Origin of the sequence: Streptomyces sp. 8N114, assembly GCF_052245835.1 — a bacterium.
Taxonomy (GTDB): Bacteria; Actinomycetota; Actinomycetes; order Streptomycetales; family Streptomycetaceae; genus Streptomyces.
Genome location: NZ_JBQQBT010000002.1, coordinates 341,828 through 456,599, shown reverse-complemented (window position 1 = coordinate 456,599; position 114,772 = coordinate 341,828). Strand labels below are relative to the sequence as shown.

100 protein-coding genes and 2 pseudogenes (2 of these 102 cut by a window edge) are annotated in these 114,772 nt (G+C 71.6%); 59 read left to right on the top strand and 43 right to left on the bottom strand.

Translation table 11 applies throughout. The features are described from left to right. The 10 genes from ACTWQF_RS07500 to ACTWQF_RS07455 form a co-directional block, all read left to right on the top strand. Positions 1–381, top strand: the end of a protein-coding gene (locus ACTWQF_RS07500) for an S-(hydroxymethyl)mycothiol dehydrogenase (RefSeq protein WP_443278290.1). The gene continues 705 nt to the left of window position 1, outside the view; the window shows 381 of its 1,086 coding nt (coding positions 706–1,086); its start codon lies beyond the left edge, outside the window; it ends in the stop codon at positions 379–381. After that, on the top strand, positions 378–2,876 hold the full coding sequence (locus ACTWQF_RS07495) for a GcvT family protein (protein WP_443278288.1): 2,499 nt from the start codon (positions 378–380) through the stop codon (positions 2,874–2,876). The genes ACTWQF_RS07500 and ACTWQF_RS07495 overlap by 4 nt, the downstream gene beginning before the upstream one ends. 18 nt (positions 2,877–2,894) lie before the next feature. After that, a complete protein-coding gene (solA, locus tag ACTWQF_RS07490; RefSeq protein WP_443278287.1) occupies positions 2,895–4,094 on the top strand; it encodes an N-methyl-L-tryptophan oxidase in 1,200 nt (399 codons plus the stop codon). Beyond that, positions 4,091–5,212: an aromatic ring-hydroxylating oxygenase subunit alpha gene (locus ACTWQF_RS07485; protein WP_443278285.1), complete on the top strand. Its 1,122-nt coding sequence runs from the start codon at positions 4,091–4,093 to the stop codon at positions 5,210–5,212. The genes solA and ACTWQF_RS07485 overlap by 4 nt, the downstream gene beginning before the upstream one ends. 177 nt (positions 5,213–5,389) lie before the next feature. After that, positions 5,390–6,544, top strand: a complete 1,155-nt coding sequence (locus ACTWQF_RS07480; RefSeq protein ID WP_443278283.1) for a hypothetical protein — start codon at positions 5,390–5,392, stop codon at positions 6,542–6,544. After that, positions 6,541–8,472: a VMAP-C domain-containing protein gene (locus ACTWQF_RS07475; protein ID WP_443278280.1), complete on the top strand. Its 1,932-nt coding sequence runs from the start codon at positions 6,541–6,543 to the stop codon at positions 8,470–8,472. Before ACTWQF_RS07480 ends, ACTWQF_RS07475 begins: the two co-directional genes overlap by 4 nt. Next, a complete protein-coding gene (locus tag ACTWQF_RS07470; protein WP_443278278.1) occupies positions 8,469–9,551 on the top strand; it encodes an AAA family ATPase in 1,083 nt (360 codons plus the stop codon). The genes ACTWQF_RS07475 and ACTWQF_RS07470 overlap by 4 nt, the downstream gene beginning before the upstream one ends. A gap of 9 nt (positions 9,552–9,560) precedes the next feature. Continuing rightward, a complete protein-coding gene (locus ACTWQF_RS07465; RefSeq protein WP_443278276.1) occupies positions 9,561–13,145 on the top strand; it encodes a caspase, EACC1-associated type in 3,585 nt (1,194 codons plus the stop codon). 31 nt (positions 13,146–13,176) lie between these two features. Continuing rightward, on the top strand, positions 13,177–13,875 hold the full coding sequence (locus ACTWQF_RS07460; protein ID WP_443278274.1) for an HAD family hydrolase: 699 nt from the start codon (positions 13,177–13,179) through the stop codon (positions 13,873–13,875). A gap of 120 nt (positions 13,876–13,995) precedes the next feature. Continuing rightward, complete coding sequence (locus ACTWQF_RS07455) at positions 13,996–16,311, top strand: penicillin acylase family protein (RefSeq protein ID WP_443278272.1); 2,316 nt, start codon at positions 13,996–13,998, stop codon at positions 16,309–16,311. Between the two features lie 134 nt (positions 16,312–16,445). On the opposite strand, the gene ACTWQF_RS07450 is transcribed toward ACTWQF_RS07455, so the two are convergent. The 4 genes from ACTWQF_RS07450 to ACTWQF_RS07435 all read right to left on the bottom strand — a co-directional run bounded on the left by ACTWQF_RS07450 (position 16,446) and on the right by ACTWQF_RS07435 (position 20,890). Continuing rightward, complete coding sequence (locus ACTWQF_RS07450) at positions 16,446–17,270, bottom strand: carbohydrate ABC transporter permease (protein ID WP_443278270.1); 825 nt, start codon at positions 17,268–17,270, stop codon at positions 16,446–16,448. Beyond that, positions 17,267–18,250 (bottom strand): carbohydrate ABC transporter permease, encoded by a 984-nt coding sequence (locus ACTWQF_RS07445; RefSeq protein ID WP_443278268.1) that lies wholly within the window; start codon positions 18,248–18,250, stop codon positions 17,267–17,269. The genes ACTWQF_RS07450 and ACTWQF_RS07445 overlap by 4 nt, the downstream gene beginning before the upstream one ends. Beyond that, positions 18,247–19,644 carry an ABC transporter substrate-binding protein gene (locus tag ACTWQF_RS07440; protein WP_443278267.1) on the bottom strand — a complete coding sequence of 466 codons (1,398 nt, stop codon included), beginning with the start codon at positions 19,642–19,644 and terminating at the stop codon, positions 18,247–18,249. Before ACTWQF_RS07440 ends, ACTWQF_RS07445 begins: the two co-directional genes overlap by 4 nt. Positions 19,645–19,783: 139 nt before the next feature. After that, positions 19,784–20,890, bottom strand: a complete 1,107-nt coding sequence (locus ACTWQF_RS07435) for a PfkB family carbohydrate kinase (protein WP_443278265.1) — start codon at positions 20,888–20,890, stop codon at positions 19,784–19,786. A 142-nt stretch (positions 20,891–21,032) separates the two neighbouring features. Between ACTWQF_RS07435 and ACTWQF_RS07430 the strand changes: the two genes are divergently transcribed. The 3 genes from ACTWQF_RS07430 (at position 21,033) to ACTWQF_RS07420 (ending at position 23,859) form a co-directional block, all read left to right on the top strand. Continuing rightward, a complete protein-coding gene (locus ACTWQF_RS07430) occupies positions 21,033–21,785 on the top strand; it encodes a DeoR/GlpR family DNA-binding transcription regulator (protein WP_443278263.1) in 753 nt (250 codons plus the stop codon). A gap of 71 nt (positions 21,786–21,856) precedes the next feature. Next, positions 21,857–23,230, top strand: a complete 1,374-nt coding sequence (locus tag ACTWQF_RS07425) for a 6-phospho-beta-glucosidase (RefSeq protein WP_443278490.1) — start codon at positions 21,857–21,859, stop codon at positions 23,228–23,230. A gap of 224 nt (positions 23,231–23,454) precedes the next feature. Beyond that, the gene (locus ACTWQF_RS07420) at positions 23,455–23,859 is read left to right on the top strand and encodes a hypothetical protein (protein ID WP_443278261.1); all 405 of its coding nucleotides are present in this window, start codon (positions 23,455–23,457) and stop codon (positions 23,857–23,859) included. A gap of 21 nt (positions 23,860–23,880) precedes the next feature. Here the strand turns inward: ACTWQF_RS07420 and ACTWQF_RS07415 are convergent, their stop codons facing one another. Then, positions 23,881–24,429, bottom strand: a complete 549-nt coding sequence (locus ACTWQF_RS07415) for a DoxX family protein (RefSeq protein ID WP_443278259.1) — start codon at positions 24,427–24,429, stop codon at positions 23,881–23,883. Positions 24,430–24,686: 257 nt separating this feature from the next. Between ACTWQF_RS07415 and ACTWQF_RS07410 the strand changes: the two genes are divergently transcribed. Next, positions 24,687–25,439, top strand: a complete 753-nt coding sequence (locus ACTWQF_RS07410; protein ID WP_443278257.1) for an SDR family NAD(P)-dependent oxidoreductase — start codon at positions 24,687–24,689, stop codon at positions 25,437–25,439. A gap of 112 nt (positions 25,440–25,551) precedes the next feature. On the opposite strand, the gene ACTWQF_RS07405 is transcribed toward ACTWQF_RS07410, so the two are convergent. From ACTWQF_RS07405 to ACTWQF_RS07390, 4 genes are all read right to left on the bottom strand, one after another. Then, positions 25,552–26,526 carry a dihydrodipicolinate synthase family protein gene (locus tag ACTWQF_RS07405; protein ID WP_443278255.1) on the bottom strand — a complete coding sequence of 325 codons (975 nt, stop codon included), beginning with the start codon at positions 26,524–26,526 and terminating at the stop codon, positions 25,552–25,554. 15 nt (positions 26,527–26,541) lie between these two features. Further along, a complete protein-coding gene (locus ACTWQF_RS07400) occupies positions 26,542–28,065 on the bottom strand; it encodes a sialate:H+ symport family MFS transporter (protein WP_443278253.1) in 1,524 nt (507 codons plus the stop codon). A 160-nt stretch (positions 28,066–28,225) separates the two neighbouring features. Further along, the gene (locus tag ACTWQF_RS07395; protein WP_443278251.1) at positions 28,226–29,449 is read right to left on the bottom strand and encodes an MFS transporter; all 1,224 of its coding nucleotides are present in this window, start codon (positions 29,447–29,449) and stop codon (positions 28,226–28,228) included. Positions 29,450–29,492: 43 nt separating this feature from the next. Then, on the bottom strand, positions 29,493–30,671 hold the full coding sequence (locus ACTWQF_RS07390; RefSeq protein ID WP_443278249.1) for a baeRF3 domain-containing protein: 1,179 nt from the start codon (positions 30,669–30,671) through the stop codon (positions 29,493–29,495). Positions 30,672–30,797: 126 nt separating this feature from the next. Here ACTWQF_RS07390 and ACTWQF_RS07385 point away from each other — a divergent pair. Then, positions 30,798–31,043, top strand: a pseudogene (locus ACTWQF_RS07385) (type B 50S ribosomal protein L31); the annotation flags it as partial. A 180-nt stretch (positions 31,044–31,223) separates the two neighbouring features. On the opposite strand, the gene ACTWQF_RS07380 reads toward ACTWQF_RS07385, so the two are convergent. After that, positions 31,224–31,874 (bottom strand): NAD(P)-dependent oxidoreductase, encoded by a 651-nt coding sequence (locus ACTWQF_RS07380; RefSeq protein ID WP_443278247.1) that lies wholly within the window; start codon positions 31,872–31,874, stop codon positions 31,224–31,226. A gap of 158 nt (positions 31,875–32,032) precedes the next feature. Between ACTWQF_RS07380 and ACTWQF_RS07375 the strand changes: the two genes are divergently transcribed. Continuing rightward, entirely contained in the window at positions 32,033–32,944 is a 912-nt protein-coding gene (locus ACTWQF_RS07375; protein WP_443278245.1) for a helix-turn-helix domain-containing protein, read from the top strand. A 329-nt stretch (positions 32,945–33,273) separates the two neighbouring features. On the opposite strand, the gene ACTWQF_RS07370 is transcribed toward ACTWQF_RS07375, so the two are convergent. Beyond that, a complete protein-coding gene (locus tag ACTWQF_RS07370) occupies positions 33,274–35,841 on the bottom strand; it encodes a glycoside hydrolase family 3 C-terminal domain-containing protein (RefSeq protein WP_443278489.1) in 2,568 nt (855 codons plus the stop codon). 363 nt (positions 35,842–36,204) lie between these two features. Between ACTWQF_RS07370 and ACTWQF_RS07365 the strand changes: the two genes are divergently transcribed. Continuing rightward, positions 36,205–37,290: a cation diffusion facilitator family transporter gene (locus ACTWQF_RS07365; protein WP_443278244.1), complete on the top strand. Its 1,086-nt coding sequence runs from the start codon at positions 36,205–36,207 to the stop codon at positions 37,288–37,290. Between the two features lie 605 nt (positions 37,291–37,895). Beyond that, positions 37,896–39,848, top strand: a complete 1,953-nt coding sequence (locus ACTWQF_RS07360) for an AMP-dependent synthetase/ligase (RefSeq protein ID WP_443278242.1) — start codon at positions 37,896–37,898, stop codon at positions 39,846–39,848. A gap of 19 nt (positions 39,849–39,867) precedes the next feature. Here ACTWQF_RS07360 and ACTWQF_RS07355 read toward each other — a convergent pair whose 3' ends face one another. Then, positions 39,868–41,367: a 3-hydroxyacyl-CoA dehydrogenase gene (locus ACTWQF_RS07355; RefSeq protein WP_443278240.1), complete on the bottom strand. Its 1,500-nt coding sequence runs from the start codon at positions 41,365–41,367 to the stop codon at positions 39,868–39,870. A gap of 224 nt (positions 41,368–41,591) precedes the next feature. Here ACTWQF_RS07355 and ACTWQF_RS07350 point away from each other — a divergent pair, with 224 nt between their 5' ends. Continuing rightward, entirely contained in the window at positions 41,592–42,518 is a 927-nt protein-coding gene (locus ACTWQF_RS07350) for a LysR family transcriptional regulator (RefSeq protein ID WP_443278238.1), read from the top strand. A gap of 43 nt (positions 42,519–42,561) precedes the next feature. After that, complete coding sequence (locus ACTWQF_RS07345) at positions 42,562–43,803, top strand: acetyl-CoA C-acetyltransferase (RefSeq protein WP_443278236.1); 1,242 nt, start codon at positions 42,562–42,564, stop codon at positions 43,801–43,803. Between the two features lie 190 nt (positions 43,804–43,993). On the opposite strand, the gene ACTWQF_RS07340 is transcribed toward ACTWQF_RS07345, so the two are convergent. Next, complete coding sequence (locus ACTWQF_RS07340; protein WP_443278234.1) at positions 43,994–44,950, bottom strand: helix-turn-helix domain-containing protein; 957 nt, start codon at positions 44,948–44,950, stop codon at positions 43,994–43,996. Positions 44,951–45,165: 215 nt separating this feature from the next. On the opposite strand from ACTWQF_RS07340, the gene ACTWQF_RS07335 reads away from it, so the two are divergent. Continuing rightward, the gene (locus ACTWQF_RS07335) at positions 45,166–46,641 is read left to right on the top strand and encodes a glutamine synthetase (RefSeq protein ID WP_443278232.1); all 1,476 of its coding nucleotides are present in this window, start codon (positions 45,166–45,168) and stop codon (positions 46,639–46,641) included. Next, complete coding sequence (locus tag ACTWQF_RS07330; protein WP_443278230.1) at positions 46,642–47,796, top strand: amidohydrolase family protein; 1,155 nt, start codon at positions 46,642–46,644, stop codon at positions 47,794–47,796. 78 nt (positions 47,797–47,874) lie between these two features. Here the strand turns inward: ACTWQF_RS07330 and ACTWQF_RS07325 are convergent, their stop codons facing one another. The 3 genes from ACTWQF_RS07325 to ACTWQF_RS07315 form a co-directional block, all read right to left on the bottom strand. Further along, a complete protein-coding gene (locus ACTWQF_RS07325) occupies positions 47,875–48,390 on the bottom strand; it encodes a lytic polysaccharide monooxygenase auxiliary activity family 9 protein (RefSeq protein WP_443244768.1) in 516 nt (171 codons plus the stop codon). Positions 48,391–48,538: 148 nt separating this feature from the next. After that, positions 48,539–49,618 carry a PP2C family protein-serine/threonine phosphatase gene (locus tag ACTWQF_RS07320; protein WP_443278228.1) on the bottom strand — a complete coding sequence of 360 codons (1,080 nt, stop codon included), beginning with the start codon at positions 49,616–49,618 and terminating at the stop codon, positions 48,539–48,541. Between the two features lie 201 nt (positions 49,619–49,819). Beyond that, positions 49,820–50,692 (bottom strand): NmrA family NAD(P)-binding protein, encoded by an 873-nt coding sequence (locus ACTWQF_RS07315; protein WP_443278226.1) that lies wholly within the window; start codon positions 50,690–50,692, stop codon positions 49,820–49,822. Positions 50,693–50,915: 223 nt separating this feature from the next. Here ACTWQF_RS07315 and ACTWQF_RS07310 point away from each other — a divergent pair, with 223 nt between their 5' ends. From ACTWQF_RS07310 to ACTWQF_RS07300, 3 genes are all read left to right on the top strand, one after another. Next, positions 50,916–52,643: an AMP-binding protein gene (locus ACTWQF_RS07310; protein ID WP_443278224.1), complete on the top strand. Its 1,728-nt coding sequence runs from the start codon at positions 50,916–50,918 to the stop codon at positions 52,641–52,643. A 38-nt stretch (positions 52,644–52,681) separates the two neighbouring features. Beyond that, complete coding sequence (locus ACTWQF_RS07305) at positions 52,682–53,632, top strand: LuxR C-terminal-related transcriptional regulator (RefSeq protein ID WP_443278222.1); 951 nt, start codon at positions 52,682–52,684, stop codon at positions 53,630–53,632. A gap of 193 nt (positions 53,633–53,825) precedes the next feature. Next, positions 53,826–54,827 (top strand): LacI family DNA-binding transcriptional regulator, encoded by a 1,002-nt coding sequence (locus ACTWQF_RS07300; protein ID WP_443278220.1) that lies wholly within the window; start codon positions 53,826–53,828, stop codon positions 54,825–54,827. Positions 54,828–55,013: 186 nt separating this feature from the next. Here the strand turns inward: ACTWQF_RS07300 and ACTWQF_RS07295 are convergent, their stop codons facing one another. Beyond that, on the bottom strand, positions 55,014–55,190 hold the full coding sequence (locus ACTWQF_RS07295; protein ID WP_443278218.1) for a hypothetical protein: 177 nt from the start codon (positions 55,188–55,190) through the stop codon (positions 55,014–55,016). Between the two features lie 136 nt (positions 55,191–55,326). Here ACTWQF_RS07295 and ACTWQF_RS07290 point away from each other — a divergent pair, with 136 nt between their 5' ends. The 9 genes from ACTWQF_RS07290 to ACTWQF_RS07250 all read left to right on the top strand — a co-directional run bounded on the left by ACTWQF_RS07290 (position 55,327) and on the right by ACTWQF_RS07250 (position 65,100). Beyond that, a complete protein-coding gene (locus ACTWQF_RS07290) occupies positions 55,327–55,896 on the top strand; it encodes a hydrogenase maturation protease (protein ID WP_443278217.1) in 570 nt (189 codons plus the stop codon). Positions 55,897–55,942: 46 nt separating this feature from the next. Continuing rightward, a complete protein-coding gene (hypA, locus tag ACTWQF_RS07285; RefSeq protein WP_443278215.1) occupies positions 55,943–56,323 on the top strand; it encodes a hydrogenase maturation nickel metallochaperone HypA in 381 nt (126 codons plus the stop codon). A 4-nt stretch (positions 56,324–56,327) separates the two neighbouring features. Beyond that, positions 56,328–57,074 carry a hydrogenase nickel incorporation protein HypB gene (gene hypB, locus ACTWQF_RS07280; protein ID WP_443278213.1) on the top strand — a complete coding sequence of 249 codons (747 nt, stop codon included), beginning with the start codon at positions 56,328–56,330 and terminating at the stop codon, positions 57,072–57,074. Further along, a complete protein-coding gene (gene hypF, locus ACTWQF_RS07275) occupies positions 57,061–59,484 on the top strand; it encodes a carbamoyltransferase HypF (protein ID WP_443278211.1) in 2,424 nt (807 codons plus the stop codon). The genes hypB and hypF overlap by 14 nt, the downstream gene beginning before the upstream one ends. Before the next feature lie 23 nt (positions 59,485–59,507). Further along, the gene (locus tag ACTWQF_RS07270) at positions 59,508–59,852 is read left to right on the top strand and encodes a HypC/HybG/HupF family hydrogenase formation chaperone (protein WP_443278209.1); all 345 of its coding nucleotides are present in this window, start codon (positions 59,508–59,510) and stop codon (positions 59,850–59,852) included. Beyond that, positions 59,849–60,976, top strand: a complete 1,128-nt coding sequence (gene hypD / locus ACTWQF_RS07265; protein WP_443278207.1) for a hydrogenase formation protein HypD — start codon at positions 59,849–59,851, stop codon at positions 60,974–60,976. The genes ACTWQF_RS07270 and hypD overlap by 4 nt, the downstream gene beginning before the upstream one ends. 127 nt (positions 60,977–61,103) lie before the next feature. Continuing rightward, positions 61,104–62,093, top strand: a complete 990-nt coding sequence (hypE, locus tag ACTWQF_RS07260) for a hydrogenase expression/formation protein HypE (RefSeq protein WP_443278488.1) — start codon at positions 61,104–61,106, stop codon at positions 62,091–62,093. Positions 62,094–62,182: 89 nt separating this feature from the next. After that, a complete protein-coding gene (locus ACTWQF_RS07255) occupies positions 62,183–63,865 on the top strand; it encodes an enoyl-CoA hydratase-related protein (protein WP_443278205.1) in 1,683 nt (560 codons plus the stop codon). A gap of 176 nt (positions 63,866–64,041) precedes the next feature. Next, positions 64,042–65,100 carry an Lrp/AsnC family transcriptional regulator gene (locus ACTWQF_RS07250; protein WP_443278203.1) on the top strand — a complete coding sequence of 353 codons (1,059 nt, stop codon included), beginning with the start codon at positions 64,042–64,044 and terminating at the stop codon, positions 65,098–65,100. 11 nt (positions 65,101–65,111) lie between these two features. Here the strand turns inward: ACTWQF_RS07250 and ACTWQF_RS07245 are convergent, their stop codons facing one another. The 3 genes from ACTWQF_RS07245 to ACTWQF_RS07235 form a co-directional block, all read right to left on the bottom strand. After that, the gene (locus ACTWQF_RS07245) at positions 65,112–66,596 is read right to left on the bottom strand and encodes an MFS transporter (protein WP_443278201.1); all 1,485 of its coding nucleotides are present in this window, start codon (positions 66,594–66,596) and stop codon (positions 65,112–65,114) included. A gap of 276 nt (positions 66,597–66,872) precedes the next feature. Then, entirely contained in the window at positions 66,873–67,109 is a 237-nt protein-coding gene (locus ACTWQF_RS07240; protein WP_443278199.1) for a chaplin, read from the bottom strand. Positions 67,110–67,276: 167 nt separating this feature from the next. Further along, positions 67,277–69,775: a beta-glucosidase family protein gene (locus ACTWQF_RS07235; RefSeq protein WP_443278197.1), complete on the bottom strand. Its 2,499-nt coding sequence runs from the start codon at positions 69,773–69,775 to the stop codon at positions 67,277–67,279. A gap of 148 nt (positions 69,776–69,923) precedes the next feature. Here ACTWQF_RS07235 and ACTWQF_RS07230 point away from each other — a divergent pair, with 148 nt between their 5' ends. Both ACTWQF_RS07230 and ACTWQF_RS07225 read left to right on the top strand, forming a co-directional pair. Further along, positions 69,924–70,583 (top strand): TetR/AcrR family transcriptional regulator, encoded by a 660-nt coding sequence (locus ACTWQF_RS07230; RefSeq protein WP_443278195.1) that lies wholly within the window; start codon positions 69,924–69,926, stop codon positions 70,581–70,583. 130 nt (positions 70,584–70,713) lie between these two features. Further along, positions 70,714–70,929 (top strand): hypothetical protein, encoded by a 216-nt coding sequence (locus ACTWQF_RS07225; protein ID WP_443278193.1) that lies wholly within the window; start codon positions 70,714–70,716, stop codon positions 70,927–70,929. 127 nt (positions 70,930–71,056) lie between these two features. On the opposite strand, the gene rpsN is transcribed toward ACTWQF_RS07225, so the two are convergent. After that, complete coding sequence (gene rpsN / locus ACTWQF_RS07220; protein ID WP_443278191.1) at positions 71,057–71,362, bottom strand: 30S ribosomal protein S14; 306 nt, start codon at positions 71,360–71,362, stop codon at positions 71,057–71,059. Continuing rightward, positions 71,362–71,598, bottom strand: a complete 237-nt coding sequence (gene rpmB / locus ACTWQF_RS07215; protein WP_443278189.1) for a 50S ribosomal protein L28 — start codon at positions 71,596–71,598, stop codon at positions 71,362–71,364. Before rpmB ends, rpsN begins: the two co-directional genes overlap by 1 nt. Before the next feature lie 65 nt (positions 71,599–71,663). Between rpmB and rpmG the strand changes: the two genes are divergently transcribed. The 6 genes from rpmG to ACTWQF_RS07185 all read left to right on the top strand — a co-directional run bounded on the left by rpmG (position 71,664) and on the right by ACTWQF_RS07185 (position 74,346). Further along, positions 71,664–71,828, top strand: a complete 165-nt coding sequence (gene rpmG / locus ACTWQF_RS07210) for a 50S ribosomal protein L33 (RefSeq protein ID WP_099885384.1) — start codon at positions 71,664–71,666, stop codon at positions 71,826–71,828. A 32-nt stretch (positions 71,829–71,860) separates the two neighbouring features. Further along, positions 71,861–72,136: a type B 50S ribosomal protein L31 gene (locus tag ACTWQF_RS07205; RefSeq protein WP_443278187.1), complete on the top strand. Its 276-nt coding sequence runs from the start codon at positions 71,861–71,863 to the stop codon at positions 72,134–72,136. A 44-nt stretch (positions 72,137–72,180) separates the two neighbouring features. Continuing rightward, positions 72,181–73,287, top strand: coding sequence for a CobW family GTP-binding protein (locus ACTWQF_RS07200; protein ID WP_443278487.1), 1,107 nt, complete (start codon positions 72,181–72,183; stop codon positions 73,285–73,287). Between the two features lie 37 nt (positions 73,288–73,324). Then, positions 73,325–73,561 (top strand): 30S ribosomal protein S18, encoded by a 237-nt coding sequence (gene rpsR / locus ACTWQF_RS07195; RefSeq protein WP_443278185.1) that lies wholly within the window; start codon positions 73,325–73,327, stop codon positions 73,559–73,561. A 155-nt stretch (positions 73,562–73,716) separates the two neighbouring features. Further along, entirely contained in the window at positions 73,717–73,887 is a 171-nt protein-coding gene (locus ACTWQF_RS07190) for a hypothetical protein (protein ID WP_443278183.1), read from the top strand. Positions 73,888–73,953: 66 nt separating this feature from the next. After that, positions 73,954–74,346, top strand: a complete 393-nt coding sequence (locus ACTWQF_RS07185) for a DUF2267 domain-containing protein (RefSeq protein WP_443278181.1) — start codon at positions 73,954–73,956, stop codon at positions 74,344–74,346. A gap of 137 nt (positions 74,347–74,483) precedes the next feature. Here the strand turns inward: ACTWQF_RS07185 and ACTWQF_RS07180 are convergent, their stop codons facing one another. From ACTWQF_RS07180 to egtA, 5 genes are read right to left on the bottom strand one after another with little or no spacing between them, the layout of a single operon-like run. Next, complete coding sequence (locus ACTWQF_RS07180; protein WP_443278180.1) at positions 74,484–74,768, bottom strand: hypothetical protein; 285 nt, start codon at positions 74,766–74,768, stop codon at positions 74,484–74,486. Between the two features lie 25 nt (positions 74,769–74,793). Then, entirely contained in the window at positions 74,794–75,777 is a 984-nt protein-coding gene (gene egtD / locus ACTWQF_RS07175; RefSeq protein WP_443278178.1) for an L-histidine N(alpha)-methyltransferase, read from the bottom strand. Beyond that, a complete protein-coding gene (egtC, locus tag ACTWQF_RS07170; RefSeq protein WP_443278176.1) occupies positions 75,774–76,529 on the bottom strand; it encodes an ergothioneine biosynthesis protein EgtC in 756 nt (251 codons plus the stop codon). Before egtC ends, egtD begins: the two co-directional genes overlap by 4 nt. A 40-nt stretch (positions 76,530–76,569) precedes the next feature. Further along, on the bottom strand, positions 76,570–77,904 hold the full coding sequence (egtB, locus tag ACTWQF_RS07165; RefSeq protein WP_443278174.1) for an ergothioneine biosynthesis protein EgtB: 1,335 nt from the start codon (positions 77,902–77,904) through the stop codon (positions 76,570–76,572). After that, complete coding sequence (gene egtA / locus ACTWQF_RS07160) at positions 77,888–79,342, bottom strand: ergothioneine biosynthesis glutamate--cysteine ligase EgtA (RefSeq protein WP_443278172.1); 1,455 nt, start codon at positions 79,340–79,342, stop codon at positions 77,888–77,890. The genes egtB and egtA overlap by 17 nt, the downstream gene beginning before the upstream one ends. Positions 79,343–79,540: 198 nt before the next feature. Between egtA and ACTWQF_RS07155 the strand changes: the two are divergent. Both ACTWQF_RS07155 and ACTWQF_RS07150 read left to right on the top strand, forming a co-directional pair. After that, positions 79,541–79,731 (top strand): annotated as a pseudogene (locus tag ACTWQF_RS07155) (SDR family oxidoreductase); the annotation flags it as partial. 69 nt (positions 79,732–79,800) lie between these two features. Beyond that, complete coding sequence (locus ACTWQF_RS07150) at positions 79,801–80,418, top strand: AAA family ATPase (RefSeq protein ID WP_443278170.1); 618 nt, start codon at positions 79,801–79,803, stop codon at positions 80,416–80,418. A gap of 20 nt (positions 80,419–80,438) precedes the next feature. Here ACTWQF_RS07150 and ACTWQF_RS07145 read toward each other — a convergent pair whose 3' ends face one another. After that, a complete protein-coding gene (locus ACTWQF_RS07145; protein WP_443278168.1) occupies positions 80,439–81,284 on the bottom strand; it encodes an endonuclease/exonuclease/phosphatase family protein in 846 nt (281 codons plus the stop codon). 179 nt (positions 81,285–81,463) lie between these two features. Here ACTWQF_RS07145 and trxA point away from each other — a divergent pair, with 179 nt between their 5' ends. Further along, a complete protein-coding gene (trxA, locus tag ACTWQF_RS07140) occupies positions 81,464–81,859 on the top strand; it encodes a thioredoxin (RefSeq protein WP_443278166.1) in 396 nt (131 codons plus the stop codon). 289 nt (positions 81,860–82,148) lie between these two features. On the opposite strand, the gene ACTWQF_RS07135 is transcribed toward trxA, so the two are convergent. Continuing rightward, a complete protein-coding gene (locus tag ACTWQF_RS07135; RefSeq protein WP_443278486.1) occupies positions 82,149–83,216 on the bottom strand; it encodes an ATP-dependent DNA ligase in 1,068 nt (355 codons plus the stop codon). Between the two features lie 86 nt (positions 83,217–83,302). Here ACTWQF_RS07135 and ACTWQF_RS07130 point away from each other — a divergent pair, with 86 nt between their 5' ends. After that, positions 83,303–84,838: an ATP-dependent DNA ligase gene (locus ACTWQF_RS07130; protein WP_443278164.1), complete on the top strand. Its 1,536-nt coding sequence runs from the start codon at positions 83,303–83,305 to the stop codon at positions 84,836–84,838. Positions 84,839–84,859: 21 nt separating this feature from the next. On the opposite strand, the gene ACTWQF_RS07125 is transcribed toward ACTWQF_RS07130, so the two are convergent. The 5 genes from ACTWQF_RS07125 to ACTWQF_RS07105 all read right to left on the bottom strand — a co-directional run bounded on the left by ACTWQF_RS07125 (position 84,860) and on the right by ACTWQF_RS07105 (position 91,706). After that, positions 84,860–85,294 carry an HIT family protein gene (locus ACTWQF_RS07125; protein ID WP_443278162.1) on the bottom strand — a complete coding sequence of 145 codons (435 nt, stop codon included), beginning with the start codon at positions 85,292–85,294 and terminating at the stop codon, positions 84,860–84,862. 65 nt (positions 85,295–85,359) lie between these two features. Continuing rightward, positions 85,360–86,145 carry an aldo/keto reductase gene (locus ACTWQF_RS07120; protein ID WP_443278485.1) on the bottom strand — a complete coding sequence of 262 codons (786 nt, stop codon included), beginning with the start codon at positions 86,143–86,145 and terminating at the stop codon, positions 85,360–85,362. Between the two features lie 227 nt (positions 86,146–86,372). After that, a complete protein-coding gene (locus ACTWQF_RS07115) occupies positions 86,373–87,923 on the bottom strand; it encodes a purine-cytosine permease family protein (RefSeq protein ID WP_443278160.1) in 1,551 nt (516 codons plus the stop codon). A gap of 225 nt (positions 87,924–88,148) precedes the next feature. Continuing rightward, a complete protein-coding gene (locus ACTWQF_RS07110) occupies positions 88,149–89,048 on the bottom strand; it encodes a universal stress protein (protein ID WP_443278158.1) in 900 nt (299 codons plus the stop codon). 204 nt (positions 89,049–89,252) lie between these two features. Next, on the bottom strand, positions 89,253–91,706 hold the full coding sequence (locus ACTWQF_RS07105; RefSeq protein ID WP_443278156.1) for an ATP-dependent Clp protease ATP-binding subunit: 2,454 nt from the start codon (positions 91,704–91,706) through the stop codon (positions 89,253–89,255). Positions 91,707–91,860: 154 nt separating this feature from the next. On the opposite strand from ACTWQF_RS07105, the gene ACTWQF_RS07100 reads away from it, so the two are divergent. Continuing rightward, positions 91,861–92,508 (top strand): TetR/AcrR family transcriptional regulator, encoded by a 648-nt coding sequence (locus ACTWQF_RS07100; protein ID WP_443278154.1) that lies wholly within the window; start codon positions 91,861–91,863, stop codon positions 92,506–92,508. 75 nt (positions 92,509–92,583) lie between these two features. After that, on the top strand, positions 92,584–94,758 hold the full coding sequence (locus ACTWQF_RS07095) for a HelD family protein (protein WP_443278153.1): 2,175 nt from the start codon (positions 92,584–92,586) through the stop codon (positions 94,756–94,758). Here ACTWQF_RS07095 and ACTWQF_RS07090 read toward each other — a convergent pair. Continuing rightward, positions 94,735–94,935, bottom strand: coding sequence for a hypothetical protein (locus tag ACTWQF_RS07090; protein WP_443278151.1), 201 nt, complete (start codon positions 94,933–94,935; stop codon positions 94,735–94,737). The genes ACTWQF_RS07095 and ACTWQF_RS07090 overlap by 24 nt on opposite strands. Before the next feature lie 226 nt (positions 94,936–95,161). On the opposite strand from ACTWQF_RS07090, the gene ACTWQF_RS07085 reads away from it, so the two are divergent. Together ACTWQF_RS07085 and ACTWQF_RS07080 are read left to right on the top strand one after the other, a co-directional pair. Further along, entirely contained in the window at positions 95,162–95,404 is a 243-nt protein-coding gene (locus tag ACTWQF_RS07085; RefSeq protein ID WP_433097567.1) for a DUF397 domain-containing protein, read from the top strand. Positions 95,405–95,676: 272 nt separating this feature from the next. Continuing rightward, entirely contained in the window at positions 95,677–96,579 is a 903-nt protein-coding gene (locus ACTWQF_RS07080; RefSeq protein WP_443278149.1) for a helix-turn-helix domain-containing protein, read from the top strand. 53 nt (positions 96,580–96,632) lie between these two features. Here the strand turns inward: ACTWQF_RS07080 and ACTWQF_RS07075 are convergent, their stop codons facing one another. Then, positions 96,633–97,454, bottom strand: coding sequence for an SAM-dependent methyltransferase (locus ACTWQF_RS07075; RefSeq protein WP_443278147.1), 822 nt, complete (start codon positions 97,452–97,454; stop codon positions 96,633–96,635). Between the two features lie 242 nt (positions 97,455–97,696). Continuing rightward, entirely contained in the window at positions 97,697–98,161 is a 465-nt protein-coding gene (locus tag ACTWQF_RS07070; protein WP_443278145.1) for an ATP-binding protein, read from the bottom strand. 323 nt (positions 98,162–98,484) lie between these two features. On the opposite strand from ACTWQF_RS07070, the gene ACTWQF_RS07065 reads away from it, so the two are divergent. The 5 genes from ACTWQF_RS07065 (at position 98,485) to ACTWQF_RS07045 (ending at position 103,306) form a co-directional block, all read left to right on the top strand. Beyond that, on the top strand, positions 98,485–99,342 hold the full coding sequence (locus tag ACTWQF_RS07065) for a helix-turn-helix domain-containing protein (protein WP_443278143.1): 858 nt from the start codon (positions 98,485–98,487) through the stop codon (positions 99,340–99,342). 3 nt (positions 99,343–99,345) lie between these two features. Next, entirely contained in the window at positions 99,346–99,606 is a 261-nt protein-coding gene (locus ACTWQF_RS07060; RefSeq protein WP_443278141.1) for a DUF397 domain-containing protein, read from the top strand. Between the two features lie 40 nt (positions 99,607–99,646). Next, on the top strand, positions 99,647–100,471 hold the full coding sequence (locus ACTWQF_RS07055) for an SAM-dependent methyltransferase (RefSeq protein WP_443278139.1): 825 nt from the start codon (positions 99,647–99,649) through the stop codon (positions 100,469–100,471). A 38-nt stretch (positions 100,472–100,509) separates the two neighbouring features. Continuing rightward, positions 100,510–101,334 carry an SAM-dependent methyltransferase gene (locus ACTWQF_RS07050; RefSeq protein ID WP_443278137.1) on the top strand — a complete coding sequence of 275 codons (825 nt, stop codon included), beginning with the start codon at positions 100,510–100,512 and terminating at the stop codon, positions 101,332–101,334. 145 nt (positions 101,335–101,479) lie between these two features. Beyond that, positions 101,480–103,306: an acyl-CoA dehydrogenase gene (locus ACTWQF_RS07045; protein ID WP_443278135.1), complete on the top strand. Its 1,827-nt coding sequence runs from the start codon at positions 101,480–101,482 to the stop codon at positions 103,304–103,306. Positions 103,307–103,491: 185 nt separating this feature from the next. On the opposite strand, the gene ACTWQF_RS07040 is transcribed toward ACTWQF_RS07045, so the two are convergent. After that, positions 103,492–105,042 carry an FAD-dependent oxidoreductase gene (locus ACTWQF_RS07040; RefSeq protein WP_443278133.1) on the bottom strand — a complete coding sequence of 517 codons (1,551 nt, stop codon included), beginning with the start codon at positions 105,040–105,042 and terminating at the stop codon, positions 103,492–103,494. A gap of 240 nt (positions 105,043–105,282) precedes the next feature. On the opposite strand from ACTWQF_RS07040, the gene ACTWQF_RS07035 reads away from it, so the two are divergent. Both ACTWQF_RS07035 and ACTWQF_RS07030 read left to right on the top strand, forming a co-directional pair. Next, a complete protein-coding gene (locus ACTWQF_RS07035; protein WP_443278131.1) occupies positions 105,283–106,047 on the top strand; it encodes a DUF6227 family protein in 765 nt (254 codons plus the stop codon). A 58-nt stretch (positions 106,048–106,105) separates the two neighbouring features. Continuing rightward, the gene (locus ACTWQF_RS07030) at positions 106,106–107,383 is read left to right on the top strand and encodes a transglycosylase family protein (RefSeq protein WP_443278129.1); all 1,278 of its coding nucleotides are present in this window, start codon (positions 106,106–106,108) and stop codon (positions 107,381–107,383) included. Here the strand turns inward: ACTWQF_RS07030 and ACTWQF_RS07025 are convergent. The 5 genes from ACTWQF_RS07025 to ACTWQF_RS07005 form a co-directional block, all read right to left on the bottom strand. Next, positions 107,380–108,078, bottom strand: coding sequence for an ABC transporter ATP-binding protein (locus tag ACTWQF_RS07025; protein WP_443278127.1), 699 nt, complete (start codon positions 108,076–108,078; stop codon positions 107,380–107,382). The genes ACTWQF_RS07030 and ACTWQF_RS07025 overlap by 4 nt on opposite strands. Beyond that, positions 108,075–109,046, bottom strand: coding sequence for an ABC transporter ATP-binding protein (locus ACTWQF_RS07020; RefSeq protein ID WP_443278484.1), 972 nt, complete (start codon positions 109,044–109,046; stop codon positions 108,075–108,077). Before ACTWQF_RS07020 ends, ACTWQF_RS07025 begins: the two co-directional genes overlap by 4 nt. A gap of 62 nt (positions 109,047–109,108) precedes the next feature. Then, positions 109,109–109,933: an ABC transporter permease gene (locus ACTWQF_RS07015; RefSeq protein ID WP_443278483.1), complete on the bottom strand. Its 825-nt coding sequence runs from the start codon at positions 109,931–109,933 to the stop codon at positions 109,109–109,111. 38 nt (positions 109,934–109,971) lie between these two features. After that, positions 109,972–110,931 (bottom strand): ABC transporter permease, encoded by a 960-nt coding sequence (locus ACTWQF_RS07010; RefSeq protein WP_443278125.1) that lies wholly within the window; start codon positions 110,929–110,931, stop codon positions 109,972–109,974. A gap of 254 nt (positions 110,932–111,185) precedes the next feature. Further along, positions 111,186–112,787 carry an ABC transporter substrate-binding protein gene (locus tag ACTWQF_RS07005; RefSeq protein ID WP_443278123.1) on the bottom strand — a complete coding sequence of 534 codons (1,602 nt, stop codon included), beginning with the start codon at positions 112,785–112,787 and terminating at the stop codon, positions 111,186–111,188. A gap of 239 nt (positions 112,788–113,026) precedes the next feature. On the opposite strand from ACTWQF_RS07005, the gene ACTWQF_RS07000 reads away from it, so the two are divergent. Next, complete coding sequence (locus ACTWQF_RS07000) at positions 113,027–113,848, top strand: SAM-dependent methyltransferase (protein WP_443278121.1); 822 nt, start codon at positions 113,027–113,029, stop codon at positions 113,846–113,848. Further along, positions 113,845–114,772, top strand: the beginning of a protein-coding gene (locus tag ACTWQF_RS06995) for a putative bifunctional diguanylate cyclase/phosphodiesterase (protein ID WP_443278119.1). 1,262 nt of this gene lie beyond the right edge of the window; 928 of the gene's 2,190 nt are visible here — the first part of the coding sequence; its start codon is at positions 113,845–113,847; its stop codon lies off the right edge, out of view. Before ACTWQF_RS07000 ends, ACTWQF_RS06995 begins: the two co-directional genes overlap by 4 nt.

Below are 114,772 nucleotides of genomic sequence, written 5' to 3'. Positions count from 1 at the left end.
CCCGTCGAGGCCGTCCGCGAGCTGACCGGCGGCCACGGTGCGGACGTCGTCATCGAGGCGGTCGGCCGCCCGGAAACATATCTGCAGGGCTTCGCGATGCGGGACCTGGCAGGCGTGCTCGTCCAGGCCGGCGTCCCGGCTCCGGACGTGACGATCGAGCTTCCGTTCCAGGAGCTCTTCTCGCGGGGCGGTGCCCTCAAATCGTCCTGGTACGGGGACTGCCTGCCCAGCAGGGACTTCCCGGTCCTGATCGACCTCTATCTCAGCGGCAAGCTCGACCTGGGCGCCTTCGTCACCGAGACGATCGCGCTGGACGAGGTCGAGGTCGCCTTCGAGCGGATGCAGCGCGGCAAGGTGCTGCGATCGGTGGTGGTCTTGTGAACGACACTGTGAGCGCTCCCCCTGCACCCGCAGGCTCGCGAACCGAGCGCGTCGTCATCGTCGGCGCCGGAATCGTCGGCTGCTCGCTGGCCGACGAGCTGACGGCTCGCGGCTGGCGCGACGTCACCGTCCTCGAGCAGGGTCCGCTGGCGGCTCCCGGCGGTTCCACCTCCCACGCCCCCGGCCTCGTCTTCCGTACCAGCCCCTCCAGGGCACTCACCCAGTACGCGCGCTACACCGTGGAGAAGTTCAGCTCGCTGCGCAACGAGGGGCGGCCGTGCTTCCTGCCGGTGGGCGGTCTCGAGGTGGCCACGACCGAGACCCGCTGGCTGGATCTGCACCGCAAGGCCGGACTCGCCGCCTCCTGGGGCGTGGAGGGTGAACTCGTCTCTCCCGCGCGGTGCGCCGAGCTCTTCCCGATGCTCGACCCGGACACCGTGCTCGGCGGCTTCCACACCCCCGGCGACGGACTGGCCCGCGCCATCGACGCCTGTCTGGCCCAGATCGAGCGTGCCTCGCAGCGCGGGGCCCGCTTCCTGGACCGGCACACCGTCACCGGCATCGAACGCGAGGGCGGCAGGGTCACCGGTGTCGTCACCGACCGGGGCACCTTCCCGGCCGACCACGTGGTCTCCGCCGCCGGATTCTGGGGGCCGGTCATCGGCGCCATGGCCGGGGTGGACGTACCGCTGCTGCCACTCGCCCACCAGTACGCCAGGACGGCGCCGCTGCCTCAGCTGGCGGGCGCCGGGGCCGGTGGTGACGAGGCCGTCCGGCCCATCCTGCGCCACCAGGACCACGACCTCTACTACCGCGAACACCTCGACCCGACGGGCGGCCCCGGCCGGATCGGCATCGGTACCTACGCACACCGTCCGCTGCCCGTCGACCCGTACACGATCCTGCCCTACGACGAAGCCCCCAAGATGCCGTCGTCGCTGCCCTTCACGGCGGAGGACTTCGCGCCCAGCTGGGACGAGACCGGACGGCTGCTGCCCGCGCTGGGCGACTCCGAGGTGGACGAGGGCTTCAACGGCGTCTTCTCCTTCACCCCCGACGGGATGCCGCTGCTGGGCGAGTCCAGCACAGTGCGCGGCTTCTGGCTGGCCGAAGCCGTCTGGGTCACGCACTCGGCCGGCGCCGCACGGGCCGTCGCCGAGCTGATGACGGACGGGCGCACCACGGTCGACGTCCACGAGTGCGATCCGCACCGCTTCGAGAAGGCCCAGCGCTCCCCCGCGTACGTGCGCGAGCGGGGCGAACGCAGCTTCGTCGAGGTGTACGACGTGATCCACCCGCTCCAGCCGCCCGGCCCGGCCCGTCCCCTGCGCACCAGCCCCTTCTACCACCGGCAGCAGGAACTGGGCGCCTATTTCCTGGAGTCGGGCGGCTGGGAGCGGCCCCACTGGTACGAGGCGAACGCGCCGCTCGTTGCGGAGCTCGGCCTCGAGCTGCCGGAGCGCGACAGCTGGTCGGCCCAGCACTGGTCGCCGATCGCCGCCGCCGAGGCCAAGCTGACCCGCGAGAAGGTCGCGCTGTACGACATGACGCCGCTGCGGCGGCTGGAGGTCACCGGGCCCGGCTCACTCGCCTTCCTCCAGCGGATGACCAGCAACAACCTCAAGAAGCGCACCGGCTCGGTCACGTACACGCTGCTGCTCGACGAGAACGGCGGCATACGCAGCGACCTGACCGCCGCCCGGCTGGGCCCGAACCGCTGGCAGCTCGGCGCCAACAGCCCGGCCGACCTGGAGTGGCTGCTCAGCCACGCTCCCGAGGACGTACAGGTCCGGGACATCACCTCCGGCACCTGCTGCATCGGGGTATGGGGACCGCTGGCCCGGGAGCTGGTGCAGCCGCTCACCCCCGCCGACTTCTCGCACGAGGCGTTCGGCTACTTCAAGGCACGGCAGACCTACGTGGGCCACGTCCCGGTGACCGCGCTGCGGGTCAGTTACGTCGGCGAGCTGGGCTGGGAGCTGTACGCGGATGCCGATGTGGGACTGCGGCTGTGGGACACCCTGTGGGAGGCCGGCCGGCGGCTCGGCGTCATTGCCGCGGGCCGCAGCGCCTTCAACAGCCTCCGGCTGGAGAAGGGGTACCGCGCCTGGGGCGCCGACATGACCACCGAGCACACCCCCGAGGAGGCCGGCGTGGGCTTCGCCGTCCGTCCCGCGAAGGGCGACTTCGTCGGGCGGGACGCGCTGGCCGAACGCGGCGAACCCACCCGGAAGCTGGTGTGCCTCACCCTCGACGACCCCGCCGCGGTCGTCATGGGCAGCGAGCCCGTGCAGGTCGACGGGGTCGTCGCCGGATATGTGACCAGCGCTTCGTACGGCTACAGCGTGGGGCGGTGCGTCGCCTACGCATGGGTGCCGGCCGGCGCTGCCGTGCCGGGTACCTCGGTCGCCATCGAGTACTTCGGCGAAAAGGTGGCGGCAACGGTCGCCGCGGAGCCGCTGTTCGACCCCGAGATGGCCCGCATCCGCCGCTGACCCCCGAGGAGGTCCGCAGTGTCGCAATCCCGCGATGTCATCGTCATCGGTCTCGGCGGCATGGGCAGTGCCGCTGCCTGTCACCTGGCGGCCCGCGGCCACCGGGTCCTCGGGCTGGAACGCTTCGGCCCGGCCCACAACCGCGGCTCCAGTCACGGTGGTTCCCGCATCATCCGCCAGTCCTACTTCGAGGACCCCGCCTACGTCCCCCTCCTTCTCCGCTCCTACGAACTGTTCGCCAAGCTGGAACGCGACACCGGCCGTACCCTCGCCACCCTGTGCGGCGGCGTGATGATGGGCCGCCCGGACAGCCGTACCGTCTCCGGCAGCCTGAGCTCGGCCCGGCAGTGGGGCCTCCCCCACGAGTTGCTGGACGCGGCGGAGGTACGGCGCCGCTTCCCGACCCTCACACCGGCGGACGACGAGGTGGCGCTCTACGAGCAGCACGCCGGTTTCGTCCGCCCCGAGGCGACCGTCACAGCCCATGTGCAGCTTGCCCAGCGGGCCGGTGCCGAGCTGCGGTTCGAGGAGCCGGTGACCCGCTGGGAGGTGCTGCCGGGCGGCAGAGGCGTACGGGTGCACACGGCGGACGACGTCTACACCGCCGGGCATCTGGTGGTCTGCCCCGGCGCATGGGCACCGCGCCTGCTCGCCGATCTCGGCGTCGGCTTCGCCATCGAGCGGCAGGTCATGTACTGGTTCCACCCGCACGGCGGCACCGCCCCGTTCGCGCCGGAGCAGCACCCCGTCTACGTATGGGAGGACTCCGACGGCGTCCAGATCTACGGATTCCCGGCGATCGAGGGGCCGGACGGCGGGGCGAAGGTCGCCTTCTTCCGCAAGGGCTCGCTGTGCGACCCGGAGACCGTCGACCGCACCGTGACCGAGGCGGAGGCCGAGGCGATGGCGGCGCAGTTGCGGCCCCGTATCCCCGACCTGCCGGGGCGGCTGCGCAAGGCCGTCACCTGTATGTACACCACCACCCCCGACGAGCACTTCGTGCTGGCCCGGCACCCGGAGCATCCGGACGCGGTGACCGTGGCCTGCGGATTCTCCGGGCACGGCTTCAAGTTCGTACCCGTCGTCGGGGAGATCGTCGCCGACCTGGCGCTCACCGGCACCACCGAGCACCCGATCGCTCTGTTCGACCCGCTCAGGGAGCCCCTGAGGGCTCCGCACCGCCAGTTCGCCACTCCCGAGGGAGAAACCACGACATGACGACCGTTGTCGGCAGCCTGCTGGCGACCCTGCCAGGAGACCGCTACACCGATCCGGAGAACTTCCGGCGCGAGCAGGAGCGCATCTTCGAGACCGAGTGGTTCTGCGCGGTCCGCTCGGCCGATCTCGACAAGCCCGGTGCCTACCGCACTGTTCAAGTGGGCCGGGAAAGCGTACTGATCACCCGCAACCGGCGCGGCGAGCTGCGGGCCTTCCTCAACGTGTGCCGGCACCGCGGCGCCCGGCTGTGCACCCAGCAGGCGGGCGAGGTACGGCGCAGCCTGCAGTGCCCGTACCACGCGTGGACCTACGACCTGGACGGCAAGCTGACCGCGGCCCCCAATCTGACCCGGATGCCGGATGTGGACCGTACCGAGTACGGGCTGCACACGGTGCGGCTGCGCGAGTGGCTGGGCTATGCGTGGGTGTGCCTGGCCGCCGAGCCGCCCTCGTTCGAGGACTCGGTGATGGGGGATGTCGCCGAACGGCTGGGCGGCACCGATGTGATCGGGCACTACGCGATCGAGTCGCTGGCGCTCGGCCGACGGCACACCTACGACGTGGCGGCCAACTGGAAACTCATCATCGAGAACTTCATGGAGTGCTACCACTGCGCCACCATTCACCCCGAACTCACCGAGGTACTCCCGGAGTTCGCCGACGGGTTCGCCGCGCAGTACTACGTGGGGCACGGTCCCGAGTTCGCCGCCGAGGCCGAAGGCTTCACGGTGGACGGCAGTGCCGGCTTCGAGCGGCTGCCCGGTGTCCCGGACACGCACGACCGCCGCTACTACGCCATCACCATCCGGCCGCAGGTGTTCGTGAACCTGGTGCCCGACCATGTGATCGTCCACCGGATGTTCCCGATGGCCGAGGACCGCACGGTGATCGAGTGTGACTGGCTGTACGCACCGGAGGTGATCGCCTCCGGTGCGGACGTCTCGCACTCGGTGGAACTGTTCCACCGGGTCAACGTGCAGGACTTCGACGCCTGCGAACGCACCCAGCCCGCGATGTCCTCCCGCGCCTACCGGGACGGCGGGGTCCTGGTCCCCAGCGAACACCACATCGGTGACTTCCACACCTGGGTCACCGACCGGCTGACCGACCCTCTCTGAGAGATCGGCTGGGCCCCCAACTCTCTGCTGATTCCCCGGATGTCGGGCTATCCTCCAGGCCCGGAAAAGGGGGAAGAGGGGAAGAGGGGTGGGGGCCCGGTGCGGTTCGTCTTCGTTCATGGGACAGGGGTGCGGCGCGAGCGCCATGACCAGCTACGCGGCCTCGTCACAGAAGCTGTGAGCAGGCACTTCCCCGCAGCGGAACTCCTGTCCCCCTACTGGGGCGACGACCATGGTGCGGGGCTGGACTGCGGAGGTGTGTCGATACCCGGATACGACGGCACCCGTGCCGGGACCGGCGACGCACTGGCTGTCGCCCCTACCGACCAGGAGACCGCCGAGTGGCAGCTGCTCCTCGTCGATCCCCTCTGCGAACTACGGGTGCTGGCCGCCCTGGGAGCGGAGTCGGGCGAGCTTGCCATGCCGGGCGTACAGGCCGCCGGGGAGGAGATCGCCGACCGGCTGCGCGCACTGACTCCCCAGCCTTCTGCCGAAGAGGAGCTGGGAAAGCTGCTGCGTGAGACCGCGCTGGCCGACGCGTACCCGGACGCGCTGCGTACCGTGGCGCAGTCCGAGGAACTCGCGGACGCCTGTGCGGGGGCCACCGATATGGCCGCCGCGCGCGAAGTGGCCGTTGCCGCAGCGCGTGCCGTGATGGCTCAGCTCCTCGCCGAGTGCGCCGAGTCGGCCTGGTGCACCGGTGCCGAGCGTGACCGACTGGTCGGTATGCTCCTCGGCTGCTTGGGCGGCACCGGCCGGGTCCCCGGCGGCAGAGCAGCCCGCGCTCTGCTGGGACTCGCGCTGCGCGTCACCGCCCAGCCCGCGCTCGACCACTGGCGCGGCCGCCTCACCACCGGTTCGGTGCCCGCGCTCGGCGACATCCTGCGATATCAGGCCCGCGGTGGTCCTCTTCGCGCAGACCTCCTGAGCCATATCACTGCGGATCCGCGGCCGACAGTCGTGATCGGGCACAGTCTGGGCGGCATCGCCCTGGTCGATCTGCTGGCGATGTCCGCGGAAAATCCCGAACTACTCGGCGGCATCAAGCTTTTGGTGACCGTCGGCTCGCAGGCGCCATTCCTGCATGAGCTCGGCGCCCTCACCGGCCTGCCGCCGAACGCCGCCCTCCCCGCGGGGTTCCCGCCGTGGCTGAACATCTACGACAGCAAGGACCTTCTCGCCTACCGGGCGCAGCCCGTCTTTCCCGATGCGGTCCACGTCAGCGACCATGAAGTGAACACCCGTCAGCCGTTCCCGGTATGCCACAGCGCGTACTGGAAGCTCGACGCGGTGTACGAACGGATCGCGGACGAGATCGAGGCCCTTGGGTGACAGACATCAGCTCCCTCCCCGCGCTCGACCCCAAGCGCGTGCACGCCTTGGTGGTGGGGATCGAGTCGTACGACATCAGTCCGCACTGGGACCTGCCGGGAGCGGGCCGCGACGCATTACGGGTCGCCGCGTGGCTCACCGACACGGCGGGGGTACCGGCCTCGCAGGTGCGGCTGCTGCTCTCGCCGCGGCAGGACTGTACGACCACCAGCGCGCACCCGTACCAGGCGGCAACACAGGAGAACGTCGAGAGGACCCTGTTCACGGAGCTGTCCGCGTGCGAGGGAGACCTGCTGTGGATCTATTGGGCCGGGCACGGCTTTCTCGACGCGAGTGACCGGCTGCTGCTGCCGTACCAGAACGCCACCGCCTCCCTGACCCGCCACCTCAATCTGACCTCCGCACTGCACTGGCTGCGCTCGGACCGGCTGGCTGCCGGACACTTCCACCGCCAAGTCGCTCTCGGCGACACCTGCCGGGTGGACAGCGCGCTGGCCCGCGGGCTGAATTTCGGGTCCGTGAGCTACGGAGGCGGCCGAACCCTCCCCGATCGGCGGCAGTTCACGCTGTACGCGAGCCGGCCCGGCGAGGTCGCGCAGAACATGACGGACCGGGCGGCGGGCCGTTTCACCGACACCCTGCTGGCACGGCTGGAGGGCAAGAGCCTCGAATCCGTCGTCCACGGCCTCACCGACATCGCCAAAGGCGTACAGGCCGACTTCCGCCTGCTGCGTTCCAAAGGACTGGGCTGGCAGCACCCGGAGTTCATCATCGACCGGGGCTGGGACGGTTCGACAATCTTCGGTGCCCGCTGGACCGCGGCAGGCGACGGAGCCCGCAGTCTCGACCAGACGGCGTGGAACCAGCTCGGTGACCTGCTGCACGGGCGTCCGTTGCCGCCCTTCACCTACGAGGCGTACCGGTGGGCGTTCGACGTCAGCGGCTGCGTGCCACCGGCCCGGCGTGAGCTCCCCGCCACCGAACTGACGGAGATCGCCCGCGACCTCGACCGTCGGCAAGGCGGAGCCCAGCCGCTTCCGCTGACGCTGCCCTTCGTCCGCCACCTGGTGGCGTGGTGCGACGACCCGGCATGGGCAGCCAGGGCAGTGTCCTGGGTGGAGACCACAGGGCGGAGGCTGGGTGCCGCGCCCGTTCCCGTACCGCCGAGTCCGCCGGTGGAACACCCCGCTGTGCACATACGGCTGACAGCCGACTCCGCGGTCGGCGAGGCCTACTGGGTGCGGATGTGGCACCACCGCCAGGGCACCTTCGAAACCCTGTGGGAGTCCGCCCGGCCGCTGGAGATGGCTCGGATACGCGCCCAGCTCGCCGAGCAACTCCGCGGGGCGGCCGAGCGCTGTACCGGCGGTGCCGACGGCGTGCCCACCCGGATCGAGTTCCACATCCCCTACGAGCTGCTGACCGAGGAGTTCGAGTGCTGGAGACTCGCCATCGGCCGCCCCGGGAAGGTCTACGAACTCGGTAGCCACTACGAGGTGGTACTCCGCTGCCCGGACGAGAGAGTCGGCGTCGCGGGCGCCAACTGGCGCCGGAAATGGGACTGGTTCAAGACCCACGGTGGTGAGAGCCCCGAGGCCACGCGCTGGCTGCGGGACGCGGACATCTCGGCAACACTCCACGCGTCGCTGCAAACCGAGCTGACTCCGGTGTGTGCGCTGGCCGATGTGTCCGAGCGGCTGGTCAACGCCGCCTTGGACGCGGTTCTCGAGGCAGGCGTACCCATCGCCGTCTGGCCACGGCACGGCCGCTCCCAGGAGGCGGCCGGTATCGACAGGGCGCTGGCCGACCTCGATCTGCGTGCTCTTCCTGCCGCTGTCAGAAAGCGGCGTGCGCTGTGCGACCGCCGGCCGCTGGCCCTGATGTGGGACAACCCTGATCACATACCCGAAATGCGGTCGCTGTCATGACGTACGAGTCCGCAGAAGAGGAAGAGCACATGGTGAAGGACTGGTGGATCTACCAGGGCACGGGCGATGCTGCCGATCGAATCGCCCGGCTCGCCGAGCACGAGCCGCCATGGCGGACGTTCCCCGGCGTTCCCGACCCCGCGTACACACCGCCCGGCACCGACAGCCCCGCGGGACTGGCGACTCTTGAGCGCGGCATCGGGTATGTGCCGGACCGCAACGAGAAGGACGCCGTCAACACCGCGCTGTATCTGCGCAGACCGCTGCTGATCACCGGAAAACCGGGCGTGGGCAAGTCCACGCTCGCGCACAGCATCGCGGCCGATCTGCGCCTCGGCCCCGTACTCCACTGGCCGGTCACCAGCCGCACAACCCTCCGCGACGGGCTGTACCACTACGATGCGATCGGCCGACTGCACGATGCCAATCTGCACTATCTGAGCGCCTCTGACGCGCACAAGCCCTCGAAGCACACGGCTGCCGGGATCGCGCCGTATCTGCGCCTGGGTCCGCTCGGCACGGCGCTGTTGCCGCAGGAGCGACCCCGCGTCCTGCTGGTGGACGAGATCGACAAGAGCGACATCGATCTCCCCGGCGACCTGCTGACCGTTTTCGAGGAGGGCTCCTTCGAGATTCCCGAACTGGCGCGCGCAGCCGCCCAGCACCCGCGTGTCAGGATCGGTACCGAGGACGACCCGCAAGCCGAAGCGCCCGTCGAACACGGCCGGGTCCGGTGCAAGGCGTTCCCCGTCGTCGTCCTGACCAGCAACGGCGAACGCGACTTCCCGCCCGCCTTTCTGCGCCGCTGCATCCGGCTGCATCTGCAGCCACCGGGCGAGGAGAAGCTCAGCCGCATCGTCCAGGAACGTCTCGGGCTTCCCTCGGGTGACGACAGCGCCTACCGGGATCTGGTCCGTACGTTCCTCGACCGGCGGCAGGACGGTGACCTGGCCACCGACCAGCTCCTCAACGCCGTACAACTGCGGCTGAGCGGGGCCTGGACGGCGCCCGACGACCGGGACGCGTTTCTGGACGCCGTACTCCAGCAGCTCAGCGGCCCGACCGCAGCCCAAAGCTGAGGACGCGGAGTGCTCGAAGAACTGCTCGAGGCGCTGGACGGCGCGGGCGCTGATGCCGGGCCCGAGGAACTCGCCGAGATCTTCTGGCTGGCCCAGCGCGTCGGTGCCTCTGCTCCCCCGGAGAGCGACATGGCGGCCCGCTCCTCCACGTCCGGGCAGCAACCGGCGGATTCGCCGGACCGGGAGACCGCCCTGGAGGGCGACCCGGCCCATGACGGTGAGCAGTTCTACAGCGACGAGGCGGGTGCCGGCTCCGCCGGGCAGGGACAGGCACGCGGCGAATCCGTCCGCGTCCGGCGGCCGTCCGCGTTGGCCGATTCGCTCGGCGTCATGCGGGCGCTGCGCCCCTTGGGCAGACGGACCGAGACAGCCGGCCGGAGTGAGCTGGACGAGGAAGCCACCGTCAACCGGTGCGTGGACCAGCGGATCATGCTTCCGGTCCAGCGCCCGGCGCGCGGCCGGTGGCTCGATCTGACGGTCGTCGTCGACAGCCATCACTCGATGCTGCTGTGGCACGACCTGGTCACAGAAGTGTGCCGGGCCTTCACCCAGACCGGAATCTTCCGCGATGTCCGCGTCTGGTATCTGCGCGGGATCGAGGCCAGGGGCAAGCCCACTGTGTCCCGGAAGGCGGGTGGGCAGCCGCGCAGCCCGCAGGAGATCAGCGACCCGTCCGGGCGGACGCTCGTGCTCGTCCTCACGGACACGGTCGCCGACGGGTGGCGGGGCCAGGCTGCCGCCGACGTGCTCCGGCACTGGTCCGCGCACTGCCCCGTCGCCGTGCTGAACGTGCTGCCCAGGCGGCTCTGGGATCGCGGGGCCGTACGCCCCACCAGCCTTGCCCTGCGCGCCCCGAGGCCCGGGGCACCCAACGCCGCCTGGCATCTCAACCCCACCGGACGACGTAGGTCCCGTCGTGGGAAGAGCCGCCTCCACGACAGCATCGCGGTTCCGGTCGTGGAAGCCACCGCGGAGTCGCTGTCCACGCTGGCCTCGCTGATCGCCGGTGGTGGCCGGTGGAACCGGATGGCCTGCCTGCCCATCGACCGCACGCCCGGACCGGACCAGGAGCCCGAGCCGCCCCGGCCGTCCGATATGGCACAGCGAATGCCGGACGAGGAGCCACACCCCAGCAGCCACCAGGCCCTGCTCCGGTTCCAGGAGGCCGCCTCCCCCACCGCCCAGGAACTGGCCGGATACCTGGCTGCCGTCCCGCTCACCCTGCCCGTCATGACCCTCGTCCGCCGGGCCATGCTTCCGCACTCCGAGCACGGCCACTTGGCGGAGGTCGCCCTGAGCGGCCTGTTGCGCCCATGGCGGCACGTTCCCTGGGACACGGACATGGACCGCTTCGAGTTCCAGTTCCTCCCCGGCGTACGGGAAGCGCTGCTCGGCGGCCAGCTCCGGCACGACATCACCACGGTCCAGGAGCTGGTACGCCGCGAGGTCGCCGCCTACCTCGACCGCGACCCTGGGACCGGGGGCGATTTCCCGGCGCTCAAGGTCTCCCCTGCCCCGGCAGGTGGGGGGCACAAAACCGTCGCGCCCGGTGCGATGCCCTTCGCGCATCGGCCGAGGCCCGGGCCCCGGACCGCAGCCCGGCCGGGGCGACCGCTCGCCGAGTTCGCGGAATTCGCGGCGGTGGAGACCGACGAACCCGCCCGGTACGTGCCAAGGCAGCGCGGCGCGCACCTGAACCTGGTCCTGGAGCGCGCCGTCGAGGGAACAAGCCAGCTCGTCTTCGTCGTGGGGCGCACCGGGACGGGCAAGACGACATCCGTCTGGGAAGCCGTACGACGGCTTCCGGCCGACTGGTGGCTGTGGAAACCGCGTTCCCGCGGGGAGTTCGAAGAGGGGGTGCGCGGAGTCGGTCCGCGCACCGTCGTGTGGTTGGACGACCTCGAGAGGCTCTTCTTCTCCGTGTCGCAGGAAGAGGCCGTGCAGCACGTCGCCCAACTGCTCCGGTTGCTGGAGGCCCCTCCTGGCGGGCCAGTTGTGACCGTCGTCTCCCTACGGCCGGACACACTGGACTCCTCGCCGCTCGGTGACATGCTGCGCTTGGTGATGGGCCGAGCGGACGTCGTGGACGTCGACGCCGGCATGCCCGAGCAGGAGACGCACCTGGGGTCGGTCCTCTCCCGACTGCTGGAGGGCCGATTCAGCGAGGAGTTGACCCCTCTCAGCAGGGAGCTGCATACGCGGCACGACCGTGAGGTGTTGGACGCCCTGCACCTGGCGGACCTGGCGGGCTTCGGTCGCTCCCGAGAGGCGACGAGCGGGGCAGCGGCTGCCGCGGTCGTGGCGGACGCCGTGGTGGCGGTCACCACCTCCCTCCACGGGTGGCCAGGTGGAAACGGTGTGCTGGTCGGCAGCAATACCGTGCTGACGGCAGCCCATTTGGCTTCCGAAGGCGACGGCCTCTCACTGCTTTGCGGCTATCGCGGAGAGAGCCAGTACGAGGCAGAGGTCGTGTGGAGCGATACGGCACGTGATCTGGCGCTGCTACGGATCACTGACCCCGGGTGGGAGCCGCGAGGGCCTTTCGGCGGGATTGCGATCAGCGCAGAAAGGCCGTTGAAGGAAGAGGTACTCACCGTGGTCGGGCGCACCGCTTCTCGCGAAGACGTCATCGGCCTGTGGTTTCGCGTAGGCAGCGTCCGGCTCAGGAGAAGAAGACCACTGTCCCTCGTGCCGGCGCACACTTACCCGGACTTCATGACAGAGGGTCTGTCAGGGGCCCCGGTTCTCAACGCAAGGCATGAGCTGGTCGGTGTGGTGACGGCGCGTGATGAGCGGACAGACCGACTGTTCGCCGCACCGGTCTGGGACTACCGCCTCTCGCCCCGCCCCCGGCGGCCCGTACGACAGACACGCCACGAACTCCTCCCCGAGCTGAGGAGTTCCCGCGCCGTGCTCCTGGGCATCGACGATTACCTCCACCTGCCCTCTCTGCGGTCGGTACGGAACAACATCAGGGGTCTGCAATCCGTGCTGACCGACGACGCGGAGCTGCCGGTGTTCACCCGGGAACACACGACAGTGATGCACAACCCGGAGCGCGCGGTCGAAGCCCTCGATGGCCTGAGCAGAGGTGCGGAGGAAGCCGAGGACGTACTGCTGTTGTACCTGGCCGGACACACCTTGCTGCGCACCGGACAAGGCGGTCTGCTTCTGGCACTGTCGCGCTGCAATGCCTCCGATCCGCGTCCCGCCGCTGCGCTCGACCTCCGTCACGTCAGAAACGTCCTGCGGCACAGTCGAGCCCGGCGGAAGCTGCTGATCCTTGATTGCTCCTACAGCGGCCAAGTGCTCGACACCATGACTGACACCGGTCCGCTGTGGGTGATGGGCGCGACCGACAAGGTCTCTCCGGCAATCGCGCCCCCGCGCGAGAAGTGCACGGCGTTCACCGGCACCCTCATCCACGTTCTCCGGAGCGGCGTTCCTGACGGACCCGAGGTGGTGGACCTGCATCACCTCGCTCGGGAGACGGAGCATCTGCTGACCCGCAGAGACCGTCCGGCCCCCATCCTCTGGAGAGGGCCGCTCGCTCCGCCCATCGCCCTCGCACCGAACCGGATGGCCGCTCGGTGAGCCGCAGCCGCCGCATGATTGGCTGAGGGGCATGGTCACGCTCTCTCCCGCCCAGGCGCTCGCGGCAGCGCGGCTCGTCGTCTTCGACTGCGACGGGGTGCTGGTCGACACGGAGCGGATCGGGCCCGAGGTGATCGCCGCGATGGCGACGGCGGCGGGATGGCCGCTGACCCCGGGCGATGTGCTGGAGAAGTTTCTGGGCACTCCCGAGCCGTATCTGCTGGCGCAGGTGCGGGCGCACGCCACGGTGCCCGTGGACGACAGCTGGCTCGTGGAGTACCGCTCCCGGGTCGCCGCCGCCTTCGACGCGGCCCCGCACACGATGCCGGGCGTCCCGGCGCTGCTGGACGCGCTGGATGCGCGTGCCCTCGCGTACTGCGTCGCCAGCAGCGGCAGCCACCCGCGCATCCGCCACTCGCTGACGGCAACCGGCCTGTGGGAGCGCTTCACGGGCCGCGTCTTCAGCGCGGACGACGTACGCGAGGGCAAGCCCGCACCCGATCTGTTCCTGCACGCGGCAGCCGCCTGCGGGGTACCGCCCGGGGAGTGTCTGGTGATCGAGGACAGCCCGGCAGGCATCCGCGCAGCGCGCGCGGCCGGCATGCCGGTGCTCGGCTACACGGGTGGCCCGACCCCGGCGGCCTGGCTCGCGGATGCGACCGCGGGCACTTTGGAGGACCTTCGCGAGCTGCTGGAGGAACCCACCCGGGAGAGCGGCTGCTGTCAATAGCTGACATGGCCGAACCCCGCTTCCGGTCCAGGCCCGTTGGGATATTGGTGGCCGTCACGGCGACTGTTTTCATCGTTCCCTTCGTGCGGGTGCAGATCCCAACCCCGAGGAGGAACAAGCGTGGACGTGACCAGGTTCGAGGTTCCCGGACTGGCGGAGCCCGTGGAGATTCTGGTGGACCGCTGGGGTGTACCGCATCTGTACGCCGCCTCCCGGGCCGACCTCTTCCTGGCCCAGGGCTTCAACGCGGCCCGCGAGCGGCTCTTCCAGCTCGACCTGTGGCGACGGCGGGGGCTGGGGCTGCTGGCCGAGGTGTTCGGCGAACGGTACGTGGAGCACGACCGCGCGGCCCGGCTGTTCCTGTACCGGGGCGACATGGCCGAGGAGTGGGCGGCGTACGGGCCGGGGACTGAGGAGATGGCGCGCTCCTTCGTCGCCGGGATCAACGCGTATGTGGCGGCAGTGCGCGGAGCCGACTCCCTCCCGCCCGAGTTCGCGGCCCTCGACTATGCACCGTCGTACTGGCACCACGGCGATCTGGCCCGCATCCGTACGCACGGCCTCTTCTACAACCTCCGCGAGGAGGTGGCCCGGGCCCGTACGCTCCGCGACTTCGGCCCCGAGGTGGAGGCGCTGCGCAAGGTCCGCGAGCCGGAGGGCCACCAGCTCCGCGTTCCCGAGGGCCTGGACCTGGACGTCATCCCGGACGACGTGCTCCGCGTCTACGATCTGGCCACCACCCCGCCCTGGGCGACGGACACCCCGCCGCGCCAGGGCCTGGACGGCAGCAACAACTGGGTGCTGGCGCCCTCCCGCACCGCCACCGGGCGCCCGCTGCTGGCCAACGACCCGCACCGCGCTGTCACCCTCCCCTCGCTCCGCTACCTCGCCCATCTGTCCGCACCGGGGCTTGATGTGATCGGCGCGGGCGAACCGGCACTGCCGGGGGTCTCCATCGGGCACAACGGCCATATCGCGTTCGGGCTGACGATCTTCCCGATCGATCAGGAGGACCTGTACGTCTACCGCACCCGGCCCGACGACCCGCGCTGCTATGCGTACCGGGACGGCTGGGAGCGGATGACGTGCGTCACCGAACAGATCCCGGTCCGGGACGCGGAGCCGGTGCAGGCTCGGATGTGGTTCACCCGGCACGGCCCCGTCATCCGGGAACGCCCCGGGAAGCAGGCCGCTTTCGCGGTACGCGCCGCGTGGCTGGGGCCCGGGATGGCGCCGTATCTGGGCAGCGCCGGCTACATGGGCGCCGAGAGCCCGGACGCGTTCACGGCGGCGATGCGGCGCTGGGGCGCGCCGGGCGAGAACCAGGTGTACGCGGCGCCCGACGGGACGATCGGCTGGCGTCCGGCCGGGCGCGTCCCGCGGCGGCGCGGCTGGGACGGCACGCTGCCGGTGCCGGGCGACGGGCGCTACGAGTGGGACGGCTTCCTGGCAGCGGACGAGCTGCCCGGCGAACGCGACCCGGCCCAGGGCTGGTTCGCCACCGCGAACCAGCTCAATCTGCCGCCGGACTACCCGCACGCCGAGCGGCCCGTCACCCACGACTGGTACGCGCCCTTCCGCTACCAGCGGTGCGCCGAGGCCCTCGCGGCACGGGACGACTGGAGCGCCGAGGACTGCGTACGGCTGCAGACCGACTACGTCAGTCTGCCCGCGCGTCAGGTCCTGCCGCTGCTGGCGGGACTGGAAAGCGCGGACCCCCGGGTACGGACGGGGCTGAGGCTGCTGCGCGGCTGGGACGGCACGCTGCGCGCCGACTCGGCCGCGGCAGCACTGTTCGAGGTGTGGTTCCGCCGCCATCTGCGGCCGGCGCTGCTGCGGCGGGCGCTGGACGGGCTGGTGCCGGCGGCGCGGCTGGAAGAGGCACTGGCCCGGGTGCAGCCCATGGAGAGCGACTCGGGCGATCCGCGCGTGGAGCTGCGGCTGCTGGCCGCGCCCGATCGGGACGGCTCGCGCGGGGAGCTGCTGTCGGCGAGCCTCGGGGAGGCGGTGACGGCGGTCGCCGGGCTGCTGGGTGAGGATCCGGCCGGCTGGGCCTGGGGCGCGCTGCACCGGGCAGAGCTGCGCCATCCGGTGGCCCGGCTGCTGGCAGACCAAGGGGTGACGGAGGCTCCCGGCTGGTGCGGCCTCGGTCCGCTTCCGCGCGGCGGCAGCGGCGACACGGTGGGCGCCGCCGCGTATCTGCCGGACTTCCGGCAGAACGCCGGGGCGACGTTCCGCATGGCGGTGGATGTCGGCGCCTGGGACAACTCCCTCGCCATGAACTCTCCGGGTCAGTCCGGCGATCCTCGTTCCCCGCACTATGGGGATTTGTTCGCCGCGTGGGCCGCTGATGGGACGTTCCCTCTCGTCTACTCGCGCCCCCGCGTGGAGAAGGAGGCCACGCATCGGGTGGTCCTCCACCCCGCTGCCGAGTAGGGGCTGCCCCTGCCCGACCTCTGCGGACTGCGGGTGCGTCGTGGCCGTTCGCGCAGTTCCCCGCGCCCCTGACGGGGCGCACCCCCTCCGCTGTGCTTGGGCAGTCTGCACCAGGCGCACCCCCTCTCGCGGGGCTACTCCTTGGCGGAGCCGGTCAGCATGCCCTGGATGAAACGGCGTTGCAGCAGCAGATAGACGAGGACGACGGGCAGTGCGATCAGCGTGGCGGCGGCGGCCAACAAGGCCGTGTCCGAGGAGTGCTGGCCCTGGAAGAAGGCGAGGCCGAGCGGGACCGTACGGTGCGCCTCGTCGCTCACCATGACCAGCGCCATCAGGAACTCGTTCCAGGTCCACATGAAGACGATGACGGTCAGCGTGGAGAAGGCAGGCCGCCCCATCGGCACCAGGATGCGGGTGAGCGTCGACCAGTGGGTGGCCCCGTCGATGCGGGCCGCCTCCAGCAGGGAGCGCGGGGTGTTGCGGAAGTACGTCCGCATCCAGAAGACGCCGAAGGCGAGGGACTGCGCGGTCTGCGGCAGGATCAGCCCCCAGTAGGTGTCGGTGAGGCCCCAGTGCCGCAGGTCGAAGTAGAGCGGGACGATCACTGCTTCCTGCGGCAGGGTGAGCCCCGCCACGAACAGGTAGAAGAGCCAGTTGGAGCCGGGGAAGCGCATGGTGCCGAAGGCGTAGGCCGCCAGTGTGGCCAGCACCGTGGTGGCGGCCACCACCGCGACGGCCACCACTACGGAACTGAGCAGATAGCTGCCGAAGTGGCCGCGGGTCCAGGCGTCGGCGAAGTTGTGCCAGTTGAGGCCGTCCGGCAGGGCGAAGCCGGTGTCCAGCGAGTCCTGGCGGGCCAGGGCGGTGGAGAGGATTCCGGCGACGGGGGTCAGGGCGATCAGCGCGAACAGGCCGAGGATGCCGTAGTTGACGCCGCGTTCGGTACGGGAAGTGTTCATCGTCTCCGGCCCTCCACGAGCCTGGTGACCACCATGGTCAGCGCGAAGATCACAGCGGTGAGGGTGATGCCCATGGCCGACGCCGAGCCGACCTCGCCGCTCTCGAACGCGCGGCGATAGACCTCGTACGCCGGCACGGAGGTGGCATTGCCCGGGCCGCCGCTGGTGGTGATGTAGATCAGGTCGAAGTTGCGCAGGGCGGCGACCATCGTCAGCGTGAGCGCGACGGCGACCTCGGCGCGCAGCCCCGGCAGGGTGACGGTGAAGAACTCCCGTACCGGGCCGGCGCCGTCGATCCGGGCCGCCTCGTACAGCTCGCGGGGGATGCGCTGGGCTCCGGCGAGGAAGAGCACCAGACACAGCCCCGTCTCCACCCAGGTGCCGATGGCGCCCACGGCGGGCAGCGCCCAGGTGTCGTCGCCGAGCCAGGACCGGGCCAGGCCGCCGAGGCCCAAGGCGCCGAGGGTGTCGTTCAGCAGCCCGTCGGGAGCCAGCACCGCGCGCCAGGCGACGCCGACCACGACCATGGCCAGCACCTGCGGCAGGAACAGCACGGTGCGGAAGAAGGTCATACCGCGGATGCGGAAGCGGGTCAGCGCCGCCGTGAGCAGCAGCCCGACGGCCACCGGCAGTACGGCGTAGAAAAGCAGCAGCACCGCGGCGTGCGCGAACGGTGCGCGCAGCTCGGGGTCGGTGAGCAGGTCCCGGTAGTTGTCGAGGCCGGCCCAGCTCGCGCGGGTCAGCCCGTCCCAGTGCAGCAGCGACAGCCAGGCGGTCTGGCCGAGCGGCCACAGCAGGAACACCCCGAACACGGCGAGCGCGGGCAGGACGTACAGATAGCCCACCGCCCTTGGCTCGCCGGGTGCCTGCCGCCGGTAGCGGGCCGTGATACGGCGCGGCACGGCGGACCGGCGCCGGGCGCTGGTGTCCGTGGCCGCACGCGTGCCCGTCGCCGTACGCGTGCCCGTGGCCGCGCTCATTCCTCGTCCCCGCCGTCGGCGCGCTGCTGGGCGCGGAAGTCCGCGTACTCCTTCTGCGTACGCGCGGCGAATCCGTCGGGGCTGAGTTTGCCGCTGAGGACGCCCTGGAGGTCGGCGGAGAGGGTGTCGTAGAAGGTGGGCGTGGTGTAGTCGAGGTAGGGCACCAGCCCGTCGGCGGCGTTCAGCTTCTCCCAGCCGGTGAACATCTGGCCGCTCGCGGTGTCCGGGTCGAGCTTCTTGGCGGCCTTGCCGGGCACGATGGGCAGCACGCCCTCCTCGGTCATCACCTTCGAGGCGTGTGCGTTCGTGAGGAAGTCGAGGTAGGCGGCGGCGACTTCGGGGTGGTCGGACTTGGAGGTGACGGACCAGGGCAGGCCCTCCCCGCCGGTGGTGACCGGCTGCTGCCCGGCGGCCGGGGGCGGTGGCATGAAGCCGAGGTCGTCGCCCATGGGCTTGCGCAGGTCGGCGAGCTGCCAGGTGCCGGTGATCAGGAAGGCGCCCTTGCCGTCGGCGAACTGCTTGGCGGCGTCGTCGTAGCCCTTGCCGTTGGCGCCCTTGGGGAAGTAGCCCTTCTCGGCCCAGTCGGCGAGGGTGCGGGCCGCCTTGCGGGTGGCGTCGGTGTCGAAGCCCCCGCCGCGGCCGAAGACCGTCTCGCGGACCGGCTCGGCGCTCCCTGCCGCCTGGCCCTGGAGCACGCCGAAGGTGTGGATGGCGGGGTACTTGTCGAGGTTGCCGAACTGCACCGGCAGCTCACCGGACCGCTTCAGCTTCGGCAGCGCGCCGGTGAGGTCCTGCCAGGTCTTCGGCGGCTCGACGCCCGCCTTCCGCAGCACCTTCTTGTTGTAGTAGACGCCGATGTACTCGCCTTCCTGGGAGATCCCGTACAGCTGGCCGGTGCCGAACCGCTTGCCGTCGGGCGAGACCCGGTTGAGGTTGAGCAGGGTCTGCGGGAAGCGGGTGTTCCAGCTGTAGAGGCCGGCGTAGCTGTCCAGCGGGGCGAGCATCCCGGCGCGGGCGAAGGCCACCATGTCGGCGTAGCCCTGGTTGGCCTGGACGACGTCGGGCGGATTGTCGCCGCTGAGGGCCAGTTTGAGGGTCTTCTTCAGGTCGTTGAAGCTGCGTGCGACCCGCTTGATGGTGACGTTGGGGTACTTCTTCTCGAACTCCTTGTTGAGGCGCTCGATCTCGGCGTTCGTGCCGCCGCGTACCTGCTGGTCCCACACCGTGAGGGTGACCTTGCCCGCCTTGCCCGGGTCCGGTACGGCGGTCGCGGCGCCGCCGCCGGGGCCCGCCGCGCCCGAACCGTCCGTGCCGGGCACGCACGCGGCGGCCAGCAGCAGGGCGCCCAGCGCGCCGAGGGCGGTGAGTCGCCTGTGATGGCGGTGCGCTTTCATCGTCGTACGCCCTCCTTGGTGCTTCGCCTGCTGCGCAGGGGCTGCCCCTGCCTGTCAGCCGCAGGGTGCGGCGTTCGTTGTGGCTGGGCGCGCAGTTCCCCGCGCCCCTTCGGGGCGCACCTCTTGGCGCTGGGCCCCCTCATGAGCGAAAGCCAATCGTGGGGGTGGCCCGCAGCAGCGGCCAGTCGCTGCTGCCGCCGGGCAGCAGGTCGTCGAGGAAGCCGTAGCGCCGCATCACCTCCTGGCTCTGGCCGCCGATCCGCCGCGCGTACTGCCACCAGGCGGCCACCTCGCTCCAGCCCGGCGCTGAGAGGGAGCCGCCGAAGTGCTGTACGGACAGCGCCGCGGTCAGATTGGCGAAGGCCAGCCGGTCGGCGAGCGGCCAGCCGGCCAGCGTCGCGGTGGTGAATCCGGCCATGAACACATCCCCGGCGCCGGTGGGGTCGAGCGCGTCGACCTCCAGCGCGAGTACGTCGGCGTGTTCGCCGGTGGTCCCGTCGACGGCGACCGCGCCGCCGGAGCCCTTGGTCACCACAGCGACGGGCACCAGTTCGGCCAGCGCCCGCACGGCCGCCTCGGGGCTGTCGGTGCGGGTGTAGTGCATGGCCTCTGTGGCGTTCGGCAGGAACGCGTGGCACAACGACAGATCGGCCAGGGTGTCCGGATCCCAGGCGCCGGTCTCGTCCCAGCCGGTGTCGGCGAAGATCAGGCTGCCTTCCGAGTGCGCCTGCCGCACCCAGTCCCCCACCCGGCCGGGCGACAGCGAGGTGACGCAGGCCCGGGACCGTGGCCGGGAGGCGACGCTGACGCACGGTTTGGGCGCCGCGTGGCCGTGGCTGACCATGGTGCGTTCGCCGTCGTACGCCATCGAGACGGTGACCGGCGAGTGCCAGCCCTTCGCCCGGTGGGAGGGCGCCAGGTCGATGCCCTCGCTGCCGGAGAGGGCCTCCCAGCAGTAGTCGCCGTACATGTCGTCGCCGAAGGCCGCCGCGAGCGCGGTGCGCAGCCCGAGCCTGCGCAGCGCGGTCGCCATGTTGGCGACTCCGCCCGGGCTGGAGCCCATGCCGCGGGCCCAGGTCTCGGTGCCGCGCACGGGGGCGTGGTCGAGGCCGGTGAAGACGATGTCGAGGAAGACCGTTCCGGTGAGGAACACATCGGTCTCGGGGCCGCCGTCCGAGCGGAGGGCGGCGAGCGGGTCCAACCAGCTCCCGGTCGGTGCGGGTTGGGCGCTCCCAGTGGTACTCAAGGCCGCTCGCCCCTCTCAGCTATGGCCAAAACTCAGCTTTTCTGTGATCGGTTTGAGCGATACCTTGCACGCTTTCCCGCTCAGATTGCAAGAGGTCAGTCACACTCGCGCAAAGACGCTCAAGCGCGCTAGGGTGCTGAGCATGTTGCGCGAATCCCGGCACGAGAAGCTGCTGCGGCTCCTCCGCGAAGAGGGAGTGCTGCCCGTCGTCGAGATCGCCCGGCGGCTCCAGGTCAGCGAGGCCACCGCGCGGCGCGACGTGTCCGACCTCTCCGGGGCCGGACGGCTGCGCCGGGTGTACGGCGGCGCCATCGCCCGCGAACCGGTCGAGCGGCCCTTCGCCGAGGAGGAGGTGGACGACCTTCCGGCCAAGGAGGCCGTCGCCGCCGGCGCCGCAGAACTGATCCAGAACGGCGAGACGGTGCTGCTCGACATCGGCACCACCACCCTGCAGCTCGCGCGGCTGCTGCACGGCCGGAAGATCACCGTCGTCACCTCCAGCCTCGCCGTCTACGAGGAGCTCCGCTCCGACGCCGAGGTGTCCCTCGTCCTGCTGGGCGGCGAAGTGCGGCGCAACTACCGCTCCCTGGTCGGCCAGCTCACCCAGGCCGCGCTGCGCGAGATCTACGCCGACCGCGTCTTCCTCGGCACCAGCGGAGTACTGGCCGACGGCCGGGTGCTGGACACCACCGAGGTCGAGGTCCCCGTCAAACGGGCCATGCTGAGCTCGGCCCGCCAAGCGGTGCTGCTGGCCACCCCGCGCAAGTTCCCCGGCACCGGCAGCGCCCGCGTCTGCCAGGCCGGGGACATCGACATGCTGATCACCGGCCAGGAGACCGACCCGGCCACCCTCGCCACTTTCCGCGAGGCCGATGTGGAGGTAGTACAGGTATGACGGGAATGACGGGCGCCACGGGCACGGCCGGTGCCACCGGTTCGGCCGGTGACGACGGGATGCGTGCCGGGATGCGGCTCACCGTGCTCGGTGGTGGCGGGTTCCGGGTTCCGCTGGTCCACCGTGCGCTGCTGGAGGACGCCCAGGGGCCCGACGCCGCCGGGCGCTGCACCGAGCTGGTCCTCCACGACACCGATCCCGGCCGGCTGAGCGCCATCGGCGCCGTCCTCGCCGAGCAGACCGCCCAGCACCCGGGCCCGGCGCCCGCCGTACGCACCACCACCGACCTGGACGAGGCGCTGGCAGGCACCGACTTCGTCTTCAGCGCCATCCGCGTCGGCGGCCTCGCCGGACGGGTGCGCGATGAGCAACTCCCGCTGGCCGAAGGGCTGCTGGGCCAGGAGACCGTCGGCGTCGGCGGAGTCCTCTACGGCCTGCGTACCGTGCCGGTGGCCACCCACATCGCGGAACGCGTCGCCGCGCTCGCCCCGCAGGCGTGGGTCATCAACTTCACCAACCCGGCCGGCATGGTCACCGAGGCCATGAGCCGCGTGCTGGGCGACCGCGTCATCGGCATCTGCGACTCGCCTGTCGGACTGTGCCGCCGCGCAGCACGTGCCGTCGGCGCCGACCCCGACCGCGCCGACTACGACTACGTCGGCCTCAACCACCTCGGCTGGCTGCGCCGCATCGTGGTCGACGGCACCGACCGGATGCCCGCGCTGCTGGAGGACGCCCCGGCGCTGGAGTCGTTCGAGGAGGGCAAGCTCTTCGGCGCCGAGTGGCTGCGCGCGCTGGGCGCCCTACCCAACGAATATCTGCACTACTACTACCACCACCGCGAGGCGCTCACCGCGATCCGCGAAGCGGACGCCACCCGGGGCGAGTTCCTCGCCCGCCAGCAGCAGGGCTTCTACGCGCAGCTGTCCAGCGGCGGAAGCGGCAAAAACGGCGTAAGCGGCGGAAACAGCACCGGCAGCGCCTTCCAGGCGTGGGACGAGACCCGCCGCGAACGCGAGGAGACGTACATGGCCGAGAGCCGCCAGGCGTCCGGCGGCTGGCAGCGCGACAGCTGCGACCTCGACGGCGGAGGCTACGACCGCGTCGCGCTGGCCCTGATGCGGGCCATCGCGCGCAACGAACGCACCACCCTGATCCTCAACGTCCGCAACCGCGGCGCCGTGCCCGGCGTCGACGCCGACGCCGTGGTGGAGGTGCCGTGTCTGGTCGACGCCGGCGGGGCCCGCCCGCTGGCGACCGGGCCGGTCGCCCCGGACCAGCTGGGGCTGATGCTCCAGCTCAAGGCGGTGGAACGCAGCGCCATCGAGGCGGCGACCGCCAACTCCCGCCGAGCAGCGCTGCGCGCCCTCGCCCTCCACCCGCTGGTCGACTCCGTGCACGCCGCGGAACGCGTGCTGGACGCAGCACGCCCGCTGGGGGCTTAGGGCCTGTCCCGCGGCCCTACGGGGCGCGTCTCCCATGCCGGGTAAGCACGACCCGCCTGGACCAGGCATATGCCGTCTTGCGGTGGCAATCACACTCCGCGCTCGTTTTGCCCACCGATCACCTCCGGCCCCACTAGGCTCACCGGTCGGATCGGGGCACGTGCTTGGCCGTCGACGCGGAGGAGAAGAAGGTGCGCAGGACAGTCTCGGGAGTGGCCTTGGTCATGGCTGGTGTTCTGCTGACCGGCTGCGGTAGTTCGGGGGACGGAAAGGGCGGTGGCGACAAGCCGGCCTCGGCCGCGAAGTCGAAGAAGAAGGCCGGACCGCCAGAGACCCACGAGGTGACCCTCGAGGTGCAGGGCACCGGCTCCTCGCAGATCGGCTGGGCAGCGGGCTCCAGCCACTTCGAGACGGCCACGCTGCCCTGGAAGAAGACGACCACAGTCACGCTCAAAGGTGCCGAGTTGAAGGCCGGCGTACAGCTGTACGTCACCCCGCAGGCCGTGAAGGGGGCCAGCGGCAAGTTCGTCTTCCCCCCGTGCGTTCTCAAGGTCGACGGCAAGAAGGTGAACGAGAACGCCGGTGGTAAGAGCTCGCAGGGCTGCAAGTACACCTTGAAGGGTTCCTGAGCCTCTGAGAGCGCATGTGCGCTACTTGGAGCGGGACCGATGCCCACCGCCCGGCTTGAGGGACGAGATCCGGGCCCCGCCCGGCTTGCGGCCGTGAGCGGTGTGCCGGGGATGCAGCGGGCAGTGCCCCGCCTTGTGCTTCTTGGCGCGGGTCCGCATCGCATGGGCCACCGCCTGGTGGTTCGCGTCGCTGATGACAGCCAGCAGGCCGCCCATGATGGCGGTGTTCTTGCCGAAGTGGATCCGCTGGGCGGCGCGCTGCCCGGGGTCCTCCTCCTCCCAGAACGGGTGCCCGGCCACGGTGGTGGGCAGCAGTGAGGCGGCCAGCGCCAGCGCGGCGGTCCGCGGGATGCGCCCCGTGGTGAGCAGCGCACCGGCCACCACCTGTACGGCGGCGTTCACCCGTACGAGCGTCACATCGTCGCCCGGCAGCGGGACCTTCTCCCGCAGCTTGTCCAGGAAGGGCGCCGCCATCCCGGCCGGGGGCTCGGGATTGCTCAGCGTTCCCACTCCCGCATTGACGAAGAACACGCCGAGAAGCGGGCGGGAGACCAGTTGCAGAGGTGTCATGCGGGGTCCTTCAGTGCGGGCGGACGGAGGGGCGGCGGCGGTGCCGTCACCGCCATGTCACGCGTACCACGGCCAACCCGCAACCCGGAACCCTCCGTACGGCGCACGGCTCACTCCCATGGGCCGCCCGGCGCCCGGCCCCGCAGGCCATCGAGGGGCCCGCGGGGTGCTCACCCGGATGCCGGTGGTGGCGGTGCGGCCCGGGGTGCCGGGGTGGAGGGTGGCCGGGAGCGGACAGTGAGCGGGAGGTCGAACGGATGGGCGGCGAGTTCGAGGGCATGGCCGCGCTGGTCACCGGCGCCGCCTCCGGTATCGGGCTGGCCGTGGCCCGTCGGCTCGCGCAGGCGGGCGCCTCGGTCCTCGTCGCGGACTACGACGAGGACGGCGCCCAGCTGGCGGCGGGCGAGCTGGAGACCGCGGGGGCGCGCGCCGAGGCGCTGGTCGTCGACGTCACCGAGCCGGACTCGGTACGCGAAGCCGTGCGGTTCACCACCGAGACCTTCGGCTCGCTCGATCTGGCGGTGAACAACGCGGGCGTGTACGGTCCTTCGATACCGACCGGCCAGTATGAGATCACCGCCTGGGACCGGATCATCGCCACCAACCTCAGCGGCGTCTTCTACGGGCTGCGGTACCAGCTGCCCGTGATGTCCGCGGCCGGCCGGGGCGCGATCGTCAACATGTCCTCCGTCCTGGGCACCAACGGCTTCGCGGGCAGCCCCGCCGAGTCGGCCGCCAAGCACGGCATCATCGGCCTCACCAAGACGGCTGCGCTCGAATACGCCGACAAGGGCGTACGGATCAACGCCGTCGGCCCGGGCTTCATCGACACACCACTGCTGCGGGAGACGGACAACCCGATGCGCGAGCGTCTGGTCTCCCTGCATCCGCAGGGTCGCCTCGGCACGGCGGAGGAGGTGGCGGAGCTGACGGCCTTCCTCCTCTCGGACCGCGCCTCCTTCATCCAGGGCAGCTACCACCTTGCGGACGGCGGATACGCGGCGCAATAGGGCTCCGCCCCGCCGTTGCGCCGGCAAGGGGGTGCCCCTGCCCGGCGCGTGCGGGCTGCGGGTACCTCGTGGCTGAGCGCGCCGTTCCCCGCGCCCCTTCGGGGCGCGGGATTCACACCCGCCCCAGGCCCGCCTCCGCGAGGTGGCGGGCCACTTCGGTGCGGTCCTCGTCGGTGAGGGGGCGCATGGGCAACGGGGTGGTGGCCGTGGCGATGACGCCGCGCCGGCGCAGGGCCTCCTTGAAGGCGCCGATGGCCGCCGAGTAGTTGCCGATCCGGGCGGGATCGCCCACCCGGGTCAGCCCGAACAGGCGCCGCAGCCGGGCCTGTTCCGCCACGACGTCCTTGGTGTCACCGCGCCGCGCCGCCCGGTGGAGGGCGAGATAGCCATGCGGGTCGACGTTGCCGAGGCCGGGCACGATGCCGTCGGCGCCCAGCGCGAGGCCCGTGTCGGCCATCGTCTCGGAGCCGGTGAGCACCGAAAAACCGTTGCCGCGTGCGCCGTTGGCGTCGGTGAGTTCGAGGAGAGTGCGCAGCTCGTCGAGGTCGCCGCTGCTGTCCTTGAGGCCGGCGAGCACCCCGTCGGCGGCGAGCTCGGCCGCGACCTGCGTCGGCAGTTTGCGCTGAACGTTGCCGGGGATGTCGTAGGCCCACAGCGGCAGTTCGACGGCGTCCCGCACGGCGCGGAAGTGGTCGGCCATCTCGCCCGGATGGGTGGGCGAGTAGAAGGGCACGGTGGCCACGACGGCGTCCGCGCCCGCGTCCCGCGCGGCGCGCGCCTGTGCGATGACCCGGTTGGTGGTCATGTCGACAGCCCCCGCCAGTACGGGAACGGAGCCGCCGGCCACCCGCCGTACGACGCGCAGCGCCGCCAGTCTCGTCTCGTCCGTGTGGTAGGCGAGTTCGCCGGTCGACCCGTTGACGAACAGCCCGTCGACCCCGGCGTCCAGCAGGAACCCGCACAACCGCTCCAGCGAGCCCACATCCAGCTCCCGGTCTGCGGTCAACGGCGTACACAGCGGCGGAATCACACCGCTGAGGGCTGCACGGTCCGGAGTGCCGGGTCCGGGCGAGGGCTGGGCAGGCATCGGGTCAGTGGCTCCTCACTGCGAATCAATCGCATTCGGCATATTCTTCCCGCCGTCACGGCGAGAACCACGACGGCGAGGGTCTGGGGGCACCGCCCGGCCGGAGGCTGGGGGAGGCGAATCGACGGCCGCAACCAAGACGTCCGCCCGAAACAACTTCTGCACCCGCAGCGGTGCGTCGACCGCGATCAACACGATCACCACCAGGGTGAGGGAGAACGTCAGCCAGGCGAGGGAGGGACCGAGGCTGTGTCCGCCCGCCAGCGAGGCGCCCAGCACGGGCGCCACCGCACCGCCGAGCGAGCCGACGTTGTAGGTGAAGCCGAGCCCGGCCGCGCGCTCCGTGGTATCGAAGTAGCCGCCGATCAGCTTCGGCAGCAGGCCGGAGATGCCCTGCGCGAACATCTGCTGGAAGAACAGCAGCAGCGCGAGCCACACCGTCTGGCCGCGGTCCATGGCGAAGACCGGCAGCACGAAGAGCATCGACACGCACAGCGAGGCCACATAAGTGCGTCGGGTGCCCCATCGATCGCCGAGGAATCCCACCAGCACACAGCCGGCCACGTTCCCGAACCCGGCGAAGAACAGCATGTCGCTGACGGTTCCCGGGGAGAAGTCCAGGTCCTTCTTGAGGTAGGTGGGCAGCAGCGCCTGGATGGGCCAGGAGTACAGGAAAGCGCAGAAGACAGTGACCATCAGCATCACCATCATCGGCGTACGTCCCCGGGCGAACTGCGCGGCGAACAGCACGAATCCGACGGCGGCGAGCAGGGCGAGCGGCCAGGCGAAACCCCCGGCGCGCTCGGTGAACAGCAGGAACAGACCGAGTCCGACGGCAACGGTGAGGGCGTGGTTCAGCGGGGCGCGACGGCCGCGGTAGAGGATGGTGACGAAGTCCCGCCGCGTTCCCGGCCCGTTCGCCGCCTCCACCGCCTCCGCCGACCCGGCGGCCGTGGCACGGGCCTGCTCCCAGTCGTGGGACTCCTTCAGCCCGCGCCGCATCCACAGGGCCAGCGCGATGGGGACGACACCGAGGAAGAACATCGCCCGCCAGCCCCAGGCGGGCACCACGAAGCGGTAGACCTGCCCCGCGATGATGGCCCCGACCGCGTACCCGGAAATGAGCAGCGCGCTCGCGCGGTTGCGGGCGGCGACGGGCCAGCTCTCGATGACATAGGTGGCGCTCGCGGAGTACTCCCCCGCCATGCCGAGGCCGAGCAACAGCCGCGCGGCGAACATCGACCAGTAGCCCCAGGAGAGCCCACAGGCCAGCGAACCGACGGAGTACAGCACGATGCTGAGAATCATCGCGGGTTTGCGGCCGTACCTGTCCCCCACCGCGCCGATGGCCAGCCCGCCGAACCAGCGGGAGATGAAGGCGGCGGAGACGAGCGTCGCCGCTGTGACGGTCGACAGGTCGAAGGCGTCGGCAACTTCCGTCAGCACCAGGGTGATCAGGACGAAGTCGAAGCCGTCCATGAGGTAGCCGAGCCAGGCGGCGAAGAGCGTCTTGCCGTCGTGTCTCGTCAGTTTCGCCATCGCGGAGCGCCCTTCGGCCGCCGGAAAGGATCACACGTAGGACATGGGATGTCCTGACGTGGCGGGACGCTACACGCGCCCGCCGGACGGGGACAAGGGGGTGTTCGGCCGCCGGGAGCAAGGGAGTTGACGCGGCCTTCCGGTGCAGCGGGGAACAGCCTCAGCCGCTCGTGGCGAGCGCCGCCGCCTCCGCCTTTCTGGTCCGCCACAACCAGGCACCGACGCCGGACGCGAGCACCACGACACAGGCGGCGAAGACCAGCCCCGCGTCGCGCAGCCCGAGCCCGGTGCTGAGGGCACCCACCCCCACCACCGGCAGCGAGATGCCCAGATAGGCGACGACGAACAGCGCCGAGATGGTGCCGCCCCGGTGCTCCTCGGGTGCCCGGGCGCTGACCGTCCCCATGGCCGAACGGAACGCGAGCCCCTGCCCGACTCCCCCGGTGACCGCCCCCGTCACCAGCAGCACCAGCGAGCCGAACACCAGCGACAGCCCCACCTGCGCCATGCCGACGACCAGCCCCAGGCAGCCGAGCGGCAGCGCCATCGGGGCGCCGATCCGGCCCGTCAGCGACTGCCCGAGCAGCGAGGCGCAGAAGACGGAGAAGACGACAGCGCCGGATGTCGCCAGATTGCTGATGTGCAGGGTTCCGGTCATGAAGCCCGGCGAGACCGCGGTGAACAGACCGAAGACGGCGAAGCCGGTGAAGCAGGCCAGCCCGGCGGGGACGAACACCGGCCGCACCTCGCGCGGCACTTCCATCCCGCGTGGCCGCAGCCGGGGCCGGGGGCTGCGCGTACGTACGGTCTCGGGCAGCGCCAGGGTCAGCACGAACCCGATGGCCAGCAGCGCCAGATGGGTGACGAAGGGCAGGGTGAGCGGGCGTGGCGCGTACTGCGCGAGGAGGCCCGCCAGCAGCGGTCCGCAGCCGAGCCCTCCCATGTTCGCGGCGGTCGCGGCGAAGCCCCGGCTGCCGCTGGGCGCCAGTTCGAGGACGGCCGCGGTCGCCGCGCCGCTGAACAGCCCGGCGGCGAACCCGGACAGCAGCCGTCCGGAGAACAGCAACGGCAGCCCGCCCTCCAGCAGGAAGCACCCGGCGCTGGCCGCCGAGAGGACGAGTGCCGCGAACAGCACGGGCCGGCGCCCCAGTTTGTCGGAGAAGTCACCGGCGACCAGCAGCGAGGCGATCACGCCGACGGCGTAGACGGCGAAGACGATCGTCACCATCAGTTCGCCGAAGCCGAGCTCCTGCCGGTAGAGGCCGTAGAGCGGGGTCGGCAGAGTGGTGCCCGCCATGCCGACGGCGAAGACGAAGGTTGCCGCCGCGTACCACAGCACGCCGCTCCCGGGCTCGTTGTCGTGTTCAGCGCTGTGCGAGGTCACAGCCGCGATCCTGAAAGAGCACTGCCACCGCTCCCGGCGGCCCCTACCCGGCCCAGGTGTAGCGGACCACGCCCGCGATCCTGCCGTGCTCGGCCAGCGCACCGTCGGCCACGAAGACCACCTCGGCCTCGGTGGACAGCGCCGACTCCACCGTCTCGTCCACGATGTCGTCGCGCACCTCGCCCGACTCGTCGCTCACCGCGTCGTCGGCGGCGGGCGAGAGGTGACCGCCGGTCAGCCGCACCTTCTGCCGGTACGGTTCCTCGACGACCAGCAGCGCCAGCCGGCCCTCCTGGGCCGCCCGCCACACCTCGTCGATCCCCGCGACGAACTCCTTGCGGCCGATCGCGTCGCCGAGCCGGCGGAGCGCCTCGTCGGCCCGGCCCTGCAACAGCTCGGCGCGCGCGGGGGCGATGGCGTCGTGCACCACCGAGGCCCGCGCGTTGGCCAGCCCGCCCCTGGGCACGGTGGCCAGCGCGTTGCGGGCCGCGTGCGCACCCACGTCGGCCAGCGCCGTCAGCCCGTGCTGGAGCCCGGCCACCAGCAGCGGCCTGGGCTCGGTCTCCAGCACCTTGGAAAGGCCGGCATCCACGTCCCGCAGATGCTGCAGCTCCGCCTCGTCGCGGTAGCCGGTGGTGAAGTCGCCGGTGCGGGAAGCGCGCTCACGTTCGGAGACGATGGGCTCGTGTTCGAGGGGGAAGCCGTAGCGGTGCTCCTCGGTGAGCTGCTCGCCCATCCCGCTCCACAGCCTGGCCTTCTCCTCGTCGAAGGTGAGCACCCAGTACGGGCGGTTCTGGGCCCGGGCCGCGACGAGGTTGCGGGTGAGGAAGGTGTCGTTGATGACGATGCGTTCGGTGTCGGCACGCCGGGTCAGATGCCAGAACTGGTGCTCGCCCTGAGCGGCGAAGACGACCAGCGTGTCGAGCGCGTACGTCAGGTCCAGCTCGTTCTCGGCCTGCTCCAGCTGCTTGATCACATCGGCCCGCACCGCCGCCGGGACCTGCGGGTCCTCGGCGAGCCGCCGACCGGTCTCGGCGATGAGATTGCGCAGCCGCACCGGGTCCTGCAGCTTGTCCGGCTTGGTGCGGTGGGTGGGGAGCACCAGGGTGACCGCGGGGTAGGGGCGCGGCTTCCGCAGCTTGGCGAGGACCTCGTTGGTCAGGTCGTTGGTGCGCATCCGTACCTCGTTCCGGAAGGGGACGACGACCGCACCCTCCAGCATCTCTCCGGTCCCCGTACTCCGCACCTCGGAGCCCGCCGGGAGGCCGGGCCACCAGGCAGGATGCCGCGCCGGGAGTGCGGACGTAACCTGGATGGGGCGCCCTGTACGCGGGGGAAGGAGCGACTTGTGAAGTCTGATACTCACCCCGACTACCACGAGGTGGTCTTCCGTGACCGGGCGGCCGGTTTCGCGTTTCTGACGCGTTCGACGGCCACCAGCGACACCACGATCGAGTGGGACGACGGGCATATATACCCCCTCGTCGACGTGGAGATCTCCTCCGAAAGCCACCCGTTCCACACCGGAAAGGCGCGAGTCGTGGACTCCGAAGGCCGGATCGCCAGATTCCGCCAGCGCTACGAGGGAACGACGCCGGACCACATCCTGCACGCCGCTCCCGACAGCGAGCCCACCCCCGAGGACCTCGTCCTCGCCACCGGCCGCGATCTGTCGGAGGCGAACCTCCAGTGGGCCCGCGAGCGCATTGCGGCGGAGGGAAGGGCTGCGTTGGACCGGCGGTTGCCGTGAGAGGGGCAGCCCCTCCCGAAGGGCTCAGTCGGCGACGGTGAAGCGTTCGCGTACGTGCCTCGGGTTCTCGATCTCGTCGAGGACGGCGACGGCGTAGTCCTCCATGGAGATGTGGCTCTCGCCGTTCTCGTCCACCACGAGGTCGTCCTTGCCGATGCGGTAGGTGCCGGTGCGAGCACCGGGTTCGATGGTTGCGGCGGGGCTGATGTTGGTCCAGCGGAGGTCCTGGACGCCGCGCAGGTAGTCGAGGGCCTCGCCGTGCGCGTGCATGATCTGGAGGATCGTGTCGGGCAGTCCCTCGGTGTCCCACACCCGGGAGCCGTCGGGCTTGCGCAGCGACCCGGCGCCGCCGACGAACACCAGCGACGGCGCTCCGGCACCGAGCGAACGCAGCCCGGTGACCAGCGACTCGGCGGCGGGCCTGATGGTGGCCAGATGACCGGGGCCGTTCTTGCCGCCGACCGCGCTGACCACGACGTCCGCGTTCCCGCCGACGGCCGCGACGGACTCGGGCGAGAGCACATCGCCGGTCAGGACCGTGACGGCCTCCCTGGAGGCGACGAACTTGCTGGGGTCGCGGACGACGGCGACGACCTGGTGGCCACGGTCCAGCGCCTCGCGGACGATCCTGCTGCCGATGTTGCCGTTGGCCCCGAAGACGGCGATGTTCGCCATGGTGGTACTCCTGTTGCGCTGTGCGGACGAGGGTGGGGGGAGCGCCGAACGGGTGGCATATTTCCGCCACTGTTCGCACCGGGTTCTCCCTGCGGGAGGCCGACACCTCGAAGCTAACCGGGCAGCGACCACCCCGCGAGGTAAGGTCACGACCAGCCATGGTGAGAACCGGACACTCCACCGCATCCGCGTCCGCCGCGATCCCCGAGCTCCCGTACGCCCCGCCACCGGGCGTCGCGACCACGGGGCTGGAGGTGATGACGCTGTCCGAGCTGCGCGACCGCGCGGCGCGCACCGGCCAGCGGCTGGCCGACCCGCAGCGCCCCGGCTTCCACCAGCTCTTCGCCGTGGAGTCGGGAACGCTGCGCCAGTCCGTCGACTTCACCGAGCACACCACCCCGTCCGGCGGATGGCTGTGGGTCCGCCCCGGGCAGGTGCAGCAGTACGACGACCTGGACGACGCCGAGGGCACGCTGATCCTCTTCCAGCCCACCTTCCCCGACCCGGCGACGGCGGCGGCCGTGGGTCTGGACGAGGCGTCGGGCGCGGTGGCCCGGCACCCGTACGACGAGTACGCCCGCGCGGTCCGGATCGCCCTGGATCACCTGCGCTTCGAGTTCGCCGCGGAACGCCGCCCGCCCGCGCAGGGTGCCCACACGGAGGTGCTGCGGCATCTGCTGGCGGTCCTGCTGCTGCGGCTGGTCCGGCTGGTGGAGCCGGACGGCCGGGCGGCGGACGCGGCCACCCCCTCGGAGACCTTCCGCCGGTTCCGCGCCGCCGTCGAGCAGGACTTCGCCCGTACCCGCCGTGTCGCCGACTACGCGCAAGCCCTCGGCTACTCGCCCCGCACCCTGTCCCGGGCCACCCGCGCCGCGGTCGGGCTGGGCGCCAAGGAGTTCGTGGACCGCCGCGTCGTTCTGGAGGCCAAGCGCCTGCTGGCCCACACCGACCGCTCCGCGGCGCGGATCGCCGCCGCCCTCGGCTTCGCCGACGCCACCAACTTCGCCAAGTTCTTCCATCAGCGCGCCGGTACGGCCCCGGGCGCCTTCCGCGCCTCGGTGCGGCGCTGAGGCCAGGCCATCGCCGCTTCGCCCGCCCGGGGGCCTCCGCAATCCCTGCAACCCCCCATGTCCGGCTGATCCCTCTCCCCTGTTCTGGGGAGGGGCTGCCCCTGCCCGATGCTCGCAGGCTGCGGATTCCCCCAAGCTCTTCGAGCAGGGAGGTACCCCCATGGCTGGGCGCGCAGTTCCCCGCGCCCCTGACGGGGCGCGGTCCGGTCCCCCTGCGCTGTGCTTGGGCAGTCTGCGCCCTGGGGGCACCCCCTGCTCGAAGAGTTTGGGGGAGCAGGGTGGGCAAGCGCAGCCCCCGTTGCCGGGTACGCAAGATCCGCGGACGAGCCCTAGGCCGGGAGCTTCAGCTCCAGTTCGGCCGTCAGCCGGATGTCGGCCGCGCTGCGACCGACGGCGAAGTGCTGCGGGCCCGGGCACGGGTGCCAGGTCAGATGGGTGTCGTCCCAGGTCTGGACGACGCGCAGCGGGACCTGGAGGTGTGCTTCGACCGCGCCGCCTGCCGGGGCCTCGACCACGGCGAAGGACGCCAGCCTGCGGTCCGGGCCCTCGGGACCGAGGTACAGCTGGACGACCTCGCGGCCTGCGCGGGGGCCGATGTTGCGGACGCGGACGGTGGTCCGGGCGACCGACCGGTACGGATCGCCGTCGGCGGCGGCCTCCAGCGCGGTGATGTTCAGGAACTCGTACTCCCACCGGGTGTAGCCCAGCCCGTGCCCGAACCAGTAGGCGGGCTCGGGCCCTGCCGCGTGCTTCCAGGCGCGGTAGCCGATGTACGGGCCTTCGGAGTACGGCAGCTGGCCGTCGCTGCCCGGCACGACCTGGCGTACGGGCAAATCGTCCTCCGCGTCCGGCCAGGTCGTCGGCAACCGTCCGCCCGGCTCGACGGCACCCAGCAGCACGTCGGCGAGGGCTTCGCCGCCCGCCTGGCCCGGGAACCAGCACAGCAGTACGGCCGCCACGTCCTCGCGCCACGGCATCAGTACGGGGGCGCCCGCGTTGACCACCACCACGGTGCGGGGGTTGGCCTGCGCGACGCGCGCCACCAGTTCGTCCTGGCTGCCCGGCAGGGCGAGGGTTTCGCGGTCGACGCCCTCGCTCTCGGTCTCGTCCGTGGTGCCGACGAACACCACCGCGCAGTCCGCCTCGGCCGCCGTACGCGCCGCCCGCTCGATCAGCTCCTGCTCGGACACGGCGGGCGCGCCGTAGCCGAGTTCGAAGGAGACCAGCCCGGACAGGCCGCCCACGCCATGGGCGGGGACGGAGTGCAGCAGGCGGACGGGTAGCGGGGCTTGTCCCGCCTCCGCGTCCAGCATGAACGTCCGCTGCGGCGGGTGGAGGAAAGCGGCGGCCGGGTCCTCGCTCTCGGCCTGGAGCTCCGCGTCGTACAGCACCCGGTTCCCCGCCTCCAGCCTGAAGTGGCCCACGCCGCGCACCGCGAGCCGGTGGGTGCCGCTCTCGCGTGGTGTGAACTCGCCGACCAGCTCGACGCGGCCCAGGTCGGCGAAGGAGACCCCGCCGGGCAGGCTGCCCATCCACCGCACGCTGCCGTCGCGCTGCTCCGCGCGGGCGAGCTCGGCATCGTCCAGGCCGTGCAGGACGGCGGTCAGCCGGAAGCCGTCCGCGTCCGATGCCGGGGCCAGCCGCGAGCGGGGGTCGGGCCCCGGCTCGTAGGTCACCTCGGTGCCGGCCGGAACCGCTGCGCGCAACGCGTCCAGCGGGGTGCTGACCTGTTCGGGGAAGACCTGCGAGCTGCCTCCGCCGCCGAACCGGGGTGCGGAGGCATGCAGTCCGCTGACGGCGATCCGGCGCACGGCACCGTCGGGAGACTCCGCGGAGCCGCCCGTTCCGAGCGGGAGCACAGCACCTCCCGCGTACTCGTTGCGCAGCAGGACGAAGGAGCGCGCTGCCAGGTCGCGTACGGTGGCGGCGCCGTCGAGCGGTGTGGGCAGCGCGGAGCCGGGGACGGCGGGCGGCGCACCGTCCAGGATGCCGACGCGGGCGGCGAGCAGCAGCACCCGGCGGGCGAGCACATCCACCGTCTCCTCGGCCACCCGGCCCTCGCGGACGGCCGCGACCAGATGTTCGCCGTAGACGGTGTCCGGGCCCGGCATGGCCAGGTCGAGGCCGCCGCGTACGCAGCCGAGGGTGGAGCGGGCGCCGGTCCAGTCGGAGACCAGCGCCCCGTCGAAGGCCCACTCGCCGCGCAGCACCCCGTTGTTGAGCACGTCGTGCTCGCTCATCGTCACGCCGTTGACGCTGTTGTACGCCGCCATCAGGAGCCAGGGCCGGGCGGTGCGCACAATGCGCTCGAAGGGTTCGAGATACAGCTCGCGCAGGGTGCGGCCGTCGGCGCGTACATCGACGGAGAAACGGTCGGTCTCCGCGTCGTTGGCCACGTAGTGCTTGGGGGTCGCGGCGACGCCGCCCTGCTGGAGGCCTGCGACGAGTGCGGCGCCCAGCACGCCGGTCAGCTGCGAGTCCTCGGAGTACGCCTCGAAGTGCCGCCCGGCGTAGGGCGTGCGGTGCAGATTGACGGTGGGGGCCAGCACCGCGTGGGCGCCCTTGCGGCGGGCCTCCTGGGCGAGCAGCAGCCCGACGGCGCGGGCCGCCTCGGTGTCCCAGGTGGCGCCGATCGCGGTGGGTGACGGCAGCGCGATGCTGGGATCCTCGGGCGTCCAGTTCTCGCCGCGCACCCCGGCCGGACCGTCCGAGAGGACGAGCCTGCCGAAACCCGTCGCCGACCCGGCCCCGACCGGGCCGACCGACCACATGTCCGCGCCCCCGAGCAGCGCCACCTTCGTCGGCAGGTCCAGCGCGGCGAGCGCGGCCTCGACGGCGGCAGCACGCCGGGGGTCGGCATCCCGGGATTCGGCGGCATGCCGGGAAGCACAGTCCATACGACTCACATCGCTCATGTCGCTCTTGTCGATCACTGATTGCCAGCGTCTCAGATCCGGTGCTCCGGAGCCCTGCGAAAGCAGTCGGAGTCGTCACGATGCAGGACGAGCCCGCAGCCGCGCGGACCGTATCGCACGGCCCGGCCCCCAGCCCTCCTGGCGACAACGGAAATCATGAAGAAACCGCAGGTCACAGCGGTGTTATCGGTTTTGACAACGGTCACCGATGCAGCCTTTGCACCCCCGGGGTGCGCTGGGTTTCACTGCACTCAGCCCGGCACCGCGAGGGGGCGGCGCACCTCGGTCGGCGCGGAGCGGTGGGGCACCCCCGACCAGAGGCCGGGGAGTCACGAAGGGTCACCGATGGGGAGGACTGACGTGGACGCGAGAGACAAGCACGACAGCGCGCAGCCGGGCCATGGGCACGGGCACAGCGGGAACGGGCACTCGCACGCCGGGCACACGCACGGCGTCTCGGTCGAGGCCGACCGTCGCTGGCTGTCGATGGCGCTCGCGCTGATCCTCGCGTTCATCGTCGTCGAGGCGGCCATCGCCGTGCTGGCGGGCTCCCTCGCGCTGCTGTCGGACGCGGTACACATGCTCACCGACGCGGTCTCGATCGTGCTGGCGCTGGTCGCGATGCAACTGTCGGCGCGGCCCGCACGCGGTGGTTACACCTTCGGGCTCAAGCGGGCCGAGATCCTCTCCGCCCACGCGAACGGGCTCACCCTGATACTGGCCGCCGTCTGGCTGGGCTACGAGGCCGTACGCAGGCTGATCAGCCCGCCCGAAGTGACCGGCTGGATGGTGGTGGCCACGGCGCTGGTGGGCATCGTGGTGAACCTCCTGGCCACCTGGTGCCTGTCGCGGGCGAACCGCTCCTCGCTCAATGTCGAGGGCGCCTACCAGCACATACTCAACGATCTGTTCGCCTTCATCGGCACCGCGGTGGCCGGTTTCGTCGTCCTGGTCACCGGCTACGCGCGGGCCGACGCCATCGCCACGCTGCTCGTCGTCGGGCTGATGCTGAAGGCCGGCTACGGGCTGCTGCGCGACTCGAGCCGCATCTTCCTGGAGGCGGCACCGGTCGGCCTCGACCCGGACGAGGTGGGCGACGAACTCGCCGCGGCCGAGTCGGTGACCGAGGTGCACGACCTGCACATCTGGACGATCACCTCAGGCGAGCCCGCGCTGTCGGCGCACGTTCTGGTGGAGCCGGGCGGCGACTGTCACCGGGTCCGCCGCGACCTGGACCGCATGCTGGCCGAGCGGCACGGCCTGACCCACACCACGCTACAGATCGACCACGCGGACCGGCTGCCGGCCGGCGCCCACGCGCTGTCCGCCGCTCCCGCCGCTGCGGGGCACTGCGCGGACCCGCCGTCCGCTGCGGAGCACTGCGCGGACCCGCACGGCCCTGTGCACCACGACGGGCCGCACGAGCACTGAGGCGCGGCGGGGGGCCGCGCGAGCACCGAGCCCGTACGGAGAGGGGCCGTTCGGCCCCTGCTGGGCGGGACGGGTGTGGGGCAATCTGAGGAAGTCCTCGGGCGTCTCCCCGTCAGACGCCCGGGCCTGTGCCACCGCTGGGCAGCCGCCCGCGGCCTGTGGGGGGTCCGCGGGCGGCATTCAGCGGCCCCGATCCTCGGCGGGCCCGCTGCCAGTGGAGGCTCGGCGGGGATGACGGCGATCCGGAGCCGGAGGGCTGCGTCTCGTCCGAGCAGCCGGGGGGAGGCTCGGGCCACCCGGATCGCCGACCCCGCCATGCCGTTATCCGGCGGATCTTGCCGCGTGGATTTTGCCGCTCCCCCTCCGTTGTGCCGGTGAGGGGATGCCCCTGGCCCGACGCACGCGGACTGCGGGCGCGTTGTGGCTTGTCGCGCAGTTCCCCGCGCCCCTTCGGGGCGCAACCCCCATGCCGGGTAAGCATCGAATCTCTCTGTCCCGGGCATTGATTTCTCCTTACGCATGAGTAAGTTGACTGTCCTGTCACCAAGCGCAGCGCGCGCAGCGCATCGGCACCACACCCGCACCCGCGAACAGGAGCCGAAGAGATGGGCGTCTGGAAGGACCTCAGGACAGCGAAACGGCGCGGCGACCTGGCGTCACGTGGCCCGGTGAAGGTGATCAAGGAGGACGGCGCCGTACGCGAGGCACGTGCCGAGCCCCTGGTCCCGCCCGTCACCTCCGGAAGCCTCGCCGACCTCCCCTTCACCAACGCCGAAGAAGCACCCGACACGGTCGTCATCCGCCGCAAGGTCGGGGACGAATGGCTCCCGGTGTCCGCCGCCGAGTTCGCCCGCGAGGTCGCCCGGACGGCGAAGGGGCTGGTCGCGGCGGGGCTGGAGCCCGGGGACCGGGTCGGGCTGATGTGCCGTACGCGGTACGAGTGGTGTGTGCTGGACTTCGCCGTCTGGGCGTCGGGCGGCCAGACGGTGCCCATCTACGCCACCTCCTCCACCGAGCAGATCGAGTGGATCCTGCGTGACTCGGGCGCGGCCTTCCTGTTCGTCGAGACGGCCGAGCACGCCGCCACCGCCGAACCCGCGCTGGCGGCGCAGCCGCGGCGGCCACGGCTGTGGCAGATCGACCCGGTCGCGGGCTCCCGGCCCGCGCTCGCCCAACTCGCCGACGACGGGCGGCAGATACCCGACACCGAGCTCACCGAGCGCCGCTCTGCCCTCGGCCCCGACACCGACGCCACCCTCTGCTACACCTCAGGCACCACCGGCAAGCCCAAGGGATGCGTGCTCAGCCACGGCAATCTGCACGCCGAGGCCGCCAACACCGTCGAACTGCTGCACCCGGTCTTCAAAGAGGTCACCGGCCAGACGGCTTCCACCCTGCTCTTCCTGCCCCTCGCGCACATCCTGGGCCGCACGATCCAGATCGCCTGTCTGTACGCCCGGATCGAGTTCGGGCACTGCCCCAGCATCAAGCCTGACGAACTCCGCCCCGAACTGCGCTCCTACCGGCCGACGTTCGTCGTCGGCGTGCCCTACCTCTTCGAGAAGATCCACGATACGGGGCGGGAGACGGCGGAGAAGCTGGGGCGTGGCTCCTCCTTCGACCGCGCCGACCGGATCGCGGTGCGCTTCGGCGAGGCGTATCTGCACAAGTTCCTGGGCACCGGCAACGGGCCTTCGCCGGGGCTGTATCTGGCCTGGAGCCTGTACGACCTGCTGGTCTACCGGCGTATCCGCAAGGAGTTGGGCGGCAGACTGCGCTATGCCATCAGCGGCGGCTCACCGCTGGACCGCCGCCTCAGCCTGTTCTTCTACGCGGCCGGCATCGTCATCTACGAGGGCTACGGGCTCACCGAGACGACTGCCGCCGCCACCGTCACGCCACCGCTCGGCCCGCGCCCGGGCACCGTCGGCCGCCCGGTACCGGGCACGGCGGTACGCATCGCGGACGACGGCGAGGTGCTGATCAAGGGCGGCATCGTCTTCGGCTCGTACCGGAACCGGCCGGAGGCGAGCGCCCAGGTGCTGTCCGACGGCTGGTTCGCCACCGGTGACCTCGGGGAGCTGGACGAGGACGGGTATCTGACCATCGTCGGCCGCAAGAAGGACATCCTCATCACCAGCGGCGGCAAGAACGTCTCCCCCGCTCCGCTGGAGGACCGGCTGCGCAGCCGTCCACCGGTGGCACAGTGCATGGTCGTCGGCGACGGCCGCCGTTACGTGAGCGCGCTGGTCACCCTCGACCCGGAGGCGGTCGCACACTGGCTCCGGGTGCGCAAGCGGCCCGCCGACACCCCGCTCGCCGAGCTGCGTGACGACCCGGAGATGGTCGCCGCGGTGCAGCGGGCCGTCGACTACGCGAACGAGGCGGTCTCCACCGCCGAGTCCATCCGCCGATTCCGCATCGTCGACGGCGAGTTCACCGAGGAGAACGGGCTGCTGACCCCGTCCCTGAAGGTGAAACGGCAGGCCGTGGCCGAGGCGTACGCGGCCGAGATCGACGCCCTCTACAGCGAACGGAGCCCCGAGCACGGCCGGTGAGGTGCCGGGGGTGCGGGCCTCACTCCGGGAGGGGCGGCATCGGTGTGCTCAGCGGGAGGCCGAGGCTCGCCCGGTGGGTGAGCCAGGGAGTGGGGCGGTAGCGAGGGTCGCCCGTTTCGGTGTGGAGGGCCCGCAAGAGGGAGCACATGCGGGCCCCTCCCACCGTGTCGGCCCAGGCCAGCGGGCCCCGCGGATAGCCGAGGCCGAGGGTGACGGCCACGTCGATATCGGCAGGCGCGGCGATTCCGCGCTCGGCGATGCCGGTGGCGACGTTCACGATCGACGCCAGCAGCCGCTGGGCGACGGAGCCGGCGGTGTCCCGTACGACGGACACCGCATGACCGCCCCGGGCGAGCACGGCGACGGCGTCCCGTACGGCGTCCTCCCGCGTGGCGGCCGTCACCGCCAGTACCCGGCGCGGGGTGCCGAGCGACAGCGGATCCACCCCCAGGGTGCGCTCCGCGGGCAGTCCGCTCTCCGCGATCGCGGTCGCCACCGAGGTGCCCCAGGTCGGCACCAGGACCAGGGCATCGTCCGGCGAAGCCGCCGCGGAGGCGAGTTCGGCGAGTTCGGCGCCGGTGACGCGAACGGCCCGCGCGGGGTCGCCGCCCTCGACCCGGGGTTCGGGCAGCGAGGGCCCCGCCTCCCCCTCTCCGTACGCGTAGAAGCCCCGCAGGGACTTGCGCCCGTACCGCCCGGCCGCGACCCGGTTGGCCGGCAGATAGGAGGGGCGCAGCCGATCCGCGTGACGGAAGCCGTCCCAGACGGTGTCCATCACAGAAGCCGTCACATCCAGCCCCGTCAGGTCCATCAGTTCGAACGGCCCCATGCGCAGCCCGAGTACGTCACGGGCGATCCGGTCGATCGCGGCGTGCCCCGCGACCGACTCCTCCAGCAGCGCGAACGCCTCGGTCACCAGTCCGCGCCCCGCGTGGTTGACGAGGAAGCCGGGGGTGTCGGCCACCGTGACCGGCCGGTGCCCCGAGTCCGCCACGAGTGCGGCCAGCATCTCGGGCACGCCCTCGCGGGTGGCGGCGCCGGGCACCACCTCGACCAGCTTCATCAGAGGCACGGGGTTGAAGAAGTGCAGCCCGGCCAGCCGCCCGGGGTCGGCGAGCCGGGCGCCGATCCGGGTGACGGACAGCGACGACGTATTGGTGGCGAAGACGGTCGAGTCGGGCAGCACCCGCTCCAGGCCGGTGAACAGCTCCGCCTTGACCTCGAGGTCCTCCAGCACTGCCTCGATCACCAGCTCCGGAGCATCGCCGTCCGCGGCGGGGTCGGACGCGGAGTCATAGGGCGAGTCCAGTGCCACCAGCGCTGCCACCGCGCGGTCGGCCGCCGCGCGGCTCGTCCGGCCCTTCTCCACCGCCCGCTCCAGCATGGCGCGGACGAACGAGACGGCGTCGGCCACCGCTTCGGGCCGCGCGTCGGCAAGTTCCACCGTGTGTCCGGCCGTGACGGCCCACTGTGCGATGCCGCGCCCCATGGTGCCGGCTCCGACCACCCTGATCCGCATGAACGGCTCCCTCTCCTCACTGCGCGCGGTCGCACGTTGCCAGCGACGGCATTGATCTGCGTCCAGGACCAAATTAGAGTCTTTTTGAGACGAACAACAGATCAGTGGCCCAGGCAGCCACCCCTTACCGAAGCCCCTTCGCCCTGCCGAAGCCCCTTCGCCGAAGCCGCCCTGTCTCGAAGCCGCCCCCTCTCGAAGCCGCCCCTCCCGAAAGTGAGCCCGCCGTGGAGCTGCGCTACCTCGCCGCGTTCGTCGCCGTGGCCGAGGAGCTGCACTTCGGCCGGGCCGCCAAGCGGCTGCGTATGGCTCAGCCGCCGCTCAGCCAGCAGATCCGCCAGCTGGAGAAGGAGCTTGGGGCGCAGCTGTTCGAGCGCAGCACCCGCTCGGTGCGGCTGACCAGCGCGGGCGAGTCCTTTCTGGCACCGGTCCGCAAGGTGCTGGCCGATCTGGACGCCGCCACCCGGGTCGCCAAGGCCGCGGGGCGCGGTGAGTTCGGCCGGGTGAGCGTCGGCTTCGCGGGGGCCTCCAGCCACACCGCCCTTCCCCTGCTGACCCGCGCAGTCCGCACCGCGCACCCCGGTATCGAGCTGGTCATGCAGGGCCAGAACTATGCGAACCGGGCCCTCGCCCGGGTCGCAGAGGGCTCCCTCGACCTCGGTTTCGTCCGGCTGCCGGTGGCCCGGCCGGGCGTGGAGACCCGGGTGATCGCCGAGGAGGAACTGATCTGCGCGCTCGCCTCCGACCATCCGCTGGCCCGTCAGGAGCGGGTCGACGTCGCTGACCTGGCAGGCGAGCCGTTCGTCAGCTTCCCGGCCGACACCGGCTCCAGCCTGCGCGATGTGACGTTCCAGACCTGCGAGCGCGCGGGGCACATCCCACGCGTCGTGCAGGAGGCGCCGGACTCGTACACGATTCTCGCGCTGGTCGCGATGGGCGTCGGGGTCACCCTCACGCTCACCTCCTGCACCCACATCCAGCAGACCGGCCTGGCCTACCGCCCGCTGGCGGGGCCGCCCGTGGTGCTCCGTCCGGCGCTCGCCTGGCGCCCTGACAACCCGTCCGCCGCGCTGCGCAGCGTGCTCGACGTGGCCCGCGAGGTCCTGCCCACCCCTCCCGCACACTCCGGGGACCAGCGACGCGAGACCGAGTGACCGACGCAGCCCGCCCCCTCATCGAAGCCGGAAAGGCCACAGCATGTCCGTCAGCTCCGACAGCCCCGACATCGTCATCTGCTCCCCCCTGCGCACCCCCATCGGCCGGTTCGGCGGCGCGCTGGCGGGGCAGCGCCCGCAGACGCTGGCAGCCCTGCTGATCTCCGAGACCGTGTCGCGTACGGGCATCGACCCGGCCCGGGTCGACGAAGTGATCCTCGGCCACGCCTACCCCACCTCGGAGGCTCCGGCCCTGGGTCGGGTGGCCGCGCTGGACGCGGGCCTGCCCGAGTCGGTGACGGGCACTCAGATCGACCGGCGCTGCGGTTCAGGGCTTCAGGCGGTGCTGGACGCCGCGATGCAGATACGGGCCGGGTTCAGCGAGGTCGTCATCGCGGGCGGCGCCGAGGTGATGAGCGCGGCGCCGTACTACACCCACGAGGGCCGCTGGGGCATCAAGGGCCCGGGGCTGACACTGAACGACTCCCTCGCCCGCGGCCGGATCACCGCGGGCGGCGAGAACCATCCGGTACCCGGCGGGATGATCGAGACGGCCGAGAATCTGCGCCGGGAGTTCTCCGTCAGCCGCGAGGAGCAGGACGCGCTGGCGCTCCGTTCCCAGCAGCGCGCCGGACGGGCGCTGGCCGAGGGCAGGTTCGAGGCGGAGACGGTGCCGGTGACCGTACGGACCCGCAAGGGCGAGACGCGTATCGACACGGACGAGCACCCCCGCCCGGACACCACCGCCGAACAGTTGGCCGGGCTGCGGCCCGTACGGCTCAGGGAGGACCCGGAGGCCACCGTGACCGCGGGCAACGCCAGCGGCCAGAACGACGCGGCGGCCGCCTGCCTGGTCACCGGCGCGGAGACCGCCGAGCGGCTCGGGCTGCGGCCGCTGGTGCGGCTGGTCTCCTTCGCCCGGGCAGGCGTGCCCGCCGCGACGATGGGCCTGGGCCCGGTACAGGCCACCCGGGACGCGCTCGCCAGGGCCGGGCTCGGACTGGCGGACATGGACCTCATCGAGCTGAACGAGGCGTTCGCCGCGCAAGTCCTCGCCTGCACCCGCGCTCTCGGGCTGACCGAACGGGACCACGAGCAGCGGATCAACGTCAACGGCTCCGGGATCTCCCTCGGCCACCCGGTGGGCGCCACCGGCGCGCGCATCCTGACGACTCTGGCCCACGAGATGCAGCGCCGTGACGCCCGCTACGGCCTGGAAACCATGTGCATCGGCGGCGGCCAGGGCCTCACCGCCATCTTCGAGCGCCTCCCCGACGCGGGCTGACTTTGCGGGGTTCCGGCACGGGGTGCCCCTGCTCGCTGTTCGCGGACTGCGGGTGCGTTCTGGCTGGTCGCGCAGTTCCCCGCGCCCCTTACGGGGCGCATCCCCCTCTGTGCTTGGGAGGTCTGCGCCAGAGGCGCAGGGCTGGCAAGCGCAGCCCCGATGCCGGGTACGCAAGTGCTGCGGTCACGCCCTAGTGGCTGGCGACGCGCACCGACGACTCGTCCGGCAGCTCGTCGGCGATCTGCCGCAGCATGTCGCGGGTCTGGGACGGCGGCATCGAGCGGGTCACCAGACGATCGGTGACGCGGCGGTACGCCTCGATGTCGGCGTCGTCCTCGAGGTAGGTGGCGCTGTGCAGCTGCTCCAGGTAAACGATGTCGGGCAGTTCGCTCTCGGGCAGCCGCAGCAGCGTGACGGGGCCACCCGCTGCTGCGTGTCCGCCCGCGCTGAACGGCATGATCTGCACCGTCACATGCGGCAGTTCGCTCATCGCGCTCAGATGCCGCAGCTGGGCCCGCATCGTGGCGGCTCCGCCGACGGGGCGGCGCAGCGCGGCCTCGTCGATGACGGCCCACACATGCGGGGCGCGGGGACCGTAGAGGATCTGCTGGCGCCGCATCCGCAGGTCGACACGGCGCTGGATGCCCGCCTCGGGCTCCTCGCCGTGGGCCAGTTCGATGACGGCGCGGGCGTACCCGCTGGTCTGGAGGAGGCCGGGCACGAACTGCACCTCGAAGGTGCGGATCACGCTGGCCGCCTGCTCCAGGCCCAGGTAGCTGTGCAGCCAGCGGGGCACGACCCCTTGGAAGGAGTGCCACCAGCCGGGCGTGTTGGCCTGCTGGGCCAGCGCGGTCAGTACCGCGCGCTCGCTCTCGTCCGTGACGCCGTAGATGGTGAGCAGGTCCTCGACGTCCCGCAGGGCACAGCCGATGCGGCCCTGCTCCAGATCCTGGATCCGCTGATGGGTGACCCGAATGGCCTCCGCGGCCTCCCGGCGGGATATGTATTGTGCCTCGCGCAGCCTCCGCAGTCTGATCCCCAGCACCATCCGGGGCACCGCCGGGGAGGCGCCGCCCCCTTCCGTCGTACCGTTCTGCACGGCGTCTCTGGCGGCCGGCTCACCGCCAGTGACGTCAGTGATGCGCATACCGCTGCTCCCGTACCGTAGCCGCATTGGTCTCGCCACCTTCCAAGTTTCCCTCCCCGCTCCGATGTGGCCTCATTGGGGTACCTGCCCAACTAGCCCTGAAGTCAGGCACGTCGTACCCAGGCTTGTTGCCGTTGGCACATCCCGGGCGGCTTGAGGGCTCCCGGCGCACGGCGACTTGCCCTGATCGCGAACGGGGAGTAAACGCCTCGTGCATGGGAACGACACGGCGGACGCCGGCCGGCGAAACGGACACGGCAGCGCGGACCACATCGGACAAGACGGGGCAACCCGGCCATCGACGGGAGCGGGACCCCGGGCCCGCCCAGGAGCGGGCCCGTGCCGCCGCGGAGCGGCTCACCCTGGCCGGAGTGCACGGCACGGCGCTCACCTGGGTGGACAACGCGGGGCTCACCCGGGTCAAGGCCGTACCGGCGAACCGGCTGCCGCAGGCCGTCGGCGCAGGCGTGGGCATGTCCCCGTGCTTCGACGTCTATCTGGTCGACGACTCCATGACGGCCAGCGAGCACATCGGTGGCCCTGACGGGGATCTGCGACTGGTTCCGGATCTGGACCGGCTGACGGTGCTCTCGGCGCAGCCCGGCTGGGCCTGGGCGCCGGTGGACCGCTACGAGCAGGACGGCCGGCCGTACGCGGCCTGCCAGCGGGGATTCGCACGGCGGATGGCCGAACGGGCACTGGCCGAGCACGGCATCGAGCTGCGTACGGGGTTCGAGACCGAGTGGGTGGCCGTGCGCGGCCCGCTGCCGGGAGCGGGCGGCGAGCCGGTGTATCCGACGAGCGGCCCGGCCTACGGCATGGCGAGGCTGGTGGAGACCTCGGACTATCTGCGCGACATCCTCGCGGCGCTCACCGCGCAGGAGATCGAGGTTCTCCAGATCCACCCCGAGTACGCCGCGGGCCAGTTCGAGGTGTCGGTCGCACCGTCCGACCCGGTGGGCGCCGCCGACCTGGCGGTGCTGGTGCGGGAGACGGTACGCGCGGTCTCGCTGCGGCACGGGCTGACCGCGTCGTTCGCGCCGGTGGTCGACCCGGGCGGGGTGGGCAGCGGGGGGCATCTGCATCTGAGTCTGTGGCGGGACGGCCGCAATCTGTGCGCGGGCGGCGAGGGGCCGTTCGGGATGACGCGGGAGTGCGAGGCGTTCCTGGCCGGTGTGTTGCGGGAACTGCCGGCGCTGCTGGCGCTCGGCGCCCCCTCCCTCGCCAGCTATCTGCGGCTGCGCCCGTCCCGCTGGGCGGGCGCCTTCCAGTGCTGGGGCCTGGAGAACCGGGAGGCCGCGCTCCGCTTCATCGCGGGCAGCGGTTCCGCCGCGGACAGCGCGAACGCCGAGGTCAAGTGTGTGGACTCGGCGGCCAATCCGTATCTGCTGGTGGGCGGCGTCATCGCGGCGGGGCTTGCCGGTCTCGGTACGCTCACCGGCGCAGAGCCGGCCGCCGCCCGGTTGCCCGCACCTGTGACGGGCGACCCGGTGCAGTTGGACCCCATGCCCCGGCCGCTGCCTGGCTCGCTCGGCGATGCACTGGCACACTTCGAGAACTCCCAGGTGCTGCGCCCGGCCTTGGGTGAACCACTGTTCGGCGCCATTCGCGCGGTGCGCGCGGGCGAGATCGAGCTGTTCGAGGGAACGAGCGAGCAGGAGATCGCCGCCGCGACCCGGGGGAGGTACTGAATGCCGACGTCTGCGCCCGCGTTCCCGCCGCTGATCGATCAGCACTGCCACGGAGTGCTCCGGGTCGGCCCCGACCCGGCCGCGTTCGAGGGCTATCTGACGGAGGCCCACGTCCCGCGGCGCCCGGCCCCTGCCGTCGGCGCCACGGCGGAGGAGACCGGCCCTCCATTCAGCTACTTCGACACCCAGCTGGGCTTCGCCGTACGGCGCTGCTGCGCACCGGTGCTCGGCCTGGATCCGCACTGCGAGCCGGCGGCGTATCTGCGCCGGCGTGCCGAGCTGGGCACCACGGAGGTGACCGGCAGGCTGCTGCGCGCCAGCGGTATCTCCGCGTTCCTCGTGGACACCGGGCTGCCCGGCCCGCTGCTCACCCCGGGCGAGCTGGCCGAGACGGCGTCCGCGGAGGCCCACGAGATCGTCCGTCTGGAACGGCTGGCCGAGCGGGCTGCGGACACCGCGCGCGACACCCACACCTTTCTGGCCGAGGTCTCCGACGGCGTACGCGAAGCGGCCCGCACGGCACGCGGCTTCAAGTCCGTGGTCGCCTACCGCTGCGGCCTGGACCTCGACCCCGCGCCTCCCGGCACCTCGGAGATCTACGCCGCGGCCGACCGCTGGCTGGCCTCCCGGGTGCAGGGCGGCAGGCTCTCCGACCCCGTATTGGAGCGGCATCTGCTGTGGTCGGCCGTACGGACCGGGCTCCCCCTCCAGCTGCACACCGGCTTCGGCGACCCGGACCTGCGCCTGGACCGCTGCGATCCACTGCTGCTGACCGACTTCATCCGCGCGGCAGCCCCCTACGGCGCCCCGCTGATCCTCCTCCACTGCTACCCCTACCACCGCGGCGCCGGCTATCTGGCCGCCGTCTTCCCCCACGTCTACGCCGATTTCGGCCTCACCCTCACCCACACCGGCGCCCGCGCCCGCCAGGTGCTCGTGGAGCTGCTCGAACTCACCCCGTTCGGCAAACTCCTCTTCTCCACCGATGCCTACGGCATCCCTGAGCTGTACCTGGTCGGCGCCCGTCTCTTCCGCGAGGCGATGACCGACCTGACGGAACAGTGGGTGGAACGGGACGAGTGGTCACCGTCGGACGCGCAACGAGTGACGGCAATGATCGCGGGCGGCACGGCGAGGCGGCTCTACGGCCTATAACGCTGTACAGCCCACAACCAACAAAGGCGCCCCTCGCCACCGCGGAAACGGCAGCGAGAGGCACCTTCAAGGCGAACCTCAACCAATGTTCACGTCGACGCACGCGTAAAACGCGTTCGCGGTGTCGGCGACGTTCCACACCGCCAGCACGGTCTGCCGGCCCGAGTGGTTGCCGAAGTCGACGTTGTGCGACAGCTGCGACGGCGGCTGCTCGCCGCCCTGGTCGAACTCCGCGATCTTCTGGCCGTCGATGAAGTACTGCCAGGTGGTCGTGCGGTGTGCCGCGGTCAGCGTCCAGTTGAAGGTCGCGGACTTGCCGACGTCGGCCACGTTCCAGCCGTGGTTGTCGTCGCGCAGCTCGGCCCACTCGTCGTGGCCGCCCGCGCAGTCCTGGAGCCCCTTGGGACCCTCGACGCTCTGCGGCTCGTACTTGATGGAGCCGCACTCGACGACTCCGGCGGCGCACTGGGCCTGCCGGCTGGCCGGGTCGCTGACGTACCCATGGGCGCTGGCGGGGGTCACGGAGAGGCCGAGGACGAGCAGGGGGGAGAGTCCGGCACCGATGAGCGCGGCCAACTTCCTTTTCTTGTGCATGTCAACTCCTTCGGCGGCAGGACCGGCACACCCAGGCACACATCGGCCGGTCCCGGTGGGGGCATCCGATTGGTCTAGACTTTAACCACTGTCCGTCCACGGTCAAGACATCGGACACCACCGATGACAGACAGCCGGGAAGCCCCCCTCACATACCGCGGGTGAGCACCAACACCGCCATGTCGTCCTGCCGTTGGCCTCCGGTCCACTCGGTGACCGCCTTCACCAGCGCGTCGGCCAGTTCGTCCGCGCGGCGCAGTCCGGTGCCGCCGAGCCCCCGCTGTACGTCGAAGAATTCGCCCTCGGCGTTGCGGGCCTCGGTGACCCCGTCGGTGACCAGCACCAGCGAGTCGTCGGGTGCGAACGGGAAGGTCTCCTCGACGGGCGCGCCGTTCGGGGAGACGAGCCCGGTGGAGAGCGGCAGTTCGGGGTGGGTCGGCTCCAGACAGGTGACGCCGCCGCCGTGCAGCAGATAGGGCGGCGGATGGCCCCGGTTGAGCACGGTGATCGTGTCGCCGCTGGGCGGGATCTGGACGAGCAGCGCGGTGACGAACCCCTCGATGTCGTCATCCGTGTCCCGGCGCCGCTCGCCCTCCCGGTCCAGGGCCCGGTCGAGCCGGTCGGCCAGGTCGTGCAGGGTCGGGGCGTGTTCGGCGGCCTCGCGGAAGGCGCCCACCGCGACCGAGACGGCGGAGACGGCGGGCAGCCCCTTGCCGCGCACGTCGCCGATCATCGCCCGGATGCCGAACGGGGTCTCCTGGAGCGCGTACAGGTCACCGCCGATCGCGGCGCCGATCTGGGCAGCCACATAGCGGTCGGCCACCGTGAGCGGCCCCACGTCGGTGGGCGGCGCGGGCAGCACCGCACGCTGCGCCGCCTCGGCGACGTTCAGTGCGACGGCCAGATTGCGGCCCTGCCGGTCGACGAGCCACTTGATCCACAGTCCGACGAGACTGACGACCAGCACCGCGGCCACATCGGTGAGCAGTTCCGGCTGGTCGCGGCCCGCGTATCCGGCCGCGCCCGCCGCCGCCAGGCATGCCGCGAACGCGAACAGCGCGCTGGACCGGAAGGAGTAGCTCATGCCCGCCACCATCGAGGTGCAGGCCAGCAGCGGCAGCCCGTAGTACGGCTTGGGGCCGAACACGTTCGCCGCCACACCGCCGAGCAGCAGCAGCGGCGGTGCCACATACGGCACTCTGCCCAGTCCATCCGCGGGGCCGCCCACCCTGCCCTCCCTGTCCCTGTCCGTCCGACGCGTACGCAGAGCCGGCGCCCTGTCGTGGCGATTCTCCCATTTGAGTACATTTCCGCACTGTCATGGTGAAACGGGAGGGCAGGACAGGGCGGCGGAGGCACCCGCGACCCCTGAGCCTGCCGGGGTGCGGGCGCCGAGATTCACCCGTTCGGTCCGCGAGCCGCTCCGGGCTCACAGCAAGGGGCGCAGCTGCTCCCAGGCCCAGGAGCCCAGCGTGGTGGGCGTGGTGGTCAGCGGCGTCCTGGCGTCCTCCGGTTCGAAGCCGTCCCGCATCCACGCCGACATCCCCACGAAGCCCTCCACCTGCTTGTCCCCCAGCCCGGCTGCCCGCAGTGTCGCGCGCAGGTCGTCGTCGGAGATCCGCTCGGCACGTACCGGGCGACCGAGCACGGCGCCGAGCACAGCGGCCGCCTGCACATAGGTCAGATCCTCGGGGCCGTGCACCGCTTGGACCTGCCGTCCGCTCCAGGCGCCCGACAGCAGCCGGGCGACGGCGACGTCACCGATGTCGCGCGGGTCGACCCAGGGCATCGGGTGGTCCAGCGGCAGCGTCGTACGCAGCACGCCGTCCTCGCGCAGCGTGGCCACCTCGCCCAGCAGGTTGGTGTAGAAGAAGCCGCAGCGCAGGTGGAGCACCGTCGCCCCGGTCGCGTCCAGCAGCTCCTCGGTACGGCCGAGCCCGTCGATCTCCCCCGCACCCGACCGCAGCTCGGCGCCGCCGCTGCTGAGGAAGACGGTGCGGCCGATGCCGTTCTCGCGCACTGCCCGCGCCGCGTTCGCACCCATCCTGGCGTACCCGGCCACCGGGTCCTCGTCGCCGGTCGGCGGGTCCACCCAGAACAGCGCCTCGGCGCCCTCCGTGGCCCGTACGACCGCGTCCCCGTCGCCCTGGTCGCAGCGGACGACATCCGCGCGCTCGCGCACGTCCGCCGCCAGCCGGGCCGGGTCGCGTACCAGCAGAGTGGGGCGGACCCCGGCCTGGAGCAGCAGCTGGACGACGCGTGAGCCAACGTGCCCGGTGGGTGTGGTCACCGCGATCTTCATGATTCTCCGCATCCTGTTCCGGATCGTTCGTGGTCTGTGCCGTTGGTGGTCTGTGCCGTTCGTCGGTCTGTGCCGATCGTCAGCCAAGACGATCCGGCGGCGGACCACGACCGGTTTCCGGCCCGGCGCGGCGGCCCGCTACCCCCGGCCGGGGGTAGCGGGCCGGTTCGTACGGCCGGTATGTGTGACGCACGACACCCGGCAGACCTCGTGGAGGCCCACCGTGCCCGCATCCGCACCGCACCGTGCGCACCGCGCCGAGCGCAGTTACGCCTCAGGACCGTCGACGACCCCGCTGCTGGGCGACACCATCGGGGAGAACCTGGACCGCACCGTCGCCATGCACCCGGACCGCGACGCGCTGGTGGACGTGGGCAGCGGACGGCGGTGGAGTTACCGGGAGTTCGCCGCCGACGTCGAAGCGCTCGCCCTCGGTCTGCACGGACTGGGCATCCGCAAGGGCGACCGGGTGGGCGTCTGGGCTCCCAACTGTCCGGAGTGGACGCTGGTGCAGTACGCGACGGCGAAGCTCGGCGCGATCCTCGTCAACATCAACCCCGCCTACCGGGCGCACGAACTGGGCTACGTGCTCGGTCAGGCGGGCATCCGCACCCTCGTCGCCGCCCGCAGTCACAAGGGCTCCGACTACGCGGCGATGATCGAGCAGGTGCGCGGCGAGTGCCCGGCCCTGACGGACGTGGTGCTGATCGGCGACGGCGACACCTCCCGGACGGACTCCGGGGGAGGGTGGGCCGAGCTGCTCGCCTCCGGCCGGGCGCAGGAGGGTCCGCGTAGCCGTACGGTGCTGGACGGCATCGCCGCCACCCTCTCCGCCGACGACCCGGTCAACATCCAGTACACCTCCGGCACCACGGGCTTCCCCAAGGGCGCCACCCTCTCCCACCACAACATCCTCAACAACGGCTACTTCGTCGGCGAGCTGTGCAGCTACACGGAGGCCGACCGCATCTGCCTGCCGGTGCCCTTCTACCACTGCTTCGGGATGGTGATGGGCAATCTGGCGGCCACCAGCCACGGCGCGTGCATGGTGATCCCGTCCGCCGCCTTCGAGCCGAAGGCTGCCCTGCGCGCGGTGCAGCAGGAGCGCTGCACCGCGCTCTACGGGGTGCCGACGATGTTCATCGCCGAGCTGGCCGACCCCGACTTCGCCTCCTTCGACCTGAGCAGCCTGCGCACCGGCATCATGGCCGGGTCGCCGTGCCCGGTCGAGGTGATGAAGCAGGTCATCGAGCGGATGGGGATGGCCGAGGTGTCGATCTGCTACGGCATGACGGAGACCTCCCCCGTGTCCACCCAGACCCGCGCCGACGACTCGGTCGAGCGACGGGTGGCGACCGTGGGCCGGGTCGGCCCACACCTGGAGGTCAAGATCGTCGATCCGGAGACCGGCCGCTGCCTGCCTCGCGGCGAGCCCGGCGAACTGTGCACCCGCGGCTACTCGGTGATGCTCGGCTACTGGGAACAGCCCGAGGCCACAGCGCAGGCCGTCGACGCGGCGCGCTGGATGCACACCGGGGACGTGGCGGTGATGGACGCCGACGGGTACGTCAGTGTCACGGGCCGGATCAAGGACGTGGTCATCCGCGGCGGCGAGAACATCTATCCCAGGGAGATCGAGGAGTTCCTGTACACCCATCCCGATGTCCTCGACGCGCAGGTCGTCGGGGTGCCCGACGAGCGCTACGGTGAGGAACTGATGGCGTGGATACGGATGCGGGAGGGTGCGGCACCGCTCACGGCCGAGGACGTACGCGGGTTCTGCAGCGACAGGCTCGCCCACTACAAGGTCCCGCGCTATGTGCATGTGGTCGACGCCTTCCCGATGACCGTGACGGGCAAGGTACGCAAGGTCGAGATGCGGGAGAAGTCGATCGAACTGCTGGGCCTGGCACCCCGCACCGGCCCCGATGAGACCACGCCACCTAACTGATCGCCGACTGATCGCCGTTCCGCAGGGAGGAGTCGAGGTTGCCTTCACCCGACCGTTCCCGTTCCCACGCCCGCTCCCTCGGCGGGCCGGTGCCCTTCCCCCGGCCCCCGCTGCGGCCGGACGACACCGACGCGTTCCGGCACGCCCTCAGCCTGGCGCGGCACCACACGGGTGTGCGCACGGTCTTCGGCGGCGAGGTGTCCGACGGGGCGCTGCGCCTGACGGAGTTCGCCGGGACGCTGACCGACTCCATGCGCGGCCTGCGGGTGGTCCCGGGCCGGGGGCTGGGCGGCTACGTCCTCGCGCACCACCGCCCGTACGCGGTCAACGACTATGTACCGGCGACGACGATCACCCACGACTACGACAGCCCCGTGCGCCGTGAGGGCATCCGCGCGATAGTGGCCGCACCGGTGACCGTGCAGGGCGGGGTGCGGGGCGTGCTCTACGCCGCCACCCGCGACGCGGCGCCGCTGGGGGACCGTACGACCGCTGCGCTGATGAGCGCCGCACGGCGGCTGGCGAGCGAGATCGCCGTACGCGACGAGGTGGCCCGGCGCGTGCGGCTGCTGGAGACCGCCGCCGAAGCCCCCGCCGCCGAACCCTCGGCTCCCGGGCTCGACGCGCTGCGGGACCTGCACGCCGAACTGCGCGGCATCGCCCAGCAGATCGAGGACACGGCGCTGCGCGACAGGCTGCGGCACGCCTGCGACAGGTTCCTGCGCGCCGGGATCGAGACCGGGACCGGGACCGGCCCCGGTGCACCGCAGGACGCCGGCCAGGGCGCGGACCGCCCGCGCCTGACGCCGCGCGAACTCGACGTCCTCTCGTACGTCGCCCTCGGCTGCACCAACGCCGAGGCCGCCCAGTACCTGGACCTGGAGCCGGAGACGGTCAAGGCGTATCTGCGCAGCGCCACCCGTAAGCTCGGCGTCCACAGTCGCCACCACGCGGTGGCGACCGCGCGTCGGCACGGCCTGCTGCCCTGAAGCGGCGGGTCCTCCCTGCGGGTCCTCGGGGGGCTCGAGGGACGGGGAGAAATCGATTTCTTCTCGTAGCTACGCCGATGTACCTGCGTCTTGCCACAATCGCCGCCGCGCGGCGGGAGGTTGTCCCGGCGACCGGTTGAAATCCATTTCAGGCACAGTAGAGTGCACTCGGCGGCGAAAGTGAGGGAGACCGGTGGCAACCATCAGCGATGTGGCGCGCGCCGCCGGGGTCTCCCCCGCGACGGTCTCCCGCGTCTTCAACGGGGGCCGGGTCACCGCGGACCGCGCGCGGCGGGTGCGCGAGGCGGCCGACGCGCTCGGCTTCTCGCCCAACCGGGTCGCCCGCTCCCTGCGCGTCCAGCGGGCCAGCGTCATCGGCCTGCTGATCCCCGACATCGCCAACCCGTTCTTCACCGCTCTCGCCCGCGGGGTGGAGGACGCGGCGCAGCGCACCAATCTCTCCGTCGTCCTCTGCAACACCGACGAGGACGTGGACAAGGAGCGCCGCTACCTGGAAGTCGCCCTCGCCGAGCAGATGGCCGGTGTCGTGGTGGCCGCCGCGTCCCGTAAACGCACCGATCTCTCGGCGCTGGCGGCCCGCGGTATGCCCGTGGTCGCGGTCGACCGCCGGCCGCGGGCAGCGCAGGTGGACGCGGTGATGGTCGACAACCAGCACGGCGCCGAGGAGGCCACGGCCCATCTGCTGGAGCGGGGCTACCGCAGGATCGCCTGTGTGACGGGCCCGGCGGGCGCCTCGACGTCGGAGGACCGCCTGGCGGGCTACCGCGCGGCACTGCGCGACGCGGACGTGTCCGACGACTGGATCCGCGCCCACACGCGGCACGCCGACTTCCGCGAAGAGGGCGGCTATACGGCGATGAAGGAGCTGCTCGGCCTTCGCATACCGCCGGACGCGGTCTTCGTGGCCAACAATCTGATGACCGTCGGCGCGCTGCGGGCGCTGCACGAGGCGGGCATCGAACCACCGGCCTTCGGTGTCCTCTCCTTCGGCGACGTGCCCTGGGCCTCCCTGGTCCGCCCGTCGCTGAGCACCGTCCATCTGCCCGCCTACGACCTGGGCGAGGCCGCCGCGACACTCCTCCAGGAACGCATCGCCGGTTCCGCCAAACCCCTCCAGACGGTGGTCCTGCGCACCGCCCTGGAACCCCGGAGCAGTACCGCGGGCCCCGGCTAGCCCCGATCGGCGGATCGACTCGGGGCGGGGTCGTTCGTTAACCCTCACATGATCACTGCACAACGACACCCCCTTCCGTCCCTGGCAACACCGCTGCACCACGGAGAGGCGGGCGCGCGATGAGCAAGCGGCAGAAAGGACGCAAGCACCGCAAGGTCAACCGCACCCCGCGCCCGGTCGGCTCCGTCACCCCGGCGAGGGCCACCCGGGCGACAGCGACCAGCCGGGCGGCGGCAACTCGGGCACCGGCAGCCCGCCCCGAAGCACCCGCGCCCCGCCCGGCACCGGCACCGGAGTCCGCACCCGCATCCGCCCTCGCACCCGCACCCGCACCCGCACCCGCACCCGCACCGGAACCTTCACCCGCCCCTACGTCGGCGTCCGAACCGGAATCCGCACCGGAATCCGCAGCGGAATCCGCGCCCACCACCGAGGCGGTGAGTGAGCTCTTCCGTACGCCCGCGCGTGACGGGGGGCTCGGGCAGAGTGCGGGCCGTACGTGGGACCGCGTACGGGCGGCGGGCGCGTCGGGTACGACAGTCGAGGAGCTGTCGATGGACGCGGGCAGCGGCTGGCCCGCCACCCGCTGCCCGCGTCCGTCGAGCTCCTCGACATCGGCGTGCGGGGCATCCACCTGGCCTACCAAGTGCTGGACGGCTGCGACACGCTGGTCCTGGTGGACGCCGTGCACCGCGGCGGCGCGCCCGGCACGGTGCGGCTGATCGAGGTGACCGGGCAGGACCGTGCGGCGCCGGCCGGGGTGCCGGTGGTGGACGGGCACCGTATGTCGCCGGATGCCGTGCTCGCTCTGCTGGAGACGCTGCGCGAGGGCATCGGCGGCTGCGTGCCCCGACGGGTGTTCGTCGTCGGCTGCGAACCCGCCGAGCTGGCGGAGGGCATCGGGCTCAGCCCGCCGGTGGCCGCCGCCGCTGACGAGGCGGTGGAGCTGGTGCTGCGGCTGCTGGAGGACGGACCCCCGGGCGCCCCGCAAGGCGGGGCGGCCGAACGGCGGACGGCCGCGCCGGACAGCGGCGTGGCGGCGAAGGGGCGGCCGTCGGCGCCCCTGTAATGGTGCGGGCCGCAGCCTGGTCCGCACCGCGCAGGGGAAGTGACCGATGCACGAGATGTCCATCGCGATGGCAGTGGTCTGCCAGGTCGAGGATGCGGCACGGGCACACGACGCCGTGGGCGTCGAGGCGGTCACCTTGCGCGTGGGCGAGCTCGCCGGCGTCGTCCCCGAAGCACTGCGTTTCTCGTTCGGTCTCGCCTGCGAAGGCACCGTGCTGGCCGGCGCCGAGCTGGTGACCGAGCACGTGCCGGGGCGCGCACGGTGTACGTCCTGCACGGATGAGTGGGCCACGGGCATGCCGCCGCGGCTGTGCTGCGAGCGGTGCGGCGACTCCCGTACCGAGCTGCTGTCCGGCCGTGAGCTGCGGATCGCCACCGTGCGGTGGGCCACCGGCTCGCGGCGTGCCCTAGCCCTTGAGGAGCTGTGAAGCCATGTGCCGCCTCGCCGATCTGCAACAGGCCGTGCTGGCGCGGAACGACGGCCGCGCCGAGCGGCTGCGCGCCGAGCTGACCGCGCGTGGGACAGCCGTCGTCAATCTGCTCTCCAGCCCGGGCAGCGGCAAGACGGCGCTGCTGGAGGCGGAGTTGCGGCTGGCGCGGGAGCGGGGTGTGCCGGCGGCCGCGCTGACCGCGGACCTGGCCACCGAGAACGACGCACGACGGCTGGCGCGCTCCGGGGCGCCCGTCAAGCAGGTGCTCACCGACGGGCTGTGCCACCTGGAGGCGGACATGCTCGCCGGGCATCTGAGCGGATGGCTGCCCGAGGGGACACGGCTGTTGTTCGTCGAGAACGTGGGCAACCTGGTGTGCCCTGCCTCCTACGACCTGGGCGAATCGCTGCGTGTGGTGCTGGCCTCGGTCACCGAGGGCGAGGACAAGCCGCTGAAGTACCCCACGGCTTTCGGGCTGGCGCAGCTGGTCGTCGTCACCAAGCAGGATCTGGCGCAGCCGGCCGGTTTCGACCGGGAAGCGTTCCTCGCCAACGTACGGCAGGTCAACCCCGGCGTGGAGGTCGTCGCCACCTCGGTACGGAGCGGGCTGAACCTGGGCGTGCTGCTGGAGCGGGCGCTTGCGGTGCGGGAGGGTGCCGCCGCGCACCGGCCGGTGATGGCCCGTCAGCCGACGCCGCACTCGCACCCGCACCCGCAGGCCGAAGAGCACGCGCATGTCCAAGGCTGAGGTCTCCGAGGCCACCGGCACATCCACCGCGGGGCGCAGCCGCGTCGAGATCAGGGGCGTGGTGCAGGGCGTGGGGTTCCGCCCGTATGTGTACGCGCTCGCCGGGCGGCTGGGGCTCTCCGGCCATGTCACCAACACCGGAGAGGGCGTGGTGGCCGAGGTGGAGGGCGCCTGGGAGGCGGTCGCCGCCTTCCGGGAGCGGGTCGGGGCCGAGGCGCCACCGCTGGCCGTCGTCGAGTCGGTGACGCACCAGCCGCTGCCTCCGCTGGGCACCTCGGGTTTCCGTATCGTCGCCTCCCGCTCGGGCGGGGCGCGCCGCACGCTGGTCGCGCCGGACACCGCCACCTGCGAGGCGTGTCTGCGGGAGATGACCGACCCCGGGGACCGCCGCTACCGGCACCCCTTCCTCACCTGCACCGAATGCGGGCCGCGCTTCACCATCGTCACCGGCCTGCCCTACGACCGGGCCAACACCACGATGGCGCGGTTCGCGATGTGCGAGCGGTGTGCCCGCGAGTACGACGATCCGGCCGACCGGCGCTTCCATGCCCAGCCGGTCTCCTGTCACGACTGCGGGCCGCGCGCCCGGCTGCTGGTGCCCGCTGCGCCGGATCCGGGCTGGACCGAACTCCCCGGCGACCCGGTCGCGGAGGCCCGGCGGCTGCTGGCGGGCGGCGCCGTCGTGGCGGTGAAAGGGCTGGGCGGCTACCACTTGGCGTGTGACGCGGGCAACGAGGAAGCCGTGCGGCTGCTGCGCCATCGCAAGGCACGCGGGGACAAGCCGTTCGCGGTGCTGGCCCGCGCGGTGGCCGACATCGAACACCTCGCCGTCGTCGGACCGGCCGAGCGTGCGCTGCTGACAGGCAGCCGCCGCCCGATCGTGCTGCTGCGCCGGCGTGCGCAGGCTGCCGTCGGCGGGCCCGCGCTCGCCGCCGCTGTGGCACCCGGGAGCCCCGATCTGGGCGTCATGCTTCCCTACACCCCGCTGCACCATCTGCTCCTGGGCGGGCTTCCCGACGACCCGCCGGGACCGCGGCTGCTGGTGCTGACCAGCGGCAACCTCGGCGGCGAACCCATCGTCACCGGCGAGGAGGAGGCACTGGAGCGGCTGGCGCATCTCGCGGACGCCTTCCTCACCCACGACCGGCCCGTCCAGGTGCCGTGCGACGACTCGGTGGTACGTGTCTGCGCGGGCCAGGAGCTGCCGGTACGCCGCTCGCGCGGGTACGCACCGCTGCCGCTCACCCTTCCGGTGCCGGTACGGCCCACGCTGGCGGTCGGCGGGGATCTGAAGAACACCTTCTGCCTCGGCCAGGGGCGGCACGCCTGGCTGTCGGCCCACATCGGCGACATGGACGACCTCGCGACACTGCGGGCTTTCGGGCGCGCCGAGCGGCAGCTGGAGGGCATCACCGGGGTCACCCCCGAGCTGCTGGTCGCGGACCGCCACCCCGGGTACCGGTCGGCGCGGTGGGCGGAACGGAACGCGGGCGGCCGGCCGCTGCGCCGCGTCCAGCACCACCACGCCCATATCGCCTCCGTCCTGGCCGAGCACGGGCTGGACGGCTCCCGGACCGTGCTCGGCGTCGCCTTCGACGGGACCGGGTACGGCGACGACGGCGCTGTGTGGGGCGGTGAGTTCCTGCTCGCGGACTACGACGGCTTCACCCGGTTCGCGCATCTGCGGTATGCGCCGCTGTCCGGCGGGGACGCCGCCGTCCGCCGTCCCTACCGCACTGCGCTGGCCCGGCTGTGGGCCGCGGAGCTCCCGTGGGATGCGGACCTGCCGTGCGTGGCGGCCTGCCCGGATGCCGAACGGCGCGTGCTGGAGCGCCAGTTGGAGCGCGGCATCGGCTGTGTGCCCGCCTCCAGCATGGGGCGGCTCTTCGACGCGGTGTCCTCGCTGGTGGGGGTCTGCCATCGGGCGGGCTACGAGGCGCAGGCGGCGATCGAACTGGAGGCGGCGGCTGCTGCGGCGCGCGGTGAAGAGGGGGACTATGCCTTTCCGCTGCGCCCTGGGGGTGCGGACGGCGCGCTGCTGGCCGATCCCGGGCCGCTGCTTGCCGCCGTGGTCGACGAGCTGCGCGCGGGGGTTGCGCGGCAGGTGATCGCGGCGCGCTTCCACGCGGCCGTCGCGGCGCTGGTCCGCCGTACCTGCGCGGCGGCGCGCGAGCGGTACGGGGTCGACACGGTGGCCCTGAGCGGCGGTGTGTTCGCCAACGCGCTGCTGTCCGAAGCCTGCCTCAGCGGGCTGCGCGCCGACGGCTTCACGGTGCTGCGGCACCGGCTGGTCCCGCCCGGGGACGGCGGGCTGGCCCTGGGGCAGCTCATGGTCGCGGCACGCGAGACGGCGGGCGGGACCGCACGCAGGGCAAGTTCCCCGCCGCCGGCCGGTTCAGCGGCGCACTGATCCACCGTCGATGAGGAGAGGCCATGTGTCTGGCGGTACCCGGCAAGGTCCTGCGGATCGAGGAGCGTGACGGCACCCGGATGGCGTCCGTCGACTTCGGCGGCGTGGTCAAGGAGGTGTGTCTGGAGTACGTGCCCGACCTGCGGGTCGGCGAATACACGATCGTCCACGTCGGCTTCGCGCTGCAACGGCTGGACGAGGAGTCGGCGCGGCAGACCCTCGAGCTGTTCGCGAACCTCGGGCTGCTGAAGGAGGAGTTCGGCGATCCCTGGCAGGCGGCGGAGGACGCACAGCGGGCCGAGGACGTACCGCGGCCCGGTGGCGCACAGCCGCCCGGCGACGAGGCACGGCGGGAGGTACGGCTGTGAAGTACCTCGACGAGTTCCAGGACCCGGAGCTGGCCGAACGGCTGCTGGAGGACATCCACGCCACCGTCACCAGGCCCTGGGCGCTGATGGAGGTGTGCGGCGGACAGACGCACTCCATCATCCGGCACGGCATCGACCAGCTGCTGCCCGACGAGGTCGAGCTGATCCACGGCCCCGGGTGCCCGGTGTGTGTGACCCCGCTCGAACTGATCGACAAGGCGCTGGAGATCGCGTCCCGGCCGGAGGTGATCTTCTGCTCGTTCGGCGACATGCTGCGGGTGCCGGGGACCGGCAGGGATCTGTTCCAGGTCCGTTCGGAGGGCGGTGACGTGCGCGTCGTCTACTCACCGCTGGACGCGCTGACCCTCGCGCGGGAGAACCCGGACCGCGAGGTCGTCTTCTTCGGCATCGGCTTCGAGACCACCGCCCCGCCCAACGCCATGGCTGTGCACCAGGCGGCGAAGCTGGGGCTGCGCAACTTCAGTCTGCTGGTCTCCCACGTGCGGGTACCGCCCGCCATCGAGGCCATCATGAGCGCGCCGGACTGCCGGGTGCGGGCTTTTCTGGCGGCCGGACATGTGTGCAGCGTGATGGGCACCGAGGAGTATCCGGCGCTGGCGGAGCGCTTCGAGGTGCCCATCGTCGTCACCGGGTTCGAGCCGCTGGACATCCTGGAGGGCGTACGCCGCGGTGTACGGCAGCTGGAGGCGGGCCGGCACACGGTCGAGAACGCCTATCCGCGCGCGGTCGTGGCTCAGGGCAACCCGGCGGCCAGGGCGATGCTGGACGAGGTGTTCACCACCACCGACCGCGGCTGGCGCGGCATCGGCGTCATCCCGGAGAGCGGCTGGCGGCTGGCGCCACGCTACCGGGAGTACGACGCGGAGTACCGCTTCAGCGTCGGCGGCATCACCACCCGGGAGCCCGCGGCCTGCCGCAGCGGCGAGGTGCTGCAAGGGCTGCTGAAGCCGCACGAGTGCGAGGCGTTCGGCACCGTCTGCACCCCGCGCAGCCCGCTCGGCGCCACGATGGTCTCCAGCGAGGGTGCCTGCGCCGCCTACTACCTCTACCGCCGGCTCGGCGGACCGACGACCGCGCCACTGGAGGCGAGCACCCTTGACTAGCACCGAGGCCATCGAGCCGGCGGCGGACGCCGGCCCCGACGCCGAAGCGGACGGCGCCGCCCGCCCCGCACCCGACTTCTCCGGCTGGACCTGCCCGGCACCACTGCGCGGCGGGCAGCGGATCGTGATGGGCCACGGCGGGGGCGGCGCGCTCTCGGCGGAGTTGGTGGAGCACGTCTTCGCGCCCGCGTTCGGGGGACGCGCGCTCTCGACCCTCGCCGACTCCGCGGCGCTGGAGATCGACGGGGCCCGGCTGGCGTTCTCCACCGACTCCTTCGTGGTGCGGCCGCTGTTCTTCCCCGGCGGCAGCATCGGCGACCTGGCGGTCAACGGAACCGTCAACGACCTGGCGATGAGCGGAGCACGGCCCGCCTATCTCTCCTGCGGCTTCATCCTGGAGGAGGGTGTGGAGGTCGGGTCGGTGACGCGGATCGCCGAGGCGCTGGGCGCGGCGGCCCGTACGGCTGGGGTCGAGGTGGCCACCGGGGACACCAAGGTCGTGGAGGCGGGGCGCGGCGACGGTGTCTATCTGAACACCGCCGGGATCGGGGTGATCCCGCACGGCGTCGACATCCGCCCGCAGCGCGCTGCGCCCGGCGATGTGGTCATCGTCAGTGGAGCGATCGGTCTGCACGGGGTCGCGGTGCTGAGCCGGCGCGAGGGGCTGGGGTTCGAGGTCGGCATCGAGAGCGACTGCGCGGCCCTGGGCGGTCTGGTGGCGGACATGCTGACCGTCACCCGCGAGCTGCACGTGCTCCGCGACCCCACCCGCGGCGGTGTCGCCGCAGCCCTCAACGAGATCGCGGCGGCCGCCTCGGTCGGCGTCGTCCTCCAGGAGCGCGCTGTCCCGGTGCCCGAACAGGTCGCCGCCGCCTGCTCGATGCTGGGGCTGGACCCGATGTACGTGGCGAACGAGGGCAAGCTGCTGGCGTTCGTACCGCGTGCGGAGGCGGACGCCGTGCTCGCCGCGATGCGCCGCCATCCGCTCGGTGCGGAGGCGGCGGTGATCGGCGAGTGCGTCCCGGACCACCCCGGGATGGTCGTGGCCCGTACCGGCCTGGGCGGCACCCGGGTGGTGGACCTGCCGCTGGGCGAACAGCTCCCCCGGATCTGCTGAGAGCCGCGGCTGCCGAGCCGTAACTGCTGAGCCGTATGTGCCGAGTCGAGCCCCGAAGCACACGAACGAACCATCACCAGGAGGTCGTGGTGCGGATCCTGCTCATCGCGAGCGCCTTCAACAGTCTGACCCAACGTGTCCAGGCCGAACTGCGGGACGCCCGCCACACCGTCGCCACCGAGGTGGTCCGCGACGGCGACGAGGTGCGTCACGCGGTGGACCGGCACGCCCCGGACCTGGTGGTCGCGCCGATGCTGCGGACCACCGTGCCGCGGGACGTGTGGTCGCGGCTGACCTGCCTGATCGTGCATCCGGGCCCGCCGGGTGACCGCGGCCCCTCCTCGCTCGACCGGGCCGTGCACAAGGCCCGCATCCACTGGGGGGTGACCGTGCTCCAGGCCGAGGCCGAGCTGGACGCCGGAGCCGTCTGGGCCTCGGCGGAGTGCACCCTCCCAGAGGGGATCAGCAAGAGCGACCTGTACCGGGGCGAGGTGGCCGACGCCGCGCTCGAAGCGCTCCGGAACGCCGTGGCCCGGTTCGCCGCCGACGGGTACCGGCCCCGTGCGCAGGACGACATCGAGCGGTCGGCCGCGCCACGGCTGCGCCAGGCCGAGCGCCGTATCGACTGGCAGACCTTCCGGACGCTCGACGTACTGCGGACCCTGCGCGCCGCCGACTCGCAGCCCGGCGTGCTGGACGAGCTGCTGGGCGAGGAGTGGTTCCTGCACGGCGGGCACGCCGAGGACCAGTTGCACGGCACCCCGGGCGAGATCCTCGCCACCCGCGCTGGGGCGATCTGCCGGGCGACGGTCGACGGTGCGGTGTGGATCCCGCAGCTGCGGCCACGCCGCTCGGCCGACGGCCGCAGGACGTTCAAGCTCCCCGCGACGCTGGCGCTGGGCAGCCGGCTCCCGGACGTACCGGAGCGGCCGGCGCCGCTCGAACTCGCGCCCGAGCGGCTGACGCACACCGAGATCCGCTACCGGGAGCGGAACGGCGTCGGGTTCGTCCGTTTCTCCTTTCCCGGCGGGGCGATGAGTACGGTGCAGTGCCGGCGGCTCCTGGCCGCCTACCGGTACGCGTGCACCCGGCCGACCCGCGTGGTGGTGCTGGGCGGCGCGCGGGACTTCTTCTCCAACGGCATCCACCTCGGCGTCATCGAGGCGGCCCGGGACTCCGCCGCCGAGGGCTGGGCCAACATCCAGGCCATCGACGACGTGGTCGAGGCGGTGCTGACCACCACCGACCGGCTGGTGGTGGCCGCGCTGGGCGGCAATGCGGCAGCCGGCGGTGCGATGCTGGCCGCCGCCGCCGACGAGGTGTGGTGCAGGGCAGGCGCGGTCCTCAATCCGCACTACCGGCTCATGGGCCTGCCAGGTTCGGAGTTCTGGACGTACACACTGCCGCGCCGCGTCGGACCTGAGATCACCGAGGCGCTGATGCGGGACGCCGAACCGATGAGCGCTGCCACCGCGCGCCGGATCGGGCTGGTTGACCGGGTGCTGCCGACCTCACCGAGTGGGTTCGCGCCGCGGATCGCGGAGCTGGCGGCGGCGCTCGCCGAGGACCCGGCCACCCATCAGCGGCTCGCGGTGAAGAAGACCAACCGCGCCCGCGACGAGGCCACCGAGCCGCTGGCCGCCTACCGCGACCGGGAGCTGGCCGCGATGCACCGCGTTCTCTTCGACCCGGCAGCCCCGCACCATGCGCTGCGCGCGGCGTTCTTGCGCAAGGAGCGCCCGCCGACTGAGGCGCCAGCCCTGCGGGGGTAGGCCGTCCGGCCCCCGCCTGTACTGGGTAGGGGGTGCCCCTGTCCGGCGTCCGCAGGCTGCGGCTTTCGTAGTGGCTGGTCGCGCAGTTCCCCGCGCCCCTTACGGGGCGCGTCTCCTCCGCCGGGCATGCGCGGGGCCCGCGCCGGAGGGCCGGGTGCACGTCGGAGGATGGGTGCATGCTCGATGACCTGGACCGTGCCCTCATCCACGCGCTGCACATCGACGGCCGTGCGCCCTTCAGCCGGATCGCCGCAGCGCTCGGTGTCTCCCCGCAGACCGTCTCCCGGCGCTACCGGCGGCTGCGCACCGAGGCGGGGCTCCGGGTCGTGGGGCTCCCGGACCCGCACCAGGCGGGGCAGACCCAGTGGCTGGTCCGGCTCACTGCGGCAGCGCGCTCCGCGCAGGACCTGGCGCACGCGCTGGCCCGCAGGCCGGACACCTCGTGGGTGAAGCTCACCGCCGGGGGCACCGAGATCGTCGCGGTCATCCACACCCGGACCGACACGGGTCACACCCGGACCGACACCGGTCATACGCGGTCCGACGCCGCCGCAGGAAACTCCCTGCTGCTGCACGACATTCCGCGTACCAGCGCCGTCACCGCGGTGTCCGCGCACTGTCTGCTGCACACCTATCTCGGCGGCCCGAGCAACTGGCGCCGCAGCTCCGAAGCGCTCGATACGGAGCAGCAGCACGTGCTGCGCTCGCCGGTGGCGGAGACCTCGTACGTTCCCGTGCCGCGCCGGGTCGGCGAGGGCGACGCCGCGTTGCTGCTCGCGCTGCAGAAGGACGGGCGGGCCGGCCATGGGGAACTCGCCGGGGCGACCGGCTGGTCCCCGGTCACCGTGGCGCGCCGGCTCGCGGATCTGCGCGCGGGCGGCGCCCTCTTCTTCGACGTCGAGGTCGATGCCGGGCTGTTCGGCGCGAACACCAGGGCACTGCTGTGGATGTCGGTGAGCCCGGCACGCCTGGAGCGGGTGGCGACGACGCTGGCCGGCCACGACGAGCTGGCCTTCGTGGCCGCGACCACGGGCCCCACCAATCTGGTGGCACAGGCGCTCTGCCGCGACCCCGCCGACCTGCACCACTACCTCACCCGGCGGCTCGGCTCCCTCGGCGCGATCCGCACCCTGGAGTCGAGCCCGGTGCTGCGGAACCTCAAGGCGGCGAGCCCGGTCCTCTCCGACCAGGCCCGTGCCGGGCACCGGGCCGCACCGGCGCGCGGCCGGACCTGAGGGCAGGCCCCTCAGCTGCTGCCCGAGGCTGCCCGCGGCCGATGGGCTGCCCCGGCGTCGGCTGTGGCATCTCCGCGGGTCATCGTCCGGCTCGCGGCGTAGCTGACCACCACCAGCGCGACGGCGGCCCAGAAGGCGACCTGCACGGCGTGCAGTGCGCCCGGAGCGCCCCTGGACCCGGCGCTGCCGAGGTAGACGCTGCCGAGGGCCGCCACCCCGAGCGTGGCGCCGAGTTGCTGGACCGCGTTCAGCAGCCCGGCGGCCGAACCCACCTCCTGCGGCAGCAGCGGCTTCAGGGCGAGGGTGAAGAACGCGGGGGTGAACAGCCCCGCACCGAGCCCGACGACGCCGAGCGCGCACAGCAGCAGCGTCGGAAAGGCCCTCGGGTCGGCGGTGTGGTAGACGGCGACGGCGGCGAGCATGCCGAGCAGCAGTACGGCAAGGCCGAGGGACATCATGCGGTGCCCGTAGCGACGTACCAGATGCGCACCGGCCACCCAGGACGCGAGGGCAAGGCCGACCGACCACGGGGCGAGGGTCAGTCCCGCCGTCAGGGCGTCACTGCCCAGTCCCAACTGGAGCTGGAGCACGACGACCAGCAGCAGCCCGTTGGTCACCGCGAAGAAGGACATGGACGTCAGCAGGGCGGCAGGAAAGCCGCGGTGGGCGAACAGGCTCGGCTCCACCAGCGGGCTGCGGCCCGCGGCTGCGGCCCGGCGCTGCTGCCGTACGAAACCGGCCAGCAAGCACAGCCCGGCCGCCACGGAACCCCAACTCCACGGGGACATCGCGGCGATGTCCGCACCGATCAGGGGGTGGACGACGAGCCCGGTGCCGAGCATCGCCAGCACGGTGCCGGTCGTGTCGAGGCCGGGCCGCCGCGGGGCGCGGTCCTCCTTGAGCTTGGGCGAGAGCCCGAGGACGACCAGCGACACCGGGACGTTCACCAGGAACGCGGCCCGCCATGACGAGCCGAACAGATCGGCGTGCGTCAGCACTCCGCCGAGCACCGGTCCGCAGACGGCCGCCAGGCCCATCATGGGGCCGATGCTGCCCAGGGCCTTGGACACCTCGGGGCCGGAGAACATCGCTTTGATCAGGCCGATCGTCTGCGGAACGATCATCGCGGCGGCTGCTCCCTGCACCACTCGGCAGGCGATCAGGACGCCTGCTGCGGGCGCGAGGGCGCAGGCGAGGGATGCGGCCATGAACGCCACCACGCCGGTCACGAACAGCCGCCGTCGGCCCGCGATGTCGCCGAGCCGGCCACCGGTGATCAGCAGCACCGCGAACGGCAGGGTGTAGGCCGTGGTGAACCACTGGATGTCGGAGACGGAGCCGCCCAGGTCCGCGTGGATGGCAGGGGCCGCGACCTGTACGACGGTCGCGTCCAGCAGGTTCATCGCCTCACCGAGCAGCAGCGCGGCGAGCCCCGGCCACCGCCATCTGTACGCCGTGGAAGCAGAGATCGGCGCGGCCGTGCGCTCAGCGGTCATCGTGGTTCCTCTCCACCGTTCGACTCCACCGTTGTTCGACACCGGCCCGGCCTGCCTGTCGGTCAGCAGAACACCGGGTCGGCCACGAGCCAGCGTGGAGGCGGACTCCCGGGGGCTCCAGCCAGGGCCGGGAGCGGGAAGATTTCTTCCGTCGGAGAGGTTCGCGGCGGCGATTTACGCCACCGGAGAGGTGCGTAGGCACACGAACGCCCCGCCGGGAGCGGGGCGTTCGGTGTGACAACGGCGAAACCCGCGCGGATCGGCGGGCGGACTGCGTCAGTCGGCGACGCAGGCGTTCCCGAACGCCGGGTTGAGGAGTCCGACGATGTTGATGGTGTTGCCGCACACCTGGATCGGCACGTGCAACGGCACCTGCACGACGTTGCCGGAGAGAACCCCCGGAGACTTCGCTGCGGCGCCTTGAGCCCCGGCGTCGGCGGACGCGGCCGTGGCCCCGCCGAGAACGGCGGTGGCGGCCAGACCAGAGGCGACAACCGCGGTACGGATGCGCATGGTGATCCTCCCTTGTTCTATGTGCCAGACGCGGACAAGGGTGCACCCGCCCCCGAACCCGGCATTCCGTCGCCACGCCCAACAGGGCGGCCGCCCACCCGATCGGAGGAGTTCTCCGCCAACAGCGCGCCGCCGCCCCGCCGCTGCGCGGGGCGACGGGCAACGCGTCAGTCCTCCACGGTGATACGTGCCCTCAGGCGGCGGTCGGCCACGCTGTGCGCCGCCTCGATGTCGTAGCCGCCAGGCACCAGGCGCCGGGCGCCGGCCGCTTCGTCCCAGATCTCGAAGGCGTACGGGCGCAGCGCGATCTCGGCCTCGGCGGTCTCTCCCGGTGCGGCCTCGACACGGGCGAAGCCCGCGAGCCACCGTGCGGGGCGCTCCGTGGCATCGGCGTCCACGGGGGTCACATAGAGCTGTACGGTCTCCGCGCCTGCGCGGTCACCGGTGTTGCGCAGCCGTACGCGCGCCGTCTCGGCCGTTGCCGTCAGCGACTCGTACTCCCAGTCGGTGTAGCCGAGTCCGTGGCCGAAGGGGAAGGCGGGGGCGGCTGCGGCACGTTCCCAGGCGCGGTAGCCGATGAAGAGGCCCTCGCGGTAGTCGAGTCGGCCGTCACGCGGGGTGACCTCGGTGACGGGTGCGTCCGCGAGCCGGGCGGGCCATGTGGTGGGCAGCCTGCCGCCGGGCTCGTGTGCGCCGAGCAGTACGTCGGCGAGCGCGGCGCCCGCCTCCTGGCCGGGGAACCAGCTGAGCAGCACGGCGGGCACCTCCTCGCGCCAGGGCAGCTCCACCGGGGAGCCGGAGTTGACGACGACCACGGTGCGCGGGTTGGCGGCGGCAACACGCGAGACGAGTTCGTCCTGCCGTCCGGGCAGCCGCAGATCGCCGCGGTCGAACCCTTCGGACTCGACCTCCTCGGTGGTGGCGATGACGACCACGGCGGCGTCGGCGTCGCGTGCCGCGCGGACGGCCTCCTCGATCTCCTCCTCGGCGCCGCGCTGCGGTTCGAGATGGCCGAGGGTGAAGACGAGCGCGTTCAGGCCGTCGGTCGGGCCCAGGCTCGGCGGCGTGTAACGGAGACTGACCGGGACGGTCGCGTCCTCGGTGAACGCGGCCTCGACCAGCGTCTCGGGAGGGTTCATGAACGCCTCGAACGGGTCGTCGGTGCTGGGCGTGCACCGGTCGTCGAACAGCACGGCCCCGTCGACGACCAGTTTCAGCTCGCCGCTGCCGACCAGGGAGAGGGTGTGGGTGCCGGTTGCCCGCGGGGTGAAGTGGCCGACGAGTTCCACGGATTCCAGCACAGCAGGGTCGACGCCCTCCGGGAAGTTGCCCCACACCTGCATGCGCCCGTCGAACTGCGGTACCTCGGCGAGGAGTTCCCCGTCCCGGCCCAGGTAGTGGGCGCTCAGCGCGAAGCCGTCGCGGGCTGCGGGCACTCTGGTGCTGGGGTCGGCGCCCATGGCGTAGCGGACCTCGACGTCGTCGGGCAGCGCGGCCCGCAGTCCCTCCAGCGAGGAGACGATGTGGTCCGGGAAGACGGTGGCCGAGCCGCCGCCGAGCACCCGCGCCTCCTTGGCGGCGGCCCCGATGACGGCGACCTTGCGCAGCCGCGCCGGGTCGAGCGGCAGCACCGGCGCGCTGCTCGGCCCGGGCTCTGCGGGCTCGTTGCGCAGCAGGACGAAGGCACGCCGCGCCACCTCACGGGCGAGCGCCGCACCATCGATACCGTCGGGCATCTCCGCCGGGTCCACGGCGGCGGGCACGCCCTCCAGAGCGCCGACGCGGGCTGCCAGCAGCAGTACCCGGCGTACGGCCGCGTCCAGTTCGGGCTCGGGGATGCGGCCGTCGCGTACGGCTTCGGCGAGCGGTGCGCCGTAGACGGTGTGCGGCCCGGGCATGGCGACGTCGAGGCCCCCGAGGAGGGCGCGGACGGTGTCGCGGGCAGCCGTCCAGTCGGAGACGTTGCAGCCGTCGAAGCCCCACTCCCCGCGCAGCACTTCGCCCACCAGATGGCGGTGCTCGGTCATCGTGGCGCCGTTGACCTGGTTGTAGGCGGTCATAATGCCCCACGGGTGGGCGTTCTTGACGATGTGCTCGAACGGGGCGAGATACAGCTCGCGCAGCGGGCGCGGTGCGATGATGTTGTCGACGGTGTAACGCTCGGTCTCGGCGTCGTTGCCGACGAAGTGCTTGACGGTGGTGCCCACGCCGCCCTGCTGGACCCCGCGGACATATCCGGCGCCGATCTCGCCGGTGAGGTACGGGTCCTCGGAGTAGCACTCGAAGTGCCGGCCGCCCAGCGGGGAGCGGTGCAGATTGACGGTGGGCGCGAGCAGTACGTGCACGCCCTTGCGGCGGGCCTCCTGGGCGAGCAGGTTGCCCGCGCGGCGGGCGAGCTCCGGGTCCCAGGTGGCGGCCAGCGCGGTGGGACTCGGCAGCGCGACGGAGGGGTCGGCGGCGCTCCATCCGGTGCCACGCACCCCGATCGGCCCGTCGGACATGACCAGGGACTTGAGCCCGATCTCCGGTATCGCGGGCAGCGACCACATGTCCTGCCCGGACAGCAGCCGGGCCTTGGCATCGAGACCGAGCCGGGCGAGGGCGGCCTCGGCGGCTGCGGTGTGTGCCGCATGCGTGGCGTCTGCGGCCGAGTGCGGGTGGGTCATGCGAGTGCTCCTTGGTGAGTCGGGGGCGGCGGCACTCCCGGCATCCCTGCGCGCCGTCGGCCTGCATCCTGGCGCGTTCACCGAGTGAGCGGTAGGCGTTGTTATCTGTTCGTGATTCACGGGCCGCGGCAAAGGCTAGAGTCGGCGTGTGACCCAACGGCGAAACGAGACGGGGACCGGCGGCCGACCCGTTCGGGGCAGGGCCGCACGCACCGTGGAGCGGCGCGAGGAGATCCTCAGGGCGGCCATGGACGTGATCGCCGAGCGCGGTTACGACGCCACCTCGCTGGCGGCGGTCGCCGAACGCGCGGGGCTCACTCAGGCCGGGCTGCTCCATCACTTCCCGAACAAGGAGCAGCTGCTGGTCGCCGTCCTGGAGGCGCGGGACCGGTGGGACCTGGGAGCCGCGGGCGGCTCGCCGGAGAGCTGGACCCTGGCCCTGCTCGACCAGCTGGTCGAGTACAACGCGAGCCGCCCGCGCCTCGTGCAGACCTTCGCGGTGCTCTCGGGCGGCAGCGTCGCCGACGAGTCGCCGGCCCGCACCTTCTTCGAGGATCGCTACGCCCGGGTGCGCTCAGAACTGGCGGCAGCGGTACGGAACGAGTTCGCGGAACACGGCGGACGGCTGCCCGGCGGGCTGACGCCGGAGCAGATCGCGCCCCTGCTGGCGGCGGTGCTCGACGGTCTCCAGGTCCAGTGGCTGCTGGACCCCGAAGCCGTCGACATGCCCGCCGCATTCCGCGACTTCCTCACGCTGCTGCGGGCGGGCGGCGAGGACGGCACCGAGGACGCCGCAGCACCAGAGTGAGCCTCAGCCGATGGGCCGGCTGCGCCATTCGAGTCCGTTCTGCCGTGTCATTCATATATTGCTCTGTAATGCCCGGTCGGCTGGCGAGGATGAGCGCGTCCCTGCTCTTCCGGACCTTCACGGAGGCTTCATGCGCTCGCGCATCCCCACGCGCTCCCTCGCCGTCGGACTGGCCGCTCTCGGCCTCGCCGCCGCCGGTGCCGCCTCGGCTTCGGCCAGCGAAGAAGGAAACCACCACAAGCCCCACAATGGGGTGAACATCCACGTGACAGACAACGACAACATCATCAACGACTCTGTCTCCCAGTTCAGCGTCCACGGCCCCTTTGGTTCCAACTTCGCCTGAGCCGACTGCACTTCTGATCCGGGTCGTCGACTGCACACCCGACGGCCGTACATGACGGGCGTGGAGAGGCCCACTCCGAACCTCCAAGGACGAGCCTCTCCACGCCGCTTGACCCTTCAGCAGGGCGTCACCAGGAGGACTTGGTGACTCCCGGCAGATAGCCGGCGTGCGCCTGTTCACGGAAGCGCACGCGGGAGAGCCCGAAAGCGCGCAGATGGCCGCGGGGACGGCCGTCCACACTGTCCCGGTTGCGCAACCGGGTGGCGCTGGCGTCGCGAGGCTGCCGCCGCAACTCCGCCAGCGCCGCGCGCCGTTCGGCGTCCGTCGACGCGGGGGCGCGCAGGATCTCCTTGAGCTCCGCCCGACGGGCCGCGTAGCGCTCCACCGTCGCCCGGCGCTGCTCGTTCTTCGCGATCTTGCTCTTCTTCGCCATCAGACCCGCCCTCCTCGGGCGCGGATGCGGGCCACGGCCCGCTCGACGCCGATCACGTCCACGGTCTTGATGCCCTTGGTGCTCAACGTCAGCCGTACGTAACGGCCTTCGCTCGGCAGCCAGTAGCGCTTGCGCTGCACGTTGGGGTCGAAGCGGCGGGACGTGCGCCGGTGGGAGTGGGAGATGGTCTTCCCGAAACGCGGTTGCGCTCCGGTGAGCTGGCAGTGGGCCGACACGGGTGTTACCTACCTCTCGCTGGACTCAGTTGGAAATGATTTCCATTAACAATATAGTGGCCGTCATGGCTCGCAACGAACTTCGCCCCCTCGTCAAGCTCCGCTCCACAGCGGGCACCGGCTACACCTACGTGACCCGCAAGAACCGGCGGAACGACCCCGACCGGCTGACCCTGCGCAAGTACGACCCGCGCGCCCGCCGCCACGTCGACTTCCGCGAAGAGCGCTGAAGCAGCCGACCGACCCGAGGAAGAGGCACCCCATGAAGCCCGGAATCCACCCCGCGTACGGCCCCGTCGTCTTCCGCGACAAGAGCGCCGACTTCGCCTTCCTGACCCGCTCCACCCGCACCAACGAGCAGACGATCCAGTGGGAGGACGGCAACACCTACCCCGTCATCGACGTGGAGATCTCCTCGCGGAGCCACCCCTTCTACACGGGCACAGCCCGCGTCGTGGACAGCGCCGGCCGCGTGGAGCGGTTCGAGCGCCGTTACGGCCGTAACGGACAGGACGGACGGGCGGGAGCAGACCGGTGACCAGCGACGAGCGACCGCAACTGCCCGTCGTCCTCGTCGCGGGCATGCACGCCGACGCACGCCGCCGGGTCGTCGGCCGGCTCCTCGCCGCCGTACCCGGCAGCGTGGCGCTGCACCATGATCTGGCGTCCGCGGCGGACGGCACCGTGACGCGTACCGTGCGCGACACCTCGGGCACCGTCTCGTGCGGTGAGGCGCCGCTCGTCAACGACTGCGCCTGCTGTGCCCTGCGCGAAGACCTGATGCCGGAGCTGTTCCGGCTGGCCGGGACCGCGCAGCTCGCGATCGTGGAACTGTGGGACTCCGTCGAGCCCAAGGCCATGGCCGAGTCCGTCGCGGCGCACGGTGGGGACACCGTAGGGCTGACCAACGTGATCACCGCGGTCGACCCGGCACTGGTGCTGCCCTGCCTCGCCAACGGCGACGACCTGGCCGAGGCCGGGCTCGCCGCCGCGGCCACCGATCAGCGCACGATCGCGGACACCCTGGCCCGGCAGCTGGAGTACGCGCCCGTGCTTGCGCTCGTCGACGAGCACGAGGCGGACGACGAGGACCGGGCGCTGCTCAGCCAACTCCACCCCACGGCACGGCAGGTCTCCGTCGATTCGCCGGAGCTGGCCCGGCTCGTCTTCGCGGGCTTCGACATCGAGGCGGCCGCGGCCGCCCAGCACCCGTCCTGCGCGCTGCTGCCGCAGGAGGCGGACGAGGCGGGCGTGGCCACCCTGGTCTGGCGGGGCCACCGGCCCTTCCACCCGGGCCGGCTCTACCAGGCGCTGGAGGATCTGACCTGCGCGGCTGCGCGCAGCCGCGGTAGATTCTGGCTCGCGGACCGGCCCGACACCCTGCTGGGCTGGGACGCGGCCGGGGGCGCCCTCAGCGTGGAGACCGCAGGGCCGTGGCTGGCCTCGCTGCCGGACGCCGCATGGGAGTTGGTGCCGCCGATGCGCCGGGCCGCCGCGTCGCTGGACTGGCATCCCCGGCACGGCGACCGCTGCCAGCACCTGGTCTTCACCTCACCGGGACTGGACCGCGAGGGACTCACCCGGCTGCTGGAAACCTGCCTGCTCACCGACGCGGAGTACGCCGCCGGGCGCGAGGGCTGGAAAAGCTTCCCCGCCGCCTTCGACGACCTCCTCGACCCCGTCTCCTGACGTCCACGAACGCGAACACGAACACTAAGGAAATCTCATGCCCCGCCGTACATCCGACCGCAAGCCGCAGCGCCCCCGTCCCAATCCGCTGGACGCGGCCGGTATCACCTACATCGACTACAAGGACACCGACCTGCTGCGGAAGTTCATCTCCGACCGCGGCAAGATCCGCAGCCGTCGCGTCACCCGCGTCACCTCTCAGCAGCAGCGTCAACTCGCCAGGGCCATCAAGAACGCCCGCGAAATGGCCCTCCTCCCCTACGCGAGTCGCTGACCGCTGCTGCTGACCGCTGACCGGCCGTCTTGCCGGTTGCACCGACTGCCGGGTCGGGGGGCTGCTGGCGGGAGATCGGTTTCGAGCCGGCGGGCTGTGCTGCGCCGTTCGGGGAGCACGGTTTCGCGGAGGTCGTCCGGGGTGCGTTGGGCGGCGTGGGCGGCGACCGCTGCGACGGCTACCACGGCGTGGTGCGGCGGACCGTCACGGAGAGCGCACGCAGTGTGCACGAGCGCAGCTGTCCGTATTCATGGCTCGGCATCCCGGTCCGTCACGCGGCGGCGGAGCTCGCCGAGAACTGCACCGGCCTGCCGACCGGGCCATAGATACGGCGGGAAGGGGTACCGCGTGACGGGAGAGAGCACTGGTCCAGCGGCACGAAGGAGCTGACCATGAGGTACGACGAGTTCCTGGCCCAGGTCCGCGAGCGCGGCGAGTTCCAGAACCGGGCGGAGGCCGAAGAGGTCACCCGGGCGGTACTGAGCGTCCTCGCCTCCCGGATCACCCCCGTCAAGGCGCAGGAGCTGGCCGCCCAGCTGCCCGGCCCGCTGGGACCGGTCGTGGCCGAGGCCGGCGAGGATCCGCCGGAGACATACGGCGTGGAGCAGTTCTGCGCCCACGTCGCCGAACGCACCCACGCCCGGCCCCGCACCGCGGAGTGGGACGCCAGCGCGGTCCTGTCCACCCTCGCCGACGCCGTATCCGGCGGCGAGCTCAACCAACTGCTCAGCCAACTGCCCAGCGGGTACGCCGCGCTGTTCGGCAAGGTCGAACTGAGCCGGTAACGGAACTGCGGCCCGGTGGTGGTGCTGCGCCCCGTCAGGGGCGCGGGGAACTGCGCGCCCGGCCACAGCGCACCCGCAGCCCGCCCGCTTCGGACAGGGGCACCCCCTCCCGCGCAACACCGGCCACCGGGCCGCAGTCAACCGGCAAGGGCGGCGAGGGCCCGATCGATCTCGGCGCGGGCGCGCGAAGCAGCGAGGGCCCCCGTCTCGACGACGACCGTCACTCGCACCCCGCGGGGCCGCGCGTCGGTGACGTACAACTGACCCGCGCAATCGGCGCCAGGACCAGGCCCCCAGACCGCGGTGCGGCTGTCCCGATCCACCTCGACCGGCAACTCCCGCCGCAGGAGCTGCCCGACGACGTACGCGAACACCGCGTCCGCGGTCTCCGCGTCAACGGTGGTGGTCCGTTCGTACCGCACCCTCACAGCATGCGCACTGCGGCCCTCACGACGCGACCGGAGCGGGCACCGCGAGGGTGACCGCGAAGCGGTGCCTGGGGTCGGTCCACCAGCGGTGCAGCCGCATCCCGGCGGCGGCGAGCTCGGCGCGTACGCCCTGTCGCCGGAACTTCGCCGAGACCTCTGTGCGCAGCTCCTCCCCGGGCTGGAAGTCGACGCTCAGATCGACGGCGGGCAGCTTGGCGCTGAGCGCCCTGCGGGCCCGCAGCCGCATCTCGATCCACTCGTTCTCGCTGTCCCACACGGCGACGTGGGTGAAGTCGTCCGGGTCGAAGTCGGCGCCGAGTTCGCGGTTGAGAACGTGGAGGACGTTCTTGTTGAAGGCGGCGGTGACGCCGTCCGGATCGTCGTACGCGGCGACCAGGGTGGCGGGGTCCTTGACCAGATCCGTACCCAGCAGCAGGGCGTCGTCCGGACCGAGGCGGGTCCGTAGGGAGGCCAGGAACCGGGCGCGCTCGGCGGGCAGCAGATTGCCTATGGTGCCGCCGAGGAAGGCGATGACCTTCGGCTCCGGGCAGCGTGGCAGTGGCAGCCGGTGCTGGAAGTCGGCGACCAGGGCGTGCACGGTCACCCCGGGATGGTCGGCGAGCAGGGCCTGCCCGGCGTCGGCCAGCGCGGACTCGCTGACGTCGACGGGCACATAGGTCAGCGGGGTGCCAAGTGCGTCCAGCAGCAGCCGGGTCTTGTACGAGGAGCCGGAGCCCAGTTCGACCAGCGTGCGGGCGCCGGTGATCCGGGCTATCCCGGGTGCCGCCTGCTGGAGTATCCAGGCTTCTGCGCGGGTGGGGTAGTAGACGGGGAGCGTGGTGATCTGTTCGAACAGTTCGCTGCCGCGCGCGTCGTAGAACCACTTGGGCGGCAGCGTCTTGGGGAAGCGGGTCAGCCCCTGGGTGACGTCGGTGGCCAGTGCGGCGGCGGTGGCGTTCGAGGGCAGGGTGCGGGTGAGGGTGAACCGGGAGTCGGGGGTCACGCGTGAGGCTCCTTCAGGGCGGTCAGTTCGATACCGCCCGGGTCGCCGGTGAGCAGATGGGCGTCGGGGACCGGTCGCCAGCCGGGGTCCGTGTCGTGCGGTTCGGAGGCGACGGTGAGCGAGCTGCCGGGCTCCAGCAGGTACCAGAGCGTGTCGCCGCAGGCGGTGGCGGCCAGCGTGCGGCCGTCGGTCAGCAGGAAGTTGAGGCGGGATCCGGGCGCCGCTGCGGCCAGTTGCGCGGCGGCCTCGGCGAGGGCCGGACCGGGCGCGGTACCGGCCCGCAGCAGGTGCAGGACGAGCGCCCAGGCCAGCGCCGAGTCGCAGCGGGCCTCCAGGCCCAGCATCTCCTGCGGCGGCAGCGCGCCCGCGATCCGGGCGACCGAGGCGGGCCAGCCGGCCAGGGCGCCGTTGTGGCTGAAGAGCCACGGTCCCGCGGTGTAGGGAGCGGCGGCCGACTCACCCGCCGCGCAGCCGTTCGTCGCGTCCCGTACGGCGGCCACGAGCGCGGACGAGCTCACGACCCGGCACAGGTCGGGGAAGAAGCCGTCCGCCCAGATCGGCCCGGCGCGGCGGTAGCGGGCCGGGACCGGATCACCGTCGGCGTACCAGCCCACGCCGAAGCCGTCGGCGTTGACGGTGCCGTGCTCCTGGCGGCGCGGCGCCCACGACTGGCGGTGCAGCGAGTACGGCGGCGCCAGCAGCAGCTCCCCCAGCGAGCGTGCGGGGCCCAGATGACCCAGGTGCCGGCACATCAGCGGCCGCCCGGCGCTCGGTCCGGAACGCTCCGGGCGCTCACGTCAGTTCCTCCGGCAGGGGCGTGCGGGCGGTGCGGAACCCGGCGAAGATCTGCCGGCGCACCGGATAGTCCCAGTTGCGGAAGGTCGCGCGGGCGACCACCGGGTCCGTACCGAAGCAGCCGCCCCGCAGCATCTTGTAGGAGGGGCCGAAGAAGACTTCCGAGTACTCCGGGTAGGGAAAGGCGGTGAAGCCCGGGTAGGGCGCGAAGTCGCTGGAGGTCCACTCCCACACCTCTCCCATCAGCTGCCGTACGCCCAGCGCGGAGGCTCCGGCGGGGTAGCCGCCCACGGGTGCGGGGCCCAGGTGCCGCTGGCCCAGGTTGGCGCGGTCGGGTCCGGGGGGCGACTCGCCCCAGGGGAAGCGGCGGCTGCGGCCGGTGTCCGGGTCGTGGCGGGCCGCCTTCTCCCACTCGGCCTCGGTGGGCAGCCGCCGACCCGCCCACCGGGCGTAGGCGTCGGCCTCGTACCAGCTCACATGCATCACCGGTTCCGCCTCCGGTACTGGTTCGCGCACTCCGAAGCGGCGGCGCCACCAGCGGTCCTGCTCGCGTTTCCAGAACAGCGGCGCCCGCAGCCCGGTGCGCCGCACATGGTCCCAGCCCACGGGAGTCCACCAGCGCGGGTCTGCGTAGCCGCCGTCCTCGATGAAGCGGAGGTAGGCGCCGTTGCTGACCGGCAGGGTGTCGATGCAGAAGGCCGGCACCTCCCGGCGGTGGGCGGGCCGCTCGTTGTCCAGCGCCCACGGGTCGTCGTCGGTCCCCATGGTGAACGGGCCTGCGGGAACGAGCACTTCGTGCGGGAGCACCATCGTCCCGGCCGGCGCCGGCGGTGGCGGTGGCGCGGTCAGTGCTGCCGGGCCGCGGCGCAGCTGGTGGGTGATGAGCATGGTCTCGGCGTGCTGCTGCTCGTGCTGGGCGATCATGCCGAACGCGAACCCTTCCGACACCAGCGGGCGCCCCGCCAGCTCCGCGTGCTCCAGTATCCGGAAGACGTGCCCGCGGACCTTCGCCAGGTAGGCGCGGGCCTCGTCGGGCGGCAGCAGCGGCAGCGAGGGGCGCTCGGCGCGGGGGTGCTCGAAAGCGTCGTAGAGCGAGTCGATCTCCGGCCGCAGCGGCGCCTGACCGCCCACGGCACGCACCAGCCACTGCTCCTCCTGGTTGCCGATGTGCGCCATGTCCCACACCAGCGGGGACATCAACGGCGAGTGCTGCGCCGTCAGTTCGGCGTCCTCCACACAGTCGGAGAGCGCCAGCGTGCGCGTACGGGCGCGGGTGAGGGCATCGAAGGCGTGGGCGCGCAACGCGGCGCGCCCCTCAGCAGCGGTCACCATGGCTCTCCCTGCTGTCCGGGGTGGTCTCGGGCTGTCCGGGGGTGGGCCCGGGCCATTCGGGGATGGTCCCGGGCTCGTCGAGCCGGTCGTCGGCCGGGCAACGGCCGGGCACCACGTAGCGTGCGGTGAACTCCTCGACGGCAGCGCGCACCTGTAGTCCGACGCCCAGCCGGGGCAGCGCCCGGCGGGCGAGGTCGAAGCAGTCGCGGGCTGCCGCGTGCAGCTCGGGATCGGTCAGCGCGTCCCGAGCGGCGCGCTCCCAGAGGGCGTTGCGGGGGGCCGGTCCCTCGGCTGCGAGGTCGGCCAGCGGCTTGACGATGCGGTAGGCGCTCTCGCTCGCCTCTGCGTCGTCGAAGAGCGCCGTGGTCACCGCGAGGGGCACCACCCAGCCGTCCGGGCCCGGCTGTGCGTCGATCATCCGCAGCTCCAGGTGTCCCCGGGGACGCACGGGCGGAAAGAGGGTCGTCAGGTGGTAGACGAGATCGTCCAGCCGGGGCGGCCGGAGCCGGTGGCGGCCGGGCCCGGCGCGGGTGCTCCGCCGGATCCACTGCCGGAACGTCATCCCGTCCCCGGGCACCGTCCATGGGCCCTGAGCGGTACGGACGCAGAGCAACGGCGCGTCCAGCACGTACCGCGCCCAAGCTTCCCGTGGGTTACGGCCGTTGCCGGACGGCGCGAGGTTGCGGTAGCCGTCGAGCGAGGCCCATACGCCCTGCCGGGCCGAACGCCACCCGGGCCAGGGCCCCTCGGTGGTCGGCGAGTTGGCGAACGCCGCCGTGAGGACGGCGCCCAGCAGATGCGCCAGCAGCCAGCGGCGGCTGTAGCCGAACGGTCCCGGCTCGGCGGTGCCCGCGTCGAGGCAGATCTGCACGGAGGCGGAGGAGCACATCATCGCGCGCCCTGCCGGGCCGGTGCGGTCGAAGTACGCCTCCATGGCGCGATAGCGCCGGTCCTCCAGCAGCCGGAGGGGCGGGCGGGGATCGAGGCCGTGGCCGACGAGGGCGATGCCGTGCCGGCGCAGGCGTTCGCGCGCTGCGGCGAGATCCGTGGCGACCGCCTGGACACAGGCGGCGAGCGAGGTGGCGGGCTGGGAGCTGAACTCCAGCTGTCCGCCGGGCTCCAGAGAGATCGCGGAGCTCAGCGGTACGCCGCGGAGCGCGGTGGCGGCGGCGCGGAGGCTGCTCGCCCCGATCCGGAGTCCGGACTGCGCCGGGGCCCGGGCCGGATCTTCGTGGGGCGGGGACGGAAGGGGCGGGGGGTGCGGTGCGGTGTGCCCGCGGAGGCCGCCCTGTGCGGGCGGCAGCGGACGGACCAGCCATTCGAGTTCGACCCCGACGCGGCGCGGTGGCCCGGTCTTGAAGCAGATGCCGTGTACGTACGCGAGCGCCGCCGCCTCGCTCAGCGGTTCGATCGCGTGCTGGTTTCTTCTGCCGGTCATCGTCCGCCACCCCTCGCCGAACGGTTGGTCTTCCGGGAGCCGTTCCGCGCGGAACGCGAGCTGTCCGGCTCCACCAAAGCCGGTCCCCATTACTGCCCTGGAGAACACCTCACCGGCTGCCCCACCGCTCAAATCCGGCCGCAGCACAATCGCCCGCGGCACAGGCCACGCACCGTAGGCGGGCAGTTCCGCGTTGCCCTGACCGAGATGGTGCGCGCCTGGGAGGAGAGCTCCCCCGGCGTCGTCGAGCGCATGAAGGCGGGGAGTCCGCTGGGGCGCACGGCCGACCCCGAAGAGATCCGCCCAGGCTGCCGCCTGGCTGCTGAGCGACCGCTCCTCCTTCGTGACGGGGCACGGTCCTACGGGTCGACGGTGGCGCCCTGGCCTGAACCGAGCCCCGGTCGGCCCCGTGCCGGCGCCTGTTTAGCCGTACGGGCCGGGGCCACCCGAGGGGAGTGGTGGAGCAGCAGACACGGCCGCAGCGTGACGGCCCGGAGCTGGCCGTGCTGGTCGGCCTCCAGGCTGCCGGAAAAACCGCCTTCTACCGGCAGCGCCTCTCAGGCGGTGACAACGGCGGTCACACCCTGGTGAGCAAGGACCGGTTCCCCCGTTCCGCCAAGCACAAGCAGCAGCGTCAGCTGCGGCTGATCGACGAAGCGCTGGCGGCCGGGCAAGCCGTCGCGGTCGACAACACCAACCCCTCACCGCACGAGTGGCGCCCTCTGGTGGCCCTCGGCCGCGCCCACGGTGCACGGGTGACGGCGTACTGGTTCCCGCCCGACCTCGCCGCATCGCTGCGCCGCAACGCCGCCCGGGAAGGCCGTGCCCGCGTACCGGTCGTCGGCGTACGGGCCACCCACGAGCGGCTGCGCAGGCCGTCCCTGGCGGACGGGTTCGACGCCGTGCTGGAGGTGCGGTTCGACGGCCGCGGCGGTTTCGACGTACGAGAGGCGCAAGACGTACGAGATGTACGAGACGCGCAGGACATGCACGGCGCGCGAGACGCACAAGACGCGCGAGACGCGCCGCAGGCCGCCGGACGTCTCCGGGGTGGTGAACCGGGCACCGGGCGATGAGGGCGGCGGCGCTGTCCCGTTCACCGCTGCTCCGCCCACCTGCCTGGTGGGTGGTCCGGCAATGCCAGATCGGCGACCAGGCCGTAGTGATCGCTCGCCTGCACACCGTTCACCGGTTGCACCAGGACCCGCTCGCAGGAGGAGACCCGGAGGGTTGGCCCGTGGGCGCCGCAGCGCACCAGGATGTGGTCGATACGGCGGTCCACCGCGGTCGGCATGTCCCCTTGCCGTACGAGGGGATTACGGGGGCTGAAAGTGGGCCCGGGCTCGCCGGGGTGCACGGCCGGCCAGGCGTCCTGGAAGCAGACGCCGCTGCCGTCCAGCGACTGCAGTCCCCGCAGGAACCGGAGGCTCGCGGCGTCCGGCGTGGCGTCGAGATCTCCGAGCAGGACGGTGTGGCGTACGCCAGGCCCGGCGGCCTGCTCGGCGAGACGGGTGGCGGCGACGGCCTGGAGCTCCCGTTCACGCTCGTAGTCGTAGGGCCAGCTCGGCTTGTGGTGGACCACCAGGAGCGTGCCGAGCGGCTCGGGGAGCGGCAGCTCGGCGGCGACGACTCCGCACCATTCGGTGTACGCCGTGCGTCCGGTGACCTGGAGCGGGTCCGTCGCGACGGGGCCGAAGCGCCTGCGCGCTGCCAGCACCGCCCCCACGCCGTCGGTGGACCATCGAGGGTGCGGGACGGTGTACCAGCCGTCCTCGGCGAGGGCTGCCACGTCCTGGCGGGTCACCTCCTGGAGCGCGAGCACATCGGGGCGCAGCCGCCTGAGCTCTTGGGCCAGGACCACGCGCCGGGCGGTGCCGTCGGCGTACTGGGGGGCCAGCACGTTCATCGTCATCACCCGCGCACCGAGGACCACGTCGCTCACTCCTTCACGATGGCAGCGGAGAGGTGTACCTGCCGGGCGCGTACCCGGCTGTGCCGCCACCGGCCCCGGTGTGTTGCCATGGCTGTGCCGGGAACGGTCCCGGGAATGTGGACCCGGACAAGATTGTTCCCCGGCGCCAGGGCGCGGCCCGTCCTGATGCCCCCATAGCAGGAGACAGCATGAGCACGATCGAGCTGACCAAAGAGAACTTCGAGGAGACGATCTCCGAAAACGACTTCGTCCTGATCGACTTCTGGGCCTCCTGGTGCGGCCCGTGCCGCAGCTTCGCGCCCGTGTACGAGGCCGCTGCCGAGCGGCACTCGGACCTGACCTTCGCCAAGGTCGACACGGAGGCCCAGCAGGAGCTCGCGGCCGCCTTCGAGGTGCAGTCCATCCCGACCCTCGCGATCATCCGGGACCGCACCCTGGTGTTCTCGCAGCCCGGCGCGCTGCCCGAGGCCACGCTGGAGGACCTGATCGGCCAGGCCCGGCAGCTGGACATGGCCGAGGTACAGCGCGCCGCCGAGGCGCAGGCGGCCCAGGCCGACGGCGGTCCGGAGGGCACCGGCGCCTGAAGTGCGCACAGGCGCCGGAAGTGCCGGGGTAACCGTACGCAGCCCGGGTGGCCGTACGCGTACTTCCCCGCCGCGAAGGTGGGCCTCCACCGCCGGTCCGGCGGTGCCGGTACCCGCGGCTGCGGGTCCGTAGGGCACCGCCGGGCTGCGGGCCCCCTCCGTGGGTCCGTTGAGGGGTTGCCCCTGCGCGATGCTTGCGGGCTGCTGGATCTTCGTGGCTTGGCGCGCAGTTCCCCGCGCCCCTGACGGGGCGCGTCCCCCTGCCCGCTGCCCCGAAGGACGGGGCGCGTCATCGGCCGCCGAGTGCCTCTTCCAGGTCGTAGCGCACCGGCTGCTCCAGCTGTTCGTACGTGCACGAGCCGGGCTCGCGGTCCGGGCGCCAGCGGCGGAAGAGCACTGTGTGCCGGAAGCGCTGCCCCTCCATGTGGTCGTAGGCCACCTCGCACACCCGCTCGGGCCGCAGCGGCACCCAGGAGGCGTCCTTGCCGCCGCTCCATCTGCTCGGGGCGCCCGGCATCCTGCCCTCCTCGTGCGCGGCCTCATCCTCCCAGCGGGCCCATGGGTGCTCCTCGGGGCTGTCCATGCCCAGCGATGCCAGCTCACGCATCAGCTCGCGCCTGCGGGTGGCCGGGAAGGAGGACGAGGCGCCCACGTACTGGAGCGCTCCGGAGGCGTCGTAGAGTCCGAGCAGCAGGGAGCCGAGCGACTCGGAACCGCTCTTGTGCGGGCGCAGTCCGGCCAGTACGCAGTCAGCCGTGCGCTCGTGCTTGACCTTGAGCATCACCCGCTCCCCCGGCCGGTACGGCAGGTCGGTGCGCTTGGCCACCACGCCGTCCAGCCCGGCGCCCTCGTACTGCGCGAACCAGTCCCTGGCGACTGCGCTGTCGTAGGTCACCGGCGCCAGATACAGCGGAGGACGGGTTCGCTGCAGCGCCGTCTCCAGCATCCGCCGCCGCTCGGCCAGCGGCGCCGCCATGACGTCGGCGTCGTCCAGGGCCAGCAGGTCGAAGGCGACGAAGGAGGCCGGCGTCCGCTCGGCCAGCAGCCGCACCCGGGAGGCAGCCGGATGGATGCGCTGCTGGAGCGCCTCGAAGTCCAGCCGGCCGCCCAGCGGCAGCACGATCTCGCCGTCCAGTACGCAGCGCTGCGGCATCCGCTCCCGGAGCCCGTCGACCAGTTCGGGAAAGTAGCGGACCAGGGATTTCCCGGTCCGGCTGATCAGCTCCACCTCGTCGCCATCGCGGAAGACCAGGCAGCGGAAGCCGTCCCACTTGGCCTCGTACTGCATGCCTTCCGGGATGGCGGAAACCGGCTTGGCGAGCATCGGTTTCACTGGGGGCAGCACCGGGAGATCCACACTGTCGATTCTGCGCCGGACGGACGAGGCCCGCATGTGGCGCGGACCCATGGGCGCTCCCATCCTCGATGGGCGACCATGAAGCCATGTTGCTGGAGGACATCGCACAGACGTCCGCTCGGATCGCGCAGGCCGCCGGCCGCAACGAGAAGGTCACGCTGCTCGCCGAGCTGTTCCGGCGGGCCGAGCCCTCCGAGGTGCCCGTGGTCGTCACCTACCTGGCCGGACGCCTCCCGCAGCGCCGTACGGGTGTGGGCTGGCGCAGCCTGCAAGAGATGCCGCGGCCCGCCGCGGAGCCCGCGCTGACCATCACGGACACGGACACGGCGTTCTCCCGGATCGCCGAGATCGGCGGCAAGGGCGCACAGGCCGAACGCAAGCGGCAGCTCGACGCGCTGCTGACCGCGGCCACCGGGGACGAGCAGCGCTTCCTCGTACGGCTGATCGGAGGCGAACTGCGGCAGGGCGCACTGGACGCCTTCGCCGTCGAGGGGCTGGCCGCAGCAGTGGCGGCCGACCCGGTCGAGGTACGGCGCGCGGTGATGCTCGGCGGTTCGCTCGGCGCTGTCGCACAGGCGCTGCTGGCCGAGGGCCCCGGCGCGCTGGCCCGGTTCCGGTTGGAGGTGGGCAGGCCGGTGCTGCCGATGCTGGCGCACACCGCCAAGGACGTCGACGAGGCGCTCGACAAGCTGGGCCCGTGCGCGGTGGAGGAAAAACTGGACGGCATCCGGGTGCAGGTGCACAAGGACGGCGACGAGGTACGGGTCTACACCCGCACCCTGGACGAGATCACCGACCGGCTCCCGGAGGCCGCGGAGGTCGCCCGCAGGGCCGACGCCGCGCAGGTGGTGCTGGACGGTGAGGTGATCGCCCTCAAGGAGGACGGCTGGCCCCGCCCGTTCCAGGAGGTCTCCGGGCGGGTCGCCTCCCGCCTCGACGTGGCGGGAGCCAGCAGCGAACTGCCGCTGCACCCGGTCTTTTTCGACGTGCTCTATCTGGACGGCCAGGACCTGCTCGACCAGCCGTCGATCGAGCGGCACGCCGCGCTGGCCCGGGTGCTGCCCGAGGAGCTGCGGGTGCGCCGGGTGCCGGTGCCCGACCCGGCCGATACGGGGACCCGCACCGCTGTGAGGGAGTTCGCGGACGAGGTGCTGGCCCGCGGGCACGAGGGTGTGGTGGTCAAGGCGCTCGACTCGGGGTACTCCGCCGGCCGACGCGGGGCCTCGTGGCTGAAGGTCAAGCCGGTGCACACCCTCGACCTGGTGGTGCTCGGCGCGGAGTGGGGGCACGGGCGGCGCGCGGGCAAGCTGTCGAACCTGCACCTGGGGGCGCGGCGCGCGGACGGCACCTTCGCGATGCTCGGCAAGACCTTCAAGGGGCTGACCGACGTGCTGCTGGCCTGGCAGACCGAGCGCCTGCGTCAGCTGGCCGTCCAGGAGAAGCCCTGGGGGGTCCTGGTGGCGCCCGAACTGGTGGTGGAGATCGCCTTCGACGGGGTGCAGCGCTCCACCCGCTACCCGGAGGGCGTCACCCTGCGGTTCGCCCGGGTGGTGCGGTACCGGGACGACAAGCGCCCGGAGGAGGCCGACACGGTGGAGACGGTTGCCGGGCTGCTGCCGTGAGGTGTCCCAGCCCCCGAAGCGTCACAGCTCCGCGCGGATGCGGGCGGCGACCTGGCGGGCCTCCGACTCGTCCGCGTAGCGGCTGCGGGGCCAGAAGAAGCCGCGCAGCCCGTCCTTGCGCCTGCGCGGCACCACATGCATGTGCAGGTGCGGTACCGACTGGCTGACGCGGTTGTTGCCCGCGACGAACGACCCGTCCGCCTCCATCGCCCGCTCGACGGCGCCCGTGACGCGGCGTACGGCGGTGAAGTACGGGCCGACGGACTCCTCGGGCAGGTCGGTCAGCGTCTCCACATGGGTGCGGGGCACGACGAGGGTGTGGCCGGGGAAGAGGGGGCGCTGGTCGAGGAAGGCGACGACCTCGCCGTCCTCATGGACCCGGTGGGCGGGTGCCGTGCCTGTGACGATCCGGCAGAAGGCGCATGCGCTGTCCTGGGCCTCGGCGTCAGCTCCCATGGCTTTCCGTTCCCGTGCGTGCAGTTCCCCTGGCGTGCAGTTCCCCTTGCTCAGTTCCCCTGGCGTCAGTGCAGCGTGCGCGGGTCGGGGCCGACGCGGGTGCCGGTCTCCAGGCGCTGGATCTCCCGCAGGTCCTCGCCGTCCAGCTCGAAGTCGAAGACGGCGATGTTCTCCCTGATCCGGGAGGGGGTGACGGACTTGGGGATGACGACGTTGCCGAGCTGGATGTGCCAGCGCAGCACCACCTGGGCAGGTGTCTTGCCGTGCTTGGCGGCGGCCTTGCGGACGACGGGGTCGTCCAGGACGCCGTTGCCGCGGCCGAGCGGGGACCACGCCTCGGTGACGATGTCGTGCTTCGCGTCGAAGATCCGCAGCTCCGGCTGCTGGAGCCGGGGGTGCAACTCGACCTGGTTGACGGCAGGCACCACGCCGGTCTCGTCGAAGAGCCGCTGGAGGTGCTCCGGCTCGAAATTGGAGACGCCGACGGCCCGGGCACGGCCGCTGTCGTGGATCTCGGCCAGCGCCCGCCAGGTCTGCACGTACAGCCCTCGGCCCGGCGCCGGCCAGTGGATGAGGTAGAGATCGACATGGTCGAGACCGAGCCGCTCCAGGGAGTCGTCGAAGGCACGCAGTGCGGTGTCGTGGCCCTGATCGCTGTTCCAGAGCTTGGTGGTGACGAACAGCTCCTCGCGCGGGATGCCGGACTCGCGCAGCGCCTTTCCGGTGCCGCCCTCGTTGCCGTAGAGGGCCGCCGTGTCGACGCTGCGGTATCCGGCCTCCAGCGCGGCGGAGACGGTGGCCGCCGCCTCGTCGTCGGGCACCTGGTACACGCCGAATCCGAGCTGCGGCATCTCCGTTCCGCTGTTCAGCAGGACGGTGGGGACGTGTGCGCTGCTCACTGTGCGACCTCAGCTCTCTTCGGGGCCTTCGGGCGTCGTCCGTCAGCCGGGGTATCCGGTCTGCCGAGGTCCATTCACGCATACGACCACCGGGCTTGCGGGGTCTCTCGTCCCCGCAAGCCCGGTGGTGTGTTGTCGTGCCGTCCCGGCTCTACGGCCTCCGGGTCTGCCCGGCCTGCTCAGCCCTCCTGGGTCTGTACGGCCGCCTCGCCCTCACGGGACCCGGGGACCGGCGCGGCGGCCTCCGTCTCGCGGGGCACGGGCAGCACCGCGTACAGCAGTGCGGCCAGCAGGGCCGTGGCGGCCCAGCCCAGTCCGTTCTCACCGATCCAGGTGGAGACCAGCGGACCGGTGAACCAGTCGCACTTGGTGAAGCCGAGGCCGAGCAGCAGCGCGATGCCCCAGGCCGTCATGGCCTGCCAGCAGTAGCCGCCGACGTACCAGTAGCGGCTGCTGCGCGAGGTGTCGACCAGCCCGGCGGGGTCGTAGCGGACGGCCCGGTCACGGCGCCGCAGCATGTCGATCCCGTAGACGCCGACCCAGGCGGAGAAGGACACCGCGAGCAGCGAGAGGAAGGAGATGAACGAGCCGTAGAAGCTCTTGGCGACCAGCATCAGCAGCAGACCGCCGACCAGGCTGATGACCGCGTTGACGCTGACGGCCCACGCACGCGGCAGCTTCACGCCCATGGTCTGCGCCGTGAAGCCCGCGGAGTACATCGACAGGCTGTTGATCAGCAGCATGCCGATCACCGCGATGACCAGGTACGGCACGGCCAGCCACATGGGCAGCGCCTCGCCGAGGAAGGAGACCGGGTCGTCGGTCTTGGCGAGCGCCGGGTTCTTCACCGACATCACGCCGCCCATCAGCACCATCGGCACCAGCACCAGCAGCGCGCCGGAGACGGTGGTGCCGAAGATCTTGCCCCCGGAGGCGCTGTGCGGCAGGTAGCGGGCGAAGTCGGGCCCGGTGGGGATCCAGCTGATACCGCCGGCCGCGATGGTGCCGATACCCGCGATGAGCATGGCGGAGCTGCCCGCGGGCCGGGAGAACACCTCGCCCCAGTCCATGGTGGTGATCAGATAGCCCAGGACGAGAACGGTGAAGAGCCCGAAGAAGTAGGTCGACCAGGTGTTGCAGAAGTTGAGGACCTTCCGGCCCATGCCGCTGACCAGGAACGTCACGCCTACGAACAGCAGCAGCGTGACGACGATGAGCGGAGTGTTGCTCCGGATGCCGAAGAGCAGCCGGAGCACCGTGAGGACCGCGTAGGTGCCGGTGACGGCGTTGATCGTCTCCCAGCCGAAGCGAGCGACCCACAGGATCATGCCGGGGAAGTAGTTGCCCCGCACCCCGAAAGTGGCCCGCGAGAGCATCGCGCCGGGTGCGCCGCCCCACTTGCCGGAGACGGACAGCAGCCCGACCAGCCCGAAGGAGACACCACCGGCGACGGCGGCGGCGAGCAGCACCTGCCAGAAGTTGAGTCCGTTGAAGACGACGAGCCCGGCGCCCATGGTGAGCAGCAGCACGCTGATGTTGGCGGCCACCCAGGTGGGGAACAGCTCGCGGACCCGGCCGCGCCGTTCGTGGTCAGGGACGGGCTCGATGCCGCGGCTCTCGACGGTCTCGTCGACAACGGCTGTCTCCGGGGTGGCGGAGGGGGACGTGGGGACGGAGGAGTGCGCCTGGGCGGCGCCGTCGGCGTTGGCAACGCCGGGGGAGACTGCCATGGGTGGGGCTCCGTGCGTGGTTCGCTGGTGCGACGTGCGTCATTGCAGTGTCCTTACCAGGACTGCGAGGGGACTCTACGCGCGTTGCAAGACGCCCTCTATCGTACAGAGTCACACGATCGGCCCCGTTGAAGTCGGGTGATCGTCCAAGGGGGCGGGTGCGGGCCCGACAGATCCGGAAGCGGCTCAGCCGGGGTAAGCAGATCCGCCGGAGTGGGGGCCGGATCAGGGCACGGGAATCAGGGCCACCGAGCATTTGGCGTGCTGGAGGACAGCGTTCACGACGGGGCTCACCTGGAGGCCGAGTCGCCGGTGGTCACGGCGTGCGCCCAACACGATCAGATCGGCGGTTTCGCTCAGCTTGATCAGCTGCTCGGCCGCCGAGCCCTGGTGCTGCTCGGCCGATACCTGCACGTCCGGGTAGCGGTCACGGAACGGCGCGACCGTCTCCTCCAGGAGCCGCTCCGCGCTCCTGGTCTCCTCCGTCGGCTCCTTCGGCGACAGCCGCTTCGACACGCCGGGCAGCATGGGATAGGTCCAGGCGTGCACCACCCACAGCGTCGAGCCGGTATCCCGCGCCGACCGGAAGGCGAACTCGACCGGTTCCAGCTCCCCGGCCCGCTTCAGTCCCACGACCGTCTCACCGGGAGTCGCACCCGCCTCGGGTACCTCGCCGCGCACGACCATCAGCGGTCCTGCGGCGTGCGCGGCCAGCCGCAGGCTGACCGAGCCGAGCAGCAGCCCCCGGAAGCCGCCATGACCGCGGGTGCCCACGACGGTCAGGTCCGCGGTGTGGCTGGCGCGCACCAGTGCATCGGCCGCCGGTTCGCTCGCCCCGGCCGCGATCACCGTCAGCCCCGGTACGCGCTCCCGGGCCCGTTCGGCTCCCTTCTCCGCCACCTCCCGGGTGGCCTGGCGCATCCGCTCCCGGTCGGCGTCCGTCTCGGGGACGACACTGCGCCGGGCCGGCACCGTGCCGCACAGCACCTCCAGCTCGGCGCCGCGACGGTTGGCCTCGTCGGTGGCCCGGTCCAGCGCGTGGAGAGATTGCGGGGAACCGTCGACGCCGACCACCACACGGGCGGATGCGGGCGTTCCTGTGCGGGGCTCGTTGGTCTCCGACATGTCCGTCCTCTCGCGTCGTCCTCACGTCCCTGCGCGGGTACCCCGTGTGCTCGGGGCACACGGGGTATCTACCCGCGGGGCACGTTCGCTCCGCCGCATCGTCCTTGCGGTGAGGGAGTGCCCCTGCCCGAGGATTGCGGACTGCGGGTGGGTTGTGGCTTGGCGCGGAGTTCCCCGCGCCCCTTCGGGGTGCGCAGACAAGCCCTAGGCCGGCCCTTTCGCTGTCGCGGCGGACAGGCCGCCGCCTCTCTCGACGCGGAGCTGGAGAGCGTCGTCCGCGACCTCGGCCACGAGCTTGTCGCCCGGCGCCACTTCGCCGCCGAGGAGGAAGGAGGCGAGCCGGTTGTCGAGCTCGGTCCGGACGGACTGGCGCCCGTGGTCGGTCAGCAGCCGCTCGGCGGGCGAGGTGACCTCCAGGGCGATCTCCTGGGCCCGCAGCCGGCGCACGCTCGCATCCAGCAGGAGCTCCACGATCTGTCCCAGGTTCTCCTCGGTGGGCGACCGGAAGACGACCGTGTCGTCGATACGGTCGAGGAACTCGGGCGGGAAGTGGGCGTACAGCTGCTCTCGGAGCTGACCCCGGATCCCGTCCACATCGCCTTGATGGGCAAGGAGCAGCGGGGAGCCGACGCTGCTCGTCATGACGACCAGCGTGTGGCGGAAGTCGGCGGTGCGGCCCTGCGCATCGGTGAGCCGCCCGCCGTCCAGCAGCTGCTGCAGCGTGGTGAAGACCTCGGGGCGCGCCTTGTCCACCTCGTCGAACAGCACGACGCCGGAGGTCCGACGCCGCACCCGCTCGATGAGGCGGGAGAAGGTGTGCTGTTCCTGGAACTCGTCCATGCCGATGCGGATCAGCCGCTCCTCGGCGCCGAAGAGCAACTCGGCCAGGGCGTTGGCCAGTTCGTTTCTGGCCGCTCCGGTGGGGCCGACGAAGAGGAACGTACCGGCTGGTCGGTCCGGCTCGGCAAGCCGGGAGCGGTTGCGGCGTACGGCCTCGGCGACGGCGGTGACCGCCTCCTGCTGGCCGACGACGCGGGAGCGCAGTGTGTCCTCCAGCTTGAGCAGCCGCTCCTTCTCGCTCTCGGCCAGCGGGGAGGCGGGAAGACCGGTGTGCCGGGAGAGGACGTCGGCGATGTCGTCGACCTCGACGGTCAGCACGCCCTCACGGCGCTCCTCGACCCCCGCCAGTTCGGCCTCGGCCTGGGCGATCCGCCGCCCGCGCTCGGCGGCCCGGTCGAAGTCCTGGCCGGCAACCGCCTCGTCCTTCTCGCGGCGGAGCTTGACCAGCCTGTCCTCTCTGCTGATCACGTCCGCGGAACGGCCCAGTGAGCGCAGCCGCACTTGTGCTCCGGCGGTGTCCATCAGGTCGACGGCCTTGTCGGGCAGCAACCGGTCGATGAGGTAGCGGTCGGACAGTTCGGCGGCGGCCCGCAGCGCCTCGCGGGTGAAGCGCACCTGGTGATGCGCCTCGTAGGAGCCCCGCAGTCCGTCGAGGATCTGTACGGTCTCCTCGATGCCCGGCTCGGCGACCAGGACCGGCTCGAAGCGCCGCTCCAGCGCCGCGTCCTGCTCCATGTTCCGGCGGTACTCACTCAGCGTCGCCGCGCCGACGACCTGCAGTTCGCCGCGCGCCAGGGCCGGTTCGAGGACGTTGCCGACGTCCGTGGCTCCCTCGCCGCCGACGCCGCCGACGCCCGCGCCGACGGCAGTGTGCAGTTCGTCGACGAAGAGGATCACCGACGCGGACTCCTCCTGGGCCTCGTCGACGACCTTCCGCAGCCGCTCCTCGAACTCGCCCCGGTTCCCGGATCCGGCCACCAGCCCGGGCAGATCGAGCTCGACGACCCGTGCACCGACGAGGCCGGTGGGGACGTCGCCCGCGGCGATACGCTGTGCGACGCCCTCGACGACGGCGGCCTTGCCCACGTCCGGCTCCCCGAGCAATACGGGGTTGTTCTTGGTGCGCCGGGAGAGGATCTCCAGGGCCTGGTCCACCTCGTCAGCGCGTCCGACCACCACGTCGAGCCCGCCCGTGCGGGCCTCCTGGGTCAGATCCCGGCCGTAGGCGTCCAGCGTGGGTGTGCCGCTCCGGATCCGGAACGGCACCGTAGCGCCCTCCCGGCGGCCCGCGGCCTCCGCGTCCCTGCCCAGCCGGCGAAGGTCGGCGCCCTGGCTCTCCAGCAGCCGCCCGGCGCCCGAGTCCGGGTCGTCCAGCAGTGCGCGCAGCAGGTGCTCGGGACCGCTGTGGGAGACCACGGCGGCCCGGGAGTACGCGTACGCGGCGAGCAGTGCGCGCTTGGCCGCGGGGGTGAGCCCCGGCTCGGCGGAGGGGGTGCCGCTCTCGCCGGGGAGCGCCACCGCCACGGCCTCGGCGAGCCGGTCCGGGTCGATCCCGGCGTGGCTGAGGAGCCCGCGGGAGGGGTGGGTCCGGGTGGCGGCCCAGAGCAGGTGCTCGGTGTCCATTTCCGCGCTGCCGTCCTGCCGGGCGCGGGACGAGGCCCTCACGAGCAGTTCGCGGGCGGAGTCGGTGAGCTGCCGCCCGCCCGGTGCCGGCCCGGTCGTGGGCGGTTCGGAGAGCTGCGAGGTCCCGAAGAACCTGTCGAGCAGGTCGGAGAACGGGTCGGCACCGCCGGGGGCGCCGAAGGGCGACATGGTCATGGGTGTGCCTCCGCTGCCGCGGACCGGTGTCCCCGACGGGGTTCGCTCCGCTCCACTACAGCAGCAGCGCCCGGGGCCCGCAAAAGGGACGGAGCCCAATGGCAACCGAGGAACTAATTTAACCAAGTTACATTTTCTCTGGTACGGTCGCCATATGACCGAACACCCCGTCGGGCTGCGCGAGCGCAAGCGGCAGCGCACCTACCTGGCGATCTCCGACGCGGCCGTCGCCCTCTTCCTCGAGAAGGGCTTCGACGCCGTCTCCGTCTCCGAGATCGCCGAGGCCGCCGAGGTCTCGAAACCGACCCTCTTCCGCTACTTCCCCGCCAAGGAGGACATGGCCCTCTACCGCTTCGCCGACCACGAGGACGAGGCCGCTCGCGTGGTCGCCGGACGGGGCGAGGGGGTGCGGCCCCTCGCCGCGCTGGAGGACCACTTCCTGGCCGGGCTGCAGGCCCGCGATCCGGTCACCGGACTGTGCGACGCACCGGAAGTGCTCGCCTTCCACCGGCTGCTGTACGGCACCCCGAGCCTGGTCGCCCGGCTGCACTCCTACACCGCCCGCTCCGAAGAAGCCCTGGCTGCCCGGCTGGCCGAGGAGACCACAACCGACAAGGACGCATCCGCGCTGACGGCACAGCTGGCGGCCGGACAGATCGTGACCACCCAGCGGGTGCTCGCCATGGCGAACTGGCGCCGCATCTCGCAGGGCGCGAGCGCCGACAGCGTCTTCGAGTCGGCCTCCGAGGACACCCGCCACGCCTTCGCGCTGCTGCGCACCGGGCTGACGCCGTTCGCCTGACCCGAACCGATCACGGCCCGCAGAAGAACGGCCCGCTCGAAGAACGGCCCGCAGAAGAGAAGGGAGCACCGCCCCATGCCGGGGGAGCACACCGGGGAGCACACCGCCGAGGAGGAAGCCCTCCACACCGAACTGGCCGCAGAGCGCGCCTACACCGACCGCTGCCGCGCCACGCTGGACCGTACGAACGCCGCAGCACAGCACCGGGTCCTGGAGGGTGCCGGGGTACTGACCGGGCAGCACTCCGGCGAAGCGGCGGGCGAGGGTGTCGCGGGCGACGGAGCCAGTGCGGAGGCGCTGGGCCGCTATCTGCGCAGCCAGGCCAAGGAGTTGCGGGAGGAGCCGGACGGGCCGTCCTTCTTCGGCCGGCTCGACTTCAGCGACGAGGGCGCCGGCGGCGACGAGGCCGGCGAACACCGCGGCCAGCGCTACTACATCGGCCGCCGCCGGGTCAGCGAACACCCCTCGGCCCCGCCGCTGGTGCTGGACTGGCGCGCCCCCGTCGCGCGCGCCTTCTACCAGGCGACCGCCGTGGAACCGCAGGGCGTCCGCTCCCGGCGCCGGTTCGGCTGGGCGCCGGGCGGTACCGGCACCGCAGCGGACCTGACAGGGCTGGAGGACGAAAGCCTGGAAGAGGCAGGGAGAGGAAAAGGCGGGACAGCAGCAGCCGGATCGGCACTCGCCTCCCGCATCGTCGCCGTCGAGATCGAACGCCCACGGGTGGGGCCGATGCGCGACATCGTCGCCACCATCCAGCCCGAACAGGACGACCTGGTGCGCTCGGGCCCGGACCGCTCGCTCTGTGTGCAGGGCGCGCCCGGCACCGGGAAGACCGCCGTCGGACTGCACCGCGCCGCGTATCTGCTCTACACCCATCCGCGCCGGATCGAGCGCGGCGGCATGCTTGTCGTCGGCCCCAACCAGGCGTTCCTCGGCTACATTTCCGCCGTACTGCCGGCGCTGGGCGAGGTGGGGGTGCGCCAGTGCACGGTGCGGGACCTGCTGCCGGACCACCCGGTGCGGGCCGAGGACAGCCCGGAGGCGGTGGCGCTCAAGCACAGCGCACGCATGGCAACCGTGCTGCGGCGGGCCCTCTACGCACGCGTACGGCTGCCGGACGGGCCGATGGCGGTGCCGGACGGCTCCTACCGCTGGCGGCTCGCCGAGGACGACCTGCGCGCCGTCGTCGAAGAGACCCTGGCACAGCAGCCGCCGTACGAGGTCGGCAGGGAGCGGGTGCGGGCGCGTACCGTGGCGCTGCTGCGGAACCAGGCCGAGCGCCGCGCGGGGCCGCCCGGCGGCGAGTGGCTGCGCCGGATGGGCAGGAAGAAGGAGCTCACCGGGTTTCTCGACTCTGTCTGGCCGCGGGTGAAACCCGAAGAGGTCGTCGCCGGACTGCTGGGCGACGCGGGGGACTTGACCCGGGCAGCGGACGGGCTGCTGAGCGAGGACGAGCAGCGGATGCTGGTGTGGCAGGGGCGCCGCCCCAGGTCACCGCGTACGGCACGCTGGTCTCAGGCGGACGTGCTGCTGCTGGACGAGGTGGCGGGACTGATCGCCCACCCCGAGGAGAGCTACCGGCATGTGGTGGTGGACGAGGCGCAGGACCTCTCCCCCATGCAGTGCCGCGTCCTGGCCCGCCGCTGCCGCTTCGGCTCGCTGACCGTGCTGGGCGATCTGGCGCAGGGCACCACGCCCTGGGCGGCCCGCGACTGGCCGGAGCAGCTGGCACACCTCGGAGCCCCCGACACAGCCGTCACCTCGTTGACCACCGGATTCCGGGTACCGTCCGAACTGCTGGCGGTTGCCAACCGGTTGCTGGAGTCGCTGGCGGTGCGGGTACCGCCCGCGCGCTCGCTGCGTACAGGCGGGAAGCTGGAGACGCTGCGGGTGCCCAGCTCCGCACTGACCGGGGCCGTGGCGGAGCGGGTTGCCGCAGCGCTCGGCCGGGAGGGCTCGGTCGGGGTGATCGCGGCCGGCGAGCGGGTCGCGTCCGTGCACGAGGCCCTGGAGACCGCCGGTATCACGGCCGGAACGCCGGGCGGGGACGGGGAGTCGGCACGGGTCACGGTGGTGGGCGCCGAGCTGGCGAAGGGCCTGGAGTACGACCACGTCGTAATGGTGGAGCCCGCAGAGATAGCGCACAGCGGTCCGCGCGGACTCCAGCGCCTCTATGTCGCGCTCACCCGCGCGGTGTCACGGCTGGAGATCCTGCACGCGGCCGAGCTACCCGAGGCGCTGCGTGGCTGAGACGGCACCGGCAGGGGTACGGGCGGGGTTACGGGCGGGCGCCGTCAGGTCACGGAGCCAGTCCGGCTGATCGGCGATCTCCAGCAGCAAGAGCAGCCGGGTGAGCGGGTGGTCGCAACTGGGGCCGTCGTCCGTCAGGTCCGCAGGGGAGGGGAGTTCGGTGCCTGGTGTAGTCACTGGGACTCCTGTAGACGGACGGAAGATCGTGAACTCCGTTGGCCGCTGGTGCAGTTGAGTCACCCTTGAGGGCCCGCGGGTGGAGTACGACGGGCATTGTGGCGGTTCCGTACTTACTTCTGCAAGTACATCTGCAAGTACATCTGCAATCACGCTCGGCTGTGAGACGCTTCCAGACGTCGCAACCGCTCACGGGGGAAAGCAAGTGACGTAGGGAGAGACGTACATGCAGATCGAGAACGGCATCGAGGCCACGAAGATCGAAGGCGCGGTCTGGCGCAAGAGCCGCCGCAGCAACCCCAACGGTAACTGTGTCGAGGTCGCCACTCTTCCCGGCCAGGGAGTCGCCGTCCGCAACTCCCGCTTCCCGTCGGGCCCCGCCCTGGTCTACACACCGGCCGAGATCGCGGCGTTCGTCCAGGGCGCCAAGGACGGCGACTTCGACGACCTGCTGGACGCCCAGAGCTGACCGCCCCCACGGCTGTTGACCACGGCTCAGCCGTGATGCACAACTGAACAAGCCCCCCGGGCACCGCCGCCGCACGACACGGACGTGTGGCGGCGGTTCACGTACGCCAGGTCCCTGCGCACGGCGCGGCCAAGGCGGTTCACCTGCGGTGGTTCAGGTCCTCGCCACCGGGCCTCGAAATCCGGCCGCGTAACCGGTATGGCTGTACGCTCGATCGACGGAGTGGGACACTGAGCATCCGTACAGTCACTCAGGGAAGCAAGGCGGGCGAGATGGGAGCACAGCCGCGACGCGAGGCGTCGCCCGGACGCATCCTGGTCCACCCCAGGGGTGGGCCCACGATTCTGCGCATCGTCCTGGGCACCCAACTGCGTCGGCTGCGCGAGGAGCGGGGCATCTCCCGCGAGGCGGCGGGCGAGGCGATCCGCGGCTCCCATGCCAAGATCAGCCGCCTGGAGCTGGGCCGCGTCGGCTGCAAAGAGCGCGACGTCGCCGACCTGTTGACGCTGTACGAGGTGTGGGACCAGCAGGAGCGCGAGGAGTATCTGGAGCTGGCCCGGCAGGCGGGCTCACCGGGCTGGTGGCAGAAGTACAGCGATGTGATGTCGCCGTGGTTCGACCGGCTGCTCGGGCTGGAAGAGGCCGCCGCCATGATCCGTACCTACGAGGTGCAGTTCGTGCCCGGCCTCCTCCAGACCCGCGACTACGCCCGCGAGGTCATCCGGCTCGGCCACCCACGGGACGACAGCCGGCGCAGCGAGCGCCGTATCGAACTGCGCATGGAGCGCCAGGCGATCCTGGAGAAACCGCATTCGCCGCGCCTGTGGGCGGTGATGGACGAGGCGGCGCTGCGCCGCCCGCTGGGCTCACGGCAGGTGATGCGCGCTCAGCTGGAACGGCTCATCGAGGCCACCCAGCAGCCGAACATCACGCTGCAGATCGCCCCGTTCAGCATGGGCGGACTCGCCGCGGCCGGCGGACCGGTCACCATCCTCCGCTTTCTCGAGCCCGATCTTCCGGACATCGTCTACCTCGAACAGCTGACCTCTTCCCTCTACTTGGAGAAGCGCGAGGAGGTCGAGGGCTATCTCGTGGTCATGGACCGGCTGTGCGCGATGGCCGAGCCGCCCTCCGGAACGGCCGCGTTCCTGGAGAAGTTGCTGGCCGAGTACTGAAGTACTCGTACCGAGCGGGCGCGGTGGCGCCGCGCCCGCCGGCTCCCGGCACGTTACGGCTTCCGTGCCACGCCGCCGAACTCGAACCAGGTCTCGTCCTCCAGCTGGCGCGCACACAGGTCGGAGTCGGGGCGCCAGTCGTTGATCTCGACCAGGCCCGGCTCCAGCAGCTCCAGCCCCGCGAAGTACGGCTCGACATCATGCGGTTCACGCACCCGGCCCCAGTTGCCGTGGGTGCTGCTGTTCATGAAATCGGTGACGAAGTCGCGGGTCTCCTTGTCGTGGCTCACCAGTTGGTTGAGTACGACGAAGCTGCCGGAGGGCACCCGCTCCAGGGCGCGGCGTACGACGGCGGCCGGATCGGAGTCGTCGGGGATGCAGTGCATCACCGAGATGAAGAGCAGCGCGACGGGCTCGGACAGGTCGATCAGCCGACGCACCTCGGGGCTGTCGAAGATTGTCTCCGTGTCGCGCATATCGGCCTGGATCACCGCCGTGTTGGCGTTCTCCTCCAACAGCGCCCGGCCGTGGGCGAGCACGATGGGGTCGTTGTCGACGTAGACGACGCGGGCTTCCGGATCCGTGCGCTGCGCGACCTGGTGGACGTTGTCCTGGGTGGGCAGCCCTGAGCCGTGGTCGAGGAACTGGCGGATGCCGTAGTCCTCCGCCAGGATGCGCACGGCCCGCTGGAGGAAGCGTCGGTTGTTGCGCGCAAGAGCCCCGGTACGCGGCACTTTCTCGTCCAGCGCCGCGACGGCCTCGCGGTCGACGGCGTAGTTGTCCTTGCCGCCCAGATAGTGGTCGTACATCCGGGCCACGCTCGGGACGGTGATGTCCACCCCGTGCATCGCATTACCGGTCATCTCTTCCCGCATGTATGCCCCACTGTGTTCACCGGCGCACCGCACGCCGGCTGCGCGGACGCCTGTCCTCGCGGGGAAGCATGCCATGGGAGTCCGGCCCGGACCAACGTCAAGTCGCTTTTACACACCGGAAATTGACACGACGGGGGTACAGGACGAGATGGCCGGCCGATGCCCCGAGTGATACCCGGCGCCCGGGCGGCGGGCCCCGGGGCGCCTGGCGGTGACAGCGAGTGATCAGCTGGAGCAGGCAGTCATAGGACGCTGGTCATGCCCAGTTCCGCCCAGACGACGCGGCCGCACCGGCCGCCGTGCGCCGAGACGCCCCAGCGCTGGGCGAGAGCGCCGACGAGCTGCAGTCCGCGGCCGTTCACCTCGTCCGAGGTCGCGCTGCGGGGCTGCGGCGCGCAGCTCTGCGTGCCCTCGTCGGTGACCTCTATCCGCAACCGGTCGCCGTCCAGGTGGATACGGCACCCTATGCGGACGGTGTCCGTGTGCAGTACGGCATTGGTGACGAACTCGGAGATGACCAGCTGCGCAGTGTGGCCGAGGTCCTCAGGAAAGCCCCAGTGCTGCAACCGGCTGCGGAGCCGGGCGCGGGCCCGGGCGACCGACGAGGTGTGAGCGGGGAGCTCGAATCCCTCCTGACGCGCTTCCACGGCCGGTACGGCCGACGGGGCGGGCAAGGAGAGCTGCGCAGGGGGATACGAGGAGGCCACGGGTGAACGCCTTCCGTCTACCTGTGAGGGGAGGGGACGGCTGCCGGGAAGTGCTCCACACAGGGCCCGGGAGGGCCTGCGCACGCGCACACCTGGGGGGCCATCGCCGGCCGGCCCTCCGGTGACGCGAGAGATGCTGTGCGGCTCTGGTGCCGGAGCCTCATGAGCTGGGTCACGCTGTTCACTATGCGCAGCATCTTTCACAGATGGCAAGGGGAGTTCTGCAATTCGCAGAATCGCACGGGCAGTATGGCTGCTGCATTGGAGCCATGGCACACTGCTGACGCCAGGGTCCGCCAGGGGAGGCAGTCAAGGAGGCAATAGTGGCCGAGGCTCGTTCCGCGCCGACTGTGGGGCAGATAGTGCTCGGTCTACGCCTGCGTGATCTCCGTGAGCGGGCAGGTTGTTCCTTTTCCGAGGCTGCATACGCACTCAGTGTCAATACGACCACGGTGCGTCGTATGGAGAAGGCGGAAGTCGGCCTCAAGCCACCATACGTCGAGAAGCTGCTGCGTATGTACGGCCTCTCCGACGAGGAGACGGCCTCGTTCCTGTCCCTGGTGGACGAGGCCAACCGGCCCGGCTGGTGGCACAGCTTCCGTGACGTCCTGCCGTCCTGGTTCAGCCTCTACGTGAGCCTGGAGGGCGAGGCGAGCCTGATCAGGGCGTACGAGCCGCACTGCGTCCCCGGGCTGCTACAGACCGAGGCATACGCGCGCGCTCTGCTGCGCACCGGCTTCCCCGCGGCCGACGAGGAGGAACTGGACCGTCGGGTTCAACTGAGGATGGGGCGCCAGCGGCTCCTCCACGATCCCGACGCTCCGGTTCTCTGGGCCGTACTCGACGAGCAGGTACTGCGCCGCCACGTGGGTTCCCCTGCGGTTATGCGGGAGCAGATCGACCGGCTCATCGAGCTGTCCAAGCAGCAGAACATCACGATTCAGATCATCCCGTTCACTTCAGGTGCGCACCCCGGAATGTTCGGGCCCTTCCAGCTCTTCCGTTTCGATATTCCGGAACTCCCGGACATCGTCTACACGGAGGGCCTGACGGGCGCCACGTACCTGGATCAGCGTCCCGACACCGCCGCCTATCTGGAGGTGCTGGACCGCATGGGCGCGCAAGCCGCGCCGGTACCACACACCGAGGCTGTCCTCGGTGAGATCCGCAAGGAGTTCTGAAGTATGGGTCATTCAGGCCACCCCCCACACATATACAACGGCATGCCTGCGAAGCACCTCGGCAACGAGGGCTGGCAGAAGCCCTGGAGCGGCACCAACGGCGGCAGTTGCGTCGAAGCGATGAAGCTCGGCGACGGCCGGGTCGCGCTGCGGCAGTCCACAGATCCGGAAGGTCCGGCACTCATCTACACCACCCACGAGTTCGAGACCTTCCTGCGAGGCGCAAAGCAGGGCGTGGCCGACTTCCTGCTGGCCTCCGACTGACCGCACCGCCAGGACCTGGACCGAAGAACGGAGAGGCTGCATGACTGCAGAGGGGAACCTCCCCGGCATAGACACCACCAAGCCGCACTCGGCCCGGATGTACGACTACTACCTCGGAGGCAAGAACCACTACGAGGCGGACGTGCAGGCGGCCGAAGCGGTCGTCGCGACCGTGCCGTTCGCCGGTGCCATGGCACGCGCCAACCGCGACTTCATGATCCGGGCCACCCGCTGGCTGACCGCCGAAGCGGGCATAAGACAGTTCCTGGACATCGGCAGCGGCATTCCGACCGAGCCCAACCTGCACCAGGTGGCGCAGTCGGTGGCCCCCGAGGCGCGGGTCGTCTACACCGACAACGACCCCATCGTGCTCCAGTACGCACAAGCACTGCTGCACAGCACGCCCGAGGGCCGCACCGCCTATCTGCAGGCGGATGCCGCCAAGCCGGAGACGATCGTCGGCTCCGACGAGCTGCACTCCACGCTCGACCTCGGCCTGCCGGTGGCGCTCTCGGTCAACGCGCTGTTCCACTTCGTCCCCGACGAGTGGGGCCCGTACGAGATCCTCACCGGCCTGTTGGACCGGCTGCCCTCCGGCAGCTATCTGTGCCTCTCGCACGCCACTGCGGACGTCGGCGACCCCGCGCTGGAGGCGCTGGGCCGCGAGGTGGTGGAGATCTACGCGAAGGGCGGCACCACGCTGCGGCCGCGGGACCGCACCGAAGTCGCCCGCTTCTTCGAGGGGCTGGAGCTGGTGGAGCCGGGACTGGTGATGGCGCACGACTGGCGCCCGGAGCCCGGACAGGTCACCGAGCTCGAGGAGGGCCTGCCGAGCATGCTCGCCGGCGTGGCCCGAAAGCCCTGACCAAGGACCACGACAGGATTGCTGAGGGGGAAACCGCGATGTCCGAGCAGGGCGGCGCACCACCGATCGACACGGCCAAACCGCACTCCGCGCGCATGTACGACTACTACCTCGGGGGCAAGACCCACTACGAGGCGGACGTACAGGCAGCCGAAGCGGTGGTCGCCAAGCTGCCGGAGATCGTCACCGCGGCCCGCGCCAACCGCGATTTCATGGTCCGTGTCACCCGCACGCTGGCGGCCGAGTACGGCGTGCGGCAGTTCCTGGACATCGGCAGCGGCATTCCGACCGAGCCCAACCTGCACCAGGTGGCGCAGTCGGTGGCCCCCGAGGCGCGGGTCGTCTACACCGACAACGACCCCATCGTGCTCCAGTACGCACAAGCACTGCTGCACAGCACGTCCGAAGGCCGCACGGCCTATCTGCGAGCGGACGTGACCCGGCCCGACAGCGTGCTGGAGGCGGCCGAACTGCACCACACGCTCGACTTGGAGCGCCCCGTCGCCGTATCGGTCAACGCGCTCATCCACTTCGTCCCGGACGAGCAGCACCCCGAGCGGATACTGCGTACGCTGCTGGACCGCCTCGCACCGGGCAGCTTCCTGGCGCTGAGCCACGGCATCGCCGACGTGCCCGAGCAGGACGGTGTCGACCGGATCAAGGAGGTCGTCGACATCTACAAGCGGAACGGTACGGTCCTTGTGCCACGGAGCCGTGCGCAGGTCGCCGGGTTCTTCGACGGGCTGGAACTGCTGGACCCCGGCATCACCCAGGTGCACCTGTGGCGCCCCGACAGCGACCCGCTCGGCGGGCTGCCCGAGGGCACCCTGACGCTGTACGCGGGGGTGGCGCGCAAGCCGTGACGTGGGCTCGGCTCTCGGGGCGTTGACGGGGTGGGCTTCCGGTGGCCGTTGACAGTGAGGGTCCTCGGGGCGACCATAAGCAAGCGCTTAGAAACCGAGCGCTCCATGCTCGCTGCTCGCTGCCCCCGGGGATCGGACCACCCTCATGCCCACACCCTCTCTGCTGCTCTCCCGCCGCGACCTCGAATTCCAGCTCTACGACTGGCTGGACGTCGAGTCGCTGACCCGGCGCGCACGCTACGCGGAGCACTCCAGGGAGACCTTCGACGACGCCCTGGAGCTGAGCGAGCGGATCGCCACCCGGCACTTCGCGCCGCACAACAAGAAGAACGACCAGGAGGAGCCCTGGTTCGACGGCGAGCAGGTGCACACCGTCAAGGAAGTGTCCGAGGCGCTGGGGGTGTTCGCCGAGTCGGGTCTGCTGGCGGCAGCCATGGACGAGGAGTTCGGCGGCATGGGGATGCCGCAGACCGTCGCGACCGCCTGCTTCTCCTACTTCCAGGCCGCCAACGTCGGCACGTCGGCGTATCCGTTCCTCACCCTCGGCAACGCGCGCCTGCTGTGCGCCCACGGCACCCGCGAACAGGTCGACACCTACGTACGGCCGATGCTCGAAGGGCGCTTCTTCGGCACCATGTGCCTATCCGAGCCGCACGCCGGCTCCTCGCTGGCCGATGTCACCACGCGCGCCGAGCGACAGCAGGACGGCACCTACCGGCTGTTCGGCACCAAGATGTGGATCTCCGGCGGCGACCACGAGCTGTCCGAGAACATCGTCCACCTCGTACTGGCCCGCGTCCCCGGCGGACCGGCAGGCGTCAAGGGGCTCTCGCTGTTCATCGTCCCCAAGTATCTGGTCGAGCCGGACGGCGCGCTCGGCGAGCGCAACGACGTGGTACCGGCCGGGCTCAACCACAAGATGGGCTATCGGGGTACTACGAACGCGCTGCTCAACTTCGGCGAGGGCGCGCACCACCGTCCCGGCGGCGAACAGGGCGCCATCGGCCATCTGGTGGGCGAGGAGCACCGCGGACTGGCGTACATGTTCCACATGATGAACGGCGCCCGGATCGGCGTCGGCGCGGGCGCCATGGCGCTGGGCTACACCGGCTACCTGAAGTCCCTCGCCTACGCCCGCGAACGGCCGCAGGGCCGCCCGCCGACAGCGCGCGGCAAGGACGCCACGGCGCCACAAGTGCCGATCGTCGAGCACGCGGACGTACGGCGGATGCTGCTCGCGCAGAAGTCCTATGTGGAGGGCGCGCTGGGGCTGCTGCTGTACTGCTCCCTGCTGGTGGACGAGCAGTGCTCGGCCGCCGCCGAGGAGGACCGGGCCCGCGCCGGACTGCTGCTGGACGTGCTGACGCCGATCGCCAAGAGCTGGCCGTCGCAGTGGTGCCTGGAGGCCAACAGCCTCGCCATCCAGGTGCACGGCGGATACGGCTACACCCGCGAGTACGACGTCGAGCAGCACTACCGCGACAACCGCCTCAACCCCATCCACGAGGGCACCCACGGCATCCAGGGACTCGATCTGCTGGGCCGCAAGGTGGTGCAGGACGGCGGGGCCGGGCTGCGTGCGCTGGGGGACGCGGTACGGGAGACGCTCGAGCGCGCCGAAGCCGCGGGCGGTGAAGCCGCAGAACTGGCGGCGACGCTGCGCACGTACTGGGAGCGGGTCACCGCCGTGACGGCACGGCTGTGGGAGAGCGGCGATCCGTCAGTGGCGCTGGCCAACTCGACGGTCTACCTGGAGGCGGTCGGGCACGTGGCCGTGGCGTGGATCTGGCTGGGGCAGTTCCTCGCCACGCTGTCCAGCGGTTCGGGTGCTGAGGACGACGCTTTTCTGCGGGGCAAGCGGCAGGCGGCACGCTATTTCTTCCGTGCCGAACTGCCGCGGACTGCCCCGCAGTTCGACCTGTTGACAGCGCTGGACACTCTCGCTCTGGAGACCGACCCGGGCTGGCTGTGAGCACGGCGGATCCTGCTGCGCCCCTTCATTTGTGCCGGTGAGGGGGTGCCCCTGCCCGAAGCTTGCGGGGTGCGGGTTGCGTCGTGGCCGGTGGGGGCACCTCCCGGCCGGAGTCCCCCAGCCTCCGGCCGGGAGGTACCCCCAGGGGAGCAGTTCCCCGCGCCCCTTCGGGGCCCGGAAAAGCCCTACCCCTCCCCCAAGTCCCGCTGTTCCAGCGGGCGGGTCGCCGGGCCCTGTATCACCGAGCCGTCGGCGCCGAAGCGGGAGCCGTGGCAGGGGCACTCCCACGCCGACTCGGCGTCGTTGAACCGCACCAGACAGCCCAGGTGCGTACAGCGCGGCGAGACGGCGCGTAGTTCGCCCTCGGTCGTGCGATGCACCGCGCAGCGCCGCCCCTGCACCCGCACGATGGCGCCGGTCCCCGGCGGGATCTCGTCCACCGAGTCGACGTAGCTGGGCCGTAGCCGGTCCCCCACGAAGCGCCGGGCCACCGCCGACTGGAGACGCAGCAGCGCGGGCGCCTCACGGGGCCGCAGCCGCACCGGGTCGTACAGCCGTGCCCACGGCGGCAGTTGCTCACCGGTCAGGTGCACGGCCAGCAGCTGCCCGGCCAGCACGCCCGAGCTCATCCCCCAGCCGCCGAAGCCGGTGGCGACGTAGACGTGCTGGGCGCCCGCGTGGAAACGGCCGATGTAGGGCACACGGTCGGTGGTCTCGTTGTCCTGGGTCGCCCAGCGGTGGGCGAGCCGGGCGCTGGGAAAGCGCTCGTACGCCCAGGCCGCCAGCCGTTCGTAGCGGGCGCCGACCGAGCCGATGCCCGGCATCCCGGGGGTGAACTTCTCCCCCGTGACGATCAGCAGGCGCCGCCCCGTGCCGAACGGGTACGGCGCGGTACGCACCGAGCGGGTGCCGCGCTCCGGCGAGAGATAGGTGCCGCCCGGGTCCTCGTCCTCGGGCAGCAGAGCGGAGATGACCAGCTCTCGGCGCGGCTCCAGCCGGGAGAACATCAACGCCCTGTCGAAGACCGGGTAGTGGGTGGCCACCACCACGTCACGGGCGACGACCTCACCCCCGTTCTCCGCGCCGAGCAGGCACGGGTCGCCCTCGTCGAGTGCGACGATGCGGGTGCGTTCGAACAGCAGCCCGCCGTGCCGCAGGATGTCGTCCGCCAGTGCCAGCAGGTACTTGCGCGGGTGGAACTGTGCCTGGTTCTCGACCCTGACGGCAGCACACACCTGGAAGGGCAGCCCGGTGTCGGTGACGAACGAGGCGGCCAGGCCCGCCTCGGCGGCGGCCTCCGCCTCGGCGCGCACCTCGTCCACATGGTCCGCCGACTCGACGAAGGTGTAGGCAGGCACCCGCTCCAGCTCGCACTCGATCCCCAACCGCTCGCCGACGGCGGCCAGATGATCGACGGCACCCTGCTGGGAGAGGGCGTAGAGCCGCGCCTCCTCGGCGCCCCGGTTGGCCCGCAGCCAGCTGTAGGTCAGCCCGTGCAGCGCGGAGAGCTTGGCCGTGGTGTGTCCGGTGACGCCGGCCGCCAGCCGGTCGGACTCCAGCACGGCGACGCTGCGGCCCGCGCGGGCCAGTTCCCAGGCCACCGAGAGGCCCGCGATGCCGCCGCCCACCACGGCGACGTCGACCTCGATCCGGCTGTCGGGCGGCAGCGGGGGGCAAGGTGCTCCCGCCGCGGAGAGCATCCAGTAGGACTCGTATCCGACGGGCAGTGTCGTCACCACTGCCTCCTTTCAGAGGCCCTTCAGCCGCGGCTCGTCGTACCTGTGGTTCCCGCTGGCACGCCGCTCACCCCCGGCGATCCTCCGGCATACCGCATGGATTCGACTGAAAAAACGCGTCGCCGAAGGGTTTCCGGCAGCGGAATTCCCCCAACTCCTCCCGCGCGGCACTGTGGGGGCGCTACGGTTTGTGCGCGCGGGGACGGTCGGTTGTTTGCTGCACGCCGGGAGGATTCCGCGATGGGCAACAAAGGGCACTTGACGCCTGTTCAGCACCTCGAAGAGCTGCTGACCCGCGCCCAGAACCCGTTCGACGTCCGCGACGAGGTGCTCGACCGACTACGCAGCGCTGTGATGTTCCAGGTGGAGCTGTACGGCTGGCGCCACCGCAATTCCCCGCCGCCCGCCGTGCGATGCAGCAGTTTTCGCCATGTCTTCCTGCTCGCCGACGGAAGCAGTCTACTGCTGTGGGAGCTGTGCTACGACAGCCCCGACAGTGCGGGCGAGCTGCACGAGGTGTACGACGACGCCGAGGCGCTGCGCCGCTCCGAACGCCGGGTACACCGCCGGATGGGCGAGGAGGGCGAACCGGACGGTGCGGGCCATGGCGCCGTCTCGTTCGACTTCCTCACCGGCGCTCCGGGCACGGCCTACCCGCACCGGGAGTACTCGGAGGGCGACTCGGCCGAGCACGCCCGCAGGCTGCTGCGCCGGGCCGAGAACCCCGACCGGCCGGGCGAGGAGACGCTGCGGCTGCTCTCCTCGGCGCTCGGGCACCACATCATGCACGTGCCCGGACCACGGGTGCATGCCGGTGACTGCCAGGTGTGGTGCTCCGTCTACGAACACGCCTTCCTGCTCGCCGACGGCACCGAGCTCAGCCTGTACGAGCTGGAGCACAACATGACGGGCAGCGGGCGTCTGAAATGCGAGGTGTATCTGGACGAATCAGTCGCCGACCAGGCAGCGCACCGCCTCGCCAGGGAGCGGGGCTTGGACCTGTAAATCCCCGGCCACGGCTGTCCGTAGGCCGCCGACCAGCCAATCAACGGAGGTACCCCCCATGTCCATACGTGGACGCCACCGCCGCTATCAGCCACGCGCCGTCTCGCGCGCCACCTTGAAGGTGACCGCGGGCGGCGCGGGGATTGCCATGCCCCTCGTCGGGGCCCAAGTCGCAGAAGCAGCGCCCACGGACGTGTGGGACAAGGTCGCCGAGTGCGAGAGCAGTGGCAACTGGAGCATCAACACCGGCAATGGCTTCTTCGGCGGGCTCCAGTTCACCCAGAGCACCTGGGAGGCATTCGGCGGTACGGCCTACGCCGCGCGGGCCGACCTGGCCACCAAGAGCCAGCAGATCGCGATAGCCGAGAAGGTGCTCAAGGGCCAGGGGCCGGGCGCCTGGCCCAACTGTGGGCCTCGGGCGGGGCTTTCGCGCGGCGACGCGGATCCTGGCGGCGCCCCTGCCGGCGGTTCGCGGGCGGGTACCGGGCAGGCGGGTGACAAGGCCGAGAAGTCGGAGTCCGAGAAGTCACAGGCGGAGAAAGCCAGGGCGGAGCAGGCTCGGGCGGCGAAGGCCAAGGCGGACCGGGCCAGAGCCGAGCGCAGCAAGAAGCAGACCACTTACGAGGTGGTCAGCGGCGACACCCTCTCCAGCATCGCCGATGAGCTGGGCCTCACGGGTGGCTGGCGCTCGCTCTACGACGGGAACCGCACCACCATCGGCGACGACGCCGACCTCATCATGCCCGGCCAGCGGCTGAGCGTGAACGGCGCCCTGCAGGGCGAGGAGCGCGAAAAGTCACAGCCCACGAGGTCGGAACGCGCCTCCAAGACACCGTCTGCACAGCAGCAGGCGCCGCAGAAGCAAGCCCCCAAGACGCAGCCGCAGAAACCGGCGCAGAAACCGGCCCCCAAGCACAGGGCTCCCTCCTCTGCCGCCACCGCGCCGGTCGCCGGCGTCAGCCCCGGCACTCCGTATGGTGCGTCGGGCGGCAGCTGGTCCTCCGGGTACCACACAGGCGTCGACTTCCCTGTCGGCACCGGCACTCCTGTCAAGGCCGTCACCAACGGCACGGTCGTCTCGGCGGGCTGGGCCGGCGCCTACGGGTACGAGGTGGTGGTGCGGCACAAGGACGGCAAGTACAGCCAGTACGGCCATCTGTCGGCCATCACGGTGCGCTCCGGACAGGCCGTGGAGACGGGGCAGCAACTCGGCCGCTCCGGGTCGACGGGCAACTCGTCAGGGCCCCATCTGCACTTCGAGGTCCGCACCGGCCCGGCCTACGGCAGCGACATCAATCCGCTGACGTATCTGCGGGCACACGGAGTGCGGATCTAAGGAGCCGTACCGGCCCGGGTGCCGGCCGGCCGGTCCAGTTCGACCGTGCGGTCGCACCAGCGCTCCAGCAGGGTGCGGTCGTGGCCGACGGCCAGCAGTGCCGCGCCGGAACGCTTCCGGTAGTCCTCCACCACGGCGACGAGCGCCGCCGTGGTGGAGGCGTCCAGCATCGCGGTCATCTCGTCGCAGACCAGCACCCGGGGCCGCAGCACCAGCGCGCGTGCCGCGCAGGCGCGCTGCAGCTGTCCGTCGCTGACCTCGTGCGGGCGGCGGCCGAGCAGGTCGCCGCCGAGGCCGACGGCGTCCGCGAGTTCCGCGACTCGCTGGGCCGCCTCGGCGCGGCGGCCCGTGGCGCGCAGCGGTTCGGCGATCAGCGCGGCGAGGGTGAGGCGGGGATCGGCGGCGAGCCGGGGCTGCTGGAAGACGACGCCGACGGCGGTGCGCTGGGCCCGCGGCGCCCGGTGCCGCCAGCCCCGGGCCGGGTCACCGCCGAGCCGTACGGTGCCCGCGTACGGGCGGTGCAGCAGTGCCGCGACCTTGGCCAGCGTGGACTTGCCGCAGCCGCTCGGCCCCAGCAGTCCCACCGCCTCGCCCTCGCGCACGCTCAGCGAGATCTCGCGCAGTACGGGCGCGCGCCGCTCGTAACCCGCGGTTATGTCGCGCAGTTCCAGTGCGGGGTGGGGTGCCGCGGTCATACGCCGCTCCCTCCGCGTACTCCGGAGGGGCAGCCGTCCGTGACCGGGTGGTGGCAGGCCACACCGTCGGCCGGTACGGGCACCTGGGCGCACTCGGCGCTCGTGCGGGTGCAGCGCGGTGCGAACGCGCAGCCGTCCGGGAGGTCGCCCAGCTCGGGCGGCATACCGGGGATGGGGGTGAACGCGCGGTCGGGCAGCGCCGCCAGCAGGCCGCGGGCGTAGGGGTGGCGGGGTCCCGGGTCGCCGAAGAAGTCCCGGGCGGCGGCGAGTTCGACGACGCGGCCCGCGTACATCACCGCCACCCGGTCGGCGACGCGCTCGGCCGCCGCCAGGTCGTGGGTGATCAGCAGCAGGCCCCGACCGTCGTCGGTGTGGGCGCGCAGCTCGTCGACGGTGCGCTCCACCAGATCGCGGTCGAGTCCGGTGGTCGGCTCGTCGGCGAGCAGCAGCGGTGCGTCGCCGACCAGCGCCAGTGCGGTGGCGGCCCGCTGGGCGAGCCCGCCGGAGAGCTGGTGCGGATACCGGTCCAGATGGTCGGCGGGGAAGGCGGCGCGGGCGGCGGCCTCGAGTGTCGCCCCGGGCACCTCCCCGCCCCGCAGCCCCCTCAGCTCCCGCAGGGTCTCGGCGAGTTGGGAGCGGACCGTGCGGACAGGGGTCAAGTGAGCCGCCGGGCTCTGCGGTACGAGGCCGATGCGCCGCCCGCGCACCGTACGGGCGAGAGTGGCCTCGTCGGCGGCGAGCAGATCGAGGGGCTTGTCCTCTCCGGCCGGATGGGGAGCGGTGTCCTTGCCGGGGCCGTGCAGCAGCGCGCTGCCGCTGGTGCGGGCGTTGGCCGGGAGCAGCCCCAGCAGCGCGGAGGCGAGCACCGACTTGCCGCAGCCGCTCTCCCCTACCAGGGCCAGGCACTCCCCCGCCGCCAGGTCGAAGGAGACGTCGCTGACGGCGGCGATCTCGCGACCGCGCCGCATCCGGAAGCGTACGGACAGCTCCCGTACCCCCAGCAGCGTGCGCACGGTTGCACTCTCCCCGCTCACAGCATCAGCTCCGATCGGCGCCTGGGGTTGATCCGTTCCCGCCACACGCCCGCCAGCGAGGCGATGGCGAGGGTGGGCAGGATGAGGAACAGACCGGGGAAGAGCGTGGGCCACCAGTCGCCGGCCAGCAGGGTGCCCCGCGCGCTCTGGATCATGTTGCCGAGGCTGGCGCGGTGGGTGGGCAGTCCGAGCCCGAGGAAGGAGAGCGCCGACTCGTGCCAGATGGCGTGCGGCACCATCAGTACCGCCGCCAGCCCCGCCCGCGGCAGCACACCGGGCAGCAGATGGCGTACGGCGATCCGCCGGCGCGAGGCTCCGCCGGAGACGGCGGCGTCGATGAAGTCCCTGGACCGCAGGGACAGCACCTCGGCCCGGACGATCCGTGCGGTGGACAGCCAGTGGGTGAGCCCGACGGAGGCGACGACGGGCCAGACGCCGGGGCGGAACATCGCCACGATGAAGATGCCCAGCAGCAGGTGCGGTACGGAGGAGAAGACGTCGACGACGCGCATCACCAGCCGGTCCGTCCTGCCGCCCGCGCCACCGGCAGCCGCGCCAACGGCGGTGCCGATGACGGTCGCGGCCAGTGCGGCGACGACGCCGACCAGCAGCGAGACCCGCAGCCCGTAGACGCAGCGCAGCAGTACGTCGCGGCCCACATCGTCGGTGCCGAACGGATGGGCAGGCGAAGGCGGCTGGAGCTTGTTGGCCATGTCGACGGCCTGCTCGTCCAGCGGGAACAGCAGCGGCACCAGAAGTACCGCCCCGAGCACGGCCACCAGCACGGCTGCCGAGGCGCGCACCCGCAGGGTGCGGCCCATCCCGGCTCCGGGCGCTGCGCCGCCCTTCAGTACGGCGCTCACATCTCCTCCAAGGCGACGCGCGGGTCGGCCAGTCCGTACAGCAGGTCGGAGAGCAGGTTCCCGGCGAGAACCGCCACCGTGGCCAGCGCGGTGAGGGCTGCCAGCAGCGGGAAGTCCGTCGCGGTGGCGGCCTTGACGGTGGCCGAGGCGATGCCGGGCCAGCTGAAGACGGTCTCCACCAGCAGTGCGCCCGTGATGAGTTCGGGCACCCGCGAGCCGACCAGCGTCAGCAGCGGCAGCAGCCCCGAGCGCAGCGCGTGCCGCAGCAGCACCGTGCGCTCGGCCAGTCCCCGGGCGCGGGCCCCGCGTACGGCGTCCTCGTCCAGCGCGTCGCCGACGCCCTGCCGTACGTACAGCAGGAACCACGGCACCTGCGAGATGCCCAGCACCAGTGCGGGCAGCGCGAGATGGCGCACCAGCGCGCCCGCGGTGACCAGATCGCTGCCGGAGTCGGTGAGCCCGCCGGCGGGCAGTACGTCGAGCTGGACGGCGAACAGCCAGATGCCCAGCAGCCCGAGCCAGAACGGCGGTGCGGCCTCCAGGGTGTACGTGAGCGAGGTGACGGCCCGGTCGAACACGCCGCCCCTGCGGCGCGCCGCGGCGACCCCGAGGGCCGTGCCGACCAGCACGGCGAAGGTGAAGCCCACCGCGCACAGCAGCACCGACCAGCCCAGCCGTTCGCCGATGACCTGCGCGACGGGCTGCCGCAGCGAGGTGGAGTCCCCCAGGTCCCCCACCAGCGCGCCCGTCAGCCAGTCCCACCAGCGCTGCGGAAACGGCCCGTCGACGTTCAGGTTGCTGCGCAGCTGGTCCAGCGTCTCCTGCGAGGCACTGAGTCCGGCGGAGCCGGCGTACTGCTGTACGGGGTCGAAAGGCGATGCGGCGGCGACGGCGAAGACACCGAAGGTGACCGCCGCCAGCACTGGTACGGCCGCCAGCAAGCGCCGCCCGACCATTCGCGCCGCGGCGCGCCATCGCTGGCGCGCAGCGGTTTCCGCTTGTGGGCAATCGTTCCGCCGGGGCGGAACGGGTGGGCACAAGCGGGCCGCACCCGCGCGACGGCCGGACCCCGCGCCGTGCAGTCGGCGCCCTCCGTCTGCGGCCCGGTGGCCGGTGCTGCGCTTGCCCACCCTGCGCCCCTGGGGGTACCTCCCGGCCGGAGGCTGGGGGAGCAGACTGCCCAAGCGCAGGGGCTTGTTGCGGCGGGAAGTCACTTCTGCGGCTGCCAGTCCTGGAGGTTCCACCAAGGGCCCGCGCCGATGCCGTGGTCGTGGGGTTCGAGCTGGGTGGTGAGGCCGCGCCATTTGTCGTCGATGACGTAGACGTGATCGATGTGGGTGAGGAAGGTGTAGCCGGGGTTCTTCGCCAGAGCGCGCTGCACCTTGTCGTACGCGGTTTTGCGCACCCCCGCATTGCGGCTGCGGCGGCCCACGTCCAGCTGCTCGTCGACGGTCTTGTCGTGGTAGGAGGCGAGGTTGTTCCAGCCGTCGCCGATCTGCGAGGAGTGCAGGGTCGGGTAGAGGTCGAAGTCGGGATCGGCGGGGAAGCCGTTACCCATCAGCATCGCGTCGTGCTTGAGCTTGGGACGGACGACCTCGCGGCTGCCGGCCTGGACCTTGATGTCGATGCCGGCTTTCTTCGCGTCGGAGGCGTACGCCAGGGCGTGGTCCTGGCGGAGCTTGTCGCCGGAGAAGTACCAGAGGGTGAACGCGGCGCGCCTGCCGTTCTTCTCGCGGATACCGTCCTTGCCGGGCTTCCAGCCCGCGTCGGCGAGGATCTTCTTGGCACGGGACAGGTCGTGGCGGCGTTCGGTGCCCTTGGCGAACCAGGGGCTGTCGGTGGGCAGCGGGCCGTACGCGGGCTTGCCGGCGCCGTTGAGTACGGACTTGACCATGGCCTTGCGGTCGACGGCGAGGTCGAGGGCGCGGCGGACGGCCTTGTCCTTCGTGACGGGGTTGCCGCTGGGCAGGGTCACGGCGCGGTAGTCGGCGGTCTCGGCGCTGAAGGTGCGCTTTTCCGGGTTCTCGTCGTACTTCTCGTACGGCTTGGCGAGGTTGGGCGGGAGGATGGCGCCGTCCAGGTCGCCGGAGCGCAGCCGGGTGGCGCGTACGTCGTCGTCCTCGATGACGGCGACGGTGAAGCGCTTGATCTTCGGCTTGCCGCCCCAGTAGTGCGGGTTGGCCTTGAAGCTGAGCTTCTCGCCCTTGCGCCAGCTGGTGAGGACGTAAGGACCGGTGCCGACCGGACTGGTGTTGTAGGAGCCGGTGTTGACATCGGCCTTCGAGGCGACGGCCCGGGAGGCGATGGGCAGGACGGTGCGCTCGGCGAATGCCGCGTAGGGGTACTTGAGCCGGAAGACGACCTGGTGTCTGCCCGCTGCGCGGACGCTCTCGACGGCGTCCAGCTCGCCCTTGGAGGCGTTGTTGGTCTTCTTGTCGAGGATCGTCTCGTAGGTGTAGACGACGTCCTTGGAGGTGAAGGGCTTGCCGTCGCTGAAGGTGACGCCCTTGCGCAGCTCGTAGGTGTAAGTCCGGCCATCCTTGCTCACCTTGGGCAGGTGGGCGGCGAGTGCGGGCTTCAGGTTCATCTTGGCGTCGTGGGTGAGCAGGCCGTCGAATATCTTCGAGTTGCCCTCCTTGCCGTACCCCAGCAGGGGGCTGAGGGTCTCCGGCTCCTGTGCCACACCTACCGTGAGGGAGTCCGTGCCGCCGGGACCGTCGCCGTCGCCGGGCGCGGAGCACGCCGTGGCCGCCGCGAGGACGCCGGCGGCGGTCGCCATCGCGGTGGCTGTCCGTACCGTCCGGGCAGTCATGTGTGGCACACTCTCCTTGTTAAAGAACACTCGCTCTTGCAATCGATTCGCAATTAGCTTCGATTAAATCATGGCCCGCGCGGTGCGCTATGCCCCGATACCTCCCGGCCCAGTTGTCAAGGGCGAGGCAAGATCCAGCCCCAGTAACGCTGTTTCCTTCCACGCGCCGCTTCTCGGTCAGTAGCCTCATGGGCCCGACCGGAACTCCCCGGTGAATGAAGCGAGCTGGAGACCCCTCGATGCAACGTCCCGCCTGGGCCCCGCAGGGCATCGATCTCACGGTGCCGAGCGTGTCGCGGATGTACGACTACTACCTGGGCGGCTCGCACAACTTCGAGGTCGACAGGGAGACGGCGCGGCAGGCGATCAAGGCGTGGCCAGGACTGCCGAAGATCATGCAGGCCAACCGGGCCTTCATGCGCCGGGCGATCCGCTTCGCAGTCCAGGAGGGGCTCACCCAGTTCCTCGACATCGGCTCGGGCATCCCCACTTTCGGCAACGTCCATGAAGTGGCCCACGCGTTGGACCGCGGCGCACGGGTCGTCTACGTCGACAACGATCCGGTCGCCGTCGCGCACAGCCGCGCGGTGCTGGAGGGTGACAGCAGGGTCGGCATCGTCTCGGCGGACTTCCGCTCGCCGCAGGACATCCTCGAGAGCCCCGAGGTCGAGGACCTGCTGGACCTGGACAAGCCGCTGGTGCTGATGCTTGTCGCGCTGCTGCACTTCATCGAGGACCGCGACGAACCCCGCAAGTGCGTCGCGGAGCTGGCCCGCCATCTGGCGCCCGGCAGCATGTTGGTGCTCTCCCACGGGTCCCCCGAGGGCGGGCCCGTGCGGGACGGCGGCCTCGCCCTGCAGGAGGTCTACAGCAGTGCGAGCGCCCCGCTGATCTTCCGGTCCAAGGACGAAATCGCGCAGTTCTTCGAGGAGTTCGAAATGGTGGAGCCGGGTCTGGTCGCGCTTCCGCGCTGGCGCCCCGACAGTCCCATGGAGCACGAGGACCCCGTCGTCTTCAGCGGGTTCGCCGGAGTCGGCCGTAAGGCGGGACTCGCCGAGTGACCTCCCAGGACGAGACCGAGGAACACGAGGGGCATACGAGCCCGGCCCAGAACGGCAGCGGCGCGGCGGAAGGGGAGGAGGAGGACGGCCTACGCCGCTTCGCGCGGATCTGGAGCCGCGCCGTCTACCCCGCCACCCAGACCTCGCTCTCCCGCGCCGAGCTGGAGGACTTCCTCCATCCGCTGGCCGGCATGCTCGGAGAGGCCCTGAACGCCTACCCGTTCAGCCCCGCACCCGGCCGGGAGGTCGGCGATGTGCTGGTGAAGCAGGCACACTGCACCAGTCCCGACGCGCTGCCGCACATCCTCGGCGTCGTCGAGTCGTATCTGGTGCTCTACGCCGGAACCCCCGGCACGCTCGGCGTCGACGAGGCCCGCTCGCGCTGTGCCCGGCTCCAGCACGCCATCGCCGCCGGGTTCACGCTCGCCGTACAGGAGCGCACCCTGGCCGAGCAGGAAGCCCTCTCACGTGCCGCGCTGGCCGCGCAGACGGCCGTCGAGGAGGCCCTGCACGCTTCGGAGACCCGGTTCCGCGCCGTCTTCAAGGAGGCCACCATCGGCATTGGCATCGCCGACATGAACGGCCGGCTGCGGGACGCCAACGGCGCGCTGGCCAGGATGTTCGGGCACTCCGAGGAGGAGATGCGCCGCCGCAACATCAACGACTGGGTGCACCCGGACGACGCCCCCGACGTCTGGCGGCTGCACCGCGAGCTGGCCGCCGGCCGACGCGACCACTTCCGGGTGGAGAAGCCCTACCAGCGCCCCGACGGCACGGTGCTGTGGACCAACCTGACCGTCTCGCTGCTGCGGGACGCCGAGGGTGAACCCCGGTACCAGCTCGCACTGATGGAGGACATCACCGAGCGCCGCCTGCTGCATCTGCGGCTGCGCTACGAGGCGACCCACGACGAGCTGACGGGGC

Coding starts and splice junctions, on each gene's coding strand:
- ACTWQF_RS07485 (WP_443278285.1), top strand. CDS start 4,091: ATGACGACCGTTGTCGGCAGCCTGCTGGCGACCCTGCCAGGAGACCGC.
- ACTWQF_RS07355 (WP_443278240.1), bottom strand. CDS start 41,367: ATGCGGATCAGGGTGGTCGGAGCCGGCACCATGGGGCGCGGCATCGCA.
- ACTWQF_RS07125 (WP_443278162.1), bottom strand. CDS start 85,294: ATGGGAGCTGACGCCGAGGCCCAGGACAGCGCATGCGCCTTCTGCCGG.
- ACTWQF_RS07390 (WP_443278249.1), bottom strand. CDS start 30,671: ATGCTGGAGGGTGCGGTCGTCGTCCCCTTCCGGAACGAGGTACGGATG.
- ACTWQF_RS07095 (WP_443278153.1), top strand. CDS start 92,584: ATGCCGGGGGAGCACACCGGGGAGCACACCGCCGAGGAGGAAGCCCTC.
- egtA (WP_443278172.1), bottom strand. CDS start 79,342: ATGACCGGCAGAAGAAACCAGCACGCGATCGAACCGCTGAGCGAGGCG.
- ACTWQF_RS07035 (WP_443278131.1), top strand. CDS start 105,283: ATGGGCAACAAAGGGCACTTGACGCCTGTTCAGCACCTCGAAGAGCTG.
- ACTWQF_RS07020 (WP_443278484.1), bottom strand. CDS start 109,046: ATGCGGCGCGGTCGCGAGATCGCCGCCGTCAGCGACGTCTCCTTCGAC.
- rpsR (WP_443278185.1), top strand. CDS start 73,325: ATGCCCCGCCGTACATCCGACCGCAAGCCGCAGCGCCCCCGTCCCAAT.
- ACTWQF_RS07380 (WP_443278247.1), bottom strand. CDS start 31,874: ATGGCGAACATCGCCGTCTTCGGGGCCAACGGCAACATCGGCAGCAGG.
- ACTWQF_RS07330 (WP_443278230.1), top strand. CDS start 46,642: ATGCCGACGTCTGCGCCCGCGTTCCCGCCGCTGATCGATCAGCACTGC.
- ACTWQF_RS07110 (WP_443278158.1), bottom strand. CDS start 89,048: ATGTCGGAGACCAACGAGCCCCGCACAGGAACGCCCGCATCCGCCCGT.
- ACTWQF_RS07430 (WP_443278263.1), top strand. CDS start 21,033: ATGTTGCGCGAATCCCGGCACGAGAAGCTGCTGCGGCTCCTCCGCGAA.
- ACTWQF_RS07100 (WP_443278154.1), top strand. CDS start 91,861: ATGACCGAACACCCCGTCGGGCTGCGCGAGCGCAAGCGGCAGCGCACC.
- ACTWQF_RS07105 (WP_443278156.1), bottom strand. CDS start 91,706: ATGACCATGTCGCCCTTCGGCGCCCCCGGCGGTGCCGACCCGTTCTCC.
- ACTWQF_RS07055 (WP_443278139.1), top strand. CDS start 99,647: ATGACTGCAGAGGGGAACCTCCCCGGCATAGACACCACCAAGCCGCAC.
- ACTWQF_RS07000 (WP_443278121.1), top strand. CDS start 113,027: ATGCAACGTCCCGCCTGGGCCCCGCAGGGCATCGATCTCACGGTGCCG.
- ACTWQF_RS07420 (WP_443278261.1), top strand. CDS start 23,455: ATGGCTGGTGTTCTGCTGACCGGCTGCGGTAGTTCGGGGGACGGAAAG.
- ACTWQF_RS07360 (WP_443278242.1), top strand. CDS start 37,896: ATGGGCGTCTGGAAGGACCTCAGGACAGCGAAACGGCGCGGCGACCTG.
- ACTWQF_RS07370 (WP_443278489.1), bottom strand. CDS start 35,841: ATGGACTGTGCTTCCCGGCATGCCGCCGAATCCCGGGATGCCGACCCC.
- ACTWQF_RS07250 (WP_443278203.1), top strand. CDS start 64,042: ATGCTCGATGACCTGGACCGTGCCCTCATCCACGCGCTGCACATCGAC.
- ACTWQF_RS07025 (WP_443278127.1), bottom strand. CDS start 108,078: ATGACCGCGGCACCCCACCCCGCACTGGAACTGCGCGACATAACCGCG.
- ACTWQF_RS07445 (WP_443278268.1), bottom strand. CDS start 18,250: ATGAGCGCGGCCACGGGCACGCGTACGGCGACGGGCACGCGTGCGGCC.
- ACTWQF_RS07245 (WP_443278201.1), bottom strand. CDS start 66,596: ATGACCGCTGAGCGCACGGCCGCGCCGATCTCTGCTTCCACGGCGTAC.
- egtC (WP_443278176.1), bottom strand. CDS start 76,529: ATGTGCCGGCACCTGGGTCATCTGGGCCCCGCACGCTCGCTGGGGGAG.
- hypA (WP_443278215.1), top strand. CDS start 55,943: ATGCACGAGATGTCCATCGCGATGGCAGTGGTCTGCCAGGTCGAGGAT.
- ACTWQF_RS07415 (WP_443278259.1), bottom strand. CDS start 24,429: ATGACACCTCTGCAACTGGTCTCCCGCCCGCTTCTCGGCGTGTTCTTC.
- ACTWQF_RS07205 (WP_443278187.1), top strand. CDS start 71,861: ATGAAGCCCGGAATCCACCCCGCGTACGGCCCCGTCGTCTTCCGCGAC.
- ACTWQF_RS07270 (WP_443278209.1), top strand. CDS start 59,508: ATGTGTCTGGCGGTACCCGGCAAGGTCCTGCGGATCGAGGAGCGTGAC.
- ACTWQF_RS07185 (WP_443278181.1), top strand. CDS start 73,954: ATGAGGTACGACGAGTTCCTGGCCCAGGTCCGCGAGCGCGGCGAGTTC.
- ACTWQF_RS07365 (WP_443278244.1), top strand. CDS start 36,205: ATGGGGAGGACTGACGTGGACGCGAGAGACAAGCACGACAGCGCGCAG.
- ACTWQF_RS07030 (WP_443278129.1), top strand. CDS start 106,106: ATGTCCATACGTGGACGCCACCGCCGCTATCAGCCACGCGCCGTCTCG.
- ACTWQF_RS07315 (WP_443278226.1), bottom strand. CDS start 50,692: ATGAAGATCGCGGTGACCACACCCACCGGGCACGTTGGCTCACGCGTC.
- ACTWQF_RS07010 (WP_443278125.1), bottom strand. CDS start 110,931: ATGGTCGGGCGGCGCTTGCTGGCGGCCGTACCAGTGCTGGCGGCGGTC.
- ACTWQF_RS07200 (WP_443278487.1), top strand. CDS start 72,181: ATGCACGCCGACGCACGCCGCCGGGTCGTCGGCCGGCTCCTCGCCGCC.
- ACTWQF_RS07080 (WP_443278149.1), top strand. CDS start 95,677: ATGGGAGCACAGCCGCGACGCGAGGCGTCGCCCGGACGCATCCTGGTC.
- ACTWQF_RS07060 (WP_443278141.1), top strand. CDS start 99,346: ATGGGTCATTCAGGCCACCCCCCACACATATACAACGGCATGCCTGCG.
- ACTWQF_RS07130 (WP_443278164.1), top strand. CDS start 83,303: ATGTTGCTGGAGGACATCGCACAGACGTCCGCTCGGATCGCGCAGGCC.
- hypB (WP_443278213.1), top strand. CDS start 56,328: ATGTGCCGCCTCGCCGATCTGCAACAGGCCGTGCTGGCGCGGAACGAC.
- ACTWQF_RS07400 (WP_443278253.1), bottom strand. CDS start 28,065: ATGGCGAAACTGACGAGACACGACGGCAAGACGCTCTTCGCCGCCTGG.
- ACTWQF_RS07015 (WP_443278483.1), bottom strand. CDS start 109,933: ATGGGCCGCACCCTGCGGGTGCGCGCCTCGGCAGCCGTGCTGGTGGCC.
- ACTWQF_RS07425 (WP_443278490.1), top strand. CDS start 21,857: ATGCGGCTCACCGTGCTCGGTGGTGGCGGGTTCCGGGTTCCGCTGGTC.
- hypE (WP_443278488.1), top strand. CDS start 61,104: ATGGGCCACGGCGGGGGCGGCGCGCTCTCGGCGGAGTTGGTGGAGCAC.
- hypF (WP_443278211.1), top strand. CDS start 57,061: ATGTCCAAGGCTGAGGTCTCCGAGGCCACCGGCACATCCACCGCGGGG.
- ACTWQF_RS07120 (WP_443278485.1), bottom strand. CDS start 86,145: ATGCCGCAGCTCGGATTCGGCGTGTACCAGGTGCCCGACGACGAGGCG.
- ACTWQF_RS07450 (WP_443278270.1), bottom strand. CDS start 17,270: ATGAACACTTCCCGTACCGAACGCGGCGTCAACTACGGCATCCTCGGC.
- ACTWQF_RS07335 (WP_443278232.1), top strand. CDS start 45,166: ATGGGAACGACACGGCGGACGCCGGCCGGCGAAACGGACACGGCAGCG.
- rpsN (WP_443278191.1), bottom strand. CDS start 71,362: ATGGCGAAGAAGAGCAAGATCGCGAAGAACGAGCAGCGCCGGGCGACG.
- ACTWQF_RS07050 (WP_443278137.1), top strand. CDS start 100,510: ATGTCCGAGCAGGGCGGCGCACCACCGATCGACACGGCCAAACCGCAC.
- ACTWQF_RS07045 (WP_443278135.1), top strand. CDS start 101,480: ATGCCCACACCCTCTCTGCTGCTCTCCCGCCGCGACCTCGAATTCCAG.
- ACTWQF_RS07235 (WP_443278197.1), bottom strand. CDS start 69,775: ATGACCCACCCGCACTCGGCCGCAGACGCCACGCATGCGGCACACACC.
- ACTWQF_RS07325 (WP_443244768.1), bottom strand. CDS start 48,390: ATGCACAAGAAAAGGAAGTTGGCCGCGCTCATCGGTGCCGGACTCTCC.
- ACTWQF_RS07340 (WP_443278234.1), bottom strand. CDS start 44,950: ATGCGCATCACTGACGTCACTGGCGGTGAGCCGGCCGCCAGAGACGCC.
- ACTWQF_RS07405 (WP_443278255.1), bottom strand. CDS start 26,526: ATGCCTGCCCAGCCCTCGCCCGGACCCGGCACTCCGGACCGTGCAGCC.
- ACTWQF_RS07075 (WP_443278147.1), bottom strand. CDS start 97,454: ATGCGGGAAGAGATGACCGGTAATGCGATGCACGGGGTGGACATCACC.
- ACTWQF_RS07460 (WP_443278274.1), top strand. CDS start 13,177: ATGGTCACGCTCTCTCCCGCCCAGGCGCTCGCGGCAGCGCGGCTCGTC.
- ACTWQF_RS07375 (WP_443278245.1), top strand. CDS start 32,033: ATGGTGAGAACCGGACACTCCACCGCATCCGCGTCCGCCGCGATCCCC.
- ACTWQF_RS07005 (WP_443278123.1), bottom strand. CDS start 112,787: ATGACTGCCCGGACGGTACGGACAGCCACCGCGATGGCGACCGCCGCC.
- rpmG (WP_099885384.1), top strand. CDS start 71,664: ATGGCTCGCAACGAACTTCGCCCCCTCGTCAAGCTCCGCTCCACAGCG.
- ACTWQF_RS07240 (WP_443278199.1), bottom strand. CDS start 67,109: ATGCGCATCCGTACCGCGGTTGTCGCCTCTGGTCTGGCCGCCACCGCC.
- ACTWQF_RS07345 (WP_443278236.1), top strand. CDS start 42,562: ATGTCCGTCAGCTCCGACAGCCCCGACATCGTCATCTGCTCCCCCCTG.
- trxA (WP_443278166.1), top strand. CDS start 81,464: ATGAGCACGATCGAGCTGACCAAAGAGAACTTCGAGGAGACGATCTCC.
- ACTWQF_RS07440 (WP_443278267.1), bottom strand. CDS start 19,644: ATGAAAGCGCACCGCCATCACAGGCGACTCACCGCCCTCGGCGCGCTG.
- ACTWQF_RS07085 (WP_433097567.1), top strand. CDS start 95,162: ATGCAGATCGAGAACGGCATCGAGGCCACGAAGATCGAAGGCGCGGTC.
- ACTWQF_RS07470 (WP_443278278.1), top strand. CDS start 8,469: ATGACGTACGAGTCCGCAGAAGAGGAAGAGCACATGGTGAAGGACTGG.
- ACTWQF_RS07225 (WP_443278193.1), top strand. CDS start 70,714: ATGCGCTCGCGCATCCCCACGCGCTCCCTCGCCGTCGGACTGGCCGCT.
- ACTWQF_RS07410 (WP_443278257.1), top strand. CDS start 24,687: ATGGGCGGCGAGTTCGAGGGCATGGCCGCGCTGGTCACCGGCGCCGCC.
- ACTWQF_RS07115 (WP_443278160.1), bottom strand. CDS start 87,923: ATGGCAGTCTCCCCCGGCGTTGCCAACGCCGACGGCGCCGCCCAGGCG.
- egtB (WP_443278174.1), bottom strand. CDS start 77,904: ATGGTGACCGCTGCTGAGGGGCGCGCCGCGTTGCGCGCCCACGCCTTC.